Below are 113,010 nucleotides of genomic sequence, written 5' to 3'. Positions count from 1 at the left end.
AGAGCTTCGCCTTGGTAGGTGAAAGCAAGCTCTGCACCCTGCGCCGCCAACGCCTTGGAGATGCCCCAGGCGATGGAGTGATTGTTGGCGACACCCATGATGAGGCCGCGTTTTCCCTGCATGATGCCATTCATGGGCAATTATCCGTTATAACGCTGGAAGACGAGCGTGGCATTGGTGCCACCGAACCCGAATGAATTGGAAAGAACCGTGTCGATCTTCGCATCGTCGATACGCTTGCGAACGATGTTCACGCCTTCGAATTCGGGATCGAGGGTTTCAATATGCGCGCTCTCGCCGATGAAACGTTCCTGCATCATCAACAGGCCGTAGATCGATTCCTGAACGCCTGCGGCACCCAGAGAGTGACCGGTCAGCGACTTGGTGGACTGGATATGAGGAATCTTCGAGCCGAACACTTCGCGGATCGCGCCGATTTCCTTGCTGTCGCCAACGGGTGTCGATGTACCGTGGGTGTTGACGTAATCAACCTCACCTTTCACCGTTGCCAGCGCCTGACGCATGCAGCGGATAGCGCCTTCGCCGGATGGTGCGACCATGTCGTAACCATCGGATGTTGCGCCGTAACCGACAATTTCCGCGTAGATTTTGGCACCGCGTGCCTTGGCATGTTCCAGCTCTTCCAGAACCAGGACGCCAGCACCGCCCGCTATGACGAAACCATCCCGGTTGACGTCATAGGCGCGAGACGCAACGGTTGGCGTCTCGTTATATTTGGATGACATCGCTCCCATGGCGTCGAACAGGTTCGACATCGACCAGTCGAGGTCTTCATGGCCGCCGGCAAACATCACGTCCTGCTTGCCCCACTGAATCATTTCAGCAGCATTGCCGATGCAGTGCGCAGATGTGGAGCAAGCCGATGAAATCGAGTAGTTCACACCGTGAATCTTGAACCAGGTCGCAAGCGTCGCGGATGCCGTAGACGACATAGCCTTCGGCACGGCAAATGGGCCGATGCGCTTGGGGCTATTGTTCTTCAGCGTAATGTCAGACGCCTCAACGATGGTGCGGGTGGAAGGACCGCCCGAACCCATGATGATACCGGTGCGCTCATTGCCGCCGATGTCGCTATCTTCCAGGCCGGAATCGGCAATCGCCTGCTTCATCGCGACGTGATTCCACGCGCCACCCTGGCTGAGGAAGCGCATGGCGCGACGGTCTACCAGATCAGTCGGGTCGAGCGAAGGTTTGCCCCACACCTGGCATTTGAAGCCGTGCTCCGCAAAATCCGGAGAGAACGAAATCCCTGACTTCGCATCTTTCAAGGACGCCGTAACCTCTGCAGCGTCGTTGCCGATCGAAGAAACAATACCGAGGCCGGTGACTACAACTCTTCTCATAAAGTTGACCTTTTCTGTGTTTGCCGCATGACGCATCTACCCTGTGGCGGAAAAACCGCCGCACGGCAAACGTCGAATATCAGGCGGTCTTTTCTTTAGACAGGCCGACACGCAGGTCAGACGCTTGATAAATGGTTTCGCCATCCGCTTTCAGCCAGCCATCGGCAGTGCCAAGAACGAGGCGACCGCGCATGACGCGCTTGAAATCGATGCCGTATTGCAGAAGCTTCGTCTCAGGGCGAACCATGCCCTTGAACTTCACTTCGCCGGTGGACAACGCCATGCCTCGCCCTGGCTCGCCCAGCCAGCCGAGGAAAAAGCCTGTCAGTTGCCACATGCCGTCAAGGCCGAGGCAACCCGGCATAATGGGGTTACCCTGAAAATGGCAAGGGAAATACCAGTCATCCGGCGACACGTCATACTCCGCGCGGATGAAGCCCTTGTCGTGGGCACCGCCGGTTTCCGAAATTTCGGTGATGCGGTGAACCATGAGCATAGGAGGCAGAGGAAGCTGCGCATTGCCGGGGCCAAACAGTTCGCCACGTCCGCAAGACAGAATTTCCTCGTAATTGTAGCTCGATTGCCTCGTTGACATGTTGTTTCCGCTTCCCCGTTCACTGGTGTTTAAAGGACTTCTGTAGAGCAAGTTAGGTTCAAAATGAAGCGCCACAAGGGCAGCTTGCATCTTCAACTACTTAAGCTCTTGGCAAAAGTCCTATCGTAACATGGCGCCCGCATACAGGAAGCGTAAGTCCTGAACCAGAGGAAAATTGCAAAAGCGCCCGGTTTACGGCCAATTGCCACCGCTGCCACACTGGAAACTATTGAATGCATTGCCCGTAAAAGTTATATGCTTTCTAAATTGAGTTTATTTGACCGCTTTTGGGGCCGCATCTTATGGCATTTGACGCCACACTGGATATTGGAACACGGTTACGCCGCTTCGGCTTGCGCCCCACGCGCCAGCGCGTGGCGCTTGGCGATCTTCTGTTTGCCAAGGGCGACCGACATCTGACAGTGGAAGAGCTGCACGACGAAGCCGTGAGCGCAAATGTGCCGGTATCTCTGGCGACAGTATATAACACGCTGCATCAGTTTACCGAGGCAGGCCTGATCCGCGTTTTAGCCGTCGAGGGTGCAAAGACCTATTTCGATACCAACGTTTCCGATCATCACCACTTCTTTGTTGAAGGTGAAAACGAGGTCTTGGATATACCCGTCAACAACCTGCAGATCGGCAATCTGCCGGAGCCACCAGAAGGCATGGAAATCGCCCATGTCGACGTGGTCATCCGCCTGCGGCGCAAACGTCGCTGATCACTTAAATCGTGCCACCTTGACGACGGCACTTACACAGGCAGTTCAAGCGACTAATTTGACGGACCGTCGTTGAAGCCGACTTCATCAACCAGTTCTGACGCCTGCTTGCGGTGAGCCGCGATTTCCGTAAGCGACAGGGTGTCCGGCTTGATCGGCCCGAAGTTCTTCACCACATCCGAAGGCTGACCGCCTGGAATCACCGGATATTCGAAAACCTGCTTGGCGTAGATTTCCTGCGCTTCGCCTGACGCCAGGAATTCCATCAACTTCAAGGCATTTTCCTTGTTCGGCGCGTATTTCGTCATTGCTACACCAGAGATATTCACGTGCGTTCCCCGGTCGTTTGCATTGGGGAAGATCACACGAACTGCGTTGCCCCAGACCTTTTCCTCTGGCTCCTGTTCGTTGGTCAGCATCAGGCCAACATAATAGGTGTTGCCGAGCGCGATATCACACTCACCGGAATAGATTGATTTCGCCTGGGTGCGGTCCGTGCCATCAGGCTTGCGGGCAAGATTGTTCTTGAGCGCCGTCATCCAAGTTCGGGTGTAATCCACACCGTGATGGGCTATCATCGATGCAAAGAGCGCGATATTGTAGGAATGCTGGCCGTCGCGGATGCAGATCTTGCCCTTCCATTTCGGATCGGCAAGCTCTTCATAGGTAATATCCTTCTGGCTCACGCGGTCTTTGGACGCATAGACAACGCGCCCGCGCGTCGTCAGGCCGAACCACTTGCCTTCAGGATCACGAAGGTTGGCCGGGATGTCCTTTTCGATGACGGGATCGTTGAGGACAGGCTGCGTGACCTTGCCTTCCTTGGCTTCAACAAGGCGGGCAATGTCCACGGTCAGCAGAATGTCTGCCGGAGAATTGACGCCTTCCGCCTGAATACGCTCCACCAGCCCCTTGTCCAAAAACAGCACATTGGTTTCGATGCCGGTTTCCTTGGTGAAGGCATCCAGCAACGGCTGGATCAATTCGGGCTGACGATAGGAGTAGACATTAACCTCGCCACCCGCAAAAGCTGTGGACATTCCGCCACTGGCAACCAACGATGTCGCCGCAATCGCATAAATCACGGATTTCATGCTTGCCATGGAAAACGCCTCCGATAAGTTCGATTCTTGAGTTGTTTGTTCATGAATCGAATGGACGGTCAACGGGGCAATTTTACGAACGACAAATCTTGTCAGATTTTTTATTTCTGGAATTGTTCTAAACTGAAAAAGCGACTATATGACTCCACATTAGTGGATTAGGAGATCAGCATGCGTTTGACCAAACAGACCAATTATGCCGTTCGCATGTTGATGTATTGCGCTGCCAACGACGGCAACCTCAGCCGTATTCCAGAAATCGCCAAGGCTTACGGCGTTTCCGAGTTGTTCCTGTTTAAAATCCTTCAGCCTCTCAACAAGGCTGGCCTCGTGGAAACCGTGCGTGGCCGTAATGGCGGTGTCAAGCTTGGTAAGCCAGCCGACAAGATCAGCCTGTTCGATGTCGTCAAAGTCACCGAAGACAGCTTTGCAATGGCGGAATGTTTCGAAGATGGTGCAGTCGAGTGCCCGCTTGTGGATAGCTGCGGATTGAACTCCGCGCTTCGCAAGGCACTCAACGCCTTCTTCGAAGTTTTGACACAGTATTCGATCGACGATCTGGTCAAGGCACGCCCACAGATCAGCTTCTTACTTGGCCTTGAAGAAACCATGGCGAAGCGCCGACCTGTCGCGGTTGCTGCAACAGCGCCCGCAGCCTGAGTTTGACGAACTGAAGATGTCATACCCGCAAACCTCGTTTGCGGGTTTTTCTTTTTGCTCTCACGTTGACCGCGGCTGATTAAAGGGCGCACAAACCGATATTCCGCCTGTTCCGATTCCCTTCGTATTCGCAATGATCATCAAGCCAGACCTCTATAGCTTTATCCTGACCCTCATCATTGGCAGCATTGGCGCGCTCATCGCCTTCGTCATTGGTCTTCCCGCTCCTTTTCTGTGCGGTCCGGCACTTGCCGTCACCCTTGCCGGGCTGGCAGGTTTGAAGCTGTCGATCCCTTCCCTATTGCGAAACGCCACATTCGTCGTGGTCGGCATTTCCATGGGAACGAGCGTGACACCGGAGGTTATCGGCGCTGCGAGAACATGGCCGCTGAGCTTCGCGGCGGTTCTCATTACGGTCGTCTTGCTGCTCTACATTGCCTTCTGGATTCTGCGCTATGGTTTTGGCTATGATCGCACGACAGCGATGCTGGGCGCTTCACCCGGCCATCTCAGCTACATCATCAGCCTCACTGCCGAGACAAAAAGCGATCTGGCAACCGTCAGCGTCATTCAGAGTGTTCGGGTGTTGGCCTTAACGCTCGCCGTACCGCTGCTCGTTGAGTATTTCGACCTCATCAGCATAGAACCGATTATCCTGTCACCACCGATGAGCCCTGTCGTTTTAGGCATGACCATTCTTGCGTCGCTTGCAGTCGGCTGGATTTTCATGCGCTGGCGCTTTCCGGCAGCACTGCTCCTAGGCGGCGTTGCGGTGTCGATCGGCATCCACATAACCGGTTTGACCAATGGTGGCGTGCCAAGCTGGCTGAGCCAACCGACTTACATTATTCTCGGCAGCTTGATCGGCACCCGTTTTTCCCGCGCATCTGTGCGTGACATGCGAAAGGCGTTCCTCGCGGGCGGCGTTGTGACCATAGCCGTCATGCTGCTTTCCTCGGTTATCGCCATACTCGTTTCGAAGCTGACCGGTGTGCCTCTCAATGCCGTTATGATCGCCTTTGCACCCGGAGGACTGGAAACCATGGCAGCTATGGCCGTCATGATGCATGCCGACACCGCTTATGTCGGTTCCCACCATGTCTTGCGCCTGCTGTTTCTTTCCGTGCTGATGCCATTGGTGATGGGCAAGGACGCCCGCAGGAAACCAGATTAAGCCAGAGCTGCTCCGTTAGAATCTGCGCATAAATTGAGGTTCGAATGCAACTCTTTCGGCCTGCTTCTCGTTAGGACCACCGGACCGGGGAAACAATCGCTGACATCGACATGAGGACGACTTTCCCTCCACCCTTTCGCTGAATGGAGATCGTTGATGAAGCGTTTTATCAAATTGGCCGGCGCTGGACTGGCTCTCGCCCTTTATGCCTCAATCGCGCAGGCGCAGGTCGTCGTTTCGTCCAAGATCGACACAGAAGGCAGTGTGCTCGGCAACATCATCCTTGTTGTCTTGAACAAGAACAATATCGAGACGACTGACCGCATTCAGCTTGGCGCAACACCTGTGGTGCGTAAGGCTATCACAGCCGGCGAAATCGACATCTACCCGGAATATACCGGCAATGCGGCTTACTTCTTCGAGAAAGCCAACGATCCTTTGTGGAAAGACGCGGCCAAAGCCTATGAAGAAGCCAAAACACTCGACTACGACGCCAACAAAATCATCTGGTTGACGCCTTCGCCCGCCAACAACACCTGGGGCATCGCGGTTCGCAAAGATGTGGCCGACAAGAATAATCTCAAGACACTCACCGAACTCGGCGCATACATTGCTGGTGGCGGACAGATCGTCCTTGCCGCATCATCGGAATTCGTGAACTCCGCGGCAGCCCTTCCAGCCTTTCAGAAGACCTATGGTTTTACGCTGAAGCCGGAGCAGTTGATTACGCTTTCTGGCGGTGATACGGCAGCAACCATCGCAGCCGCAGCCAACCAGACGAACAACGTCAACGCGGCCATGGTCTATGGTACGGATGGCGGTATTGCCCCTTCAGGCCTCGTCGTGCTGGAAGACGACAAGAACGTGCAGCCGGTTTACCAGCCTGCACCAATCATCCGTGAAGACGTATTGAAGCAGCACCCTGATATCGAGCAGATATTGAAGCCAGTCTTCGAGAAGCTCGATCTTGCGACGCTTCAGGAGCTGAACGCGCGGGTACAGGTTGGTGGCGAACAGGCAAAAACCGTCGCCACGGACTTTCTGACGAAAAGCGGCCTGTTGAAATAAGAGCGCCGACTTGCAGCGCGCACTCAACCAGCCGATGCGTTTGACCATCCTGCCTGATAAGGTCGGGGTGGTCATCGCCTGCATTCTGGCTTACGCGGTTTCCGCGCTGCCCTTCGTGACGTTCCGCGCAAACCGCATCGTGCAGGGCGACGCGCGTGGTCTGGTGGACGCGCTTCCGGCAAGCGCCTCTTACACACTCATCGCAATCGTCCTTATCGCAGCCATCGCCGCCTTTTTTCGTGTCGGCATAAAACTGAAGCTTGCCGCATCGCTGCTCGCGCTCTGTACGCTGATGATTCCGATCGGCCTCGCCGCATCTCACCTGACACCCGCAGACAACACATATGCGCGGGTTTCACCTGCAAGCGGCTTCTGGCTGATGTTTGCCGGCTTGGCTCTGATGGTGACGGACACAATCGCGAGGCTTGATCCCAAGCCCTACATGCGCGTTCTGCTTCTCCTCGCGGCCCTTGCAATATCGACAGGCATCATTCTGTCCGGTCAGTGGAATGGCCTTTCCGTCATGAAGGAATATGCTGCTCGCGCTGACATATTCTGGACGGAAGCGTGGCGGCACCTGCAGCTGGCGATCGGTTCGCTGATTGCCGCGTCTGCCATTGGAATTCCTCTGGGCGTTCTCTGCTACAAGGTCGAAAAACTGCGTGTAGGCTTACTGAACACACTCAACATCGTTCAGACCATTCCGTCCATTGCGCTTTTCGGATTGCTGATCGGGCCTTTGGGTTGGATCGCCGCCAATGTTCCCGGTGCGTCCGATATGGGCATCCGCGGCATCGGCATGGCACCGGCTTTTGTTGCGCTTTTTCTCTATTCGCTTCTGCCGGTTGTTTCCAACACCGTCGTGGGGCTGGAAGGTGTGCCGAATTCCGTGACAGATGCAGCTCGGGGGTTGGGCATGCAAAGCTGGCAACGCCTCCTCAAGATCGAGTTTCCATTGGCGCTACCGATCATCCTGACCGGCATTCGCATCGTGCTCGTGCAAAATATCGGACTTGCAACCATCGCCGCGCTGATCGGCGGAGGTGGTTTTGGGGTCTTTGTTTTTCAGGGTATTGGGCAAACGGCGATGGACCTCGTGCTGCTTGGCACCATCCCAACAGTCATTCTCGGCTTCACGGCAGCCATTCTACTCGATGCTCTTATCGAGAGCGATCTTTTCAAACGGGGACGACGCTCATGATCGAGGTGCAAAATCTTAGCAAAAACTATGATGGCGTTACCGTGGTGGATGATGTTTCGCTGACGATCGAGGCACGTAGCATCACCGTCATCGTGGGAACATCCGGTTCGGGCAAGACCACGCTGCTGCGCATGATCAACCGTCTGGTCGAGCCATCCTCCGGCGCTATCCTCATTGACGGACACAATATTCTGGACATGCCAGGCCACAAGCTTCGCCGTAGCATCGGTTACGCCATTCAGGGGCACGGTCTTTTTCCTCACCGCACTGTCGCGCAAAACATCGCCACAGTCCCGGAATTGCTGGGTTGGGAGCGGGCAAGGATAGACGCCAAAGTGTCGGAGCTCCTTCAACTCTTTCAGCTCGATCCTTCGCTTTATGGCAAGCGCTTTCCAAGTGAACTTTCGGGCGGGCAGCAACAGCGCGTGGGCGTTGCGCGGGCGCTGGCAGCAGAACCCAACATTCTTCTGATGGATGAACCCTTCGGGGCGCTCGATCCTATCATCCGTGCCAAGGCGCAGGATGATCTGCTCGCCATCCAGAAAAAGCTCGGCGTGACGATCGTTCTGGTCACCCACGATATGGACGAGGCGTTTCATCTGGCTGACAGAATTGCCGTCATGGACAGGGGCAAGATCGTTCAATACGGCCCGCCCGCAGATCTGGTGCTGAAGCCGACAACAGAGTTCGTCCGCACCATGATCGGTGAGCGTGAAAGGCCGCTTCGACTGCTGTCCGTTGCCACGGTTTGGGATATCACGGAGCCGGGTGAGGCGGACGGTGAACCCCTGGCCGCGACCACAAGCCAACGCGATGCACTGTCTGCCATGCTATGGGCAGGATGTGACGCTTTACCCGTGACGGGGCCCGACGGGCAGAAAGCGGGACGCATTCGCCGCGAAACCCTGCTGCAAAACGCCACAGGCCGGTTATGACCATCCGCTCCGGACCTTTTCTGCTGGCGGCGCTCAGCATCGTGCTCATCGTGTTTCTCATGAGGCCGGAGGTCTTTGAGCCGTTATTCAAGCCTCTCGTTCAGGCCGGTGCTCCCGCCATCTATATTCAGGCCAATCTTCTGTCTTTGACGCTGTCTCACATTGGAACGGTCACGATTGCAACCGGTGCCGCCATCGTCATCGCCGTAACGCTCGCCATTCTGGTTACCCGACCATTCGGCAAGGAATTCCTGCCGCTGTCGCGCAGTATCGTCAATATCGGTCAGACCTTTCCGCCGGTCGCGGTGCTGGCACTGGCCGTGCCGATCATGGGCTTTGGCCAAAAGCCGACGCTGATTGCACTTTTCCTCTATGCGCTGCTGCCCATCTTCGAAAACACACTGACGGGCCTGACCACATTACCCCAACCGGTGGTCGAAGCGGCACGTGGTGTGGGCATGACCGGATTTCAACGCTTGTGGCGGGTTGAATTGCCGCTGGCGCTTCCGGCTATTCTGGCTGGTATCAGGCTCTCTGCCGTGATTAGCCTGTCAACGGCCACCATCGGTTCAACCGTGGCGGCCCGAACACTGGGTGAGGTGATTATTGCCGGCCTGCAATCCAACAACCTCGCCTTCATTCTTCAGGGCGGCCTGATTGTGGGAGCACTTGCCGTGTTGATCCATAGCGGGCTATCGATACTGGAGTTGAAGGCGGCTCGGCGGGCGGGCTAATGACTTTTCATTCCTGCTGGTTCGGATATGTATAAAAAGTTTCCACCTCGCTTCGTAATACGATAGGCGGGTGGGATGGATTTGAAGATGCAGAGGTACTCGTGAAACAGGCAATCATCGTGATGGGCGTGAGCGGTTGCGGCAAGTCCACGGTCGGAGAAGAACTGGCCGAGCAATTGGGTGTGCCGTTCATGGAAGGCGACAAGCTTCATCCGCAGTCCAATGTCGACAAGATGGCCGCGGGGCAACCGCTTAACGATGACGACCGCTGGCCATGGCTCGATCTCGTGGGCGCGGAGTTGCACAAGGGCTATGAGGCGGCTGGCATCGTTGTATCCTGCTCTGCGCTCAAGAAGACCTATCGGGATCGCCTCCGAGACGCCTGCGGCGGGCCATTGGCCTTCGTCTATCTGGAAGGAAGCGAAGCGCTTTTGACCGAACGCATGGGCGCACGCACGGGCCATTTCATGCCGCTTTCGTTGCTTCAGACACAGCTGGCGACGCTGGAAGTTCCGACCGGTGAGCCAGGCGTCGTTACCGTCAGCATCGACGCCACGCCTGAAGAGATCACCGAGAATGCTCTAAAGGGACTGGCTGCCCTTTAGCCGCTAAACTCCAAGCTTGTCGCGAAGACCATACCACCAGGCACCGAGCATGGTTAGCGGAACACGGAACGTCTTTCCGCCCGGGAACGGGTAGTTCGGCAGCGAGGACCAGACATCGAAGCGTTCCGCATGGCCCGCAACCGCTTCGCCCAATATCTTGCCCAGCAGTTGCGTGGTCGTCACCCCATGGCCGCTATCGCCGTGCGAGAAATAGACGTTGGGTGACAGGCGTCCAATATGCGGAATGCGGGTCAGCGTCAGCGCGAAATTGCCGCTCCAGGCAAAATCGATCTTGGTGTTCTGCAATTGCGGGAAGGTTTTCAGCATATTGGGGCGGATGACGCTGGTGAGGTCAGCGGGATCACTGCCACCATAACCGATACCGCCACCATAGAGCAGGCGATTATCGGAGGTTCGGCGGTAATAATCGAGGATGTAATTGGCATCCTCGACGCAATAATTGGCAGGCAAGAGATCTTCGATCAGCGCCGCATCCAGCACCTCCGTCGCCATGACCTGGCTCGACACCGGCATCATCCGCTCACCGATTTCCGGCAGCAGTCCACCGAGATAGGCGTTGCCACAGACCAGAACATATTTGGCCGCGACCTTGCCCTGCGCGGTGCGGACCACTGGGTTTGCGCCCTGCTCGACCGCGATAACGCGCGAGTTTTCGAAGATGCGGCCGCCCAGCCGCTCAATGGCTTCAGCTTCGCCCAGAACGTAGTTCAGCGGATGAATATGCCCGCCGAAACGGTCGATCATGCCGCCGGCGTAGCGATCAGACTTCACGTATTTCCCAACCTCGGCCTTGGAGACCATCTCCAGTCCGGTATGGCCGTGCTTTTCCCAATTGGCCTTGTTGGCGGCCATTTCGGTGATCTGCTTGGGTGTGAACGCCGCAAAGAAGCCGCCATCGACCAGATCGCAATCGATCTCGTATTTCGCCACGCGTTCACGGATGATCTGCCCGCCCTCGAGCGACATTGCGCCTAGCTGTGCTGCTTTCTGCGCGCCGTAACGCCGGGCAATCGTATGAAGATCGCGGCTATAACCATTGACGATCTGGCCACCGTTGCGACCGGAAGCACCAAAGCCGACCCGCTCACCCTCGAGAACGATGACGGAAAAACCTTTTTGCGCCAGTTCCAGAGCAGCCGACAAGCCAGTGAAACCGGCCCCGATGATGCAGACATCCGCATCCTGATCGCCCTGAAGCGCTGTGCGGACGGTCTTAGTGTTGGCGGATGCCGCGTACCATGACGTGGTGTGGCCGGGATTTGTAGTGTCAGTCACTTTAGCCATGTCACACCGTCCTGATATATGCGTCGTATTCGACGTCTGTCACGCGTAGCGAAAATTCGGACAATTCCTGCTGTTTGCAGGCTGAGTATAGCGTACGATATTTCTGGCCGAAGGTCGCGTAGGCAAAGCTGGAGCGGGTGAAGCGCTGAAGCGCGTAATCCCAGTTCGTCGGCAGCGGCTCGTGGTTAACAGCGTGGCTGTCGCCGGAGATCGCTCCACCTGGTTGGCGCTTTTCCTTCATGCCGGCAAGGGCGGCACTCAGGATCATGGCCAGCACCAGATAAGGATTGGTGTCGGCACCAGCCACGCGATGTTCGATGCGGGTCGCAGGCTTGCTCGCCACGATGACGCGCACGGCAGCAGATCTGTTATCGATGCCCCAGGAGGCATAGGTCGGCGCGTGTTCGCTGGGGCGCAGGCGACGGTAGGAATTGGCGTGCGGCGCAAACACCGCCATGCTTTCCCCCATATTCTCCAAGAGGCCGCCGACGGAATGCATCAGCGCTTCGGACGGACCGTTTTCGCCCGCGTAGATATTGTTGCCATCCCTGTCCAGCATGGAAAAATGGACGTGCATGCCGTTGCCCGCCTGCATGCCGTAAGGCTTGGCCATGAAGGTGGCATCAAGCTCGTGCTTGCGCGCCACGCCCTTGACGATGCGCTTCAGGAACACGGCATCATCCGCCGCACGCAAGGCATCCGGCACATGGTTGAGGTTGATTTCATACTGGCCCGGACCGTTTTCACGCAGCGTCGTATCGGCCCCGACATTCTGCGCGCGACACGCGGTCGAGATATCGTGGAAGACGCCTTCGAAATCCTGCAATTCGGATATTGAGAGAACCTGCGTTTGCCCAGTGTGCCAGCGGCCCTCGCGGCTGCGCGGTGGGCGAACGGGGTCGAGCGCGGAGCGAACCGGGTCGATCAGATAAAATTCGAGCTCCGTGGCGACGACCGGCGTCAGCCCGCGTCGGGTAAACCCTGCTAGAACCTGCGCCAGCACATTGCGCGGATCGCCGTAAAAGCCATTGCCATCAGGGTCTTTCATGGCGAGCAAAACCTGTGCCGTGGGGCGCCCCAGCCACGTCACGCGTGACAGCGTTTCAGGCACGGCGAAGCACAGACCGTCCGGGTCGCCTGTGCCTTCTGCAAGGCCTGCGGCGTTGACGTCGCGGCCCCAGATATCCAGCGCGTAGACGGAACGCGGTACGGCCATGCCTTTTTCCAGCACATCGATAGCGCGTTCGCGCGGTATCCATTTGCCGCGCGGCACGCCGTTCACATCGATGACAAAGGCTTCAAGAATTTCAATATCGGGGTTTTCTTCGAAAAATCTTTTTGCGTAATCAATATCGACCATCATTCACCAGCAGGTTGTTTCATCTTCGGTTCGCGGCAGAGTCGCTAACGGAAAGCATCCACAAGCTGATAAAGTAGATATCGCGCCGTCATGATGACATCACGCCTCGTTGTTTTCCACGTTCTCGTTGCATCGTACGTGGGCTGGCCCAAGAAGGCCAGCGCGTTCTTGAAAACGCCTACTCGCTGATCGCTGCCGTCTTCACCGCCTCGATATTGAAAGCCGCCGCCATTAGCGCTCGCGTGTAGTCTTCTTTTGGCGCTTCGAAAATGGATTTCGCCGGGCCGCCTTCCACCACTCTGCCGTGGCGCATGACGATCATATCGTTGGCGAGCGCTTTGACGACCTTCAGATCGTGGCTGATGAACAGGTAAGCCAGATCGTGCTTGGCCTGCAAATCCCGCAACAGGTCCACGACCTGCGCCTGCACGCTCATATCCAGCGCCGAGGTCGGCTCGTCCAGCATCACGAAGCGGGGCTTGAGCACCATGGCACGAGCAATGGCGATGCGCTGCCGCTGGCCGCCAGAAAATTCGTGCGGGAAGCGCCAGCGGGTGGCGGTATCGAGGCCCACCTCATCCAGCGCCTGCGCCACACGCCGATCGCGCTCATCCGTAGACAACGATTTTTCATGAACCCTCAGCCCTTCGGCGATGATCTCACCCACCGACATGCGCGGGCTGAGCGACCCGTAGGGATCCTGAAACACCACCTGAAGCCGGTTTCTGAGTGGTTTCATCATTGCGTAGGAATAGCTATCGATGGACTGGCCGATGAAGCTGATCCGCCCCTTGGATGAAATCAGCCGAGACAGCGCCAGACCCAGCGTCGTCTTGCCGGAGCCAGATTCACCCACCACGCCCACCGTCTGACCAGCGCGCAGGGTGATATCAATGCCATCCACCGCCTTGACGTGATCAACGACCTTGCGCATCAGCCCCGCCTTGATCGGGAACCAGACCTTGATGTCATCTCCCTGCATGACGACGGGCTTGCTGCTATCGGACAGCGGCGGCTCGCCCTTGGGTTCGGCGGCCAGAAGGTGGCGGGTATAGGCATGCTGCGGATCGGTGAAGACCCGCTCGACCGTGCCGGTCTCCACGATCTTGCCCTTGGTCATCACGCACACACGGTCGGCAAATTTGCGGACGATGCCGAGATCATGGGTGATGAACAGCATGGACATATCGTGCTGGTTCTTCAAATCGCCCAGCAGTTCCAATATCTGCGCCTGTACCGTCACGTCCAGCGCCGTCGTCGGCTCGTCGGCGATCAGCAGTTTCGGACGGTTGGCGAGTGCCATGGCAATCATCACACGCTGGCGCTGGCCGCCCGAGAGTTCATGCGGATAGGCCTTCAGTCTCTTTTCGGGCTCGCGAATGCCGACCTGCAACAGCAGTTCCAGCGTCCTCTTTCGCGCCTCGATGCCGGTGATGGCCTGATGAAGCTCAAGAATTTCGCCAATCTGCCGCTCGATGCTGTGCAGCGGGTTGAGCGAGGTCATTGGCTCTTGAAAGATCATGGTGATATCGTTGCCACGAACCGCGCGAAGTTCGCGCATCGAGGCACTGAGCAAATCCTTGCCTTCGAACAGAATCTGGCCCGAGGGATGGCTTGCCGCTGGATAGGGCAAAAGCTTCAGGATGGAGTTCGCCGTCACCGATTTGCCGGAACCCGATTCGCCCACCAGCGCCACGATTTCACCAGGCATGATATCGAACGAGACACGATCGACAGCCACACTCTCCTTGCCGCCCTGATGGAAGGCAACGGAGAGGTCGCGGACGGATAGAAGCGGAGCGGTCATCGTATCCTTTACGGCACTCATCGGAATGTCTTTCTCGGATCGAAGGCATCGCGCACCGCTTCACCGACAAAGATCAGCAGCGACAGCATGATCGACATGGTGAAGAAGGCCGTCAGCCCCAGCCAAGGTGCCTGAAGATTGTTCTTGCCCTGCGCGATCAGTTCACCCAGCGATGGCGAGCCGGGCGGCATACCGAAGCCGAGGAAGTCGAGCGAGGTCAGTGTGGTAATCGAGCCTGAGAGGATAAAGGGCAGGAATGTCAGCGTCGCGACCATGGCATTGGGCAGCAGGTGACGGAACATGATGGTACCGTTGCCGACGCCAAGCGCGCGGGCGGCATTGACATATTCGAAGTTTCGGGCGCGCAGAAACTCAGCGCGCACAATGCCGACGAAGCCGACCCAGGAAAACAGCAGCATGATGCCCAGCAGCACGAAGAAGCCGGGCGGCAGGATGGCGGCGATGATCAGCAGGATATAGAGCACCGGCATGGACGACCAGATCTCGATGAAACGCTGCATCAAAAGGTCGGTCCAGCCACCGAAATAGCCCTGCACCGCACCGGCGCTGACACCGACGATGGCTGAAGCGATGGTGAGCGCAAGGCCGAACAGCACGGAAATGCGAAAGCCGTAGATGACGCGGGCCGCCACGTCTCGAGCCTGATTATCCGTGCCCAGCCAGTTGAGATTGCCGAGCGTACAGCCGGGATCATCCACTCCTTGCGGGTAACCAGAGCAGCGCTCCTGCGCATCCATCAGCCAGAAGGGTGCCGTGGGTGCCGAGTGCGGAATATTTGAGTTCACCGTCTGGTAGGAATAGCGGATCGGTGGCCAGATCATCCAGCCATTGGCGTTGATTTCATCCTGAATGAAGGAGGACTTGTAATCAGTCTGTGCCAGGAAGCCGCCGAATTTCTCCTCCGGGTAATCCACCATGACAGGCACCAGAATCTCGCCCTTGTAGGAAGCGATGATCGGTTTGTCATTGGCCAGAAACTCGGCAAACAGGCTGAGGCCGAAGATCACAAGGAACAGCCAGAAGGACCAGTAGCCGCGGCGATTCGCCTTGAAATTCTGCCAGCGCCGGACGCTTGTCGGCGAGAAGAACGGACGCTTTTGTGGGGGCGCTTCGGTAATTGCGGACGTTGTCACGGTCATCACACATCCCTCCGCTCGAAGTCGATGCGCGGATCGATCCAGGTATAGATCATGTCGGAGATGAGGCTGACGACGAGGCCCATCAACGAGAAGATAAACAGCGTTCCGAACACGATCGGATAATCGCGGTTGACGACCGAGAGGTAACCAAGCCGTCCAAGCCCATCCAGTGAGAAGATGTTTTCGATCAACAGCGAACCGGTGAAGAAGGCCGAGATGAAGGCACCCGGGAAACCGGCAATGACGATCAGCATCGCATTACGGAAGACGTGGCCGTAAAGCACCTTGCGTTCCGACAAGCCCTTGGCGCGGGCCGTCACCACATATTGCTTCTTAATTTCATCGATGAAGGAATTCTTGGTCAGCAGCGTTGTGGTGGCAAAGGCCGAGAGAACGAGCGCGGTCAGCGGCAGCGCCAGATGCCAGAAGTAGTCGATGATCTTCTGCCACCATGTCAGTTGCGCAAAATTATCCGACGTCAGCCCGCGCAACGGGAACCAGTCGAAGAACGAACCACCTGCAAACACCACGATCAACAGAATGCCGAACAGGAAGCTCGGCACCGCATAACCGACGATGACGATGCCGGATGTCCAGACATCGAATCTAGAACCATCCGAAACGGCCTTCTTGATGCCGAGCGGAATCGAGATGGCATAGGAGATGATCAATATCCAGAAGCCGAGCGAGATGGACACGGGCAACTTATCGATAATGAGATCGATGACGGAGGAATTGCGGAAGAAGCTGTCACCGAAATCGAAGCGGATGTAATTCCACATCATCTCCAGAAAGCGGGTGAGCGGCGGTTTGTCGAAACCGAACTGCTTTTCGAGTTTTGCGATCAGGTCCGGGTCGAGACCTTGCGCGCCGCGATATTTCGAGCCGCTTTCATCCACCCCGCCACCCATGAGGTCGCCACCACCAGACAGGCGGTCAGACGCACTGTCGCCGGAGCCGGAAAGCTGGGCGACGACCTGCTCGACCGGACCACCCGGTGCAAACTGAATGACGAGAAAGGAAATTCCCATGATGCCGATGATGGTCGGTATCATCAAGGCCAGACGCCGCAGGAGATAGGCTCCCATCAGGCGCGTCCCAGCATGGCAAGAGGCTCAGTTGTCATCGGCTTCGTCAAACCGTTTCCTTTCGGCCTGCGGAGAAGACCGCAGGCGGCGTGATTCGTAATCGCTCATGTGAATCAAGGCTTGCCTTATAAAGCAAGGCCCACGTTATTTTCCGGCGTTTACAGACCACCAGGCGGTCGGAAAACCTATGCCGTATTCCGGAAGCGTCTGTGGTCGAACGATTGTGTTCCAGTAAGCAATTGACGTTTCACCGCGATAAAATTGCGGGATAACGTAAGCATTTGCCAACAATACGCGATCCAGCGCGCGCGCGGCAGCGACCTGATCTTCACGATCTGATGCAAAAATGACCTTGCGAACAAGCGCGTCGACTGCTGGATTTTTGATGCCAGCGACATTGTTCGAGCCCTGCCTATCGGCTGCTGCTGATCCCCAAAAGTCGGCCTGCTCGTTTCCGGGGTTTGGTGCTGTCGCCCAAACCTTCATGATGACGTCAAAATCGAAGCTGCGGACACGATTGGTATATTGCGAGGCATCAACACTGCGAATTGTCGCATTGATACCGATTTTTTTGAGGTTCTGAATGTAGGGAAGAATCGTCCGCTCAAGACCAGGAGAATCGATCAGAAACTCGATATCCAGCTGTTTTCCGGTTTTGGCGTCCACCATTCGATTACCGCGAAGCTCGTACCCTGCTTCCCTCATAAGCTTGACCGCTTCACGAAGATTATCACGCTGCTTTGCAGGATCGCCGCCAACGGGATTGTGAAACTCTGTGGTGAAGACTTCAGCAGGTACTTTATCTTTCAGCTCATTCAGTATCTCCAGCTCTTTGCCCACTGGCAGGCCGGAGGATGCTAATTCGCTACCCCAAAAGAAGCTGTTGACGCGTTTGAGCTGGCCATAGGCCAGAGTTCTGTTCAGGTCTTCGAAGTCATAAGCATAGTTCAGCGCCTGACGCAGTTTCGGATTTTGGAATTTTTCACGCCGACCGTTTGGCACCAGGGCCTGCATGACGCCAACCGAGCGGAACGCATTCGGCAGCTGCTCGCGCTTGATCTGCCCATTTTTTACTGCAGGAATGTCGTAACCCGTCATCCAACGACTGGATGATTGCTCCTGACGGTAATCGACATTTGCAGACTTGAACGCCTGAAACTCCACGTCCTGATCTGCAAACACGGTATAGGCGATTGTCTTGAAATTATTCTGGCCGACATTGACGTTGAGGTCCTTGCCCCAATAATCGTCACGCAGTTCATATGTGATACTGGAGCCTGGCGCGATAGTCGCTATCTTATAGGGACCGGAACCCATGACGGGCTCCAGCGTGCCGCGGGATATATCGCGTGGCTTGCCGTCAGCCCCTATCGCCTCCCACCAATGCTTCGGCACGATCAGCAACTGTCCGACGATCTGTGGCAGTTCCTTGTTGTTCGTCTCATCGAAGGTGAATGTGATTTCGCGTTCACCCGTCACTTCGGCCTTGGTCACGTTGGTATAATAGGTAGCCAGTTGCGGGCTCAGCTCTTTCGACTTCTCAAAACTGAAAACAACATCTTCAGCAGTTACGGGTTGCCCATCGGCCCATTTTGGTTCTTTTCGAAGCCGGTACGTCACCTTCGATAGATCATCCGGGAAACTGACCGATTCGGCCAGCAGTCCGTAGGACGATGAAAGTTCCTCCTCGGATGATTTCATCAGCGTATCGAAGACGAGGCCAAGGCCTGTCGCGAGTTCACCCTTTGCCAGCAAGGGGTTGACCGTATCAAAGGTACCCGCCGTCGACAAACGCAGCGTCCCGCCCTTCGGTGCCTCCGGATTGACGTAGTCGAAACGTTCGAAACCGTTGGGATGCTTCAGCTCACCGACAGTTGAAATACCACTACGCCAATTGGTACCCTCCTGCGCACTTCCCGGCACAGGGACGCAAATTAAGGATACGGCAGCCAGAGCGAACAAACCGGATTTCAACGTTGCCAATGCCATTAAGCGACAGTCCTTTTCGTTTTCATTGCCGTGCACCATAAGACAAACATTGGCAAAATATAGGGGATTTGGCTCACAAGCAGTTTATGCCGTAGAAATCGGCAAACATGCTTTCACCAAATTCGCGTTCCAGCGTAATATTTCCAACAGAATCATTTCAAGCATCGCAGGCGGCGGACGACATGGAAAAACTGGCAAGCGGCGTGGGCAAGGCATCACTCCTGGCACTCTCGATGATGTCCCTGCTGGTCATGGATGGCGTTTCAGCCTTTGCGCAAGACGCGCCTGCCAAGCAGGTCTTTGGCAACATCTCCCTGCCATCTACGGGTCCTTCCGCATCTTATGGTTCCTATGCCAAGGGCTGCCAGTCTGGTGCCGTGGCACTTCCGACCGAAGGCCAGGGCTTCCAAGCCATGCGGCTTTCGCGTAACCGTCGCTGGGGCCAGCCGCAGATGATTTCCTTCATCGAGCGCTTTGCGCAAGACGCACAAAAGATCGGCTGGCCAGGCCTTTTGATCGGCGACATCTCGCAGCCGCGTGGCGGGCCGATGCTAACCGGCCATGCCTCACACCAGATAGGTCTCGACGCCGACATCTGGTGGCGACAAATGCCAAATCAAATCATGAGTGCCGAGCAACGCGAGAGCACGCCCTTCATTTCCATGCTCGACAAAAGCAAATTCTTGACCGTCGATGACCGCAAATGGTCTCCGCTCAATGCCAAGCTGGTCATGATGGCAGCAAGTTACCCGCAGGTGGAGCGCGTTTTCGTCAATCCTGCCATCAAGCAGAAGCTTTGCCAGACATGGACCGGTGACCGCACCTTCATGGGCAAGATCAGGCCCATCTACGGGCATGACGAGCATTTCCATGTGCGTCTGGAATGCCCGCCCGGTGCACCTAACTGCAAGCCGCAGGCCCCTGTCGGCGCAGGCGATGGCTGCGACAAGTCGCTGGCATGGTGGTTCACCAAAGAACCTTGGGCCACGCCGAAAAAAGACCCCAATGCCAAGCCGCCAAAGCCACCGCGTCCGATGATGGTGTCCGATCTGCCGAAAGCCTGCGCTGCAATCGCTGCAGCGCCTGCGGCTGGCAGGGCAAGCAATGCAGCTCAAAATTCATACGCCCCGTCTCAGGCCGAACAGATTGTCCCGCAGGCTTCCGGTTCGGGTGGACCTATGCCGCCTGCGGATGTGCCGCGGCCATCCTCGCGCCCGTCATCGAATTGAAGGGTCCCCGCTTTCCAAATGGTGCAAAGTTGCGCTAGAAGGCTTCAAATCGATTTAGACAATGCGATCTGAACAAGGCTGGGGCGCAGAGACCATATGACCGGGCAACGCTGTATCGCTTTGATCGCGCATGACCAGAAAAAAGACGATATGGCGGATTTCGCCCGTCGGCATCAAGTTGCACTGTCTCAGTTCAGGATCGTTGCCACCGGCACCACGGGTGGCCGCGTGCAGGATGCCTGTCCGGGATTGAATGTCGTGCGTTTGAAAAGTGGGCCACTTGGTGGCGATCAGCAGATCGGCGCGATGATTGCGACGGGCGACGTGGATATGCTGATCTTTTTCATCGACCCACTCTCCTCCCTACCCCACGACGTTGATGTCAAGGCACTGACGCGCCTTGCGACCGTCTACGACATTCCGATGGCCTTGAACCGCGCCACGGCCGAACAGCTTACCGATTTTCAGTCAACACGTTGATATATCCCGGCGATCCAGGAGCAGCGATGCAGAACGACACACTTTCCTTTCCGATTCTCATCGGAGACATCGGCGGCACCAATGCGCGCTTCTGCATTTTGCCGGATGCGAACGCCGAGCCCACCCAACTGACGAGCGTCAAGACCGCCGACTACACGTCTATTGATGACGCGATTCAAACTGCGGTGCTGAAGCATACCGCGTTGCTGCCCGTATCCGCGATCCTTGCCGTCGCCGGTCCGATCGAAACCGATGAGATACCGCTGACCAATTGCCATTGGGTTGTCAAACCCAAGGAGATGCTCGCCAACCTTGGTCTTAAAGACGTTATCGTTATCAATGATTTCGAAGCGCAGGCTCTCGCCATAGCGTCTCTCGGTGGCGACAGCAGAGAAACCATCGGCCCTGCCCATCCTGATATGACGGCGTCACGCGTCGTGCTTGGACCTGGCACCGGGCTCGGTGTCGCGGGCCTCGTTTACGCCCGCAATATGTGGTTTCCGGTACCCGGCGAGGGTGGTCATATCGATATCGGTCCGCGCAGCGCACGCGACTATCAGGTATTTCCACATCTCGACACCATTGAAGGCCGTATCGCAGGCGAGCAGATATTGTGCGGACGCGGGCTGGTCAATCTTTACCGCGCCATTTGTGCAGCCGATGGCATAACGCCTGTCTTTTCTGATCCTGCAGACGTCACGGCCACGGGTTTGAGCGGAGAAAATCCGCAGGCAAAAGAGACGCTTTCGTTGTTCAGCACTTATCTTGGTCGGCTCGCGGGCGATCTGGCGTTGATTTTCATGGCGCGTGGCGGGGTTTATCTTGCTGGCGGCATCTCACAGAAAATCATCCCGGCACTCAAATTGCCGGAATTTCGCGCGGCCTTCGAAGACAAGGCACCACACAGCGCGCTGATGCGCAGCATTCCAACCCATGTCGTGACCCATCCACAGGCCGCACTTGCTGGCCTTTCCACCTATGCCCGAACACCCGGCGACTTCGGCCTGACACTGGATGGCAGGCGCTGGCAGGGGTAGGCACCAAGTCGGGACTGGCCAAAACCGGACCAAGTGGATATAGACGCCGGTTGAATGGGCAGCGTGCCTGCTCCAAACCGCACAAGGTGGATGAAACGTGAAGACCGCCAAAAAACGGCATCCTGTGGATACCGATACAATTACGTCAGTCCTGAAGCGCATTTTTGCAGAAAACGCCCGCGATCATATTTCGGGCTATGCTTTCGCAATTTTCTGCCTGCTGACCGTTGCCGGTACAACGGCCTTTACGGCCTGGATCATGGACTCCATCATCAACGAGGCCTTCGTCAACAGGCGGGCAGATCTCGTCTGGATCATTTGCGCGTCTATCTTCGCAGCATTTTTTATCCGTGGTCTGGCAACTTACGGCCAGTCGGTGGCGCTGTCGAAAATCGGCAATAACATTGTCGCGCGATATCAGAAGCGATTGTTCTCCCACCTCATGACGTTGTCGGTGGGATATCTCAGTGAGTCCCGTTCCGCTCACCTTGCTGCACAGGTCAGCCAGAATATTGGCGGTATCCGTGATGTCATGAACCTGACGGTCACAACGGTTGCCCGCGATCTCCTGACATTCATCGCGCTGGTTGCCGTGATGATTATAAAAGATCCCGTTCTTTCGATCGTCATCGTCTTTATCGTGCCGCCTTTGGTCTTGGGTCTGCGCTATATCTCCAAGCGTCTGCGTACTGCCACGCGCGACGCTGTCATCCTCAACAGTCGCGTGCTCGGCGCAATGCAGGAGACACTGCAAGGTATCGCCATCGTCAAAGCCTTCACCATGGAAAGGCAGCTGGAAAACCGCGTCGACAGGGTCATCGATTCTGCCGAGTGGCGTGCAAATCGTATCGCCCGGCTGACCGAAAAAAGTGCGCCATTGACTGAAACCATCGCCGGTCTCGCCGTATCTGGCGTTCTTGCCTATGCTGCCTACCGGGCCATCTATAACAACGTGCCGCCGGGCGCATTCTTTGCTTTCGTCACGGCTCTCCTCCTAGCCTATGACCCGGCACGCCGGCTTGCGCGCGTGCAGATTTCGCTGGAGCGCGCAGTCGTCAACGCCCAGATGATCTACGACATCCTCGACATGGAACCGGTACAGCGCCAGAAACCAGACGCGCAGCCGCTGACGATAGCGAACGCGACCGTCGAGTTGCGTGACGTCGTGTTTTCTTACAAGGACGGCGGTCAAATTCTAAAGGGTGTCAGCTTTATCGCAGAAGGCGGAAAAACCACCGCGCTTGTTGGTCCGTCTGGTGCCGGCAAGTCGACGATCATCAATCTTATTCCGCGCTTTTATGATCCAAATGGCGGCGCAATATTGATAGATGGTCAAAACATCGCTGATGTGACGACGATGTCTGTGCGCCAGAACCTCGCTTATGTCTCGCAGCAGCCTTACCTTTTTGAAGGCACGATCCGCGACAATATTCGCTACGGTCGTCCTGAAGCGACCGATGAGGAAATTGAAGAGGCCGCAAGACTGGCTTTCGCGCATGACTTCATTATCGCGCAGCCGCAGGGGTACGAGACACCGGTTGGTGAAAACGGCATGACGCTCTCCGGCGGTCAGCGTCAGCGCCTGTCGATTGCGCGCGCACTGGTTCGCAATGCACCCATTTTGCTGCTTGACGAAGCCACCTCCGCGCTCGACACGGAATCGGAAGCCGTTGTTCAGAAGGCCCTTGATACGGCCATGAACGGGCGCACGGTTATTGTCATTGCGCACCGCCTGTCGACCGTGGTCAAGGCGGACAAAATCATTGTCATGAATGACGGTCTGGTTGTGGAAGAGGGTGTACACGACACGCTTGCGCGTCAGGAAGATGGTCTTTACGCTCGTCTCAACAATCTTCAGGCGACTGGTGTTCGCGGTCTTTAATCCACAAAGGATAGGTAGGGTGGCATGAGCGTTGATGGTATGAAGCTGGTGGTGGTGGGTGCTGCCGGGCGTATGGGGCAGACATTGATTCGCCTTATCCATCAAACGCCAGGCGTACAGCTTCATGCTGCGGTGGAACGTGAAGGCTCGCCGTTTATCGGCCGTGACGCTGGCGAAATTTCTGGCCTTGGACCTCTCGGCATTGCGGTAACCGGCGATGCGATGGATGCCTTCGTTCATGCTGAGGGTGTCATCGATTTCACATCCCCCGCAGGAAGCGTTGTTTTCGCGGGTCTTGCCGCACAGGCACGGATCGTTCATGTCATTGGCACCACAGGCTGCACGGTTGACGATGAGACAAAATTCGAGGCTGCCGCCCGCCACGCCCGTATCGTCAGATCAGGCAATATGAGCCTCGGTGTCAATCTTCTCAGTGTTTTGACACGGCAGGCTGCAAAGGCGCTGGATGCGAATGACTGGGATATCGAAATTCTCGAGATGCATCACAAGCACAAGGTCGATGCGCCCTCCGGAACGGCCCTTCTTCTCGGCGAAGCGGTGGCACAGGGTCGTGGCATCGACCTGACTGAAAAATCCGTGCGCGTTCGCGATGGTCACACCGGCCCTCGCGAGGCCGGCACCATCGGCTTTGCCACATTGCGTGGCGGATCCGTGGTCGGTGATCATTCCGTGATTTTTGCGGCGGAAGGTGAGCAGGTTACATTATCCCACCATGCTGGCGACCGCACGATTTTCGGGCGCGGCGCGATTGCTGCCGCTGTCTGGGCACATGCTCAAAAGCCTGGCCTTTATTCCATGCTGGACGTTCTGGGTCTGGCGAAAGACCAATAACCAACTCTGGAGAGCTATCGAAATGAGCGGAACCCTCGTCCTCGTTCGTCACGGCCAAAGTGACTGGAACCTCAAGAACCTCTTCACGGGCTGGCGTGACCCTGACCTGACAGACCTTGGTGTTGAAGAGGCCAATGCCGGTGGCAAGGCGCTTGCGGATTACGGTATCAAGTTCGACGTCGCCTACACATCATCTTTGATTCGCGCGCAGCGAACCTGCCAGATGGTTTTGGACAATGTCGGCCAGTCAGACCTGGAAACCATTCGAAATGAAGCCCTGAACGAGCGTGATTACGGCGAACTATCCGGCCTCAATAAGGACGATGCCCGCGTAAAGTGGGGCGAAGAACAGGTGCATATCTGGCGTCGTTCCTATGACATCCCACCGCCAGGTGGCGAGAGCCTGCGCGATACCGGTGCGCGCGTTTGGCCCTACTATCTAACGGAAATTCTGCCGCGTGTGCTGCGGGGCGAAAAGGTGCTTGTCGCGGCCCACGGCAACTCGCTGCGTTCGCTGGTAATGGTTCTGGACAAGCTCAGCAAGGAAGAGATTCTCAAATTGAACCTCGCGACTGGCGTGCCGATGGTCTACAAACTGAACGCGGACTCGACCGTCATTTCCAAAGAAGTTCTGGGCGACATGTCCGCTGCGCACTGATACGCGGACACATAATAAAAAAGCGTCGCAGTGTTTTGCGACGCTTTTTTACTTGAGGATTAGTGGCTGAGACATAATCGATATTAACCTCAGAAGTTCTGTTTCTCACCAAACCAGTAGGCGCAAAATACGCTCGACGCTGCAAAAACAGTGAAGAATAGCGTGATCAAAATGCCGATTTCCATTAGCGTGTACTCCTTGCATCTTTTGAAACTCGTGAAGACAACGCACAATGCTTGAGGAAGTTTCATCGGCGTTTGAAGCGTCGCGCCATCACTGACCGTCCGTGTCTTAAAAATCGACATCGTTAGACTGCTTTTCCGCGACATATCATCATTCCGTCATCGGAAGGGCATAAGTCGCAGTTGCGGCTTGAAGGCCAAGAGCGATTCAGCTCAAATACCCCTGCGGTCTCTTTGATTTTCGAAAGTACGACGACGTGCGCTACGCCATCTATTTCACCCCATCCGAAAATGATGCTCTTACAGAAAAGGCATCTCAATGGTTGGGCCGCAACGCATTTTCCGATACTCACTATGATGCCTATCGAACCTACGCAGAGATAACAGCGGAGCCGCGTCGTTACGGGTTTCATGCAACGCTGAAAGCGCCGTTCGAGCTTTCCCCAAATCAAAGCGAAGCTGGCCTTCTCGCAGCATTTCATGCCTTTGCAGAGAGCCGCCATGCCTTTGATATTCCTGAGATCGTCATTGGTTCGCTCGGCCCATTCTTCGCGCTGGTGCCAAACGCGGTGCACCAGCCGCTTCAGGATTTCGCGGCAGATGTTGTCGATCACTTCGAGCCATTTCGAGCTCCCTTGTCGGACAGCGATATCGCCCGGCGAAGGCCGCAGAACCTGACGGAAAGCCAAAGGCGGAACCTGTCCAGGTGGGGTTACCCGCACGTGATGGAGGATTTTCGTTTTCACATGACGCTGACGGGGCCGGTGGCTGAAGATGAGAGAGCGGAGATGAGCGCCATCCTCACTCGTGAGTTTTCTGAGTTCACACAAAAACCTATGGCCGTCTCCGGTCTTGGCCTGTTTATTGAAAAAAACCGTGGCGAAGACTTCACCGTCCACACATGGTTGCCGCTGACGGCCACCGCTCCCGCCACGGGCAGAGACACGATATGAAAGCAGTACACGCATGACCGAACATGTTTTTTCCAACGCCCGTATCGTTCTTGAAAACGATATCCTTGAAGGCTCCGTTCTTGTTCGAGACGGCCTGATCGCAGATATCAGCGAAGGCGCATCTCGCACAGGTGAGAATTGTGAGGGAGATTATCTGATCCCCGGCCTCGTGGAACTCCACACTGATCATTTGGAACAGCATTACTCACCGCGCCCCGGTGTAACCTGGGACAAGGTTGCTGCCATTCAGGCTCATGATGCGCAGATCGCATCATCAGGCATCACCACGGTGTTTGATTGCCTCCGCCTCGGCTCAGACGAGGATGGCGGCTTCGCCAAAGGCGAAATGCGTGGCATGGCGGATGCCATAGAGCAGGCGCAGAACGAAAACCGCTTGCGCGCCGATCACCTTCTGCACCTGCGGTGCGAGGTTGCTGCTTCGGATGTGCTGGAGCATTTCGAGGGTTTCGAAAATGATCCGAATGTCAGGCTGATCTCGCTGATGGATCATTCTCCGGGCCAGCGACAGTTTCAGACGATGGATCAATATATCGTTTTTTACCAGAAGAAGCGTGGCTTGAGCGATGAGGCCTTCAAAGCTTTTGTTGATCGGCGTGTTGCGGCGTCTTCCCAATATTCTGCCAAGCATCGCGATTTTCTGTCTGCCCGGTGCGCGGAACGCGGTATCACGGTTGCAAGCCATGATGATGCGACGCTCGCGCATGTCGAAGAGGCTATCGGACATGGTGTAACCTTGGCGGAATTTCCCACCAGCGTTGAGGCGGCCCAGGCATCTCACAATGCAGGCATGAGCGTTCTGATGGGCGCACCCAACATCGTTCGCGGCAAATCCCACTCCGGCAATATCGCTGCACGTGACCTTGCTCAACTGGGTGTTCTGGACGTTCTATCGTCGGACTATGTTCCGTTCAGCCTGCTTCACGCGCCATTCCTGCTGGCCGACCAAGTGGACGGAATAACCTTGCCCAAGGCGCTTGCCATGGTGACGGCCACACCAGCGCGCACTGTCGGTCTTGATGATCGCGGTCGCATCGCTGTAGGCCTGAGAGCAGATCTCGTGCGCGTCCGTCGAGAAAACGGCGTTCCGATCGTACGCTCCGTCTGGCGTCAAGGCAGGCGTGTTGCATGAGTGACGCTGAGCTATCCACCTCGGGTCTACCGAAACACCCCGGCGTGATGATCGTCGTCGTCGGGCCAAGTGGTGCGGGTAAAGACACCCTCATGGCGTTTGCCGCAGCAAAACTGGGCCAGCGGCATAATATTCATTTCGCACGTCGGGTCATTACCAGAAGTCGTGATGCGGGTGGTGAAGACCACGAAGCCGTGACGCGGGAAGAGTTCGCCCGCCGTCTCGACCAGGGAAAATTTTGCGTATCGTGGGATGCGCATGGTCTGAGTTACGGCATTCCAGCTTCGGTTCAGGACAAGTTAAAGCTGGGCGACATTGTCATCGCCAATGGCTCGCGCTCGGCTCTTTCCCATTTCAACGCAGCGTTTCCGGCGCTAAAGGTCATCAACGTCATCGCCACACCAGATGTTCTGGCGGCAAGATTGGAGAGCCGTGGACGTGAAAGCCGGGAGGATATTCTGCGCCGACTTCAACGCAGTTCTTTGGATGTTTGCGGCGATTTCGATGTGACGACAATCGACAATAGCGGCCCGCTCGACATAGCCGGGGCAGCCTTTGCCAAGCTGCTGGAAGAGCAGCTCGGCCGTTGTAGCTGATTACAGGGCTTCGATCTGCGCCAATATATCGGCATCGATTGTGATACCATTTTCCAGTGACTGCTTGCGAATGCCTTGACTCCGACGTCCAGGGAGGCGCGCGTGCTCTTGCCCCTCGATTTCGCCCGCCATCAAGGCAAGACGCTTGGCAAGAACCTGATCTCCGGCAATCGCTGGATCGATGACGATGAGTGTATGGCCGAGAGATGGGGCCGTGCCCGTATCATCCAGCAGGGACGATGCCTGAAAACCGAAATTACCACCGGTCAGGCCCGCCGCCATGACTTCCACCATCAGGGCAAGGGCTGCACCCTTGGCATCACCAGCCGGCAGCATTGTGCCGTTGATTGCTTCGTTCGGGTTCGTCGTCGGTTGGCCACTGGCATCCAGCGCCCAGCCATCGGGAATAGCTTCACCTTTCTGGCGAGCTGCCATGATCTTTCCGCGCGCGACCTTGGAGAGCGCGAGATCGATGACCAGCGGATCTGCCCCATCCACTGGCGCGGCGAAAGCAATGGGGTTCGTTCCATAAAGCGGCTTGATGCCACCCCACGGAGCCATCGATGCGGGCGCGTTGGCAACCATGAAAGCGACAAGCCCCTGTTCAGCAAAGCGCTCCACCGTCAGCGCCATGACACCCGCATGGTGCGATCGGCCGATCACACCCAAGGCAATGCCCTGCTCACGCGCAATGGCGGGAAGCCGCTCCACCGCAACATCAATAGCCGGGTAAGCATACCCATGCCCCGCATCCACAGACAGAACAGATGGCCGTATCAGTGTCGTAACGGGAAGCGCTTTTCCATCGATTTTACCGACGCGCAACTGGCTGATGTAAGAAGGAACACGCCGAACGCCATGACCGCCCTGCCCTGCCGCTTCTGCCGCAACGATCGCTCGCGCCACGGAGCGAGCACTCTCCTGCACGACACCATTTTTCTCGAATATGGAAGAGATTAAATCTTCCGCCTGCTCAATGCTGAATTTCATGATCTTGAATGCTTTCCCAGTGAGAAAACAGGCCTATCGCATTTCTGCGAAAGCGAAAAGTCCGATGACCCTCCACAGGGCACGAGGACAACAAATCAGATCATCGTCACTGAATGTCTATTTTCACCTGGAAGGCTGTTTGGGCGCCCGGCGGTGGCTCCGCAATAGAGGCTTTTTCAATGGAATTCACCACTTTTCCATCAATAGAGGCGTCACCCGTTGAGCTGATAACCCGCACTCTGCCGATAGAGCCGCCATCATCCACGTTAAAAGCGACCGTGACCGACATACCCTTGGAGCCTGCACGCGAGACGCGACGCGACACCGCAGAGCGAACCCGGGCATTCCACTTGGCAGGCGATACCGAGGATGAAAACAAACCGGAGCTATTTTTCAAAGCCGCTGTGCGATCCGACTGCGTTGTTTCGACCTTGGCCGTATCCTTTGCTGCTGATGCGGCAGGCGCGACGGTCTTTTTGCGTTCAACCTTCTTCTTTTCGGGTTCGTCTTTCTTTTCCACCTTTTTTTCGACCGGAGGCAAAGGTGGGCGGAAGGACGGCAGTGGCACCTCGACATTTTCAAGCGCAGCCATCTGCTGCTCTTGAACCGGGTCGATCTCCTCTACAGGTTCAGGCAATGGTTCCGGAAGCGGCTCGGTAATTTCCTGCGGCGGCTCCGGTGTGGGTTCGGGCTCCGGCGGAGTTTCCTCGACGACGGGTTCTGGCTGTGGCTGCGGTGGCTCTACCGGTGGCGGCACGTCCTCCACCTTATCAGGCACGACGCTCTTTACTTCCTGCACATCCTCGACATCATTGACCTCAACTGTTTCCTCGGTGTTGACGGCCTCAGGAAGAGCCGCAAGCTCGATCATGATTGCTGCCGGCGGTCCGGCATCAGCAACGGGCTCGGGCTGTTCCTGCATGAGGTAGTAAGCAGCACCGGCGTGAACACCAACGGTCAGCACCGCGGCTGTCGTCCACAGCGCCAATTCTCCCAGCCGGGAGCGTCCGGTGCGGGGAAAAGAGGGGTCGCTCATGGGGTCGCTCCGGTGGGTGCGGCCGCGGGCGTGGTCGCGCCTGCGGGCTGACCCGTTCCGACCTGGCTTGCTGCGGCAGCGCCCTCAAGACCAACAAGCGCGATCTTGAGATAACCACTATCGCGCAGCATGTTCATGATTTCCATGAAGTGTCCGTAATCGACGGCTTTGTCGGCGCGCAGGAAAATACGCGTATCCTTTTTGCCGCCGGTTCGTGCATCCAGCCGCGCCGTCAGCGCTTCGCGCGCTACTGCGTCGTTGCCCAGATTGAGTGAAAGATCGTCCTTCACGGTGAGGTAAAGTGGCTCTTCCGGGCGTTCCGCGGGCTTTGCCGAAGATGCGGGCAGGTCAACGTTCACATCCACCGTCGCCAAGGGTGCAGCAACCATGAAAATGATGAGCAGTACCAGCATCACGTCGATGAACGGCGTTACGTTGATCTCATGGTTTTCGGAGAGTTCATCTCCACTGCTTTCGCGAATACCACCAGCCATTGATCAACGCCCCACGAGTGAGACCGCAGGCTTTGCAGCGCTGCCCGGCGGAATGCGGCGAAAATCGAGATCACGGCTGACGAGACGTTCGACACCAGCGGCGACATCCGCCAGCAAATGACGGTAACCGGTAATGGAACGGGCAAAGACGTTATAGATCACCACTGCTGGAATGGCCGCAACCAGACCGATAGCGGTTGCTAGCAGGGCTTCGGCAATGCCGGGTGCGACAACGGCAAGGTTGGTCGTCTGCGATTCCGAAATGCTGATGAAGGAGTTCATGATACCCCAGACCGTTCCGAACAGGCCGACGAAAGGCGACGTCGAGCCGATCGTGGCCAGAACACCGGTTCCGCGAGACATGCGACGGCCCGCATGGGTTTCGATGCGACCCAAAACGGAAGAGACACGTTCCTTGATGCCGCCGCCATCGGTGTGCTCCACCACCGCGTCCGAGAGTTGCATCTCATGGGTTGCCATCCGCAGCATAAGAGCGGCGGGGCCACCTTTTTTGTCTGCAGCCTGGGTGGCTTCTGACAGCGTCTTTGCCTTGTGAATGATCTTGAGTGTGGAACCGGCACGAATGCGCGCGCCTGCCAGCTCGATGGATTTTGCGACCCAAACGGTCCACGTGACCAGAGATGCGAAGGCAAGCCCGATCATGACACCCTTCACGACCCAATCGGCCGCCATGAACATGCCCCAAGGGGACAGGTTGTGCGGAATATCGCTCCGTTGCTCAGCGCTAGCGGCTGGCACGACAGGCGGCTCTGCCAAAGTGGGCTGGATCGGAGGCTGGGGCGCTGCATCAGGCGTGGGCTGCTGAACCGTGGGCGCTGCCGGTGCAGGTGCAGGCGCTGTCGGTGCGGGAGCTGGCTCTGGCGATTGCTGTTGGACCTCGGTCGGGGTTGTCGTCTGCGTTGTCGGGGCGGGCTCTGTCGCAGGAGATGGCGTCTGCGCAATACCCGCACCAGCATAAAGGCAGGCGACAAGCGACAAAATAGCAGCCGTAGATCGGTGCCGTTTGCGCGGTAAAGCGTTCAGGTTCGAAGAGGTCAATTTTTCAGGTGCCATCTTGATATTCCCGGAGTTCCGTAACTATGCGCCTATCTTTTGCAGCTGGTGCCTGCACGCCCACACTTTGCCGCCGCAGCTCTACGCGCAGTCCGCTAACAAAGTTGACTAGGATTGACAACTAATACATTGCCGAAACATGCCCTGTAAACTCTTCTTTTACGAAAAAGCGGAACGGCGTGACCAACACTCGTTATGAGGGTAAAAGATGCACCACCAATTCCGTGATGGTCCCTGCGTCCTATTGCATCTTAAGCGTCATTCCTGCCCTGTGGTTATGATGCCTTAAAACCCGTATGGCGGAACATCCATGACCAGACAAAGACGCCGAAAGATCATTCGCACAAGACGCATGGCCACAGGTCTTGCGCTTGTTGCTGCTCTTTCTTTCGTTGCCGGAATGACCGATGCCATCGGCCTGACGATGTCGGGAGATTTCGTGTCCTTCATGACGGGCAATACCACGCGCGCAGCATTGTCACTGCAATCGGGTGACTACGCCCATGCCGCAACGCTCTTTCTGGCTATCGTCATCTTCGTGGCTGGCAATGCGATTGGCATTATCATTGCCAACAGGTCCAACAGACGGGTCTTTACCGTTCTTTGCGCGGTTGGCGTCGCACTATTTCTCGCCGCGATTTTACAGATTCAAGGCGGGAAACTCAGCTCATTCTATCTCGTGGTCTTTGCCATGGGCATGATCAACGCCGCCGTGGAACACGTGGAAGGACTGCCGATAGGCCTGACCTATGTCACCGGCGCTCTGTCCCGCTTCGGGCGTGGCGTCGGACGCTTCATATTGGGTGAACGCAAATTGGATTGGACAATCCAACTGGTGCCATGGCTTGGCATGATTGCGGGTGCTATTTCCGGCGCAGTGCTTGGTAGCAGCTATTCGACGATAGCCCTTCTCAGCGTCAGCCTGATTGTGTTCGTCATTGCTCTCGCCAGCATTTTCATGCCGCGTTCACTCAGAAGCCGTTACAATCAGGGTATGGCCGTCAACAGGTCTCGTTGACGCTATTTGCTCGAAATCGTTACGAATTTCGTACCCCGTACCCGCACTGTCATTACGCATGGTTCGCTATCGGTGCGCTCGCAAAAGCGCGGATGCATCTTGAATTCGAAAACCATGTTGCCGAAACGCTGAACGAAATCGTAGCTGTAGATCGTCGCGGTGGCGATCATCAGATAGCCGCCTTCCTTGACCTGAACATAGAAATTATAAGGGCAGCCGTCGTCACCGCAGCTACGTGCCTTTTCACCGTCACAAGTCAACTCGCCGCGGTTTGTGATAGCGTCCATAATCCCGTCATTGTTGATATCCAGCCGCGTGATGAAGCCCTCACCGAATTCGGCAACTTTGCATTCGGTGCGAAAATGGTCCTTCTCGTAAATCTCCGGGTCGCTCACGAGCTCCTGCTGGGCAAGTGCCAGCACCGGCATAAACAAAAGCACCAAAGCTTGAAGCGTTACGACGAGAAGACGTTTCACGGCATTTTCCTTTATGTCTGTTTCCGCTAAAGAAGCAAAAGCATAGAGCATGTCATCTTGGTTCGGCGGTGGACCATAGGGTCTGGCCCTTGCGTGACACTGACCCTTGCGCAACATTTGAGGAGAGCGCCTGCCCATGACCCTTTTGGCTTTTCTCGATTATGCGGGCGTTGCCGTTTTTGCGGCCACCGGTGCCCTCGCTGCTTCACGCAAACAGCTCGATTTGATCGGTTTTCTGTTTTTCGCCGCCGTGACAGGTATCGGCGGCGGTACGCTGCGAGATCTCGTGCTCGGGCGCTCACCCGTCTTCTGGGTCGTCAACCCGACCTATATTCTGGTCTGCGTGGTTGTCGCCGCACTCGTCTATCTCACGGCACACCTGCTGGAATCCCGATACAGGCTCTTGATCTGGCTGGATGCCATCGGCCTATCGGCCTATTGCGTCATGGGTGCAGCAAAAGGCCTTGCCGTCAGCGGCTCGCCTACGGTCGCCATCGTTACCGGCACCATGACGGCGACTTTCGGCGGCGTTCTTCGTGATATTCTGGCTGGCGAACCGTCTGTGTTGTTAAGACCGGAAGTCTATATCAGCTGCGCTTTGGCAGGCGCTTGCGTGTTTACGGCCGTCCATGCGCTGGGTATGCCCCTCCTTGTCGCATCGGCTGCCGGTGTTCTCACCGCTTTTGCAATCCGAAGCGGAGCACTGATCTTCGGCTGGACCTTTCCGCGCTACCATCCCCGTCCCGGCAGACCGCCTGACGATGTGATGTAGACATGCAAAAGGCACCCTGGGGTGCCTTGAGATGACGTAATGGCAGACGCTCTAATGGCGTTCAATGAACGCTTATCGTGCGTAGTTCGTCTTCGGCAGCTTTGAAGAAGGTGCTGGAACGGTTGTCGGTCAAAAGGATCGGTGTACCATCCGCACCGAACAAAGCCCAAAGATCAAGGGTCGGATCGATATTTGGCGCTTCCGGGAAGCAACGGTTCACTTCTTCGGCGCGCATCTTTCTGATGTATCCGACTTCGCCTGCCCCGATATGGGCCAGTTGCGACTTTGTCAAACTCGCATGCGCTTCTTTCAAGAGCATATGTCAGCCTCCATTCATGAGACGCCATGCCGCTTATGAGTCGCTTGGCGTACAGAATCCTACTGTGAGACGGAAATGTTAATTTTCTTCACCACGTTAGAGATTTCCGGGCGGGTGAGATCAATGGACAGCAGACCGTTTCGCAGGCGCGCATCATTGACCTGCATGCCCTCCGCCAGCACGAAAACCCGCTGGAATTGCCGTGCAGCGATGCCGCGATACAGATAGTCTTTCGCGTCCTGTTCCTGCTGGCGTCCGCGAATAATGAGCTGATTGTCAGCTGTCGTCACTTCAAGATCGTCTTCGGAAAATCCCGCAACCGCTATGGTGATGCGCAGCCGCTCCGGACTACCGCCTTCGGCTGCCAGTCGCTCGATGTTGTAAGGCGGATAGCCGTCATTCGCTTTCGTCATCCGTTCGAGCGTTTTTTCCATAGCATCGAAACCCAGCATAAGCGGATGGGTGAAAGGTGTCATACGGCTCATATCTTTCGGTCCTTGTAACCAAGCGACGTGGTTTGCCCCGTTTGCGGCGGCATGGTTTCATATGGGAATATGCGGGTTGCAAAGCAAGAACGGTATGTTGGGAAAAAGTCTCAACTGCCACCTGCTTGACAAGCTTTGGAAACAGGCCTGAAAAGACATCTCTTATCAAAAGCAGGAAGACCATGGCCGAGCGCAGAAAAATCATTATCGACACCGACCCCGGACAGGACGACGCCGCCGCCATCATGCTGGCGCTGGCGAGCCCGGAGGAAATCGAAGTTCTCGGGCTGTGTGCCGTTGCGGGCAACGTGCCGCTGAAGTTGACCAGCCGCAACATCCGCATCATGCTGGAACTGTGCAACCGCACGGAAATTCCGGTCTACGAAGGCTGCGAGCGCCCGCTGGTCCGTGCGCCGATCACCGCCGAGCATGTTCATGGCAGCACGGGTCTCGACGGCCCGACCTTGCCGGAGCCGGTTCTCGAAGCGCAATCGCAAAACGCCATCGACTTCATCATCGAGACGCTACGCCGCGAGCCGGAAGGCACCATCACGCTCTGCACGCTGGGTGCGCTGACAAACATCGCCACGGCCCTGCAAAAGGCTCCCGATGTTGCGCCGCGCGTGAAAGAACTGGTGCTGATGGGTGGCGGTTTCTTCGAGGGTGGTAACATCACGCCTGCTGCCGAATTCAACATCTATGTCGATCCGCAGGCAGCCGACATCGTCTTCCGCTCCGGCATTCCACTGGTGATGATGCCGCTCGATGTGACGCATAAGCTGCTCACCACCAAGGCCCGCGTGGCCGCCATCCGCGATATCGGCACGCGCCCGGCGATTGCCATGGCGGAGATGCTGGAGTTTTTCGAACGCTTCGACGTGGAGAAGTACGGTTCAGACGGCGGCCCGCTGCATGACCCGACCGTGATCGCCTATCTCATCAAACCGGACCTGTTCGACGGTCGCGATTGCAATGTCGAGATCGAGGTGAATTCCGAACTGACCATCGGCATGACGGTTGTCGACTGGTGGAAGGTCACAGGCCGCGCGCCCAATGCGCGCGTGATGCGCGATGTGGATGCGGATGGGTTCTTCGCGCTGCTGACGGAGCGATTTGCACGGATTTGATACGACAGAGAGACGCATCCACTCTCTCCAGCCATCATGCTCGGGCTTGTCCCGAGCATCTAACCACGTTTGATCTTGTGGTTCGTTAGATCCTCGGGTCAAGCCCACTGCTGTCCGGTTTAAATTCACGTCCATTTTAGCACCATCTGGTCGTGATGTTTCAGGGGTGATGTGGGTGGTTTAAGGAGGCGGTCTGTTCTGCGTCTGTGCATGAGGTTGACACGCACAAGGCGCGCGAAGGCTAGCGGGCTTTGGATCGTCTTCTGGTCTGCCTGCGCCATACGCAGAATGATGAACGCAATAAGGGCCACAGTGATCTGGATGCGGACGGCATTTTCCGATTTCCCCAGCAGATGCTTGATTTTCAGCGTTTGCTTGACCCATTTGAAGAACAGCTCGATTGCCCAGCGGCGCTTGTAGAGATCGGCGATCTCGTGCGCTGTGGCGTTCAGATCGTTCGACAGGATACGCAGGACCTTGCCCGTTTCGGTGCGAACCGTGATCTCGCGCACGGATTTGCCGAGCGGGTCTTGCGGTTTCTGGCCTGTCGTGCCGGAAGAAGACCGATGCGATCCGACAGGATGCGGCTGTCGTGTCCAGTGTCGCCCCCAAGCGATCGCTCATGCGTTACGGTCAGTGGCGTGTGAGATTTGAAGCGGGTGACGATACGGCATCCGGCCTCGTCCATCTTCGCCCACCAGCCGAAATCATAATATCCCAGATCGAAGACATAGGTCGCGCCGGGTTGGATCGGCATGGACTTGGCGGCGGTGATATCATTGACATTGGCGGCTGTGACGGCGGCATAGATCGGCCGCTGTGCATCCGCATCATAGATGATGTGGACCTTGGCACCGCAGGCCTGATGGGAAAACTGCGCCCATTGTGATCCGGCACCGGAGAGGCGCAAGCTGGTGGCATCGATGAGATAGGCCGCCTCGCGGACAGCTCGGCGCAGGCCACGCTCGGCCCTTGCGACCAGTTCGGCAAAAATCCCGGCAAACACCGCACTGGAGCGTTTGGCATTGGCATCCGCAAGCGTGGAGCGAGAGGCTGGTTTTGCACCTAAGTGATAAAGGCGGGCGCAATGGCTTTCCAGCCCACTTTCGATCTCGCGCAAGCTGACCGCCCCGGCCAGTTGCCCGTACAGCAAGGCCACCAACTGGCTCTTGGTTGATAATTGCCTGGTGTGCTTGTCGGTGCCGTGCTCATCCACAAGGCGTTCAAAGACGGCCCATGGAATACGCTTCAAAAGATCATGAAAGACGCTATTGTTATGACGCACGGTGTTGCCCCCTCTTTCGTGTCCAAGATCGTCGCCAAACGCTTGAATACGAATAGAATCAACACCGTGCGCCGTGTCTACAAATTTAAACCGGACAGCAGTGGGACAAGCCCGAGGATGACGAATCTGGGCCTATTCGGCAGCCTTACTCAAAGCTCATAAAAATCCGCGACCACCTTCCACGCATCCTCAGCCGTTTCGCAGAAATGCAGCAGCTCCATATCATCTGGCGCAATCGTGCCAAAATCGGCCAGCCCTTCGAAATTGATGATGGAGCGCCAGAAGGCTTCCCCGAACAGAATGAGTGGGATGGGTGCCATGCGTTTGGTCTGGATGAGGGTGAGCGTTTCAAACAGCTCATCCATGGTGCCGAAGCCGCCGGGGAACACCACGACCGCCTTGGCACGCATCAGGAAATGCATCTTGCGGATGGCGAAATAGTGGAAGTTGAAGCTGAGTTCTGGCGTCACATGCGGGTTGGGTGCCTGCTCGTGCGGCAGCAGAATGTTGAGACCGATTGACGGCGCTCCGGCTTCCGATGCACCGCGATTGCCCGCCTCCATCACGCCCGGCCCGCCACCCGTCATCACGACATATTCGCGGTGGTCATGCTTTTCGGATTCGCCCGCGCATAGCTTCGCGAATTTGCGGGCTTCGTCGTAATAGACCGAGGCGGCCTCCAGATTCTTTCTCTGCGTTTCGTTGCGCGCCGCCCAGGCTTCGCCGCCCGGTTCGGGAATGCGCGCGCCGCCAAACAGCACCACGGTGGATTTGATACCGCGCTCGGTCAGGATCATTTCCGGCTTCATCAGTTCCAGCTGCAGCCGAATGGGGCGCAACTCTTCCCGGCACAGAAAATCGGTATCGGCATAGGCCAGACGATAGGATGGCGAGGCCGATTGCGGGGTTTTGGGCAAGCCTTCTGCCTGCTGCTTGTCATCGGAGCTGGATTTCAAAGGGTCCCAGACGCCGTCCTTGCGCCGCAACTTGCCATTTTTCAGTTTTGCCATGTCCATGCCTTTCGTCAGCCTGCGCCAAATCACATTGACGCCCTTGAAACACTCGCTTAGAGCAATTGACCATGTCCGGCCAGCGGTGCGGATATTTCCCTTTATGTGACGATAGTCAGCGAAGTTTAAGGAATTCTCATGAGCATCTCGGATCTTGGCTCCCTTGAAACAATCATCGAAACCGCATTCGATAATCGCGATGGCGTCAACATATCGACCACGGGCGAAGTTCGCGATGCGGTCGAAACTGCGCTGAACCTGCTTGATGGCGGCCAAGTTCGCGTTGCTGAAAAGCAGGCCGATGGCAACTGGACCGTAAACCAGTGGCTGAAAAAGGCCGTGCTGCTTTCCTTCCGTCTCAACGATATGGAGATCGTCACCGGCGGCCCGGGCGAATCCACCTGGTGGGACAAAGTGCCTTCCAAGTTCGAGAACTGGGGTGAAAACCAGTTCCGCGCCGCAGGTTTTCGCGCGGTACCGAATGCGGTCGTGCGCCGCTCTGCTTATGTGGCCAAGAACGTCGTTCTGATGCCGTCCTTCGTCAATCTCGGCGCTTACGTCGATGAAGGCACCATGGTCGATACATGGGCGACCGTTGGTTCCTGCGCGCAGATCGGCAAGAATGTCCACCTGTCCGGCGGCGTCGGCATCGGTGGCGTGCTTGAGCCGCTTCAGGCCGGCCCGACCATCATCGAAGACAATTGCTTCATCGGAGCGCGTTCGGAAGTCGTTGAGGGCTGCATCATCCGGGAAGGTGCCGTTCTCGGCATGGGCGTCTTCATCGGCAAATCCACCAAGATCGTGGATCGCGCCACAGGCTCGATCACCTATGGCGAAGTGCCGCCTTACTCCGTGGTCGTTGCTGGCACCATGCCGGGCAAGCCTTTCCCGAATGGCGATATGGGTCCGAGCCTCTATTGCGCGGTCATCGTCAAGACCGTCGATGAGAAGACCCGCTCCAAGACCGGCATCAACGAGTTGCTGCGCGATTGATAGAAGTAGACTGACCCATGCACGCCACCGATCCCGTCGCCAATCTTGCCGCCCTCATCCGTTGCCCGTCGGTGACGCCAGCAGAAGGTGGAGCGCTGACGCTGCTCGATACGCTGCTGACCCCGATCGGCTTTGCGGTGGACCGTGTCATGGCGACGGAAGAGGGAACCCCTGACGTCGAAAACCTCTATGCCCGCCTCGGCGACCACGGCCCGCATCTGATGTTTGCGGGCCATACGGATGTCGTGCCTGTGGGTGACGAGGCAGCATGGAGCCATCCACCGTTTGCGGCTGAAATCGCAGGCGGTGAGATGTTCGGGCGCGGTGCCGTCGATATGAAGGGCGGCATTGCCTGTTTTGTTGCGGCCATCGCCCGCCATATCGAAAAACATGGAAAGCCCGAGGGCTCAGTATCCTTTCTCATCACGGGCGATGAAGAGGGCCCGTCCATCAACGGCACCTCCAAGCTTCTGGAATGGGCCGCCGCCAAGGGCGAGACATGGGATGCCTGCGTGGTGGGCGAACCCACCAACCCGGATCAGTTGGGCGACATGATCAAGATCGGTCGTCGCGGCTCGCTGTCGGGCCGCATCGTGGTTCATGGCGTGCAAGGCCACGCCGCCTATCCGCATCTGGCCGACAATCCCCTTCGTGGCATGTTGCAACTGACCCAGGCGCTGATGGACCCGCCCTTCGACAACGGCACGGATAATTTCCAGCCATCCAACCTCGAAATCACGACCATCGACACAGGCAACGCGGCCACCAACGTCATCCCGTCCAAGGCGACTGCCAGCTTCAACATCCGTTTCAACGACACGTGGACGGCAGAGACGCTGCGCGCCGAAATCATCCGCCGTCTGGATGAGGCCGCCGCCGACGGCGCGCTGCGCCCTGATCGCTCGCCGGTCACATACGACATCATCTGGGCCGACCGCCCCGCCCATGTTTTCCTGACACGCAACAATGCGCTGATTTCATCGCTGTCGGGTGCGGTGGCAGAGGTCACAGGCAACGAGCCAAAGCTATCGACCACCGGCGGCACGTCGGATGCCCGTTTCATCAAGGATTATTGCCCGGTGGTAGAATTCGGCCTCGTCGGCCAGACCATGCACATGGTGGATGAGCGTGTGGCCGTCGCGGATCTCGAAACATTGACCCGCATCTACGAAGTTTTCATCGAACGCTGGTTTGACCATGCCGTCGCGTAGAGAACTCGCCCTTTACATGCGTGGCCTGTGGCTACTGTTTCTGGGTGATCCTGCCGGGGGGCGTTTGCTGGATTTGACGGATCGCGGCATGACGCGCTCGTTTTATGCGGCTCTGTGGTGCCTGCCCTCCATGGCTTTGTCCTGGTACTGGTGGCATGAGGCCTATCTGTCCGTTTTGCCGAAGGGAGTCGGCACCGGTGGCATCTTCTTTTTCCGGCTCGCTATGGTCGAGGCCATTTGCTGGATGGTACCGTTGGTCCTCATCGGCATTTTACTGGTGGCCTTGGGCTCCAAAGGAAAATTTCCAGCCATTGTAGTCGTGGCAAACTGGCTCTCCGTGCCGTTTTCCTATGGCTACGCCACACTCATCCTGATTGCGCTGCTGTTTCCGGCCTTGCAGGGGCTGGTCGCAATTCTGTGGTTTGCGCTGTTGCTGACGCTGGTGTTCACTTTCGCCCGTATCCTGAAGTTCTTTATCCGCGAACAGCCGTTGCTCGTCACGGCACTCGTCATGACGCTCCTGGTTCCCGGTATGATCTTGTCAGAAATTCTGCAACGCTTCTTAGGCGTTTATCCGAGCTGAAGACTGGGGCGTGAATCTTTTCATTATAGGCGGTGGCGGGTTTGGCTTACCCCCCTCTGTCTGCCGGACATCTCCCCCACAAGGAGGGAGATCGGCAAGCGGCACTCAAATCCCCCATCCGCAACGCTTGAGATAGTCGAGCGGGAGCCACGAGTCGATCTCCCCACCTGAGGGGGAGATGTCCGGCAGTACAGAGGGGGGTAAGCCAAACCCGCCACCGCCTGTTTTCGCCTAGCTTTTGCAAAAATCAGCGTTCAGGCACAACCTTGCGGATCATGGCCAGCGTGTTGCGCGAGGTGCCGCAGGCGGGGTTATGATAGATCGTCACCGTCATTGGTCATCTCCGGTCTTGGTTGCCGTGGCGGTATCACATCGGGATAATCGACCTGCATGAAATAGAGCCCGTCAGGCGGGGCCACAGGGCCGCAGGCCTTGCGGTCACGCGCCTCCAGCGCCGCCTTCACGTCTTCAACCGTGAGGCCGCCATCACCGGCCAGTTTCAGCGTGCCGGCAAAGGAGCGTATCTGATTGTGCAGAAAGCTCTGCGCCGTCGCGCGGATCTCGATTAGATCGCCCTCGCGCGTCACATCCAGCCGGTCGAGCGTTCTGACCGGGCTGTTGGCTTGGCAATGAACGGAGCGGAAGGTGGTGAAATCATGCCGGCCAACAAGCGTTTGGGCCGCGGCATGCATCGCTTCATGATCAAGGTCTTTCGATACCCACCACGCCCGCTTATGCTCCAGTGCCAGCCGCGATTTGCGGCAGATGATGCGGTAGAGGTAATGGCGGCGCAGTGCCGAGAAGCGCGCGTCGAAATCCTCGGTCACGGCTTCCACGTCCAGAACCGAGACAGTCTCTCCAGCCATGGCCAGATGCGCATTCAGCGCGTTGCGCAGCTTGTAAGGCTCCCAGGCACGGGTGAGATCGACATGCACGACCTGACCCTTGGCGTGTACGCCGGAATCGGTGCGGCCTGCGCCACGAAAGCTGACGACTTCCTTGGTCAGCGACAGCACGGCTGCTTCGAGCGCGCCTTGAACGGATGGACAATTGGTCTGCCGCTGCCAGCCAAAATAGGGGGAACCGTCATATTCGACGGTCATGCGGAAGCGTGGCATCAGCCGAGCCTCGTTCCAACAGCGACGGGAGTACCGCGCAGAAAATCCTGAGCCGACATCGGCTTGCCGCCCGCCTTTTGCAGACGCACCAGTCGCACCGCGCCACTGCCACAGGCGATGGTCAAGTCACCGTCCAGAACGGAGCCCGCTTCGCCCATGCCGCTCGCCAGTTCGGTTTCCAGGACCTTCACGCGCTCGGCCTTGCCGCCGATCTGCATTTCGAACCATGCGCCGGGAAAGGGCGAGAGGCCGCGAATGTGATTATGTACATCCTGGCTGGACCAAGAAAAATTGATGCGCGTCTCGGCCTTGTCGATCTTGGCGGCATAGAGAACGCACTCGTCCGACTGCGGTGTCAGCGGCAGATCGCCGTCTTCCAGCTTCAGCATCGCCTCGCGCATCAATCGCGCGCCCGCCAGCATCAGGCTGTCATGCAATTCGCCAGCGGTCATGTTCGGACCGATGGCAACCTTTGCCGTCAGTGCAACTGGACCGGTGTCCAGCCCCTTTTCCATCTGCATCACCATCATGCCGGTCTCAGTATCGCCCGCCATGATGGCACGCTGAATGGGGGCCGCGCCGCGCCAGCGTGGCAAGAGCGAGGCATGGCCGTTGTAGCAGCCAAGGCGGGTGCCGTTCAAAATGGTTTCGGGCAGCAGCAGACCATAGGCAACGACGACGGCGACGTCTGCGTTGAAGGCCTTGAATTCCGCCCTGTCTTGTTCCGCCTTGAAATTCACAGGCGTCAGAATCGGAATGCCGAGCAGTTCGGCGGCCTGGTGCACGGGCGATTTCTGGAGATCGAGCCCGCGGCGGCCACCGGGTCGGGGCGGCTGCGTGTAGACAGCGGCGATCTTATGGCCCGCATCGACCAGCGCGCGCAGGGTGGGAACGGAAAAATCCGGCGTTCCCATAAAAATGATGCGCAGTGCCATGCTCGCCCCCTGCCCTCAAAGACCTGATATGCCGACCGTAAAGTCAGGCACATCAGACTTTTGCGCGGGCCGCCTTGGTGAATTTCTTGATGACCATATCCCGTTTCAGGCGGGAAATGTGGTCGATGAACAGAACACCGTTCAGATGGTCCATTTCATGTTGCAGGCAGGTGGCCAAAAGGCCATCGGCTTCAACCGTCTGCTGTTTGCCGTCGCGGTCGATATAGGCCACCGTCAGCGAAGCCGGACGCTCTACTTCAGCGTAGTAGTCGGGAATGGACAGACAGCCCTCCTCATACGCCGACACATCGTCCGACACGTTGAGGATTTCCGGGTTGATGAAAACGACCGGCTTGCGGTCTTCATCTTCGCGCGAGATATCGATGACCAGCATGCGGCGCGGCACGCCGATCTGGATGGCGGCAAGGCCAATGCCCGGCGCATCATACATCGTGTCCAGCATATCATCGGCCAGACGCGTAATCTCGGCATCCACCTGTTCGATGGGCTTGGATTGCTGGCGCAGCAAGGGATCAGGCAAAATAATAAGAGGTTTGATCGTCATGGCTTCCCCATAACGCATCTCATCTTTGGAGGAAACAAAAAATAAAGGCCAATATTAGCGACCGCATCCGCAACAAACGCGACTCATTTACGCCCAAGAAATGTTCTTGGTTTGATCTGACGAATCACACGAAATCTGTTAGATTTGGCTATGAACATCGATCTCAATGCGCTTGGTACGACAGCTTTCAGTCTCGGCAGCCTCCAGATATCGGTTGGCGCTCTCTTGGGCATTCTCATAGCGGGCTGTCTGATCGCTGCGGCGTTCATGTGGCGCAGACCGACGGTTCCCGATCAATCCCGCGATGAAATCACCGAACTTCTGAGAACACAATCGGAACTGCATGGTCGCATCGCTGCGATGACGGAAAGCCTCAGCGCCCGCCAGAACGAGATGAGCCAGACGCTGAACGACCGGCTGGACGGCATGTCGCAGCGCATCGGCACCACCTTGACCGAGCAGACCCGCTCGACACACGAAAATCTCAGCAAGTTGCAAGAGCGCTTGGCCGTCATCGATGCGGCGCAGGGCAATATTCAGGATCTGGCCAAGGACGTCATCGGCCTTCAGGCCATCCTCAACAACAAGCAGACGCGTGGTGCCTTTGGACAGGCGCGGATGGAAGCGCTGATTGCAGACGCCCTGCCCTCCGGTGCCTACAATTTGCAGCCTACGCTTTCCAACGGTTTCCGGCCCGATTGCACCATCAGAATGCCGAACAACGCGCCGCCCCTGGTCATCGACGCAAAGTTTCCACTCGAAGCCTGGAATGCCCTGAAGGCGGATGATGCGCCGGAGGCAAAACGCGCCGCCACCCAGCAGTTTCGTCGCGACATGGAAGTGCATATTCGCGATGTCGCGGACAAATATCTGATCTCCGGTGAAACGCAGGATACCGCCTTCATCTTCGTGCCCTCTGAATCCATCTTTGCCGATATCCACCAGCATTTCGAAAATCTGGTGCAGCGCGCGCATCGCTCGCGCGTCGTCATCGTCTCGCCATCGCTGTTGATGCTCTCGGTGCAGGTCATCCAGTCGGTGCTGAAAGACCAGCGCATGCGCGAACAGGCGCACCTCATTCAAGGCGAAGTCGCGATGCTGATGGACGATGTGCGGCGTCTGGATGAGCGGACGCGCAAATTGCAGGCGCATTTCGGGCTGGTGCAGAAAGATGTGGACATGATGTTGACCTCGTCCGACAAGGTGCTGGCGCGCGGCATCAAAATAGAAAGCCTCGATTTCGCGCCCTCGCAAAAGGAAATCGCCCATCTGGAGGCCGAACAATTGCGTCGGGTCGCGGAGGTGCGCGCCGGTCCCGCCAAGTTGAGGGTGGTTGACGACGAGTGATCCACTCGGCAAAGTCGCCGCCTGTTTCGCTTTCGTTTTCGCCCTTTATGGAATGACCCGCATGATCACAGTTTTCGGCTCCATCAACATGGACCTCGTTGCCATTTCAGACCGCCTGCCAAAGCCCGGTGAAACCGTCACCGGCAAGTCGTTTTCCACGGCGGCGGGTGGCAAGGGTGCCAACCAGGCCTTGGCTGCACGACGCGCAGGGGCTACGGTGAAGATGGCGGGTGCAATCGGCGACGATGCCTTTGCGGCACCTGCTCTTACGCTGCTTCGTGATGCGCGTGCCGATCTGTCGCTGGTCAAAACCGTCGCCGTACCGACAGGTACTGCTGTGATCCTGATTGGCGAGGGCGGTGAGAACATGATCTCGGTCATTCCCGCCGCCAATGGCGAGGTATCAGAAACCGATGCTGAGCGCGCAGTGTCCGAGATGGCTGCTGGCGATATTTTGATGTTGCAGTTCGAGGTGCCAGCCGAAGCAATCGAGGCGGCGCTGAAGGCCGCCAAGGCAAAGCGGGTGACGACCATTATCAACACAGCACCGCTGACGCCGGACGCAGCACGCCTCTCGCGGCTGGCGGATATGGTCATTGCCAATGAGACCGAATTTGAATTGCTGATCGGTAAAAACAGCCTCTCCGCTGACCAGCGGGAGAAGGAGCTCGCCGCACTGCATGACGAGACCGGCCAGACCCTCATCGTCACACTCGGGGCGGAAGGCGTGATCGCCATTCGCAATGGCAAGCTCGTCAAGGCCAAGGGCCTGAAGATCGAGCCGGTTGATACGGTCGGTGCGGGTGATACGTTCTGCGGTTATCTGGCCGCAAGCCTGGATGCGGGTCTTGATTTCGAAGCAGCCCTTCGCCGCGCCGCTGTTGCAGGTTCGCTGGCGTGCACGCGTCCGGGCGCGCAGCCATCCATTCCCGTCGCATCCGAGGTGGATGCGAAAATCTGAAAATCAGGTGCGGATGAATGTGAGATAGGCGGAGCTGCGGCCCTCGCGCTTCGCCTTGTTCTCGTAACGCGTGCCCGGCCAATTATCGAATGGCGTGTTCCAATCGGCGGCTGTCTGCGCGGTCCATTCGAAACCTCCATGCCTGGCGCAATGCTGAAGCGTCCAGTTGATGTAGGTGTCGATATCGGATGCGAAGCAGAATTTGGCTCCGGGCTTCAGCACCCGGTGGAACCGCGCCAGATTGACATCGGACACAAAGCGACGCTTCCAGTGCTTCTTTTTCGGCCATGGGTCGGGATAGAGCAGATCAATATGGTCGATGCAGGCATCCGGCAGCCAATCCAGCAATTGCGTCGCATCGTCGTCATAGAGACGGATGTTCATCAACTCGCGCTCACGCACGCTGCCCAGCAGCTTTGCCATGGAGTTGACGAAAGGCTCGACGCCGATGAAGCCGGTGGCTGGATTTTCGGAGGCGCGGTGGATGAGATGTTCGCCACCGCCAAAGCCGATTTCGAGGCGGATGGTTTTCACATCAGCAGGAAACAGCGCCGCAAGATTTTTCGGTGGCCGCGTCTCAAGATCGACCTTCAGCAAAGGCAGAAGGTTTTCGATCGTATCGACCTGCTGGTTGCGCAGCGGCTTGCCTTTGCGCCGACCAAAAAACGCTTCCGTTGCGCGTGAGCGCCGCTCTTCCGTCATTTCAACACTCTCAGACAAAATGGATAACCCGCACCGCGCCTGTTCAACTGCGCTGTGCGGGTTTCAAACTTTTCAGACCGTATCTCTCAATCGGTAACGATTGACAAGCCTTATGCGGCTTTCAATGCATCCTTGAGCGGCTTGACCAGATCCAGCTTCTCCCAGGAGAAGGAGCCGTCACGGCCAGCCTTGCGACCGAAATGGCCGTAGGACGACGTCTTGGCATAGATCGGCTTGTTGAGGTCCAGATGACGACGAATGCCCGATGGCGAGAGGTCGATGACCTTGCGGATCGCGGCTTCGACTTCATCTTCGCTCAACGTACCGGTCTGGTGGAAATCGACATAAACAGACAATGGCTGCGCAACGCCGATGGCGTAGGACAGCTGGATCGTGCAGCGTTCTGCCAGTCCTGCGGCCACCACGTTCTTGGCGATGTAGCGGGCAGCATATGCTGCGGAACGGTCGACTTTCGTCGTGTCCTTGCCGGAGAATGCGCCGCCGCCGTGCGGAGCTGCACCGCCGTAAGTGTCTACGATGATCTTGCGGCCGGTCAGGCCAGCGTCACCATCAGGACCACCGATCACGAACTTGCCGGTCGGGTTGATGTACCACTGGCAATCGTCAGCGATCTTCAATTCGCCAAGCGCTTCGCGGATGTAGGGCTCCACAACGGAGCGAACCTTCTTGGAGTCCCAGCTGGCATCGAGATGCTGCGTGGAAAGCACGATGGAGACGGCTTCGGATGCCTTGCCATCGACGTAACGCACGGTCACCTGGCTCTTGGCGTCGGGGCCGAGCTTGGCTGCTTCGCCTTCGCCGCTTTTGCGGGCGGTGGCCAGAAGCTGGAGAATGCGGTGCGAATAATAGATCGGTGCCGGCATCAGGTCCGGCGTTTCCTTGCAAGCGTAACCGAACATGATGCCCTGATCGCCAGCGCCTTCGTCGCCCTGCTTGTCGGAAGCGTTATCCACGCCCTGCGCAATGTCGGCAGACTGCGGGTGCAGCAGCACGTCGATCTTGGCCGTCTTCCAGTGGAAACCGTCCTGCTCGTAGCCGATATCACGTATGGCCTTGCGGGCAGCAGCCTTGAACTTGGCGGGGTTGATGACGGGATGGCCGCTTGCGTCCTTGAACACGGAGCCGTCCTTGTCCTTTTTCAGCAGCGTATCGGGAACACGCACTTCACCGGCGATGATCACGCGGTTTGTCGTGGCAAGCGTCTCGCAAGCGATGCGCACCGTCCAGGGATCAACCCCGGTTTTAGCGGCTTCGCGGTAGATCAAATCCACGATTTCATCGGAAATGCGGTCACAAACCTTGTCAGGGTGACCTTCAGCAACGGACTCGCTGGTGAATAGGTAATTGGCACGCATGCGGGATTCCCCTCAAAGAAACGGTCATCGTTGTTAGTCACATTGCTCGAAAAAAACAAGGACACAACGACATAAATATATCTTTATATCGGAATTCCTAAATCATCCTTACGCAATAAAAAACGGCCCCGAAGGACCGTTTCAAGTTCACCGAAACTGTTTGGCGGTTTATTCCGCATCGCCTTCGGCTGCCAGCGCCTTGACGAGATCCACGATACGACGGCGAACCTTTGGATCGTTGATCTTTACAAAAGCGCGGTTCAATTGCAGGCCTTCCGATGAGGACAGAAAGTCTACCACGTAGTTGGAGCTTGAGGCTTCAGCCATGCCGGTGGCGCTAACCGTATGGTCACCCGGAGCGTCTTCAAAGAAGAAGGATACGGGAACGTTCAGAATGCCGGAGATGTTCTGCAGGCGGCTGGCGCCAACGCGGTTCGTCCCTTTTTCGTACTTCTGAATCTGCTGGAATGTAATACCCAGGCTCTCGCCCAGCTTTTCCTGGCTCATGCCAAGCATGGTGCGGCGTAGGCGGATGCGGCTCCCGACGTGAATGTCGATCGGGTTTGGCTTCTTCTTATTCTCTGTCATTGTTGTGGTCCTGACATTCGCTCTATTCGGGGTTATCGACTACACGCCTGTACCAATCCGGAACTGTAAGATTGTCGCAGCTCGGAATATATCATGTTCGTTGTGCAACCTAACAAGTTCACTATGCAATTTTAGGGGTTTTTGGTCAATTCTTCCGATTCATCAAACCCATCCGTGAGATTACCGAACACACGAGCAATAATCCAAAGAACAACCAAAAGTGTATCTGTCGCATATCTGCGGTGACCACGCCAGAGGATGAACCACTTAAAGTAGAATCGATTATTCCTTTTTGCCCGTAGTCAAGCCCTGCGACAATTTGCCCCAGAGGGTCGATTATCGCCGAAATTCCCGTATTGGCCGCGCGAATCACTGGAGCACCAGTTTCCACGGCACGGATTCTTGCCTGTTGTAGATGTTGATAAGGGCCGGGCGTGTTGCCGAACCAACCATCGTTGGTCACATTGATAATGGCTGTCGAGGTGGCGATGTCAGCCGGAACTTCACCTGGGAAAATGATTTCGTAGCAGATGAAAGAATAGAGCTTTTTGCTCGACGGCAGAGTAATCGCATTTCGCGTTGCGGCAGGTGAAAAACCGCCCGGCAAGCTAATCAGATTGTCGATACCGAAATGCCGCAGCACATTTTCAAAGGGAACATATTCGCCGAACGGAACGAGGTGGACCTTGTCTGTCGCACCAATGATCTGCCCCTCACTGTCAACAGCATAGACCGAATTATAATAGCGTGGCGCGTTGCCGGCACCTGCATCCTCCATCCGCACAGCGCCTGTCAGCAGGATTTGTCCGTCTTCCAGCGTCTTTGCGATATCTTCGAGAGCATCGGGATTTTGCGTCAGAATGAACGGCACGGATGTTTCCGGCCAGATGATGATATCGGGCCGTTTTTGGCCGGCTGAGATCGGCAGGGCTGAGAGGCGCAAATGCTCCTTGAAGATTTCCGCTCGGTCGGAATTCAGCATCTTGCGGGATTGGTCGATGCCCGGCTGAACGATTCTCACTGTGAGAGCGTCATCGGCTGGCAGCAACGGCTGGTGCATACGATAAGCGCCGTAACCAATGTGAAATGCCATCATCAGAGCTGCAATCGACAGTCCGGGCAGTAATCCCTTCCTGGTGCCCAGCAGAGCCGGACTAGAAAAGATGAACACGGCCATCATCGACATTCCAAAAATGCCGATAAGATTGGACGTCTGCATCATCAAGGGAATGGGCATCAACCCATAGCCGACGGTATTCCAGGGAAACCCCGTTAGAACGAAACTGCGCAGCCATTCGATCAGACCGAAGGAGGCCGCAAGAGCCGCGATCCGTCCCCAACCATCAGACCATAGAAGGTTTGCCAGCATGACGGCCAAGCCATAAAAAATGGCAAGACAGGCAGGCAGGCCAAGAATTGCAAGCGGTAAGGCCCAGGCGAATTCATCCGCCTCGAGAAGCAGTGCGTTGCCAAGCCACCATAGCCCCGCCACGAAATAACCGAAACCGAAAAGCCAACCAATGACGAAGGTTTTCCAGCCGCGCGACCAGGCACCACCTTCAGGGCTTCCGGTCGTACCGTCGATCAACCAGACCAGCAACGTAAAAGAGATGAAAAGTGCCGCAAAAAAGCCAACGGGCGGGAAGGCAAGTGCACCGATAGCACCTGCAAGAACAGCGGTACATACTCTCCCAAAACCACTGCTCAACATGATTTTGCCCGCCAGCCGCTCCATGCAGTATCCACCTTTTCAAGGCACCGTCCGACACGAGATACACGGGAGGCGACACCGTCTGTTTAACCGGACTTACTGTAAAAAAAAGAGCGCGTCCACAGCGTCTCGTCTGCACTTCCCTTAGCATTGGCCTGTGCTTGAAATACAAAGACCGCAGAACGAATATCCTGCGGTCTCCAAACGATAAAACACAGTCGCCTTGATCAGGCCGACGCATTATCCGCATGGCTTGACGGCGGCGGCAGAGAAAGAACCACATCGCTTGCAGCCTGAGCCGGTGCCTGATCATCCTCTCCCTCAGAGGACTGGTTTCGCACGATACGCACGCCCTTGATGCGACGGGAATCGGCATCGAGGATGTGGAACTCGAAACCGGACACCGCCCGAACGACTTCACCCTTTACCGGAATGCGGCCAAGGGCGAAGAAAATCAGACCGCCCAAGGTGTCTATTTCTTCGATATGCTCACGGACATCGAAATCGGGGCCAATGGCTTCTGCCAGTTCTGTCAGTTCGGCACGCGCATCGGCAATCAGAACACCAGGAGAAAGGCGTGAGAACATCGTCTCATCCTTGTCATGCTCGTCATCAATATCACCGATGACCATCTCCACAATGTCTTCGTGGCTTACGAGACCATCGGTTCCGCCATACTCGTCGATGACAAGTGCGAGCTGCGTGCGCTGGGCCTGCATGGTTTTCAACAGAGCCGAAGCCAGCATGGATGATGGAACGAACAAAATTTTCCGAACTAGGCCAGCTTCAGCGAGCGTTTTTTCCAGATCAACGCGGGCGAGATCAAAATTGGCACGGGGTGATTTTGCAGCTTTGGCGTCGGCGGCAGCTGTCGCACGCGAGCCTACGCGGCGTTTGTTTCGTGCCTGCTTGCCGATAAAGGACAGGAGATCGCGAATATGGATCATGCCCTTGGGGTTATCCAGCGTCTCATCGTAGACAGGCATGCGTGAGCGACCGGTTTCTTCAAACAGGATCATCGCTTCACCGACGGTCATATCCTGATCGAGCCCATCGATATCCACACGCGGGATCATGATGTCTTCGACACGGACTTCCCTGAAACGCAGGATATTGTTGAGCATCGCCCGCTCTTCGGGCGTAAACGCGGCACCGATTTCAGTGTCGGTCATCAACGCGTCGGTGATGTCTTCGCGAAGACGCTCACCATGTGAGGGCTTCAACAGCCGCGAGATGCGAGACCAGAGGGATGCTCTGGGTTTGAAGTGATATTCGGATCGTAAGGGACTACTGCCCTCCTCCGATGAGGATTGCTCCCCGGTTTCTTTGGCCTCATGTGCCGGTCGTGCAGAATTTTCGTTCATGGTCCCAAACTGTTCATCAAAGCGGCTCCTGACCCGCGTAGGGATCAGATAGACCAAGCTTCGCCAAAATGCGAGTCTCAAGCCCTTCCATTTCTTCTGCCTCTTCGGCGTCCATATGATCGTAACCGAAAAGGTGCAGAAAGCCATGCACCAGAAGATGCGTTAGATGATCCTCGAAACTCTTGTCCAGATCAAGGGCTTCTCGCTCCACTGTTTCACGTGCGATGACGATATCGCCCAACATCGGTCCCGGCATGCTGCCCGGTTCCAGCGGATAGGCCGGAAAAGATAGCACGTTTGTCGGCTTGTCCTTCTCACGCCACTCGGCGTTAATCTCCCGGATTGAGGCGTCGTCGGTAAAGACAAGGGACAGTTCCGTAGGCGTTCTTGGAAAAGGCTGTTTTTCTTCTGATTTCAAAAAATCGACGGCCGGGTCCAGGACCCGGCTCGTCAACTTGAAAAGTTCATCTTCCGATGGCCAGTTGTCGGCCTCGACGCTGATCTGAATATCGAGTGACGTCATGTCCTGCTTCAATTGCCTCTCGGAAGGCTTTCATCCGGCACAGCGGTCTGCGCTTCGTAGGCGCGGACGATACGTGCGACCATGGGGTGACGAACGACATCCACGTCCTTGAAGCGAACGACGGAGACGCCCTCGACATCCGTGAGGATTTGCAAAGCGTCTACAAGGCCTGACTTCATACCACGCGGCAAGTCGACCTGACTGGGGTCACCGGTCACGATCATGCGGCCTTTTTCGCCAAGACGCGTCAGAAACATCTTCATCTGCATCGTGGTTGTGTTCTGAGCCTCGTCAAGGATGACAACCGCGTTAGCAAGTGTGCGTCCACGCATGAAGGCCAGTGGCGCAATTTCGATCACGCCCGCCTGGATGGCACGCTCCACCTTATCGCCCGGCATCATGTCGTACAGTGCGTCGTAAAGTGGACGCAGGTAAGGATCGACTTTTTCCTTCATGTCGCCGGGAAGAAAACCCAGACGCTCACCGGCTTCGACGGCGGGGCGTGACAGGATAATGCGATCCACCGCTCCACGTTCCAGCAGTTGAGCGGCGTGTGCGACGGCGAGATAGGTTTTACCAGTGCCGGCAGGCCCTACGCCGAAGACCAGTTCTGACTGTTCCAGCGCGCGCATATAGACATCCTGCGTCGGCGTGCGGGCAGCGATTGTTTTCTTGCGGGTGGAAATCTGCGCCATGGAGATTTTGGCTTTGCGCTCCATGGTGGGAAGGATCAGCTGATCGTCCGCCGCCATGGCCATGCGAATGGCACCTTCGACGTCGGACACCTCGACTGTTCCGCCCTTCAAAAGACGTTCGTAAAGCATGTCCAGAGCGCGGCGGGCCTGATTGGTGGCAACGAGATCACCGGTTATGGCGACAGAATTGCCGCGTGGGCGCGCGTCGATATTGAGCCGCTGTTCCAGCAATTTGAGGTTTTGATCGAACTGACCGAATAGCTCTCCCGCTATCCTGTTATTCTCGAACGTGAGGACGAAGTGATTGGCGTCGGTCGCGGCTGGGCGTGGCTGGCGCGATGGGGGTGATACCAATTCGTGTGCGTTCAAGCGGTCAGGCTCCCGTCCAAGTCAGTGTCGGTCCCCACTCTCACTGTCTGCCACCTCGGCAAACAAGCTGTTTGGACCCGTTGCGGTGATTCGTACATGAACAATGTCGCCGATTTTCATGTCGTTTGCATCAAGATTCACAGATTGCAGCCAAGGAGATCGTCCTATCAACTGCCCCGGCATGCGGCCGGGCTTTTCCAGCAGCACATCCATCGTCTTTCCAACCAGAGAACCGGCAAATTCCTGCTGTTGTTTCAACAACAAAGCCTGTAGTCGCTCCAGCCGCTCGCTCTTTATCTCTTCCGGCACCTGATCGACCAAATCCGCACCGGGCGTGCCGGGACGTGTGGAATATTTGAACGAAAAGGCCTGCGCGTATTTCACCTGTTCCACGATAGCGAGCGTATCTTCGAAATCCTGATCCGTCTCGCCAGGGAAACCGACAATAAAGTCTCCAGACATGGCAATATCAGGGCGGGCTCCGCGAATCTTTTCGACAAGCCTAATATACTCTTCCGAAGTATGGCGACGGTTCATGGCTTTGAGGATTTGGTCCGAGCCGGACTGCACGGGAAGGTGAAGATAGGGCATCAAAATGCGCAGATCGCGATGTGCCCCGATCAGTTGGTCATCCATATCGCGCGGATGGCTGGTGGTGTATCTCAAACGGGCGATACCGGGAATTTCAGCCAGCCGGTACAACAACTCGGCCAGACCCCATTGTTCGCCCTTCGGCCCGGATGACCGCCATGCATTGACGTTCTGGCCCAGCAGCGTGATTTCCCGCACACCTGACTCGGCCAGTCTCGATGCTTCATCAACGATTTGCTGCACAGGCCGCGAGACTTCGGACCCACGCGTATAGGGCACCACGCAGAAGGTGCAGAACTTGTCGCACCCTTCCTGCACCGTCAAAAATGCCGTGACGCCACGCGAGCGGATTTTTGCCTTTTCCGCAACGGGCAAGTGCTCGAATTTGTCTTCGACAGCATATTCCGTTTCGATGACACGCTCTCCACCGCGCACGCGCCGCAGAGCTTCGGGTAAACGATGATAGGTCTGAGGTCCAATAACGACGTCTACGGCGGGAGCGCGACGCAAAATCTCCTCGCCTTCAGCCTGTGCAACACAACCGGCAACACCGATCACGAATTCGCGGCCCTGCTCTTCTCGGGATTTCTTCATATCCCGCAAGCGGCCAAGCGCGGAGTACACTTTTTCCGCAGCTCTTTCCCGGATGTGACAGGTGTTGAGAAGAACGAGATCTGCCTGGTCTATATCCTCGGTCGGCTCGTAACCGTCCTTCGCCAGAGCATCACCCATGCGCACGGAATCATAGACATTCATCTGACAGCCATAGGTCTTGATAAAGACCTTGCGGCTGTTTGCTCCCTCGCGAAGGGCGGATGGTGTGGCTTCTAGGCCGATCAGTTCCTGGGTCATGGCCGCTATCTAATGTTTTAAAGCGCCATATTAAACAGAAAAATGCGCAATCAGCGAGACTTTCGCCATCCGCCACGCAAACTGAAATTCAGCATGCTGCGAATAGCGGCCGTCGCGCTCGCACTCAATGTCTTGCGATTGTCGCCACGGTGGAAGGGAATCGCCACCCCGAAGGACACATCGACATCTATCGCACCGGCTTTCAGCAGACCCAAAAGCGACGGGACCAATTCCATACTTCCTGGCCATGCCGCGACGCTGCGGTGGTATCGACCCATCGCCATGCCCTGTATGCCGGTATAGGCCACCGTGACCGGTTGCACGTGGACCATCTGCCCCGGCACCTGTTCGGCTGCACTGGATGCCGCGCCGAAAAGAGATGATTTGATGGGAAGGAGCCGATTGCCGTCCGACGTCGTTCCCTCGGGAAACAGAAGAACGATTTCGCCGTCCGCAAGGCGTTGAGCGATCTCGTTGACCTGCTCACCCGCACTGCGCTTTTGATCGCGTGTGACGAAAATCGTTCTTTGCAGACGCGCCAAGACACCGAAGATCGGCCAGTCGCGCACCTCCGTTTTGGCAATGAAGACCACATCGGCTACGCTGCCTAACACCATAATATCGGTCCACGATACATGGTTGACGGCCAGAAGCAGCGGCTTGGCGCGCTCCACGGTGCCATGCACGTGGACCTTGATGCCGAGCGCATGGCAAATGATCCTGTGCCAAAGGCGTGGCAGGGAACGGCGGAGCGGCCAGTCGAAATAAAGGCTGACGAGTTGCACTGGCAACAGCACCAGCGTTACAAGCGTCAAAACGACGATGAGATAACTCATCCGCAACCACATCATCGCTTCATCTGCTCCGTGGCCCCATGTCCGGTTTAGCCATCTTCAGGCTTTAGCGGGACACCGTAGAGTTCGAGCCTGTGATCAACCAGCTTGAAGCCGTGTTCACGGGCAATCTTTTCCTGAAGCGCTTCGATTTCAGCGGAGCGAAACTCGATCACCACACTGTTTTTCAGATCGATCAGATGGTCGTGGTGCTCTTCCGGCATGGTTTCATAACGCGAGCGACCATCGCGGAAATCATGACGTTCGATGATGCCGGCATCCTCGAAAAGCTTGACCGTGCGATAGACCGTGGAAATCGAAATACGCGGATCGACAGCTGACGAGCGACGGTAAAGCTCTTCCACATCCGGATGGTCTTCGGATTGCTGCAAAACGCGGGCAATCACACGACGCTGATCGGTCATACGCATACCGCGCTCGGCACATAATTCTTCCAGCGTTTTCGAAAGGTCTATCACGTCTTCTAACTCTCAGATGCTTCCGTTGGAATGGCGCTCAAGCGCAGTGTAAATCGTTACCACGAACTAGCGAAGATCACGACGCATGACAAGCGCCGTCGATTTGGTACCATCCTTAGACGTGTAATAAGCCTTCCGTTCGGCAACCGTCTTGAAACCGAGTTTTTTGTAAAGACCGACCGCCGACACATTGCCGCCGTCTACTTCCAGAAACATGGTTTCGGCACCCCTCATGCCTGCTTCACGCATAGCCGCCTGCATCAGCCGCCAACCAAGCCCGCAACGCTCGAATTTATCACCGACGGCAACGGTGAGAATTTCGGCTTCACCGCCGGCTTCGCGCGACAGAACGAAGCCGCCCATAGGCTTGCTGAAAAACGCGTTGGTCTGGCGTGCGACGGCCCCGAAAACACTGCTTTGGCTGAGAAGGCTCGAAAACTCGCCATCATTCCAGGGGCGTGGAAACCGCGACGCGTGAAGCTGGGCAACCTCAACACAATCCCCGTAGCCCATGGTCACGATCTCGAAATAGGGTTTCCAGCTGAGGTAATCGTCAAACATCGAAAGGAATCATCCGCATCCAAACTCTGAATGGCCCTATCAGGCAACCGGACGGCGTTCCAGTGCAAATCCCGACTGAGGTTTGGCATCCGGCCCACGCAGATAGAGCGGTGCAGGTTTGGGCATGCCCTGCGGCTTTTGCGCACCCAGACGTGCAACGGTTGCAATCGCAAACCGGTCCGGCCCGGAGCCTGTTTCGCCGCCTACGAAAAGCGGTGAGGCAGAACCGATGATGGTGCCAGCAAAGCCCGCAAGTACCGCTTTCGTTTCATCCAGCGACAGGAGCGCCGCCTCGCTTAATGTCGATCCATCGGCCGCAAAGGTCTGAAGATAGGCCTCGTCACGCTTGGCATCCAGCCCGACAGCCACTGGTAGACCAGGGTTTTGCATGTGGTAATGCGCCGCGAGTGTTTCCAAAGTCGTGATGCCCACGGCCTCAATACCCAGCGAAAGCGCAAACCCACGAGCGGCGGCCACTCCCACACGAATACCGGTGAAAGACCCTGGACCGATAGTAACAGCAATCCGCTCGACATCTTTCAGCGCCAAGGAAGCCTGCTGCAAAGCACCGTCGATGATACCCATCAGCAGTTCCGCATGGCCCTTGCCGATATTTTCGGTGACTTCGCCCAGCACGACATCAGCAGCGCTGTCATAAAGGCAGGCAGAACAGTCTACACCTGACGTGTCGATAGAAAGTACGATCATGGGATAAGCCGCCTTTTATCAGACGGCCTCGACCTCTTGCACTTCAGGCACGAAGTGGCGCAGCAGGTTCTGAACACCATGCTTCAACGTTGCCGTGGATGATGGGCAACCGGAGCAGGCACCCTTCATGTTGAGAAACACGGTGCCATCACGGAAACCGCGGAAGGTGATATCGCCACCATCCTGCGCAACGGCAGGACGAACGCGGGTTTCGAGAAGTTCCTTAATGGTGGCAACGATGGTTTCATCGCCAGCTTCGAAGAACTCTTCTTCCTCGTCGGAGATTTCAGCGGCAACAGCCGTCCCCATCAGTGGGCGACCGGACATGAAATGTTCCATGATCGAGCCGAGGATGGCTGGCTTAAGGTGCTGCCATTCCGCGCCGTCCTTGCTGACGGTGATGAAATCGAAGCCGTAATAGACGCCTGTTACACCGGGAATTTCGAACAGGACTGCGGCCAGCGGCGAGGCTTGCGCCTGAGCGGCATTCAGGAATTCAGCCGTGCCACTTTCCAGAACGACTTTGCCTGGAAGAAACTTCAGCGTTGCCGGGTTCGGCGTGGATTCCGTCTGAATGAACATTGCAATCTCCTTCGGGATACGCGATCGACATCCCGCAATTTAGAATACTTCCAAAATACGCCGGACGAAGGTCAACTTCAAGTCCTGACATGATAAACACATTCAAGAAATCAGCTTTTCAGCAGAGCGCGTCGATTTCCTCGTCGCTGAGCGTATCCGGCAGCACCGTGACCGGAATCGGAAACGCAGCACCACGTCCGGCAATGGAGGATACCAGCGGGCCCGGACCTTCTTTGGTCGATCCAGCAGCAAGCACGAGAATAGCGATATCTCGATCCTCGTCGATCAAGCCGTGAATCTGTTCGGCGGCATTGCCTTCGCGAATGACAGCTTCCGGCTCCATTCCCACGCTCTCACGCACCTTTTGCGCCACCTTGGCTAGTGACGCCTCAGCCTCTTCGCGGGCTTCGGCGCGCATGATCTGCTCAACGCCGAGCCACTGCTGGAAATCGCCTTCGGGAATCACATAAAGAAGCACGAGCGCGCCATTGGAGTTCTTGGCGCGACGACCGGCATAATGAACGGCCCTTTCGCATTCGGGCGTCCCATCGATGACCGCGAGAAATTTGCGGCGGTGTCCTTCGAGACGCGAAAGCCGTTTCGATACCATTGCGTACTCCTCTGTTCGTCGCGGCAGGACAAAACCGCCCGATAGCTCGGGCGACATTATATCAAATCCCCGGATTAAAAAACGTTCTTTACCTGGGTTAGTGCCCTGAGGTCAGCGCAGGAAACCGATGATATCGCGCACTTCGTTCATCGTCTTTTCTGCGATCACCCCTGCCCGTTCGCCGCCCTGCTTGAGGATGGCGTCGATATGGCTGACATCATCCAGCAGGCGGCGCATTTCGCTGTTGATCGGTGCAAGGACGTTGACCGCCAGATCGACAAGTGCTGGCTTGAAGGCCGAAAACTGCTGCCCACCGAATTCCGAGAGAACGTCCGCCTTGGTCTTGTCCGACAGCGCTGCATAGATGCCGACGAGATTTTCAGCTTCCGCACGGCCCTTCAGGCCTTCGACTTCGCTTGGTAGCGCATCCGGGTCGGTCTTTGCCTTCTTGATCTTGCGCGACAGCGTATCAACATCGTCCATCAGGTTGATGCGCGACAGATCCGATGGGTCCGACTTCGACATTTTCTTCGTGCCGTCTTTCAACGACATGACGCGCGGCGCAGGACCACCAATCAGCGGCTCCACCATCGGGAAATAGGCATGCACCGGCTCGTTGCCGACGGTAATGTCGATGCCGAGGCCAGCACTTTGAATATTGGCGCTGAAATCCATATTGAATTTCTGCGCGATGTCGCGGGCCAGTTCCAGATGCTGTTTCTGGTCGTCACCGACCGGCACATGCGTTGCGCGGTAGACCAGAATGTCAGCGGCCATCAGGCTTGGATAGGCCAGCAGACCAAGCGACACCTGTTCGGCGTTCTTGCCGGACTTGTCCTTGAACTGCGTCATACGCTCCATCCAGCCGATGCGCGCCACGCAATTGAACACCCATGCGAGTTCCGCATGCTGCGGCACGGCGGACTGGTTGAAGACGATATGCTTGACTGGATCAATGCCTGCAGCAATGAAAGCCGCCGCGATCGATCGCGTCTGCGCCTTCAGGTCGCTATGAACCAGTTGCGCTGTCAGCGCATGCATATCCACCACGCAGTAGATGCAGTCATTGTCTTCCTGCAAGGCAACGAATTTGCGGATGGCACCGAGATAATTGCCGAGATGGAGGTTTCCGGTGGGCTGGACGCCAGAGAAAACCAGCGGCTTAAATGCGTTCATGATCGTCCTCGAAAAGGCTTGTGGAGGGCCTTGCCCCGTGTTTCAAATTGGTCGCGCTTATGCACCCGCAACAGCCTGCAATCAAGGGGTTTAGACGAATTCAGGGCTGCAATAGATCCCACTTGTTACCATAGGGGTCTTCGAAAACCGCGACAGAACCATAGGCCTCGTGGCGCGGCTGTTCCAGAAAACGCACACCCCTTGTCGTCATCAGGGTAAAATCAGTGGCAAAATCCTGAGTGTGGAGGAAAAATCCGACGCGGCCGCCAGTCTGGTTGCCGATAGCTTGGTGCTGTTGTGCGCCATCGGCCTGCGCCAGCAGCAGGCCCATGCCACCGCTGCCCTTTGGTGTCACCACCACCCAACGTTTTCCATCCGGCAGCGGCTGGTCCGAAACACAATCGAAACCAAGAATATCGCAATAAAAGGCTTTCGCCTTATCGTAGTCATCGACGACCAATGTGGCCAGCGCGATATGTCGAGACGCAGAAAAGTCGGCCATCACACGCCCTCGTCTTCAGACACCGCAGTGACCTTGGATTTACGCTTCAATCCACGCTTGACCATGCCGAGGCTTGCGCCACCCGAGGCGAATGCAAGCCCGAAATAAACAAACATCGATGCAAAAACGAGGCCGATGATCGTTCCGGCACGCACCGCGATGGACGATGCCGACGAAAGTTCGAATGCCAGATAGGCAAGCGCATAATGAATGGCCACCGCCATCATAGCAGCTGCAAACATCAGACGAGGAATGCGGGTTAGCAACGGCACGTCGATTTTCCAGTGCCCACGCCATAGGAGCATACCGAACAGCAAGGCCGCATTGACCCATCCAGCCGTGATTTCCGCCGTTGCAATGCCCGGGCCGCCATAGGTCGGAAACAGCGTCAGCGCCAAAGACACGTTCACGACCACTGAGATGGCTGCAAAGATCATTGGCGTGCGGGTGTCTTCACGGGCAAAGAAGCCGGGAATGAAAGCCTTGATCAGCACGAAGGCTGGAAGCCCTAGCCCGTATATGCCCAATATCTGCGCGACCGTGATCGTGGCAGAGGACGAGAAATTGCCGCGCTCATAGAGAAAGCGCACAATCGGTTCTGCCATGACCAGGAGCGCGGCGGCCGCAGGCAAGGTCAGAAACAGAACAAATTCCACGGAGCGGTTTTGCAGATTGGCGGCCTCCACCTGATGCCCACCGCGCAATGCGCGGGCAAGTTCAGGCAACAGAACCGTCGCCACGGCGATGCCAACCACGCCCAGCGGAAGCTGATAAATGCGGTCTGCATAAGCCAGCGACGAAATCACGCCTTCTCCGCCCGACGCGATGTTCGTGTTGATCAACAGATTTATCTGGGTGATGCCACCGGTAATCGCAGCCGGCAGAGCCAGCACCAGCAGGCGTTTGACGTTGCCGGTCATGCTCGGACGGCGAAAGCCGATCTTGATGCCAGCATGGCGCACGGCAATCCAGACGATGGCGAGCTGTACAAACCCTGCAGCCATCACACCCCAGGATAGGGCATAACCAACCTGCAGTGGATCGTAGCTCTGCCACCAGGCAAAACCGAGAACACCGATGAGGATTATGTTGAGAAAGACCGGGGCGATGGCAGCGGCGAAATACCGATGCAGGGAGTTCAGCATGCCACCCATCATCGCCGCCAGCGACATGCAGGCGAGATAGGGAAACATAATGGTTGCCAGCCGCACGGTGTTATCGAACTTGACGGGGTCATCGACAAAACCGGGCGCGATGATCGTTCGTACGATGAACGGCATCGACAATTCCATGAGGATCGTCAGCGCCATCAGGACCGTGAAGAGTACGCCAAACACCTCTTCGGAGAACCGCTTCGCACCCTCCATGCCATTCGCTTCAATCTCCTTGGCAAAGAGCGGAACGAAGGCGGAGTTGAATGCACCTTCGGCAAACAGCCGGCGAAACGTGTTCGGAAACCGAAACGCCGCATTGAAGGCGTCGGCCACCGGGCCTGTGCCGACAGCCGCGGCCATCAGCATTTCCCGAACAAAGCCGAAAAGCCGGCTGCCGAGGGTCGCGGTGCCGACGGTTGCGAATTTTCCAATCAGGCTCATGGAGATTTACGCCTTTGCCGTTCGTGCAGGGGCGAGAGCCGCAACATCAGGATGAGCGATGATGCCGGACGGCATGCGATCTCGCAATTCATCCTCCTGCTCGGCCATGACTGCTTTGAGGCGCGAGGCGATGCTCGCCTGCCGGTTTTCGGTCATAACCTTCTGGCCGAAAAGGTCGGTGACATAGAAGGTATCGATGACTTTTTCGCCGAAGGTGGTGATGCGAGCGGAGGTGATGTCCAGCGAAAGATCGGCCAGCACCGCCGTCATATCCGCCAGCAGGCCGGTGCGGTCGAGGCATTCGACCTCGATGACCGTGAACTTGTTGGAAAGCCCGTTCGAAATGGTGACGGATGGCGGAATGTTGAAAGTCTTGCTCTTCTTGCGACCCTTGGTGCGCGTGGCGATGATTTCGGGAATGCGCTTTTTGCCCGCCAAGACCTCTTCGATCATCTTGCCGATGGTGTTGGCACGCCGCGTCTCGTCTTCATCGATTGGAAACTCCCGATTGATGAGAATCGTATCAAGCGCCCGACCGTCCGAGGTGGTAAAAATCTGCGCATCGGCGATGTTGGCACCAGCTGCCGCGCAGGCGCCCGTGATGATGGACAGGAGGCGGGGATGGTCAGGTGCCAGAACGGTGATTTCCGTTATGGCGTGGAAGGAATGCGTGCGCACCATGGTGGACATCGCCTGTTCCTGCTTGTCCGTTTCGCGCAGGAACCGTGTGTGGCGGATCTGATCCTGAAGATCGACAGACAACAGGTAAGGCTCGTAGTGCAGACCAGAATATTTGCGCCGTGCCTTCTGGCCCCAGTCCGTCAACGCATCATAAAGCGCCTGGCGGGCAATCTTGGCGCGCTCCTTGCGCGACGTTTCCGAGAACCCGCCCGAAAGAAGCAGCTCGGTTTCGTAATAAAGCGTGCGCAAAAGCTGGCCCTTCCAGCCGTTCCACACATCCGGCCCCACGGCCCTGATGTCGCAAACGGTGAGGATGAGCAGCATTTTCAGCCGCTCCATGGATTGCACCTTGTCGGCAAAATCCGTGATCGTCTTTCGGTCATGCAGGTCACGGGTCTGTGCCACCATGGACATCAGCAGATGCTGCTCGATCAACCAGAACACCGTTTCGGTCTGTTTGCTGCTGAGCCTGAACCGTTGGCAAAGCTTGCGCGCCACGCGCGCACCGGCGATGGAATGATCTTCCTGGCGGCCCTTGGCCACATCGTGCAACAGCACCGCCACGTAAAGAACGTCGCGGTCCTCGATAGCAGGCATCAACCGGTTGACCAGCGGATGGGTATCGACGGCCTGTCCTTTGTCGATCTCAGCCAGTACCGCAACGGAGCGAATGAGATGCTCGTCGACGGTATAGTGGTGATACATATTGAATTGCATCATCGCGACGATCTTGCCGAATTCCGGGATGAACTTGCCCAGAACGCCCGCTTCATTCATGCGCCGTAACGTCAACGCCGGATCGCGCCGCGAGGTCAGGATCGCCAGGAAAAGCCGGTTCGCCTCTTCGTTGTCGCGAAGTTCATGGTTGATCAAAGCCAGCGAACGGCTGACAACGCGCAGCGCATCGGGGTGCAGTTCCAGATTGTTGATATCGGCCACATGAAACAGCCTGATGATGCTGACCGGATCCGTGCGAAACACATCGGCATTGGCCAATGCAATGCGACCGCGATCTTCCACAAACTCGTCGGAGCCCGGAATTTTGCGAAGCCGATGGGCAAAACGACTGAACACACCTGACAGTCCTGGCACATCTTTCGCCTGCTTGTCTTCCAATGCGGCACATAAGATCCGCGTGAGATCGCCGACATCCTTCGCCACGAGGAAGTAGTGCTTCATGAAGCGCTCGACGGCTGAAAGGCCGGGGCGCGGCTGGTAATTGAGCGAGGCGGCGATTTCGCGCTGAATGTCGAAGGATAGCCGCTCCTCAGCCTTACCGGTGATGAAGTGCATCTGGCACCGCACCGTCCAGAGAAAATCGTCAGCCTTTTCACACAGCTTGAGCTCTCGCTTGGACAGCACACCAAGCTTCACCAGTTCCGCCGTGTCACGCACGTGATAATAATATTTGGCAATCCAAAACAGCGTGTGCAGATCGCGTAGGCCACCCTTGCCTTCCTTGACATTCGGCTCGACCAGATAGCGCGTATCACCGGCCTTGCGATGGCGCTGATCGCGCTCGGCAAGCTTGGCTGCAATGAATTCCGGGCCGCTATTGGTGACGACCTCCGTCTCGAAACGACGCTCCAGCTCATCGGCAAGCGCCTGCGTACCACAGATGGCGCGCATTTCCAGAATGGAGGTGCGGATGGTCATATCGGCCTTGGAAAGACGAATGCATTCATCCACCGTGCGGGTGGCGTGACCAACCTTGAAACCGATATCCCACAAAATATAGAGCACGAACTCGATAGCCTTGGTCATGTCAGGCGTGCTCTTGGCAGGAAGCAGAAAGAGCAGGTCAATATCCGATCCCGGTGCCAATGTGCCACGGCCATAACCGCCAACCGCCGTAATCGCAATTTTCGGGGCGTCGTTCGGGTAGACATATTGGCAGGCCAGATCAAAAAGCACTTCGATCAAACGGTCCTGAAGCCAGGAAATGCGACGGGCGCAGTCGATGCCGCCGCCTTCCGTGTCCAAAAGCTCACGGGCTCTTTCACGGCCCTGAGCGCTGGCCTTCTTGAAAATCGGCAACAGGTCTGAGCGTACATCGGCGACACGCTGCCCATCGCCCTGAAAGACGAGTTCGCACTCATGTTTCAGTGCAGCAACATCCAGTATTGCGGAAAAATCCAGGTCTTTCGTGGCCATTGATGCCGATATCCATTTCATATGGGCTATGCTTTCGGCATAGCCCTATAGCGATTTTTAATCGTGATGGACAGGCACTGTAAGTCTTAAGCCTTGCCAAGTTGTTTCTTGAGCGCGTAAAGCGCGTCCAACGCCTCACGGGGTGTCATTTCATCCGGGTTGAGCGCTTTCAACACCTCGTCCACCTTGGAATTACCCTGTGGTCTGCTTTCCTCACGCCGCACCGCAACCTGAAACAGCGGTAGATCATCGATCAGCTGGCTTGCCGGATTTTTTCGGTCGGCGTCTTCAAGCTGGGTCAACACGGCGCGCGCACGTTCAACGACAGAGGCCGGAAGGCCCGCAAGCTTTGCCACCTGAATGCCGTAGGAACGATCTGCCGCACCCGGCCCTACCTCGTGCAGGAAAATCACGTCGCCTTCCCATTCACGCACCTTCATGGTGGCGTTGGACAGGCGACCCAGCTTTTCGGACAGGACTGTCAATTCGTGGAAGTGGGTGGCAAACAAACCACGGCAGCGGTTAACCTCATGCAGGTGTTCCACCGCTGCCCAGGCGATGGAAAGACCGTCGAATGTCGCCGTACCGCGCCCGATCTCGTCCAGAATAACCAGCGAGCGATCGGTCGCTTGATTGAGGATTGCTGCCGTCTCCACCATTTCCACCATGAAGGTGGATCGGCCACGCGCCAGATCGTCCGACGCACCGACGCGTGAAAATAGACGATCGACAATGCCGATATGCGCGGCTTCAGCAGGAACGAAGGAGCCGATCTGGCCGAGAATGGCAATCAGCGCATTCTGGCGCAGGAAGGTTGATTTACCGCCCATATTCGGGCCGGTCAGCAGCCAGATAGCGCCGTTGCGGTTGCCATTCACCGCCGAAAGATCGCAGTGATTGGCGATGAAGGGGCCGGTGGACTGTCGGCGTAGCGCCTGCTCCACCACCGGGTGCCGTCCACCCTTGATGTCGAACATCATCGAACCATCGACGACCGGTCGGCAATAGGCCTGTTCTGCTGCTAGGTAAGACAAGCTTGTGGCGACATCGATAGCGGCAAGTGCGAATGCTCCTGCCTTGATGGCTTCGGCATGCGAAACGACGGCCTCGACCATTTGCGCAAAGGCCTGCAATTCTATCGTCAGCGCTTGCGAGGCGGCATTGGCGATACGGCTTTCCAGATCGGCCAGTTCAGTGGTGGTAAAACGCATTGCGCCTGCCATCGTCTGACGATGGATGAAGCGGGCTTTGGCCTCGGCATCCGCCATCATCACATCAGCATTGCCCGCCGTAACCTCGATGAAATATCCCAGCACATTGTTGTGCTTGATCTTCAGCGACTTGATACCCGTTTCTTCGGAATATTGCAGCTGCAGACCGGCAATCACCCGGCGGGACTGGTCGCGCAACGCCCATATTTCGTCCAGTTCCGGGTTGGAACCCTCGCGCACGAAGCCACCATCGCGTTTCAGCAACGGCAATTCATCAGCCAGCGTTGCGCCCAACATCGCTTCAAGTTCGATCGGCAGCGCTTTCAGGGCGGCAAGTGCTTGTGCCAACTCATCCGGCAACAATCCCTGATCCAGCAATTCTGCGACCTTGGCGGCGGCATATAATCCGAGTCTGATAGCACCGAGATCGCGCGGCCCACCACGATCCAGTGCCAGGCGCGACAGGGCGCGCGGCATATCCGCCACCTGTTTCAGCGCGTCTCGCAGGCCATCGGACAGGGAGACGTCATCCAGCAGGTAAGCGACTGCATCCAGCCGCGCATTGATCTTGTCCGCGTCGGTCAGCGGAGACATCAGCCGTTCCGCGAGCAGCCGCGCACCACCGCCGGTGACCGTGCGGTTGATGGAATGCAACAGCGATCCATCCCGTTCACCCGACAATGTCTTGGTCAGTTCTAGATTGGCTCTCGTGGCCGGATCAATAAACAAGGTGGATGCCGCACTCTCCCGCTCCGGTGCAGCGAGTGGCGGGCGTTCGGCAATCTGTGTTTTTTCGACGTAGGCCACCGCGGCAGCGGCAGCAGCCAGTTCGACGCGGGAGAACGAACCGAAACCATCCAGCGTCGAAACGCCGAAATAACGGGCAATGCGCCCCTCTGACGTAGCGCTGTCGAACAATACGGCGGGCTGCGGAACGGCCACCCGACCCAGCATATCGAAAACCGGCCTCAGTTCCTCATCATGAAACAGGCTGTCAGCGACGATCAACTCACGGGGATCTATGCGCCATATATCGGCCAGAAGCCGCGTCAGCGTCGTCTCGGCCAGGCGAAAAACGCCGGTGGAAATATCGATCCAGGCCAGCGCAAATTGCGCTTCCGCACTGCCACGAATACGGGCAAGTGCCATCAGGTAATTGGATTCCGTCGGCGACAGGAGTTTTTCTTCCGTCAGCGTACCGGGCGTAACAAGGCGCACCACATCTCGACGCACGACAGATTTAGAGCCGCGTTTTTTTGCCTCTGCCGGGTCTTCGGTCTGCTCGCAGACCGCAACGCGATATCCACGCAGGATCAGCTTTTGCAGATAATCGTCAGCCGCGTGCACGGGTACGCCACACATTGGGATGTCCTGCCCCAGATGCTGGCCGCGTTTCGTCAGCGTGATACCAAGCGCGCGGGAAGCCTCCGCCGCGTCATCGAAGAACAGCTCGTAGAAATCGCCCATGCGATAGAAGAGCAGCGAGCCGGGGTTGTTCGCCTTGATCTCGATATATTGCTCCATCATCGGCGTAGCCGACGCGCGGCTCTCCTCCGAAATGAGCGAGGCAGTGGAATGAACGTCCGTCAATGGCTTTTCAATATCCGGCTTGTGTTGCGGGAAACGAGCGCCAGACTAACGGTCCCGCCCCGACAGGACAACACATCAAGCCCTCCTGCCCACAGGAAGCTTTGATTTAAGAGGCCTCAGCCGTTAAAGCGTTCAGCCTCACCGCCGTAATAATTGATGTAGCGATCCGCAATCGACGACACCGGAAGGATGACAAGCACATCCGTGGTGTTGAAGGCGTGATCGATCACCGCACCGGAGCCGAACATGGCACCGAGACGCATATAGCCCTTGATGAGCGGTGGCATGGCAAACAGTGCGCGGCGTGGATTGATCGCTTCCAATGGCATCATATCCATTTCGCAGTAGAGTTCCGGTAGCGCAGACGCGGCCCAGTCACCCTTTGCGCCGCAGGTATGATGCAGGAAGGAAAGCGCTAGTGCGTGCGCTTCCGGCTGAACACTAGGAAAGGATGCACAGCCGATCATCGCGTCCATGCGGTGCCTGACGGCATAGGCCCAATTGCCCTGCCAGAGGAGTTCTACCGTTCTTTTCGTACGATATTCCGGTAGAACGCACGACCGCCCCAATTCCATGAAGCGCTTCGTTGGATGGCGCCTAATCAGCTCTTCGATATTGAACTCGCTGGCCGAATAAAAACCGTTATTGGCAAAGGCTGTTTCCTGCCGCAACAAACGGTATGTGCCGACGATCTGATCTTCCGGGTCGCCCTCGATGGAATTGTCCAGCACCAGAAGGTGGTCGCACACCGCATCGAACACATCGATATCGCGGTTGCGGCGCATGGCTTCTGCCGGAAGGCGTGCACCCATCTCTTCAACAAAAACACGGAAGCGGACGTTCTGCGCGGCGTCGATTTCGCGCTCGTTTCGGGCAAGCCGGGTTTCCAGCGGGCCGATGCGACCGAAGACGTCATCGTTGCGCTTTTGGGGAACGGGAAGCACATTGCAGGCGACATTTCGCTCGCGAATATCGTATTCGAGAATTTCCGTGACCATGGAGAATCGCCCCACCACCGTTGGTTTCTGGCTGTCATAAATCACTTATTGACGACAGAACAGTGACAGCAGGCAACGTAACGAACCGCAGATCAAATCTAAAGTCTGCCGATGCGTTTTTGGGGAAACAGTCGAAGAACCTCCTCGATCAATCGCTTGGGTTCGGCAGGCTTTTCCAGCACCGTGGCAATACCCACATTCAGCAAAATCGACCGCGTTTCTTGCGTCGTATCGCCACTCAACACAATCAGCGGTATTTTGCTGGTCGAAAGCTGTAAGCAAAGTTGGGTTAGGATATCGAGGCCGTTGCCACCGGGCATATGAAGATCGGAAATGACGAGGTCCGGCGACCGCGCTTTGTCCGAAAGGGCGTCTCGAAGCGCCTTGAAATCGCCGACCACACGCACCGCGCATCCGGATTTTTCCATGACGGCACGTAAAATCCGTGCGTTGACGGGATCGTCCTCGGCGACAAGCACATCGAGTTCCCGTGAGGTTTCATCCAGCAAGGACGAGAAACCAAACCCAGGGTGATGATTGTCGTTGATGGCATTGCGCGGTTCCATCCCGCGCAGGCGACCGCACAGAACATCCGTCAGCGACTTTTCCCGCAATGGCCGGATAAGCCAGGCGTCGAACCCGTCGCTTGGCTGAGATGCGCGCTCCTCCGGACTGACGAGCAGAATGTGCCGGATGCTGCGACCCGGTATCTCCAACCAGTTCTGAAGCATGTCACGAAATGCCACGGCTACACGGTGATCAACGATGACGTCAGTCACAGGGTCCAGTCCATTGGAGGCCTGATGTTGCAGGTCTTCGAGTTGCCGTGGTGTTGAAATATGGGTGCACGTGCCGCCCAGACGACGTATCAAATCCGATGTTGCCGTCGCGGCAATTCCCTGTGGCGCAAGCAGCAACACATTTGATTGATTGAGCGCGCCGATACGGCTGGATGGCAAGACTGGTGCCAAAGAAGACGTCGGTTCGAACGTCAACGTGAAGGTGCTGCCCACACCCTTCTTACCAGCGACGGACAAAGTACCGCCGAATTCTCTGATAATGCGGGCGGATATAGCAAGACCAAGCCCGGTGCCCGAGCTGCGTTGCGAGGAGGAACCGGCCTGCTCGAACTCACCAAAGATGCGGGCCTGTTCAGACTTGCTGATACCGGGACCGGTATCCTCAACGTCAATTGAAAGAGCACCGCCCGCCATGGATGCCCGCACAAGAACGCCGCCCTTGGCTGTAAATTTCACTGCATTGCCGATGAGATTGAACAGCACCTGGCGCAGACGAGCAGGATCGAAATCGAGATAGTCAGGTACGTCAGGCGCGACGATAGAGGCGATCTCGATCCCTTTTTCATGGGCGCGGTGGGACAGCATCTCCACTACGCTTTCGATCAACTGCCGCAGGTTCTCCGCCCGTGGATTGAGCCTGAATCGCCCTGCTTCCATGGTGGAAAAGTCCAATAGATCTTCGACCAGTTGCACCAGCGCCTGGCCGGATTGGCGCATGCCATCCAGATAATTGCGCTGTTCCTGAGTGAGACGGGTCTGTGACAGCAGGTGGTTCATGCCCAGGATGCCTGACAACGGCAGGCGAATTTCGTGGCTGACGGTTGCCAGCAACCTGCCTTTGGCGGCGTTGGCGTTCTCCGCACGCAACCGCGCATCTTCGCGGGTGACGATGGCGGCACGTTCGTCCGTCACGTCACGGGCGATGGTGCTGATCACCAGACGGCTGCTCGTTCCGTCATGGGCGATCGCATCGTGCCATGTGAAAATCCGCTGGCCATAGGGTGTGGCGATCTCGACATCATAGCTATGCACTTGGTCGCCGGGACGAAACGCAATGCCGATTTCCTCGCATGTTTTTCCATACGGGTCACCGCAGCCCGTCATTTCGCGAAACGTGCTGTTGGCATGAAGAATGCGCCGGTTCATATCGCGGGTCACAACGATATCGCCCATGGCCTCGTGCATCTCCGCCACGAGCGCCGCATTCTGCATTTGCCTTGCCTCGACAACCTCCGCATCGCGCAGAGATGCCTGACGCAAAGCCGAGGCCCTAAACATCATGTAGAACGCGCAGGATAGGCAAATCGATACGGATAAGGCCGCCATGTAAAGAGCGACGTTTCCGCCCAGATACACAGCGCTTGCGAAAGCAAAACCGCAACCTGCCGTAAACAGTGTGACGGTGCGAAGAAGGCTGTTGTAAAACGGCAGGGCTGACGGCTCATCCCGGCTTTTCCCACCACGAGCATCGTCGGTGACACCAGCCGTATCGGTCGGGTCGAACGCGTCAGAAAGCCGGTTATTCAGTTTCGCCAGTTCGCTCATATACGATTGCTAACACGGCAGCCGTTTTGATTGACTTGGTCTGAATGTTAAATTTTTAGCGTTTCTTCGTTCTTGCGTGCAGTATTTCGTCCAAAATGACGCAACCAGCACCAATGGTGATGAACGAGTCAGCCAAGTTGAAGACGGCAAACGACCAGGTGTCCGTGTGAAACAGGATGTAATCGATCACATGACCGTAGAGAAACCGGTCGAATATATTGCCGGCAGCACCGGCGATGATCAGGGCGAAGCCGAGATGTGCGAAGGTGCGGTCGGCATCCGTCTTGCGCCACAGCCAGATGACGAACCCGACGATCACCAGACGCATCGTGACGATGAACCAGCCTTCCATGCCTGACAGCATGGAGAAGGCGACGCCCAGATTATAGGTGCGGTAAAGCGCCCAGAAGGGTATGACCGGCACCATCTCCTGCAAGGGCAGATAGGCTTCCACCAGAAGCTTGACGATCTGGTCGATGATCAGCGCGATGACGATGAGAGCAACGGCCGGTATGGGTCTCGAGAACAATGCGGGTTTCGTCATTATTTTACCGGTGCAAGTTCGAGAAGGTGACGGCGGGCTTCAAACAATATCACGGCTGTCGCAATCGCCAGATTGAGAGAGTCTGCGCGCCCCTGTTGCGGAATACGGGCCAGTTGATCGGCCTTTCCAGCAAGCTCAGGCGGAAGACCACCTTGCTCGTTGCCCATCAAAAGCACGGTCGGCTTCTTTTTGTAATCGATCGTTCTGTAGTCCACAGAGCCTGCAAGGTGGGTGGCAACAACGCTCACACCGGCTGTTTTCTTCCAGCTCAGAAACTCATCCACGGTCGCATGTGCCACAGGTATGGCAAAAACCGAACCCATGGTGGCCCGCACTGTTTCCAGCGAAAACGGGTCAGTGCAATCACCGACAAGGATCACGCCGGATGCTCCTGCGGCATCAGCAGTTCGGATGATGGTGCCGAGATTGCCGGGATCACGCACCCTGTCGAGTGCAATGTAGGTTTGCCCGTTTTCAGGCTGGATGTCCTTCAGCTGTGTCCATTTTTGGTCGAATATGCCGACCACCATCTGCGGATTATCGCGGCGGGTGATGGAGGACAGTATCTTCTCTGTAACCTCCAGAACAAGTCCGCCCGAAGCAACGGTCTTCGTCGCGACCTGCTCCACCAGGGATTTGCCCTTGGCATTTTTGGCATAAACCAGCGTACGGATCGTCCAGCCCAATTCCAGCGCATCGATGACCAGCTTCAGACCCTCGGCCATGAAGGTACCGGTTTCTTCCCGGCCCTTTTTCTGGGTCAGGTTCTTGATGTCCTTGATGATGGGGTTGGCAAGGCTGGTGACCTCTTTGACCTGCCCTACCCGGCCTGGTCGGTTTTCACGTCGGTCATCGATCATTTCGGCACCCAGCGGCTGAAGAGAGAGGTGGAGAGCACGCGGCCCGGCGTTTTGCCATCAAGGCCTGCTTCGCGGATGACAAGCTCGCCGGATGCGACCTCGCCACCTGCGCCGCGCATGGTTTCGCGCATCAATTCATGCATGGAATAAAAGCTGGCGCGGATGGAATAGGCCGTCAGAACGAGGCCGAGCGCCTTGGGCGACAGAATATCACGGCAGACGTCCAGCATCAGCGGTAGATGATCGAACAACTCCCACACTTCGCCGTGTGTGCCGCGTCCAAATTTCGGCGGATCGGTGAGGATGATGTCGTAGCTATTGCCGCGCCGTTCTTCACGCAGGATGAACTTCATCGCATCTTCGCAAATCCAGCGGATCGGCGCATTTTCGAGGCCCGCCAGCGCCTGATTTTCCCGCGCCCAGCCGATCGCCTTCTTGGAAGCATCCACATGGGTCACCTCAGCGCCAGCGGCAGCGGCCACTAAAGAGGCTACGCCAGTGTAACCGAACAGGTTGAGGACTTTCAGCGGCCGATCAGACGTTTCAATCGTGTGCTTCAGCCATTCCCAATGCACGATCTGTTCCGGGAACACGCCGACATGGCGAAAAGCGGTGAAACGACCCAGAAAATTAACGCCCAGAAGAGAGAGCGGCCATGTTTCTTCCAGCGGTTCCTTCGGAAAGCGCCAGCGGCCCATACCATCTTCATCGGTATCGCCGCTGAAAATGGAGTCCGCGTTTTCCCACACACGATCCGGCAGGCTTGGACGCCAAAGCGCCTGCGCTTCGGGACGCACGATGCGGTATTGGCCATATTGCTCGAGTTTCAGCCCGTTACCGGTGTCGATCAGGTGGAAATCACCTGCGCCCAGAGATTCCAGAATGACGGGAACCTGCTCGGCCGGCATGGCACCTGTGCGTTGCTTCAGCGGACGAGGAGGAACCTGCTCCGTCTCCTGTGGAGCGATCTTCACCTTGGCAGTGGCGACGTCCTTCACATTTGACTTGATGGGAGCCTTTGAGGTGGCACTTGTAGCCGGGCGTACATGATCCGCATTGCGGTTGCGAGGAGCGCCGTCTTTTTGCTTTGCCGGTTTTGCGGCATTTCTTTGCCGGGGCTCCTGCCCCGCGCGCGGCTTGGCACCCGGGCGATTGTCTTTTTTCTTCAACGGGGCTCTTTCCAAGTCTAACCGCATCTCTTGCGACAGCGAATAACATCACGGCGCGTTATTATCAAAGGGCTGCGCTGTCAAAACCTATCACGTTGCGAGCAATTTTACTTGGAGGCGATACGGGCATCGACCGGCGCGCTGATTGCAACAGTGTTGGCGGCAGCCTTGTGCTTGTTGGCTTCGTCATGCCAGCGTATGGCTTCCTTGGCTTCGGTGCGGGCGCGCTTGCGATATTTACCCTGCGAAAACCAGGTGACCAGCGAACCCAGAAACACACCGAAAATGACGGCAAGAAAAATAAATACGAAAAAGGGTGCCGAAAACGACAGCAAACTATCGTCTGGCCTGAAAGGGTTGAGCGCCAGCGTCACCGCCTGTCGGTTGGCAACGCACAATATCACCAGAATAATGGCCAAAGGGACCAGAACCAAAAGGTTGACGATCTTTTTTGACATCCACGATACTCCGTCTTAGGGGCCTTCAGACAACCTGCATCGACGTCAGATAGGAGCTGGAGGGCTCCGCCTCAACCACTATGCTCAGTCTTCGTCTTCGACGTCGCTCATGCCTGGGTTCAGCCGCTCACGCAATTCCTTCCCCGTCTTGAAGAAGGGAACCCATTTTTCTTCAACGAAAACGGATTCACCGGTGCGCGGGTTGCGTCCAGACCGCGACGGGCGGTTCTTTACCGAGAAAGCACCAAAGCCGCGCAGCTCGACACGGTTGCCCGCTGCCAGTGCATCCGTAATCTCGTCCAGCACAGCGTTGACGATATTTTCGACATCGCGGTGGTAGAGGTGCGGGTTGTGCGCAGCAACGATCTGCACCAGTTCAGACTTAATCAAAGTTGCCCCCTGAAAGAATTGGCTTTTTATCGGTCTCTAACCTGCCAAACCGAAACAAGACCGTCAAGAAACAACTTGTCGGCTCCCAGCTGGCGCGGTGCATCGAATGGCAGAAATTCATCATAGCCGAGCAGTTTGACGATCCCGGCAAGACTGAAAAGGCCGAACGGCGAACGCTTGGAAGGCGCGGTCCATTCCACGATTGGCAAATCCTTGGCCACGTTGCGGGTCTCGAAATAGCCGCGGATTTCTTTTTCGCCACCCAGCGTGTCGATGAGTTTGGCAGCGACGGCCTGACGACCGGTGAAAATGGAACCGTCCGCAAGTTTGAGAACGTCTTCCCGCGGCAGCTTGCGGCGATCTGCCACAAGGTCGACAAACCATCCGTAGCTATCCATGACCATGTTGCGGATCATGGTCTTCGCTTCTTCCGGCGGTTCGTGGAAAGGCGAAGGCTCTGCCTTCATCGGTGAAGATTTGATTTCCTGCAGGGACACGCCAAGCTTGTCGAGAAGAGGACCGACCTGCGGATACTGGAAAATCACACCTATCGATCCGGTAATGGATGTATCGCCCGCAATGATCGTGTCGCCTGCGGTCGCTATCATGTAACCCGCCGAAGCTGCCAATGTGCGCACATCGGAGACGACCGGCTTCTTTTCAGCGACAGCGCGAATGGCTTTGAAAATCCGCTCGCCGCCGTAGGTCGTGCCACCTGGCGAAGAAATGGAAACGATCAGGCCCTTGGCACTATCGCTATCGGCAATTTTTTGCAGCCGCTCCAACAGTTCGGTGTCATCTTGAATGATGCCGCTGATTTCGACACGTGCAATATGCGGCCGCATGCTTTGCGTCGGCGCTGAGAAAGCAAACCGATAAATCGCGACACAACCTGCGACCAGAAGCAGCACGACCGCAACGCGCCAGAATGTCAGCTTGCGCCGCAACTGCCTGCGATCTGCGATTGCCATCTGATCCATGTGTTCACCTTCGATAAAACCAGTAACGGCTGTTAAAGCCGACCATATGAGCCTTGTACTCACCTCTTCGCAGGAAACAAACGGGAAAGCACCGTTTTGATAAAAATATCGTAGCCCTTGCGCTATTTCAGAGAAAAACCATATTGGCAGAGCATGGCCCTCGTGCCAAAGACAACCAGAACTCATGATGGCGTCGCTTTGTACCTTTGTCTGCGACGACCTGCTCCGGACACTTTGAAGAGATGCTTGAACGAATAAGCCAGCCAGCGCCTGTTTTTCCTTTGTCCAGCGGACATGAGAGCGCGTATCGTCTTGCGCTGCGCCATTCCGCGCGAGTGAGGAAACTGAAGATCGTTCTTCCGCTCGGAGCCGCCATCATCTCGCTGGCTTTCATTGCCGTATCACTGGCACGCACATGGATGCCGGACGAGGTTTCACTTCAAAGCGCCACCGTGGAAAATGGCAAGATCGTCATGGAAAAGCCGGCGCTGGCCGGGCGCAACAACAAGGGCTTCGATTATTCCATGAACGCCGAGCGCGCGTTACAGGATATTGCAAGCCCCAACCTCATGACGCTTGAAAAAGTGCTGGCGGCTGTGCCCATGAATGATACTATCGCACAGGTTATCGCGCAGGAGGGTATTTTCGACCGCGCGACAAACCGGTTGCAAATGACCGCGCCCTTTGACATCAATCTCAGCAATGGCATACAAGCTAAGTTCCAAACTGCGAATGTCGACCTGAAAGCCGGAACGATGGACAGCAAAACGCCTGTTGCCATCAAGACCCAAGAAGGTTCCATTAACGCGGATAGTTTATATATAGCAGATAATGGCAAGACGATTACATTTTCGGGGCAGGTACGAGCTCGTATAGCTGCATCGACCATTCAGAACGCAGGCAAGTGAGAGCCCGACCCAGATGATGCAGATTTCGCGCACAGCCCGTTATACCAACGCAGCCTGCTTTGCAGCCGTTGCTCTGGCATGTCTTGCAGGCCCTGTGGCCGCGCAGAATGCAACCAGCAATATGGAAGGCCTGAAGCTTTCCAATGACCAGCCGATTGCCATCGAAAGCGATCAGCTGGAAGTGCGGGATCAGGAGCACAAAGCCTATTTTACAGGTAATGTGAAGGTTGTGCAGGGCACGACCACCTTGCAGGCTGGCAAGATGACCGTACTCTACAAGAGCAAGGGTGACGGCGCAGCTGCCAACTCATCGATCACCAGTGGCGGCGCCGACATCGATAAGATTTTCGTAGACAACTCTGTCTACCTCACCTCCGGCACGCAAAAAGCGACCGCCGACAAGGGTGAGTTCGACATGGCGGCGCAGACATTCATTCTTTCGGGAAAACAGGTTGTCCTGTCTCAGGACACGAATGTTTTCACCGGTTGCAAGTTGACGGTTTTCATGACGACTGGTCAGGCAAAGCTGGAAAGCTGTGGTGGGCCAGTACGCATCATGCTCGACCCGAAATCGCAGAAAAAGCAGTAGTTCGTACCCCGTGAAGATACAATCTATCTCAAAGCTGTTTGGCGCTGGTTCCGCGCGCGCACCCGAAACGGATGGCGTTGCCGGTGACAAGTCGCGTTATGACGGCACCTTGATCGCTCAAGGCCTGACAAAAACCTACAACACCCGCCGCGTCGTCAATGGCGTATCGCTCGTGGTTCGACGTGGTGAGGCCGTGGGCCTGCTCGGGCCGAACGGAGCCGGCAAGACGACGTGTTTTTACATGATCACCGGCTTGGTTCCGGTCGATTCCGGCAAGATTGCCATTAATGGCAACGATGTCACCAACATGCCTATGTATCGCCGTGCGCGGTTGGGCGTCGGGTATCTTCCGCAGGAAGCATCCATTTTTCGCGGATTGACCGTCGAAGACAATATTCGCGCCGTTCTGGAAGTGCACGAGCGCGACGAAAAGAAGCGCAATCGCAAGCTCGATGAGCTCTTGGAAGAGTTTCATATTTCACAGCTACGCAAATCTCCTGCCGTCGCCCTTTCGGGTGGCGAGCGGAGACGTCTGGAAATCGCCCGCGCTCTGGCAACTGATCCGACATTCATGCTGCTGGATGAGCCGTTTGCAGGCGTCGATCCGATCTCCGTCAGCGATATTCAAAACCTGGTGCGCCACCTTACAGCGCGCGGGATCGGTGTTTTGATTACCGACCATAATGTGCGTGAAACATTGGGGCTCATAGACCGGGCGTATATTATTCATGCTGGCGAGGTGTTGACCCACGGTCGAGCATCAGAGATCGTCAACAACGCTGATGTTCGTCGCCTTTATCTGGGCAATAATTTCAGCCTTTGAGCCGTGACTTAGAAAAAGTGCTGCCTGCGATGCGTTCGCAGCAAAGATTCTTTCTCCTCACCCCGAGTTGAGCTTGACCAAACAAAAATAAAAAGCAATTTTTGGGCCAAGTTAGACTTTGTCGCCGATCTTTTTTCAAAAAATAGGGCGAAAAGTGGGTTTATGGGAGTTTAGCGTCCGCCATGGCCTTGTCCGCCAGTCTTCTGCTGCGTCAGAGTCAGTCTCTGGTCATGACCCCGCAACTGATGCAGTCCATACAACTGCTTCAGATGACGCATATCGAGCTGACGCAATTCATCGCGCAAGAGGTCGAGAAGAACCCGCTGCTGGAAATTGTAGCAAATGATAGCGATTTAAGCGGCTCTTCTACCGCCAATTCGGACAGCGTAGATGAATCTGGCCCAGCCCCTGAACAGTTTGCCGAGAGCCCTCCCGATCCTGAAGAATGGTATGGTGACCGTGCGAGCAGCCTGAATGAACAGCTCGACACGAGTTTCGAAAATGTTTTTCAGGACGATGGAGCGCCGTCGAAGGCGGATGCGCCCGAACTCATCGGGCAATGGAAATCCATGCCTGGTGCGGACTCCGCTGAGGCTTACGATCTCGACGATTTCGTCGCCAGTAAGCAGACCCTTCGCGACCATATTGGCCAGCAACTCCCCTTCACCATCTCTGTGCCCACGGACCGTTTGATTGCGGACGCGCTGCTCGATCACTTGGAAGAGACCGGCTATATCCCCGCAGAGGCCCTGCATGATGTTTCAGGTCGGCTTGGTAAATCCATAGCCGAGGTCGAAACTATTCTTACCGCTCTCCAGACACTCGATCCGCCAGGTATTTTTTCAAGGACGCTTTGTGAATGCCTTTCCATTCAACTTGCGCAGAAAGACCGTCTTGACCCCGCAATGCGCGCATTTGTCGGAAATCTCGAGCTTCTGGCCAAACGTGATTTTGTCTCGCTCAAACGCCTGTGTGGCGTTGGAGAAGAAGACCTTCTGGACATGCTGGCTGAAATCCGCTCGCTGAATCCTCGGCCAGGTGCGGGTTTTGAAACCGGGATTTCGGAAATCATCGTGCCTGACATCATTGTCAGGCCAGCAAGTGATGGCAGCTGGCTTATCGAGTTGAACCCGGAAACGCTGCCGCGCGTACTGGTCAACCAAACCTATTTCGCCCAGGTTTCGAAAATCAAGGCACGCAACGGCGAGGATGGTGAGTTTCTGTCGGAATGCATGCAGACAGCCAGCTGGCTGACCCGTAGCCTCGACCAGCGCGCTAAAACAATCATGAAGGTTGCCAGCGAAATCGTGCGCCAGCAGGATGCCTTTCTTATCCATGGCGTCGACCATTTGCGTCCTCTCAATCTCAAGCAAGTGGCTGATGCCATCAAGATGCATGAGTCCACCGTTAGTCGCGTCACCTCACGCAAATACATGCTGACGCCGCGCGGACTGTTCGAGCTCAAATACTTCTTCAGTGTTTCCATAGGATCGGTGGAGGGCGGCGACAGCCACTCGGCAGAGGCGGTGCGCCATCGCATCAAGTTGATGATTGCGCAGGAAGCACCCGATGGGGTTCTGTCGGATGACGAAATTGTTGAAAATCTGAAAAAAAATGGCGTTGAGCTGGCGCGGCGAACGGTCGCAAAATATCGTGAAGCCATGAATATTCCCTCGTCCGTACAAAGGCGGCGAGAGAAAAAAGCGATGGCGAAAATCGCGATCGCATAACGAAAAATTAATATATTTCAAACTGTTAATAATCTTAATTGACTCTTCATGCCGCCAAGGCTAGAAGCTCGCCGCACGGGTGGCAGGGGCTCACCAACGTTAAAGTGCTCGTTGTGTTGAGGTGCCAAGCCGGAATGAGACCGAAACGGACTCGAAACGCTTGGATGAGCGCTTGGCTTGACGTAAGCTGGTATACGCAAATCACTGAAGAAGGAAAAATTCCATGAGTGTGCGTGTATCTGGTAAACATATGGATATCGGCGAATCGTTCCGTCAGAGGATCGAGGACAACATTAGCCTGGCGATTACCAAATACTTTGACGGGGGGTATTCTGGCCAAGTAACCGTGGAGAAATCCGGGCCACGCTTTTCAAGCGACTGCAAAATCCATCTCGATACCGGGGTTGTTTTGCATGCTGCAGGCGAGGCCAATGATCCACAGGCAAGTTTCGATGCGGCAGCTGCACGAATTGAGAAGCGGCTTCGCAGATATAAGAGAAAGCTAAAGGATCACCACAACGGTGCGTCCGCCAACAGCATCCTCGAAGAGTTTCCTTACACGGTCATGGATGCCGTGCCTGATGAAGACGAGGAAGTGCCTGAAGATTTCGCGCCGACTATCGTTGCTGAAACCTCAAAGCAGGTCAAAACGATGACGGTCGCAAGTGCGGTCATGGCGCTTGATATGACAGATGAGCCGGTGCTGCTGTTCCGCAGCCCTGCCAAGGAACTGAATATTGTTTACCGCCGCAACGATGGAAACATCGGCTGGATTGATGCGGCAACGATAAAAAGCTGAATAGTCTGACAGAACGAAAGGGAGTGCGGCCCTCATCGGCGGCACTCCCGGTTCGTTTCGATGGCATGAAGGATAAAAAGAATGGCGTTGGCAGATTTGCTGCAACAAGATGCAATTATTCCCGCCCTCAAGGTCAATTCCAAAAAGCAACTCCTTCAGGAACTGGCGGCGAAAGCCGCGCGGATCACCGGAGTGCCGGAACGGGAAGTTTTCGACGTCATATTGCAGCGTGAGCGGCTTGGCTCGACAGGTGTCGGTCATGGCATTGCTATTCCGCACGGAAAACTGGCCAGCATCAATTCCATCGTCGGTGTCTTTGCCCGCCTCGATAATCCGGTCGATTTCGAAGCGCTGGACGACCAGCCCGTCGACCTCGTCTTTCTTCTGCTAGCACCCGAAGGTGCCGGCGCTGATCACTTGAAGGCACTGTCGCGCATTGCTCGTGTGCTGCGCGACCCTGAACTGGTGGCCAAGCTACGTGCGACAGATTCGGATACCGCCATCTACACCTTCCTCAATCAGGAACAGGCAACCGCCGCCTGATATGGGTGGCGACGACCCAACCAGATCTCCAGACGTGGCCAATAACCAGACGCGCGGCGTGAGCGAAGACAACCTTCCTGTTTTCGCGCCCGCGCTGAAACAGCGGATGGCCTTCTCATTAGGCTGGTCTGAGCGGACAAAAAATCTTCCTCGCTGGAAGGAAATTGCTCGCGCCAAGCTATGGGAACTTACCCTCCAAAATCCGGTACAGACGGATTTCGCCTCTGAAATTATGGATGAGGTGGATCGCGGAGTTTATTTCGCTCGCAAGTTGGCATTTAATCTTACGAACGACAGTCGCGTCGTTTCATTGTTGCTGATGCCGAAAGGCACAGGCCCGTTCCCTGCTGCCGTGATGTACCATGACCATGGGTCGATGTTCGACATCGGCAAGGAAAAGCTGATCGAAAGCTGGGATGACAAGGCGAGGCTGAAAACGTCCAAGACATGGGCGGAGAGATTTTTCTCTGGGCGATATCCGGGTGACGAGCTCGCCCGCCGAGGTTACGCCGTGCTGGCAACAGATGCATTGGGCTGGGCCGATCGTGGGCCACTGGCCTATGATGCGCAACAGGCGCTTGCGGCAAATTTCTTCAATATGGGAAGCTCTCTGGCTGGTCTCATGGCGTTCGAGGACACGCGGGCAGCAGATTTTCTGGCAAGCCTGCCGCAGGTCGATCAGCAGCGGCTTGCCGCGGTCGGCTTTTCCATGGGCGCATTCCGGGCATGGCAGGCGGCGGCACTGAGCGACAGGATCAAAGCGACGGTAGCCGTCAACTGGATGGCGACGGCAAAAGGGTTGATGGTGCCGGGAAACAACCAGCTGCGGGGCGGGTCAGCGTGGCACATGACCCATCCGGGCCTGCTGCAATATCTTGACCACCCCGATGTTGCGAGCCTTGCCGCACCAAACCCAATGCTGATCTTCGCCGGAGCGGCGGATACACTCTTTCCTCCTGCATTGGTAAAAGATGCGTTCGAAAAAATGCGGTCGGTTTGGGAAGCATGGAACGCGCTGGATCGCCTCGAAACCAAACTATGGCCAGGCGGTCATGTCTTTACGGCTGATCAACAGGATTATGCCTATGACTGGCTGGATCGCCAATTTGGCAGGTAACGTGTCCATCATTCCAGCGAACAGTTGGAATGATGGACACTGTTTCGTTAGGCGTCTGTTTCGTTGACACTGCTGGTGCCTGGTTCTGCCGTCGTCGGCGTTTCACCCTTTGGGCCACCCTTGGCAACGCCCACCATCGCAGGACGCAGAACGCGATCGCCAATGGTAAAGCCAGCCTGCACCACCTGCACGACCGTATTGTTCGGCACCGCGGTATTTGGAATCTCGAACATGGCCTGATGGAAATTAGGGTCGAATTTTTCGCCTTCGACATTCATTTTGCGAACGCCGTGACGCTCGAGTGCCGACAGCATCGACCGCTCGGTCATATCAACGCCTTCGATCACACCGGCAATGGCGGCATCAGCATTTTCTTTGAGCTCGGGTGGAATGGTTTCCAGCGCCCTGCGCAGATTGTCGGAAACCGCCAGCATGTCGCGGGCAAAACCCGAAACGGAATAGGCCTTCGCGTCCTTTACCTCACGCTCTGTGCGGCGACGCAGATTGTCCATTTCCGCAGCAAGGCGCAGAAATTTGTCGCGCAGATCTGCATTTTCCGCCTTCAGCACCTCAACAGGATCGGGCTCGGCCTGCTCAGGCGCCGCGTTCTCAACTGTTGCACCTTCGGCTCCCTCGTCAACGAGGTCCGCGTCAGGTCCGGCTTTGTTGGTCTTATCGGTCATGACGTTACTCCAGCTTTGCATATGTTCATGGCTTGCGCCCGATATCGAACTTTGCCATGCGAAAATCAAGGCTTGCGGGAAAAAGCGCCGCCTTTTTGACCAGTGTTTTTAGAATCAGCGTCGTTTGCTCGAAAGCCGCGCCATGATTTGCGCGGTATAATCCACCATCGGGACAATGCGAGAGTAATTCAACCGCGTCGGCCCAATGACGCCGACGGCACCAACCACACGATTATCGTCGTCCCTATAGGGTGCCACGATCAACGACGAGCCCGAAAGGGAGAAGAGCTTGTTTTCAGAGCCTATGAAAATCCGGACCCCGGAACCGGTTTCGGCCAGATTGAGGACTTCGATCAGGTTGTCCTTGCGCTCGAGATCATCGAAAAGCAGGCGAACACGGTCTATGTCTTCCTCACCGGCCAGACCTTCCAGCAGATTGGAGCGGCCGCGCACGATCAACCGGCCGAGCTTGTCCTCATTATCGCCGGACCAGACGGCAAGCCCGCGCTCGACCAGATCCTGCGCCAATGTGCTGAGCGCGGTCTGAAGCTCAGTCTTCTGCTGCAACAGCTGCGTGCGCAGCTCCGGCAATGTCTGGCCGGACAGGTGCGCATTGATGAAGTTGGCCGCTTCCGTCAGTTGCGAAGGTGTGATGCCGGCAGGCAGGTCGATGATGCGATTTTCAACCTGATTGTGGTCACCCACTAGAATGGCGAGGCCTTTTGTCGGCTCCAGCCGAATGAATTCCACATGCTTCAGCACCGCATCGCTTTTGGTGGTCAGAACGAGCCCCGCACCGCGTGACATGCCCGACAGCATGCGGCTGGCTTCCGTCAGTAACCCCTCGATGGGCTGCTCACGGCCAGAGACGGGGCCAATTTGACGATCGATGCTGGCGCGCTGCTCTTCCGGCAGGTCACCTACCTGCATGAAGGCATCCACGAAGAAGCGCAGCCCCGTCTGCGTCGGCAGGCGGCCCGCGCTGATATGCGGCGAATAGATAAGCCCCAGTTCCTCGAGATCGCTCATCACGTTGCGCACGGATGCGGGAGACAGCGACATCGGCAACACGCGTGACAGACTACGGGATCCCAACGGTTCCCCGTTTTCAAGGTAGCCTTCGACAATGCGACGGAATATCTCGCGTGAACGATCATCCAGAAGCGCACCCGGTTCTTTTCCGATTGGAGGAGAGATGCTCATTGCGTCCGTTCTTCGTCCCGTCAGTTCATCAATGGAATATAGTCGCTCGCGCGCTTAAGTAAAAACGGAAATTCCGCATCTACCGTACCCTTGCCCGCTTTTCCTTTGCAAATCGGTCTGTGCAGCCTTAGAAGGCGGAGATCAAAACGGAGACGAACCATATGCGGCCTTCAGGCAGAAAAATCGATCAGATGCGCAAAGTTTCTTTCGAGCGCAACTTCTCCAAGCATGCCGAGGGTTCCTGTCTCGTAAAATTCGGTGATACGCATGTTCTCGTCACCGCCAGCCTTGAAGAAAAGACGCCACCATGGCTGCGCAACAGCGGCAAAGGTTGGGTGACAGCCGAATACGGCATGCTGCCGCGCTCCACGCATGAGCGCATGCGTCGCGAAGCTTCATCCGGCAAACAGGGTGGCAGAACACAGGAAATTCAGCGCCTCATCGGCCGCTCCCTGCGTGCCGTGGTTGATCTTCAGGCGCTGGGCGAGCGCCAGATCAGCATTGACTGCGATGTCATTCAGGCAGATGGCGGCACGCGCACCGCTTCCATCACTGGCGCATGGATTGCCCTTCACGACTGCCTAAAGTGGATGGAAACCCGCAACATGATCAAGGTCGAGAAGGTCCTGAAAGACCATATTGCTGCCATCTCCTGCGGTATTTTTGCCAGCCAGCCGGTGATCGATCTGGATTATCTGGAAGATTCCTCTGCCGAAACCGACGCAAACTTCGTCATAACAGGCTCCGGTGGCATCGTTGAAATTCAGGGCACAGCTGAGGGCGCGCCTTTCAGCGAGGAAGAATTCCTAACGCTGCTGGGCCTTGCCAAAACCGGCTGTGCGGAACTCGTTGAGCTGCAAAAGCAGGCAATTGGCTGAACCGGGACAGACAGACCATGCGCAAGCTTGAAACCAGAACCATTGTCGTTGCCAGCCACAACAAGGGCAAGATTGCCGAAATCGCTGATCTCATCGGTCCTCTCGGCTTTTCCGCCAAATCGGCTGCCGAGCTGAATTTCGCAGAACCCGACGAAACAGGCACGACGTTTGAGGAAAACGCAGCGATCAAGGCATTGGCGTCCGCCAAGGCATCCGGTCTGCCTGCCCTTTCCGACGACAGCGGTCTGGTAATCGACGCGCTCGACGGCGATCCCGGCGTCTACACTGCCAATTGGGCGGAAACGGCTGACGGTACACGCGATTTTGCGATGGCGATGCAGAAAGTGGAAGATGCGCTTCAAGCACGCGGCGCGACCGATCCTTCTGCCCGCACCTGCCGCTTCGTCAGCGTTTTGTGCCTTGCATGGCCGGATGGTCATACCGAATTCTTCCGTGGCGAAATCGAAGGCACTGTTGCCTGGCCACCCCGTGGTGTCAGCGGCTTCGGTTATGATCCGATTTTCCAGCCGGAAGGACACGAGACGACATTTGGCGAAATGAGTGCTGAAGAAAAGCATGGCTGGAAGCCTGGCGATGAGCAGGCGCTTTCGCACCGTGCACGTGCGTTCAAGACATTCGTCGAAACCTGTCTCGACGCATGATGACCGATCTTGGGAGCAGGCTCTCCCCTGCCCCTAGCACCTTCATGTTGCCGGACACGGGTGAACCGGGTTTCGGCCTTTATGTGCATTGGCCATTTTGCGCCGCCAAATGCCCCTATTGCGATTTCAATAGCCATGTCCGTCACCAGCCGGTGGATCAGGATCGTTTCGTCGCTGCTTTTCTGCGGGAAATGGAAACGATGCGCCAATTGAGCGGCGCAAAGATCGTCACCAGCATTTTCCTGGGCGGTGGCACGCCATCGCTGATGGACCCGCAGACAGTGGGTGCAATTCTGGATGGCATAGCCCGTTTCTGGCATGTGCCAGATGGAATCGAGATTACGATGGAAGCCAACCCATCCAGCGTGGAGGCAGAGCGCTTTCGCGGCTACCGCGCCGCTGGCGTCAACCGCGTATCCATGGGTGTGCAGGCACTCAACGACCGTGACCTGAAATTTCTGGGCCGCCTGCACGATGTGGCCGATGCGCTGAAAGCCATCCGGCTAGCCCGCGAGATTTTTCCACGCATGTCGTTTGACCTCATCTATGCCCGCCCGAAACAGACGGTCGAAGAATGGGAAAAAGAGCTTGTCGAAGCCATTTCCTACGCGGTCGATCACCTCTCGCTCTACCAGTTGACCATCGAGGAAGGTACGGCGTTTTACGGCCTGCACAAGGCCGGCAAGCTGATCGTGCCGGATGGAGACCAGTCCGCGCTTCTTTACGAAGCAACACAGGATATTACCGCGCAACACGGAATGCCAGCCTATGAGGTTTCCAACCATGCTCGACCCGGCGCTGAGAGCCGTCACAACCTGACATACTGGCGTTATGGCGATTATGCCGGAATTGGCCCAGGCGCGCATGGACGACTGACCAAAGGCGGCGCAAAACTTGCGACCGCCACCGAACGCCACCCCGAAACATGGCTGCAAGCCGTCGAGCGCGATGGCCATGGGATGGTGGATCAGGACATGCTGGATGTCGAGGAGCAGTCAGACGAATTGTTGCTGATGGGCCTGCGCCTGCGCGAAGGCGTGGATCTCGCCCGCTGGAGCGACCTTTCCGGGCGCGATCTGGACCCTGATAAGGAAGATTTTCTACTGAAACACGGCTTCATCGAACGCCTCGGCAACTCCCGCTTACGCTGCACGCCATCCGGCATGCTCATTCTGGATTCAGTGGTGGCTGATCTGGCGTGTTAACGCTTGCCTCAAAATCATCCTTTTTCAATAAGATGTGATGTGCACAGTATTGGGGAGGTGACTTTGTTCAAAACAACAACTCTTATTTTTACAGCGTTTCTGTCCACGGCGGCTTTGGCCGAAGAACAGAATTTTACAATTTCAGGCGGTCAAGTAAGCGTTCCCGTGGGTTTGACCGTGCAGGTTAAATCCGTTGTTGTTGGCGACGACGCGACAAAAGTGCGCCTGCGAGCGAGCTTCGACAGCCATAAGACGAACTTCATCAACATGAACGACAGGGAAAATGCCTATCTGTCTTGGGCCGACGGCGATCAAGGCCGTCTTCATATGCGCCAGATCAGCAGCAATAAATGGATGCGGGTTTCCAACGCCAAGACGATGGAGGGCGACCTCGTCTTTCCCGGCACCATTCCAGCCGAAGTCACAAATGTCGTCCTGTTTTTCAATCCCGGCAATTCCGGTGATGATACCAATGCGCCGGGCGTGACCATTCCTCTGGAATTGAAAAAATGAGGGTCGCGTTGTGCTCAGCGCTTCTTCTTGCAACACCAGCCGCTGCATCCGTCTACACCGTGACGACGGGCATCGATTCGGTCAGCGATCAGCAGTCCACTTTCGAAGAGATGACGTTTCCGGCTTCGTCTTTTGCTGAGCAGGAAGAGCCAAGCACCGGCGACTTCTCTTCGCAGACCTCCACCTTCGAATTGCAGGATATGGACGAAGATATGCGGGTGAAGACGCAGAGTCGTTTAACAGAGCTGGGTGCGCGTCAGGAGGATGGCCGCATCATCGTCAATCTGCCAAGCGACGTTCTTTTCGATTTTGATAAGTCTGAAATCCGCGCGGATGCCCGCTCCGCTCTTACCAAACTGGCGCAAGTCCTGGGTGCGATGGACAAAAGCGACGTCCAGATCATCGGCCACACCGATGCCAAGGGCAGCGATGTCTATAATGATCGCCTGTCCGAGCGTCGTGCCGCATCGGTCAAAGACTGGCTTTCGGAATACGGCGTCATGTCAAAAATGACGACGGAGGGCAAAGGCGAACGCTTTCCCGTCGCGCCGAACCAGACTATGAGTGGCGGGGATGACCCGCAGGGACGCCAGAAAAACCGGCGCGTCGAATTCATCATCGGAGAACGCTGACATGGCCCTGATCACCTGCCCGGAATGTGAGGCAAAGATTTCCGACAAGGCCTATGCCTGCCCCTCTTGCGGATATCCGATGGCAACGCCACCAAAGGGTCAAAGCGCCTGGCCCTCCGTTGTTGGTGGCGTAGCGGGCAGCTATATTTCGGCGCAAATGCTCGCATCGATTATCGTCGGCAGCGTCGCGATGATTAGCTTTGCGGCCATTATGATTACGCTGGCCGTGCAATAGGCCTTCACTCCACCGGGTCGACCGCATCCCCCGACTTTGCCTTGCGGGCAATCTCAGCGCTTTCACGTCGCAGCGGAGCGCCAATCGGGCAGATATCCTGCACGAACCCGGTCAGGCTATTGGCAAGCGTGTCCGATATCTGCCTGTAATAGACGTACTTCCCCCGCTTTTCCGAAGACACCAGTCCTGCATGCTCAAGCAACTGTAAATGCTGCGAAATCGATGGTTTCGACATCTCGAAACGAGCGGCGATATCGCCTGCATTCATCTCGTGATGCGCCACATAGGCCAAGATTTTGCGTCTGACGGGAGAGGCAAGCGCCTCGAAAATCAACTGAATAGACATGCGTCTTTCTATCATTAATCAATTAGACAATCAACTAACTGTTGACAGGATTATAATTAGTTGATTACCTAATTGTAGAAATGAAGGAGATCAGATCATGCATATTCATTCCCAATGGGTTTTCAATTGCGCTCCCCACCACATCTGGCCGCATTTTCTGCACGCCAAAATGGACAACTCCAACCCGTTCCTGTTTCGCTTCGGCATTCCCAAGCCCGTCAGTTGCAAGGTTCTGGAAGGATACGGCGCGCTGGGCAACACCCGCCAGTGCACGACGGATCGCGGCACCATCGACCAGCGCATTCTTGATTATGTACCTAACCAAAAGCTTCGTTACCGCATGATCGGCAGCACCGTCTGGTGCAAGAACTGGATCGGCAATCTGGAGGATGAATTCACCTTGGTTCCGATGGGTCCGAACCTCACCCGCGTCGAGCGCCGCAGCGAATTTGTCGCGCACGGATTGTTGGCACCGGTCAAGCAACTGGCACTGTGGATCGCCTTGAAACAGGCCCACCGCTACGCTTCCAAGAACTGGCGCAGATTGAGCAGCGAGGCGTAAGACGCAGAGCAGCAGCGGGAGGTCGTGCCATGAGGGATCCGAACGTCCTGGCTCGCGTCATATATTGTCTGGAAATTCTGTTCTTCGCAGCGCCGTTCTACCTGACCTATGGTCTTTTGGCCGTTATTAGCGCTCCCTTTGCAGGCTTGCTGATCCTGTTCAGTCCGGTTTGGTTTACTTCGTATCTGGTCGATGCAAATGGCGAGGTAAGGCAGGGTGTTTTCGCAAGTGTCGTCATCATCGCAATCGCAACTCTGTCCTGGACCGGTGCGATCGCCCTATGGAAATTGGCGAAGCTCTCGTACATTTATGTGTTCAAGGGCGCGCAGGAACTCTTGAACCACCGGCGTGACTTCCGCATCGGCCTTTATTGCGGCCTTGCGCCGCTCCTTTTCACCACGCTGGTCATGGCGTCCATTGTTGTCATTGACGGTTGCTGGACAAGTTTACCCTATGCCATCATTGGCGGCAGCATGTTGCTGTTCCCCGTCACCCATCTTTGGATCGCGATGCGCGGTCCAAAATGACAAGCCAAAAAGTGTCATAAAAGCAGAAACGGCCAAGTTTCCTTGGCCGTTTTGTCGTCAGGCATTATTTTCGTTGATTAACCGCTTCAACAACTCGACCTCGTGGCCGAGTTTCGTATCGCCACCAATCAATTCTTCGATCTTGCGCACGGCATGCAGAACCGTTGTGTGATCGCGTCCGCCAAAACGGCGACCGATTTCCGGAAAGGAGCGCGGCGTCAGCATCTTGGCAAGATACATGGCGATCTGGCGCGGCTTGACGATGACGCGGGTGCGGCGGTTGGAGACCAGTTCCTGGCGGGACACATTGTAGTGTCTAGCGACGATGCGCTGGATATCTTCGATGCGCACGCGTTTTGGCTCACCCGTGCCCACGAGGTGCGCCAGAAGCTCGTCCACGCGCTCCACCGAAAGATTCGGCTCGAAAGAGCGGCGGAAGATCAGCTGGTTGAAAGCGCCTTCCAGTTCACGACCACTGGCCGTTACGCTGCGGGCAACGTGAGACACGATCTCTTCGGGAATGTCGAAAGCGGGATCTTCCTGACGGGCGGTCGCGATACGCTGGGTGAGCATTTCGTGACGCATATCATAGTCTGGACCTTCAACTTCGATGGCCATGCCGCCCTGAAGACGCGAACGGACGCGTGGATCGAGCGATTCCAGTTCCCATGGCGCGCGGTCTGCAGCCACGACCACCTGCTTGGCGCTGTCCAGGAGCATGTTCAACAAATGGCAGAACTCGTGCTGGATCATCTTGCCTTGCAGGAACTGCATGTCATCGATCACGAGAAGATCGATGTTGCGCAGCGTGTCTTTCAGCGTCAACGCATCGTTGTCGCGGATCGCGGTTGCGAAACGCCACATGAAATATTCCGCTGTCAGATAGACCACGCGTGGATTGCGCGGGCTGTCGATGGCAGCGTTGGCGATGGCCTGCAAAAGATGCGTCTTTCCGAGACCAACACCTGCATGGATAAAAAGCGGATTGAAGCGCACCGCACCGGCACCGGCTTCAGCAATCGTCTTGGCAGCGGCAAGAGCCACACGGTTGGACGAGCCTTCAACGAAGGTATCGAAGGTGAAGCGGCTATCCAGTGGCGATCCGAACAGTGGACCGGAGCCCGAATGGCGCATCGAAGATGACGACGTGCTGGGCAGCTGTGCGTTTGCAGAGGGCTGCGGCGGAATGAAAGGCTTTGCTCTTTGTGCCGTTGTGCTGACATCCGATGCGGAAGGAGCACGCTCATCGACCTGAACGGGCCGCGCTGGACGGCTTGCCGAGCGCACCAGAATTTCCACCTTCAACACATCGGCATCCTCGCTCTGAACCAGCGTGGTGATGAGATCGATGTAACGGTTATTGATCCAGGACTTCAAAAATGTCGTCGGAACGGTAAAACGCACGACGCTCTTGGAAACGGAATGAATTTTCAGCCGTGCAAACCAGCTTGCGTAAACTTCGGGACCAACCTGCGCCTTTAGCCGCGCGCTAAAACGTTCAAACAGCGCGTCATGCTTCATATCTTGCTTGTCCCCTGCCGCATCAGTGCCAGCCGCATCACATGCCTTTGGTGTGCGGTCCCCATTTGCCACCGCACCCATCACCAAATTCAATTGCATATTGCCGCCTTTCAAATTGCCAATCATAGCCCGACGAACCAAAGTCCGTCTGGGATACCCCTCGTCTATTATTCCCTCTCGGACATTCCCCTCGAAAGATATGTCCTCAAGTCATTTGTATCACCGCGAGCCGGTTATCCCACTTCTTCATCATCATGGAGAGGCCTGCGATTACTCAACAAAAACTCCACAACACAACTTTAACATACATCAACCAGACACAGGTTCGCTTTCCCGCAACCCGTTGGATTGCGGCCAAACCGGCCTTGATACCTGAAAAAACGAACTCAAACAGAACTCGTCCGAAAGGAGCATATGCCTTCGATACTCAAGGATCGAGATAGCTTGTGGATAGAAATCCTTGCCCCTTGTCGAGATGCATTTAGGCAGGATCGGGGGTGGAGATCAATGGCGATTTTTCTGCGAAACGGAAGATCGACCATTGACTCACACAGGCCATTTTGCATCGTTTGGACGGCTGTCTGGAGAATCTCTTATGAATCAATGAGATTCAATTTTCTGGTTTTTCCATAGCCTGATTTGATGGAAAAATAAAAAATCTCTTGACTCACCCTTTCAGCAACCTCTCGTAAGGTAAGGGTGGAAGCTTTTGAGAGACCTTTTGTAAGTCATTGTTTTTACAATCATTTCTCCGTCATCGCTGTGACGCAGAAGTGTCATGTCAAAAGTCGAAACATTAACAAGTCGTTAGAAACAAAAAAAGCCCGGTCAAACGACCGGGCTTTTTGTAGTAAATTTGTATTAGCCGGATTAGGCAGAAAGTGCCTTAACACGCTGTGCCAAACGAGACACTTTGCGGTCTGCCGTGTTGCCTGGCATCACACCGCGAGTAGCGGCGCGCTGGATCTCAGGCTGTGCTACCTTCAGGGCTTCAGCCGCGACTGCGAGATCACCGGATGCGATGGCTTCTTCGACCTTGCGAATGAAACCACGAACGCGCGAACGGCGAGCCTTGTTGACTTCAGTACGGCGAGCGATCTTGCGAGTCGCCTTTTTCGCCGAAGTTGTATTGGCCATGTATGCCTCTCTTCGAATTCAAACCAAAATCCGCAACCACAGGATCAGGTCTGTCGAAGACCTCGCGTTCCAAAGAGTGCGGGAGTAATTGGAACAAGCCGGATGGCTATTCCTAACCGTGGGCGGGCATATAACCCTAAAGCCGCTGCCCGTCAACGCGCATTTTCAGCAAAAACGCTGATATTGCGAATCCTCGCGTCGATCTAGCCGAAAAATGCAGAGTGATTTTCTGCCATATCCATAGACGGAGACTAGCGATTTTGAAAGGCAGGTTTCCTCTTTTCCACAAAGGCCGCCATACCCTCTTTCTGGTCCTGCGTCGCAAAAAGGGACTGGAACAGACGGCGCTCGAAACGCAGGCCTTCACTCAAGGAGACCTCGAAGGAGCGATTGACGCTCTCTTTGGCCATCATCACCGAAGCGCGAGACAGTTTTGCGATCACGCTTGCTGCTTCCAGCGCCTCGTCCAGCAACCGTTCCTGTGGCACGATGCGGGAAACGAGCCCTGCCCGCTCTGCTTCGGCAGCGTCCATCATTCGGCCCGTCAGGACGAGGTCCATGGCTTTGGCCTTGCCAACCGCCCGTGTCAGTCGCTGCGAGCCGCCCATACCGGGAATAATGCCCAGCGTGATTTCCGGTTGGCCAAACTTGGCGGTGTCTGAAGCGATGATGAAATCGCACATCATGGCGAGCTCACACCCGCCCCCCAATGCAAAACCCGACACGGCTGCAATAACCGGCTTGCGGCTGGCCGCCACCTCGTCCCAACCACCCAGGAAGTCGCCGAGATAGGCATCGACAAAATGCAGTGACTGCATCTCCTTTATATCGGCACCTGCGGCAAACGCTTTCGGGGAACCGGTGATGACGACGGCACCGATGGAATCATCGGCAGAAAACGACGATAATATGTGACGCAACTCCTTGAGCAGGGTCGAGTTCAACGCGTTCAATGCCTGTGGCCGGTTGAGAGTGACGACGCCTACCGCATCGCGCTTTTCGACAATCAGCGTCTCATAATCCATGGTGAAGTCCTCTCCCGTTATTTTTGGCAGGCGGCGCAATAGAATGTGGAGCGCCCCGCCTGCACGATCCGCTCGATAGTACCCTTGCAATCCGGGGTGCGGCAAGCATGACCCTGCCTGTCATAGGCCGAAAAGGAATGCTGGAAATAGCCCAGCGTGCCGTCCGTTTGTATGTGGTCACGCAAAGATGAGCCTCCGGCTGCAATGGCATGGGCGATCACGTCGCGGATTTTCTGTGTGAGCTCGATGAGTTGCGCCTTCGGCTTGCCCGTTTTCGTCACCAGTGTACCGGCGGCGCGCAGCGGTGAAAGATGCGAACGCCATAACGCCTCACACACATAGATATTGCCCAGCCCGGCAATCACCTTCTGATCCAGCAAGGTGCTTTTCAACGGTTGGCTTTTGCCATCAAAGCGGCTGGCCAGATAATCAGCGCTCAGCGCATTGCCGGTCGGCTCCGGTCCCAGTTCAGCAAATGCAGGGTAGAGATCGATATTGGCTCGATCCACGAGATGCATGAAACCAAACCGGCGTGGGTCGTTATAGATGACGCGCACAGCCCCTTGCGCACCTCTCAAATGGAAGATCACATGGTCATGCTTTCCGTCCTTGGAGCGTGGATGATGAAACTCTCCGGGCGTTTCTATCTCTAGCGGGCTCTCGATACGAAAGGAACCTGACATGCCCAGATGAGACACGATGGTCAGTCCGTCCTCCAGCTCAATCAGTAGATATTTTGCCCTTCGCCCGAGAGAGATGATGCGCTTTCCCTCAACCAACTCCGAGAAGCCCTGCGGAAAAGGAAAGCGAAGATCGGGCCGCCCGAGCTCCATCTTCTCGACCACGGCACCCTCCATAGTCGGCGCAAGGCCACGTCTGACGGTTTCGACTTCGGGCAATTCTGGCACTGGAGTTTATCCCACATGTTTATCGCGACGGTCTTGTGATCGAAAGCCTGCGGGCATACATGTCGCAGGCACTTTGCACCGCAAAAGATAGCGTTGCATCCACCTTTCCGCTATGGTCCGCAACGCAATTAATGATGGAGACCGCTCATGACCGAAGCCCGCACGACTGCCGATGGCGGCATGGAAACCTCTTACGGCTTCCACAAGGTCGATGAAGGCCAGAAGCAGGGCATGGTCAACGAGGTCTTCCATAAGGTCGCCAAACGCTACGATATCATGAACGACGTCATGTCGGCGGGCATGCACCGGGTCTGGAAAGACGCGATGATTTCCGCGCTGAACCCGCGCAAAGACGCTTCCTATAAGACGCTGGATGTCGCAGGCGGCACCGGCGATATCGCCTTTCGCATCATCGAAGCCTCCAATCGGCTGGCGCATTCCACCGTTCTCGATATCAATGGCTCGATGCTAGCCGTGGGCGAGGAACGGGCCGCCAAGAAAAAACTATCCGAAAATCTGACATTCGTCGAAGCCAACGCCGAAGAGTTGCCGTTCGAGGCCAACAGTTTCGACGCTTACACAGTCGCGTTCGGGATACGCAACGTGCCGCGCATCGATGTGGCCTTGAGCGAAGCGCACCGCGTGCTCAAGCGGGGCGGACGTCTGCTGGTGCTGGAGTTTTCCGAAGTGGACATGCCGCTTCTGGACAAGGTCTATGATGCCTGGTCGTTCAATGCGATTCCGCAATTCGGCAAGATGATTACCGGCGACGCGGAGCCCTATCAGTATCTGGTGGAATCGATCCGCAAGTTCCCCAATCAGGAAGACTTTGCCGCCATGATCCGCACGGCTGGTTTTTCACGCGTCACATACACCAATTATACCGGTGGCATCGCCGCCCTTCATTCCGGTTGGAAGCTCTGATCGACATGGCGTTTAAGAGCAGGAAGAAGACATCCGCATGAGCACTCTTGGCGCTTATTTCCGGCTTGCAAAGGTCGGCTGGGTTCTCGTGCGTGAAGGCGTTGTGCTTGCTCTGCCATCTGAAGACCTGCCTCCCTCAGCCAGATTAGCAAAGGCGATTCTCAAACCTTTCGCCCGCAACAGAGCAAAGCAGGTCGATCGTCGTGACCGGCTGGCAACTGCTGTGGAAAGACTGGGGCCTTCCTATGTGAAAATGGGCCAGTTTCTGGCCACTCGTCCTGACGTGGTGGGCAACGAATTTGCCGACGATCTTTCCCGCTTGCAGGACCGTATGGCCTTCTTTCCTAACGCGTCGGCGAAGGCAAATATCGAGGGATCGCTGGGACGTCCGGTTTCCGAGCTTTTCCTCGAATTCAAAGACCCGATCGCAGCAGCTTCCATTGCACAGGTTCATCCTGCAATGGTGCGCACCGCATCGGGCCAGAAGAAAGTGGCCGTCAAGGTCATTCGCCCGGGTGTGCGCCAGCGGTTTCAGAACGACCTGGAGGCCATGTATCTCATTGCCGACCTCCAGCAGCGGTTTATACGCTCGGCACGCCGTTTGCGCCCCGTCGAAGTCACGCGCGCATTGGAGCAGACCACCAAGATCGAAATGGATCTTCGGTTGGAAGCTGCGGCCTTATCCGAGATTGCCGAAAACACGCGTGATGATCCCGGCTTTCGTGTGCCTGAGGTGGATTGGGAACGCACGGGCCGCGATGTCGTCACCATGGAATGGATCGACGGCATCAAGATGTCGGATGTTGCCGCTCTAAAAGCTGCCGGTCACGACCTCAATGCACTCGCTGATACGCTCATTCAGTCTTTCCTGCGCCACACGCTGCGTGACGGCTTCTTCCATGCCGATATGCACCCCGGTAATCTGTTCGTCGATCCGCAGGGCATGATCGTTGCCGTGGACATGGGCATTGCCGGGCGGCTGGGCAAAAAGGAACGCCGGTTTCTTGCTGAAATCCTCTACGGCTTCATCACACGGGATTATATGCGTGTCGCTGAAGTGCATTTCGAAGCGGGCTATGTTCCCGGGCACCATGACATCGCGAGTTTCGCCCAGGCCATCCGCGCCATCGGCGAACCGATCCACGGTCAGCCGGCTGAAACCATTTCCATGGGCAAATTGCTGACACTTCTGTTCGAAGTGACCGAGCTGTTCGACATGGAAACGCGCCCGGAACTGGTGATGCTGCAAAAGACGATGGTGGTGGTGGAAGGCGTATCACGCATTCTCAATCCACGCTTCAACATGTGGAAGGCGGCAGACCCTGTCGTCAGCAGCTGGATCCGTGACAATCTCGGCCCCAAGCGCATTGTCACCGACCTGAAGGATGGACTGAAAGCCGCCGTCAAGCTTGCAGAAGCCGCACCTGAGATCGCTGCTAAAACGGAGAAGCTGCATGCCGATCTCGTTTATATGAGCGAACACGGCCTGCGCTTTGATGAGCGGACCGCCCAGGCGATTGGCAAGGCGGAAGCCCGTCATACCCGCGGGGGACGGATGGCGCTGTGGGTGATCGCGCTCGTCCTGCTCTATATCGCCATCAGGATCAGTTGATACGGAAGCGGCTTACCGGAGCTTCGTCTTCAAGGACGCATCTGGAAAGCATGTAGGCCGCATTCCGTTCTTTGCCTGCCAGTCACCCAGCGAACGACGCGTCTTGAAACCTGCCAGGCCGTCCGCCTTACCGACATCATAGCCTTTGGCGACGAGTGCCTTTTGCATGGAGAGCACGTCGGATCGCAGCATGGAGCCGACATCGCCCCATTTTCCCTGAAATGGTCCGGCACCATAAGCGATGCGATCTGCCAGATTGCCGATGAAAAGGGCATATAGGTCGGAGTTGTTGTATTCCTTGATGACGTAGAAATTTGGCGTAACAACGAACTCGGGTCCATTGCGCCCCGCAGGCACCAGCATCATGCCATCTGCACTCAAGTCATTGGCAGGAAACCCTTTTCCCGAAATTCGCGTGATACCCAGCTTGGCCCAATCGGCGACGGGGCGGGCGAGATCAGGCCCTTCCTGTGCACACGATACATCGCCTGGTATGGAAACCTCAAAACCCCAATCGCGATTGCGTTGCCAGCCGCGCTTGGAAAGATAGTTGGCTATGGATGCCAAGGCGTCCGGCACGGAATTCCAGATATCACGATGGCCATCACCATCAAAATCCACTGCATATTTCAGATAGCTGGACGGCATGAATTGCGGCTGGCCGAGCGCGCCTGCCCATGAACCCATCATTTTGGAAGCAGGAATATCGCCACTTTCGACGATCTTCAATGCATCGATCAGCTCCGTGTGGAACATCTCCTTTCGGGTCGACGTGTAGGCTTTCGTGGCTAGAACGTCGATGACGACATTCGGCAGCTTGGCGCGCCCGAAGCCGGATTCTCGGCCCCAGACGGCGATCAGAATATTGCCGGGAACGCCATAGGTCGCTTCTATGCGTTTGAGCGTTGCTGCATGGGTGGCGGCCAGTGAGCGGCCTGTTGCGGCCAGTCCCTGCAAACGTTGTTCGGAAAAATAGGCACCGGGTGAGGAAAACTCGGCCTGGCTTTGCGCCTGATCCTTTGGTGGCTTTTGGCCGGGGATGATGAGGTCGGGTAATTTCCAGTTGATGGAAAGACCCGTCAGCGTTGCCTCAAGTGTTTTCTGTGAAATGCCAGCTTTGCGCGCTTCCGGCCAGATTTCCTTTTTCAGCCAGGCATTGAACTCGGCATCGTATTTTTCAGCGGCGGCACCTGTCGGGATCGTTTGAGAAAACGATGGTCCTGCGGAAAACGCGCAGATGACAGCGGCGAGGACCGGGCCGATAAATCGTAAGCGCATGAGTCTTCCTCTTCTCAAATTACCGTGCGAGCACGCAAGGCCGCCGTTAGCGTACCTTCGTCCAGATAGTCGAGCTCGCCTCCGACTGGAACGCCATGCGCCAGACGGGTGATCTTGACCCCGAGCCCCTGCAGGCGGTCTGTTATATAGTGTGCCGTTGCTTGTCCCTCGACCGTGGCGTTCACTGCGATGATGAGCTCTTTGATGCCGCCTGCGCTGACGCGCTCTATCAAACCCTTGATATTCAGGTCTTCCGGCCCTACCCCATCAAGCGGCGAGAGCGTGCCGCCCAGCACATGATAGGCGGTGTTCATCGCACCAGAACGTTCAAGGGCCCAGAGATCGGACACATCTTCAACAACGATGATGACCGTCTGGTCACGTCGATCATCGGTACAAACCGTGCACGGATCCATCGTATCAACATTGCCGCAGCGGGAGCAGACCTTGACCTTGTCATAGGCCTCGCCCATGGCATGACCGAGCGGTCCAAGCAGTTGCTCTTTCTTTTTAATGAGGTGCAGCGCTGCACGCCGCGCGGAACGCGGACCCAGTCCCGGCACTTTCGCCAAGAGCTGAATGAGTTTTTCGATTTCGGGGCCGGTGACTCGTTTTGCCATTCGCTGCTTTTAGCCCATATGAAGAGAAAACGGAATCGTTTGAGGGAGTTGCGTGCCATGAAACTTCATGCCGTCTGTATCGGGCAAGCCGAAAAATTACCGGGCAAAAGCTACAAAACCGGGATTTTCAAAATCCCTGTCACGGGGTCAGTCCTGATCGATGCAGAGGGCATCGTCGGCGATGCAATCTGCAATCGCAAACACCATGGCGGTGTCGATCAGGCTATCTACATCGAGGGGCTAGAAACACTCGCTTGGTGGGGTGAGACGCTTGAGAAACCCGTTGATCCCGGCACATTTGGTGAGAATTTGGTCATAGCTGGTCTCGACAACAGAGGCGTCAATATAGGCGACCGTTTCACCATCGGCGAGGTTGTTCTAGAGGCCACATCCGCCCGCATTCCCTGCGCAACCTTCACAGCGCGCATGCAAGACCCGACTTTTGCGAGACGCTACACAAAGGCAGCGCGCCCGGGAATTTATTGTCGGGTCATTTCGGGAGGTGCCGTGACCGCCAGCGACACCGTATCTTACGATCCATTCGAAGGCAGCAAGGTCTCAGTTCCTGAAACGATGGCGACATTCGGAAAACGGCTGAGCGAAGAAACGAGGCAGCGATTCCTCGCCGCCCCGATCCATTACAAGTTAAGACGCGAGCTTGAATCCTACTAGAAAGGCAGCTTCATGCCGGGCGGAATTGGCAAACCAGCTGTCAGGTCACGCGTCTTTTCAGCGGTTATGGCTTCCGCACGCTGCTTGGCATCATTGTGAGCCGCGACCAGCAGGTCTTCGAGGATTTCGATCTCGTCTTCCTTGAGAAGCGACGGATCGATTTTCACGCCAAGCAACGAACCCTTGCCGCTCATCTTTACCGTGACAAGACCGCCACCGGAGGTGCCTTCAACTTCAAGTGCAGAAATTTCTTCCTGCATCTTCTCCATCTTGGCCTGCATTTCCTTGACTTTGCCCATCATGCCCATGATGTCACGCATGTCGAAACTCCTGTATTTTTTAAAACTCTATGTCGTCGCCGGGAAGGATGTCGCCTTCGCTGGATTCCGCGACGGATGGTGGCGCTATGTCTTCGATGTCATCAGGCACGGGTGTGCGAATGCGGACGTCGGTGATCTTTGCGCCTGGAAACTGCGCCAGAATGGCGGCAACATCGGGGTCCTGCCGGGCGTCGACAAGGCGCGCGTCGCGGGCATTGACTTCGGCCTCCACAAGTGTCGCCTGGCCTTGCTCTTTGCTCAGACTGACCAGCCAGTGAATGCCTGTCCATTCCTTCAGCTTGACGCCAATCTCACCGGGAAGTGAGCCGGGCGCGCCCTCGCCGAGTCGCAGGTCGAGCCGCCCCGGCTCAAGCCGGACGACATGGACGAAATTACGCAGCTTCGCTTTGAGAATTGGATCGCGATATTGAGTGCAGAGATCAACGATGTCGCTCAGGGAATTGACCGGAACTTTCGGCTCCGGTCGCTCTTCCTGCTTGGGTGCTGCAACCTGCATCTCTTGCGGTCTGCTATCAGGCACGGCGCGCAGCATCGCAGTTGGCTGTGGTGCGGACTGGCGTTGTGGGGAGGATTGAGCCGTCGCCACGGCTTGCGTCGATGAATAGGCGCGCGCACCGCCGCCATTGCCGCCGCCACCTGATGGCGCACCGTTCGAAGCACCGCCGTCACCATTGGAAAGCTCCAGCAGGCGACGGGCCGCATCTTCCGGCGCGGGCAGATTGGCGGCGTGCGACAGGCGGATCAGCACCATTTCAGCAGCACCAGCGGGCCGCGAGGCGTTTTCTGTTTCCGGGATGCCCTTCAAAAGCATCTGCCAAATGCGGGACAGGGTGGAAACCGCAATGGTGTCGGCAAAGTCTGCGCCCCGGACGCGTTCCACCTCGGAAAGCGACGGATCTTCCGCAGCATCGGGCACATATTTCATGCGCGTCACGAGATGGGTAAAATCGGCAAGGTCATTCAAGACCACGACCGGATTGGCCCCGGCCTCATACTGTGCAGTAAACTCCTCCAGGGCAGATGCGACATCGCCCTTCACCACATGCTGGAAGAGGTCAACGATGCGCGCACGGTCGGCAAGACCCAACATGCCGCGCACGGCGTCGGCCTCCACACGTCCGCCGCCATGGGCAATCGCCTGATCCATCAACGACAAGCCATCGCGGGCAGAGCCTTCGGCGGCGCGGGCGATCATCGCAAGCGCTTGGGCCTCGGCCTCGATGCCTTCCTTGGCAGCAATGGCAGTAAAAAGGCCGACAAGATCGGCCGCACTGATGCGGCGCAGATCGAAACGCTGGCAACGTGACAGGACAGTGATCGGAACTTTGCGAATTTCAGTCGTCGCGAAGATGAATTTTACATGCTCCGGCGGCTCTTCCAACGTCTTCAAAAGACCGTTGAAAGCCTGCGTCGAAAGCATGTGCACTTCGTCGATGATATAGACTTTGTAGCGCGCCGAAACCGGGCGGTAACGGACCTGCTCGATGATCTCTCTGATGTCATCGATACCGGTGTGGGAGGCCGCGTCCATCTCGATCACGTCAACATGGCGGCCTTCCATGATGGCCTGGCAATGTTCGCCGGGAATACGCAGATCGATCGTCGGCTTGTCGATTTCGTCCGTTTTGTAGTTCAGCGCACGTGCCAGAATACGGGCTGTCGTCGTCTTGCCCACGCCGCGAACGCCGGTCAGCATATAGGCTTGCGCGATACGGCCGCTTTCGAACGCATTGGTCAGCGTGCGAACCATCGGCTCCTGGCCAACCATCAGATCTGAAAAGTCTTTCGGGCGGTATTTGCGCGCCAGAACCCGGTAACCTGTACCCTGCTCTTTGGTCTGGGGCATATTGGTTCCGGTTTCGCTCATCGCCTCGCCAGTGATTGGGTGCTGCCCGCTATGTGGCCGAACTGGCCCGGCGAAACCTGAGCACGTCTTCAAAAAGAAAAGGTGGGAGGCTGGCACGGCGACCCGTGCCTGGCTCGTTAGGGCTGCTTCCTTCCGGACCTGACCCGGTTGGCGAGTGGCTCGTCCACCACCAACCTCCCGAGGCACATATCGGCAATAATAAAACCAAATGCAAGCCAAGCCGTCAAAAAACTGCTATCACAGCGAAAACAATTTGGGAGGATGCCTTGGACACATTCCGGCTTGACGACAGACTGGCCCGCGACAGCGTGCTGATTACCAAGCTGGGCCTGTGCCAATTGCGCCTTCAAAACGATAAACGCTGGCCATGGCTGGTGCTCGTTCCCCAGCGAAACGACATGAGCGAGCTGTTCAATCTGACGCCGCTCGATCAGGCCATGCTGACCTTTGAGACCAATCAAGTGGCATCGACGCTGAAAGACTTGACCGGAGCCACGAAAATAAATGTCGGTGCTCTTGGGAATATCGTTCGCCAGCTCCATATCCACATTATCGCCCGCAATGAAGGGGACGAGTGCTGGCCCGGGCCGATCTGGGGACAAGGCACACCGGTCCCTTATGCGGATGATGACAGACACGATTTCATGAAAAAGCTGGGCGGCGCGCTCTAATGAACTCACAAAGCATTTTTGATACCAATTCCCCTCATCCAGAACCCAGCAACCTGACTGCATTTGCGCAAAACGCGATCGACCGGATGGCCGAAAAGCGCACCGAAGATTGCGTAGTCAATGCCTTGAAGATCGAGGGAACACATTTGCTGGCCTTTGCTGGCAACAAACTCGTTCTCAAACATGATGATCAGGTTCTCGACCCGCTGTTTGCGGCCTACGAATTGGCCGAACTCAGCCCCGATTTCGAAAATGCCATCCTGCTGGGTTACAAGGAGACTGGTGAACCGCGCGTTGCCGTGCCCGTGGGGATTGCCGCGGATGCACTGGCCAGTCATTACAAGCCGGTCGATGCGCGGACACTGTACCGAGATCAGCTGATTGGCGAAGAGCTGTTGGGAGAGGTTGCACAGGCCGTCAGCCTGCTCAATTGGAATGCTGACAACCGATTCTGTGGCCGTTGCGGCGGCACTATGGAACTGCGCATCGGCGGATACAAACGCATCTGCGCTGCCTGCGGCCATACGATTTTTCCGCGTACCGATCCTGTCGTCATCATGCTGACCATCGATATCGAACGCGATCTATGTCTGCTGGGCCGCGGAGCCCATTTTGCGCCGGGCATGTATTCCTGCCTTGCCGGTTTCGTCGAACCGGGTGAGACGATCGAGAATGCCGTGCGGCGCGAGACGCACGAGGAGGCCAATATCGATGTGGGCCGCGTGCGTTATCACGCCTCACAGCCGTGGCCCATGCCGCATACACTGATGATCGGCTGCTTTTCGGAAGCCCTGTCTTTCGACATCACGCGCGATGAGGCTGAGCTTGAAGATTGTCGCTGGTTTACCCGCGACGAAGTACGGGGTCTTCTGGAAATGAGCGCACCAGACGGCCGCACTCCGCCACCGCGCGGTGCCATCGCGCACCGGCTGATGCGCGACTGGATCGAATGGGACAAAACGGCAGAGTGAGATTAGATCGCAAGCTCAGAGATTGTTGAGCTTGCGGCGCATCTCATGGCCTTGATAGACGCCGAAGATGCGAACCTTTTCCGAGAAGAAGCGCAACTCTTCCAGCGCATGACGCACCGATTCGTCGTCTGGATGGCCCTCGATGTCGGCATAAAACTGCGTGGCCACGAACTTGCCGCCCAGTTGGTAGCTTTCCAGCTTCGTCATGTTGATACCATTCGTGGCAAAACCACCCATGGCCTTATAGAGGGCTGCTGGAATGTTGCGGACGTTGAAGACGAATGTGGTGACGATCACCTCATCCGGCGTTGTCCTCTTCGCCCAGTTTTCATCGCGCGAAAGAACGACGAACCGCGTCACGTTGTTTTCGGAATCCTCCACATTCTCGGCAAGAATATCGAGGCCGTACAATTCTGAAGCAAGCCGAGGCGCAAGAGCCGCCATGCTGCGGTCACCCAACTCTGAAACCTGCTTTGCAGCGCCAGCGGTATCGCCAGCGACAATCGGCTTCCAGCCATTGGAGCGGATGATCTTGCGGCATTGGCCCAGCGCATGGATGTGGCTGTGCACGGTCTTGATTTCATCTTTGCCGACACCCGGCAGCACCATCAGCTGAAAGCGGATCGGCATGAAATATTCGCCGATGATGTGCAGACGCGATTCGGGCAGAAGGTGATGGATATCGGCAACGCGGCCCGCCAGCGTGTTCTCGATCGGGATCATCGCGAGATCGGCATCACCGTTCTCAAGCGCGTTGAAAGCATCTTCGAATGTCGGGCATGGCAGCGGGTCCATGTCGGGAAAGACGTCGCGGCAGGCCATGTCGGAATTGGCACCATAGTCGCCCTGAAACGCAATGCGGTTGCTGCTCATGTGGATCGCCATCAATTCTGTTTGTCTGCGAGGATTTCACGCGCCCTGTCAAGCTGCGCCTGTGTGTCGACACCGAGCGGAACCGACTGAACGATTTCCGCATCGATGCGCATACCCGCTTCCAGCGCGCGCAATTGCTCGAGGCTTTCGCGCAGTTCCAGCGGTGAAGGTTTCAGCGTCACGAATTTTTCAAGCGCTGCGCGACGATAGGTATAAAGCCCGATGTGGTGGTAGAGCGGGCCTTGACCATAGGGCGCGGTGGCGCGGGTAAAATACAGCGTCCGTAGCCGCGTCTCCGAGATAGGGCTGCCGACGATCTTCACCACGCTGGGGTTTGTCTTTTCTTCCTCATCGGTGATCTCCACCGTGAGGGTCGCGATATCGACGGTAGTGTTTTCCATAGGACGGAGCGACGCGCGAATCGTTTCCGGCTCGATGGTCGGCAAGTCACCTTGAACGTTGATGACGAATTCGGCATTGCCGTAAGGGTCAGCTTTTTGAAGCGCTTCATAGATACGGTCAGAACCGGACTGATGGTCCTGCCGGGTCATGGTCACGTCAAAACCGGCATTTTTGACGGCTTCGAATACGCGTTCATCATCGACAGCGACGACGATGCGCTCTGCACCTGCTTCGCGTGCCCGCATTGCAACTTGAACGACCATGGGGTGGCCCGCAATATCCGCCAAAGGCTTGCCCGGGAGACGGGTAGAAGCCATTCGTGCCGGAATTAGCACGACGGCTTTTTCGAAATATCGATTATTCATCCAACACCCTTCAAATCCCGCAATAAAAGTGGCAATACGTCACGGTGCGGGGAACATATTCAAGTTGCGCAGGCTGTGCAAAAGCCATAGCTTTTGAGCAATTTCAAGATGTCCGTTTGATGCGAACGGTTGTGAGGGAGCGCAAATCAATGAATTCATATGTAAACATGGCGGTCGGAGCCCTTCTGGGCACGATATTCGTCCTTATGTCGGTATCGATAGCGTCGGAAGGTATTTTCCACGCACCGACACCCGAAAAGGAAGGTTTCGCCATTGTTGCAGAGACAAGCGGTGCCGATAGCGGAAGCGGAGAGGCCGCCGCCGTGGCAACGCCGATTGCGACGCTTCTGGCCAGTGCCGATGCTGCGAAGGGCGAGACCGTTTTCAAGAAGTGTATGAGCTGTCACACCGGGGAGAGCGGCGGCCCCAATAAAGTCGGCCCTAACCTCTATGATGTCGTCGACCGCCCCATCGCCAGCCATGCAGGTTTCAGCTATTCCGCTGGCATGAAGGACTTCTCGAAGGGCAGCACCGAGAAGTGGGATTACGATCACCTGAGCTACTTCATCGAAGCACCGAAGAAGCACGTTCCAGGCACAGCCATGGGCTTTGCGGGTATCAAGAAAGAGACAGAGCGCGCCGATTTGATCGCCTATCTTCGCACATTGTCGGCCAATCCCGCACCACTGCCTGACCCTGCGGCGGCGGCACCTGCCCCCGCACCGGCGGCAACAAATTGACATGATTTGGAAAAGCCCGGTTCGCCGGGCTTTTTGCTGACTGCGTCTTCTCCGTTCAGTTGCCCATCAACACGTCGAACAATGTCGTCTGCTTCGGCGCACCGTGGCGTTGCGGTGCACCACCGCCGACATCAGCAGGGGGAACCGGGCCGCCATTCTGCTGCGGAAATTGCTGAGCCGGAATATCGGCTGGCGGATAGGGAGATGTCGAAGCGGTCTGATCAGGGCCAACGGGTGCTGCTGGATAATCTTGCGGTGTCGGTGCAGGCGCGCCACCCAGAGCATTCGAAATGATATCGCCAATCGACTTCGGTGACGCTTCCGCCATCGGCTGGCCGATCTCAGGAGCACCGTAAGCGCCGAGCCCGAACAATGGAGATGGCGTGAGCCCGGCATGTGCCGCCGTCATGAATTCTTTCCACGCCTTGGCAGGCAGACCGCCACCCGTGACCTTCTTCATCGACGTACCATCGTCATTACCGAACCAGACACCGGTGGTCAGCGTGCTGGTGTAGCCGACGAACAGTGCGTCACGGAAGGATTGCGTGGTACCGGACTTGCCAGCGGCCTGCCAACCTTTTAGTCGTGCCGCCTTACCCGTGCCTTCATTGATGACACCGACCAGCATGCTGTTCATGGTCGCAGCGATGGCTTCGCTCAACACGCGTGGTGGATTGTCGTATTTGTTCTCGTAAAGCACCTTGCCGTCAGGATCGGTAATGCGTTTGACGATATGCGGCGTGGCTTTGAAGCCGCCATTCATCATCGGGGCATAAGCGGCAGTCAATTCCAGCAGCGAAACTTCTGAGGTACCGAGTGCAATCGAAGCATTGGCCTGCAGGTCTGATTCGATCCCCATACGGTGTGCGACCTGCGTCACCCGCTCAGGGCCAACTTCCATCACCAGCTGCGCTGCGATGGTGTTCAACGAATTGGCGATAGCCGTCGCGAGTGTAACTTCGCCACGATATTTCTGATCGTAATTTTCCGGTGTCCATTTGCCGATTTTGACTGGCGCATCATTGCGCACCGAATTCGGCGTCAAACCATTTTCCAGTGCGGCTATATAGACGAAAGGTTTGAAGGCAGAGCCGGGCTGGCGTTTTGCCTTTGAGGCACGGTTGAACTGGCTTTCCGTATAATCCGCCCCGCCGACGATAGCTCTGATAGCGCCGGTGCCATCAATGGAGGCAAGTGCTGCCTGTGATGCACCGAGCTTTTTGCCCTCGCTTTTCAAAACATCGGAGAGAGATTTTTCGGCCTCTTTTTCCAGATCGAGATCGATCGTCGTATCGACAACCAGATCCTGCTTTACGTCACCCACCAGCATGCGGACTTCTTCAAGCACCATGTCTGCGGCATAGTGCTCGGCACCAGACCAGAAGCGTTTCGCCTTTGTTGGCGGCTGCGACATGGCCGTCTTGATTTCGTCTTCGCTGATAAAGCCGACATCGCGCATGGATTGAAGAACGACCTGCGCGCGCTCCTCCGCTGCCTGCGGATCACGCGCAGGCGACAGGCGGGACGGCGCTTTCAGCAAGCCGGCGAGAAGAGCAGCTTCGCCAAGATTGACGTCGCGGGCGGACTTGTTGAAGTACCGGCGCGATGCCGCCTCAACCCCGTAAGCATTCGAGCCGAAATAGACGCGATTCAGATACATCGCAAGGATCTGGTCCTTGGTGTATTTCTGCTCCAGCCAGAAGGCGAGCAGCACCTCCTGAATTTTCCGCTCTAACGTTCTGTCGGGAGACAGGAAAAGGTTCTTTGCAAGCTGCTGCGTTAGTGTTGAGCCACCCTGAACCGTTCGGCCGCTGGTTATATTGGTGAAGATGGCGCGGGCCAGACCCAACGGATCGATGCCGAAATGCGAATAAAAACGCCGGTCTTCGATGGCAACGACAGCCTGTGGGAGGTAGGGCGACATGTCTTCCAGTGCCAGCGCCTCACCACCTGTCGTGCCGCGATTGGCAAGCACGGTGCCGTCAACAGCAACGATCTTCAGATTGGGTGGGCGCTCCGGTATGGTCCATGTGCTGGCACTTGGCATACGCGCACCGTAATACAGCACAAGACCTGCAACACCGATACCGCCCCAGATACCGAGCACGATGCACCAATAGAAACAGGAGCGGATAAAGCCTGTGATGCCGCCACTGGACCGTTTCGCGCTCGTCGGCGACGCTTTTCTGGAGCGTTCGCGCTTCTGCGGCTCGAAAGGATCGGAAGGTCTGGATTTTTTAGTGCCGCCTCTGGTCCCGTTGATCCGGTCGCTTGCATCAAGACGCAGGTCGTCGCCGGATTCGTGAAAATCCCCGAAAGAAGGTTCTACGCGCTGGCCTGACTTGCCATTACCTGCCATCTGCGGGACATCGCTCCATGATTTTGCGGTTCTGCACCCTGCCATGTGATCGTCGTTTCATCCCGATGAAGCTTAAATGCGGCGATTTAAGGTGGGGTTAAGGGACACGAGATGTCACGTTGCCGTCACTGGCAGACATCAACCCACTCGGCAACCGTCAGCGCGACCATGCGGTGAGGGCTGATACGGACCGCCGCATTGGTGGCACCGGCAGCGGGCACGACCTCGACATAATTCTTCAGCGACACATCGCAGTAAATCGGCAACGACGAAGGAAGCCCGAAAGGACAAACACCGCCGATGGGGTGGCTCGTAAATTCAACGACCTCTTCCGCACCCAGCATGCGCGGTTTGGCACCGAAGCGATCTCGAAATTTGCGATTGTCCAGTCGCTTTGTGCCAGCAGTGACGACCAGAAGAACAGTATCACCGGCTTTCAGACAGATCGTCTTAGCGATCTGGTCCGGATCCACAGCGTGCGCTTCCGCCGCTTGGGTAACGGTGGCTGAGCTTGCTTCCGTCACCAGCACTGTGACGTCGGGCGCAAGGGAAGCGAAGTATTCTCTGACTGATTCAAGGCTCATGCGCAATGTTTAGGCGCTAACGCGGCAAAGGGCAAGGTATCACCCATTAGCTATGCATTTGGCGCAATGCTGCGCTGCAATGTTTTGACTGTTTCGAAAGCAAAATTGTTGTATCTTCAAATCATCGAAGCGACGCACTCCTCCTCCCAGCGTCGCCCGATTGGACTGACAACACTCCTCCTCCCAGTTGTCGGTCAGTATCAAGAGCCCGGCGCACCTCCTCCCGCGCCGGGCTTTTGCTTTTCTACTTCTAATCATCGACCAGCCAGACGTTAGTAATCGCTGCGAAATTCGACACGCGCGGATGGAAAAAAGCTTGGTTTCGGCACGCCGAACCTCATCAAAGAAACTTGACATATCCGATGTGCGACATTAATTCTGCGCCATCGATATTTGTTTGACGACCAGAGCTTCGACGTCTTTTTGAGACGCATACGACGATCTTTCCTTCAAATTCGAGAACACCGCGCTGATTTTCAGTGCAAACGTAATTTGCCAACGGAAGGAACATCGTTATGGCGACTGGTACAGTAAAGTGGTTTAACGCAACTAAGGGCTACGGCTTCATTCAGCCTGACGATGGCGCACAGGACGTATTCGTGCACATTTCCGCTGTTGAGCGCGCTGGCTTGAACGGCCTCAAGGATGGTCAGAAGATCACCTATGAACTCGTTCAGGACCGTCGCTCGGGCAAGATGTCTGCAGACAGCATCGTTGCTGCCTAATTTGGCGTTATCGGCTGGCAATTGGCTGGCTTGAATAAGATTTTGAAAGGCCGGATTTTTCCGGCCTTTTTTATTTGCCTGCTCGGCAAAGCCAGTCTCTCTCGACGCAATCCATTCGATTTTTCTAAGAAACAAGATTTGCGGACTTGTAAACAGTCCACACCATACCAACATTGGGTTCATGAGTGTTTCGGGCAATCGTCCGAAGAGCAGATAGATTGCTTTTTGTGCGTTAACCAAAGATTAACCAAAGCAAGGCATTCTGTTTTCTGAAGACGCGAGCGACAGCAAATTTAGTTGGCGCCGTGCTGAGACACCAAACCGTTTTATGCACTTTGACCACGGATGTACTGGCACTGAAGCAAAAACGGTAGGAAAGGTCGGGCTTGCCCGGCCTTTTTGCTTTTTAGGGCAACGAGCCTGTTATAAAAGCGCCGCCGGGACAAACCGGCGGCGCTTTTATGTTATTTGCCGCCCAGTGCTGCCAAAATTCTTACCCAGGAGCGAATGCCCTTGTGGAAGGATTGCAGGTCGTACTTCTCATTCGGTGAATGAATGCGATCATCGGTCAGCCCAAAGCCGATCATCAATGAATCCATGCCGAGCATCTTTTGAAAGTCACCGACGATCGGGATAGATCCGCCCATGCCAATGACCACGGCAGGTTTTGCCCATTCATCCGACAGCGCGTTCTTTGCTTTCGTGAGAGCCGGAGAATCATAGGAGAGCTGAATGGCAGGCGAGCCGCCATGCTCATGAAAGTCCACCGAGCAATCGGCCGGGATTTTCGAGCGGACATAGGCACGGAAGCTCTCGCGGATTGCGGCCGGGTCCTGCGCGCCGACAAGGCGGAATGAAATCTTGGCGGACGCTTTGGCCGCAATCACGGTCTTGAAGCCCTCGCCGGTGTAGCCACCAATGATGCCGTTGACTTCCGCCGTCGGGCGCGCCCAGGTCAACTCGAGAACAGACCGCCCCTTTTCCCCCGCCGGAATGGACAAGCCGACTTCACCCAGAAATGACTCCGCCGTGCGACCAAGAGTGTCCCACGATGCTTTGATGTTGGCAGGCGTTTCCTCGACGCCATAATAAAAACCGGGAAGCGTCACGCGGCCCGTCTCGTCATGGAGACCGGCAAGAATATGTGTGAGGAGATGGATTGGGTTGGCGGCGGCACCGCCGAAGAGGCCGGAATGAAGATCACGGTCTGCGGCGGTTATGACGATCTCTTCGCCTACAAGACCGCGCAAGGCAGCCGCGATGGCGGGTGTCTCACGATCCCACATGCTGGTATCGCAGACCAGCGCGTAATCTGCCTTCAACTCCTCGGCATTGGCGTCCAGGAACGGCTTCAGAGATGGCGAGCCGGATTCTTCTTCACCTTCAAACAGAATAGTGATGCGTAGCGGCAGCGAGCCATGGACCTGCTTATAGGCTCGGCACGCTTCAACGAAGGTCATCAGCTGACCCTTGTCATCGGAGGTGCCACGACCGGTCAGCACCTGCCGACCCGCGCCGATGTCCTTGATCGCTGGATCGAACGGATCGTTTTCCCAAAGGTCAATGGGATCAACCGGCTGCACATCATAGTGACCGTAAAACAGCACATGGGGTGCATCGGGTGTTGCGCCATCATGGTGGGCAACGACCATCGGGTGACCGGGGGTATCACGAATCGAGGCGTTGAAACCGAGGCTCGTCAAATCGCGGACCAACCAGTCGGCAGCCTTGCGGCATTCTGCCTTGTAGGCCGGGTCGGTGGAAATCGATTTGACGCGGACGAGTTCGAAAAGCCGCTCGAGGCTGGAATTGATGTTATCGTCAACCGCCGAAAGTACGGGAGATATGTCTGTCATTACGCGATCCTGTCATGCAAAGATCAAAACAGGATAGAGCAAAGGCCGCGCAGTTTCGAGCCGGAAATTCAGGTTTCGGTTCTGGACGCCTCAATCGTGCGGTTCATATATTCGAGCAGCAATTGCCGTTCGAACTTCAAGAGCGTTCCCAGTATGGCATCGTCCGTTTCCTGGGATGCAGAAATGGCCTGCATTTCAAGTTCACGTCCTCTTTCCGTCAACTCGATGATCTGCGCGCGACGGTCTTTGGGGTGGGGCTTGCGCTGAATGAGGCCGTCGCGTTCCATTCGCGCCAGAGTGTTGGCCAGCGTCGCCTGCTCGACGTCGACGCGGTCCAGTAACTGGCGCTGCGTCAATGCATCTTCATGCCAAAGTTCGAGCAATATCGGAAACTGGCCGGGAGAGAATCCAAGCGTAGCTGCACGCTTGCTCAGCGCCTTCGAAAACGTCTTTGCAAGCTGGGCCGCAAGATAAGTTGCCGAATCGTTTCTCGAAAAACGCATCTAACCCCTGTGCGCGTGATGCGGCGATCCTATCTCCGCAATTACATATCAGGCTATGTACAGTGACAGGCTTTCGCGAGGCATGTCGTCACTGCGCATAAAAAACCGCCATGGCCGGGAGGGGACAGCCATGGCGGTTATATTGAAGGACAAAGGCCCGGAGAGGGGGATAGGCCTTTGTCCGGTCTGATGCGGCGGGGGACGAGCCTGCAATCAGACACGGCGTGATCAGTCGCCGTCCTCCAAGAAATGAGGCTGCAAATGCGGCTTTTCAAGGGAAGCCCGGATTACAAATTAGTAACGTTCTGGTGAAGGTCGCACGGTCTTTCAATCTGTCTGCAAACGGTGGGTTTCCGGCTTGACGCAGAACTTTATCTGGACGCCAACCATGGCCCGCGCTATCCATGCTTCCCATGAAAAAAGGCGATCATCTCTTCCTCGTAGACGGCTCCGGGTTCATCTTCCGGGCGTTCCATGCCATTCCCGCACTCAACCGCAAATCGGATGGATTGCCGGTCAATGCCGTCTCTGGTTTCTGCAACATGTTGTGGAAGCTGCTGAAGGATGCACGCAACACCGATGTCGGTGTGACGCCTACGCATTTCGCCGTCATTTTCGACTATTCCTCGAAAACGTTCCGCAACGAGCTTTACGATCTCTATAAGGCCAACCGCTCCGCGCCGCCGGAAGATCTGGTGCCGCAGTTCGGCCTGATCCGCCACGCCACCCGCGCCTTCAATCTGCCTTGCATCGAGACCGAAGGTTTCGAAGCCGACGATATCATCGCCACCTATGCCCGCCAGGCAGAGGCAATCGGCGCGGATGTCACGATCATTTCGTCCGACAAGGACCTGATGCAACTCGTCAGTGCCAATGTGCATATGTATGACGCGATGAAGGACAAGCAGATCGGCGTTCCCGATGTCATCGAGAAATGGGGTGTTGCACCCGAAAAGATGATCGACCTGCAAGCCATGACAGGCGATTCGACCGATAACATTCCCGGCATTCCCGGCATTGGCCCTAAAACGGCTGCCCAGTTGCTGGGAGAGTATGGCGACCTCGATACGCTGCTAGAACGCGCTGGCGAAATCAAGCAGCAGAAGCGCCGCGAAAACATAATAGCCAATGCCGAACTGGCGCGTCTTTCACGGCAACTCGTGGCGCTCAGAACCGATGTGCCGCTGGAACTGCCGCTGGATGCGCTGACGCTGGAGCCGCAGGACGGGCCGAAACTGATCGCCTTCCTAAAGGCCATGGAATTCACCACGCTTACGCGCCGCGTGGCCGAAACCACGGGTGCTGATGCCGCAGCCATCGACGCCGCCCATGTTCAGGTGGAGCGTGGCCCGCAGGCTCACGGCCCCGATCTGGATGCGGCAACGGAGGCCGCAGGCGACAAGCCCATATCGCTCGATGAAAGCGCGGTCGAAAACGCGTCCGCCATCGTGTCGAAACTGGAAGGAAGCACGCCCGCAGCGCTTGCCTCTAGCCGAGAAGCAATGTTCTCCGCTGCCCAAATCGACACCACCACCTATCAGACCATCCGCACGATTGAAGAGCTTGATCGCTGGATTGCCATGGCCCGGGAAACAGGTGTCGTTGCTTTCGACACCGAAACGACCTCGCTCGATCCAATGCAAGCGGAGCTGGTTGGCTTTTCTCTGGCGATTGCCAATAACCGAAAGGATGCGACAGGCGCGGATATCATTGCCGCCTACGTGCCGATTGCACACAAGACCGGTTCGGGCGGCGATCTGTTCAGCGATGGCATCAAGCTCGCCCCTGATCAGATCCCGGCACGCGACGCGCTTGATCGGCTAAAAGCTCTGCTGGAAGACCCATCCATTCTCAAAATCGCGCAGAACCTGAAATATGACTACCTGCTGGTCAAGCGCCTCGGCATCGTCATGCAGAGTTTCGATGATACGATGCTGATGTCCTATGTGCTGGAAGCGGGCAAGGGGCTGCACGGCATGGACGCCCTGTCCGAACGCTGGCTCGGTCACAAGCCGATTGCCTATAAGGATGTCGCGGGCTCGGGCAAATCAGGCGTTACCTTCGATTTCGTCGATATCGACAAGGCAACGGCCTACGCCGCAGAAGATGCCGATGTAACGCTGCGACTGTGGATGGTGTTGAAGCCACGCCTCGTGGCAGACCGCTTGACCGCCGTCTATGAGCGGCTGGAGCGCCCGCTGCTGCCGGTTCTTGCT

Annotated in this window: 114 protein-coding genes, 1 other RNA gene and 2 pseudogenes (2 of these 117 running past the window's edge); 48 read left to right on the top strand and 69 right to left on the bottom strand. The window is 56.5% G+C overall.

The annotated features are described in order from the left end of the window. The 3 genes from fabI to fabA form a co-directional block, all read right to left on the bottom strand. Positions 1-134: the beginning of an enoyl-ACP reductase FabI gene (gene fabI / locus DSM25558_RS04515; protein WP_077102184.1), read on the bottom strand. It extends 673 nt beyond the left edge of the window; only the first 134 of its 807 coding nucleotides appear in the window; it begins with the start codon at positions 132-134; its stop codon lies off the left edge, out of view. 6 nt (positions 135-140) lie between these two features. Then, on the bottom strand, positions 141-1,364 hold the full coding sequence (fabB, locus tag DSM25558_RS04510) for a beta-ketoacyl-ACP synthase I (RefSeq protein WP_077102352.1): 1,224 nt from the start codon (positions 1,362-1,364) through the stop codon (positions 141-143). 79 nt (positions 1,365-1,443) lie between these two features. Further along, positions 1,444-1,959 carry a 3-hydroxyacyl-[acyl-carrier-protein] dehydratase FabA gene (gene fabA, locus DSM25558_RS04505; protein WP_067649430.1) on the bottom strand — a complete coding sequence of 172 codons (516 nt, stop codon included), beginning with the start codon at positions 1,957-1,959 and terminating at the stop codon, positions 1,444-1,446. Between the two features lie 302 nt (positions 1,960-2,261). Here fabA and irrA point away from each other — a divergent pair, with 302 nt between their 5' ends. After that, positions 2,262-2,681, top strand: coding sequence for an iron response transcriptional regulator IrrA (gene irrA, locus DSM25558_RS04500; protein ID WP_077102181.1), 420 nt, complete (start codon positions 2,262-2,264; stop codon positions 2,679-2,681). Positions 2,682-2,734: 53 nt separating this feature from the next. Here irrA and DSM25558_RS04495 read toward each other — a convergent pair whose 3' ends face one another. Next, positions 2,735-3,784 carry a Fe(3+) ABC transporter substrate-binding protein gene (locus tag DSM25558_RS04495; protein WP_077102179.1) on the bottom strand — a complete coding sequence of 350 codons (1,050 nt, stop codon included), beginning with the start codon at positions 3,782-3,784 and terminating at the stop codon, positions 2,735-2,737. A 171-nt stretch (positions 3,785-3,955) separates the two neighbouring features. On the opposite strand from DSM25558_RS04495, the gene rirA reads away from it, so the two are divergent. The 7 genes from rirA (at position 3,956) to DSM25558_RS04460 (ending at position 10,161) form a co-directional block, all read left to right on the top strand. Then, a complete protein-coding gene (gene rirA / locus DSM25558_RS04490; RefSeq protein WP_077102177.1) occupies positions 3,956-4,444 on the top strand; it encodes an iron-responsive transcriptional regulator RirA in 489 nt (162 codons plus the stop codon). A 133-nt stretch (positions 4,445-4,577) separates the two neighbouring features. Continuing rightward, positions 4,578-5,618: an AbrB family transcriptional regulator gene (locus DSM25558_RS04485; protein WP_077102175.1), complete on the top strand. Its 1,041-nt coding sequence runs from the start codon at positions 4,578-4,580 to the stop codon at positions 5,616-5,618. Positions 5,619-5,774: 156 nt separating this feature from the next. After that, positions 5,775-6,686 (top strand): glycine betaine ABC transporter substrate-binding protein OsmF, encoded by a 912-nt coding sequence (locus DSM25558_RS04480; protein ID WP_077102173.1) that lies wholly within the window; start codon positions 5,775-5,777, stop codon positions 6,684-6,686. Positions 6,687-6,726: 40 nt separating this feature from the next. Continuing rightward, positions 6,727-7,887 carry an ABC transporter permease gene (locus DSM25558_RS04475; protein ID WP_077102350.1) on the top strand — a complete coding sequence of 387 codons (1,161 nt, stop codon included), beginning with the start codon at positions 6,727-6,729 and terminating at the stop codon, positions 7,885-7,887. After that, positions 7,884-8,822, top strand: coding sequence for an ABC transporter ATP-binding protein (locus DSM25558_RS04470; RefSeq protein WP_077102171.1), 939 nt, complete (start codon positions 7,884-7,886; stop codon positions 8,820-8,822). The genes DSM25558_RS04475 and DSM25558_RS04470 overlap by 4 nt, the downstream gene beginning before the upstream one ends. Next, the gene (locus DSM25558_RS04465) at positions 8,819-9,556 is read left to right on the top strand and encodes an ABC transporter permease (protein WP_077102169.1); all 738 of its coding nucleotides are present in this window, start codon (positions 8,819-8,821) and stop codon (positions 9,554-9,556) included. Before DSM25558_RS04470 ends, DSM25558_RS04465 begins: the two co-directional genes overlap by 4 nt. A gap of 122 nt (positions 9,557-9,678) precedes the next feature. Next, a complete protein-coding gene (locus DSM25558_RS04460; protein WP_077102348.1) occupies positions 9,679-10,161 on the top strand; it encodes a gluconokinase in 483 nt (160 codons plus the stop codon). 3 nt (positions 10,162-10,164) lie between these two features. On the opposite strand, the gene DSM25558_RS04455 is transcribed toward DSM25558_RS04460, so the two are convergent. From DSM25558_RS04455 to DSM25558_RS04430, 6 genes are all read right to left on the bottom strand, one after another. Further along, positions 10,165-11,466: an NAD(P)/FAD-dependent oxidoreductase gene (locus tag DSM25558_RS04455; RefSeq protein WP_077102167.1), complete on the bottom strand. Its 1,302-nt coding sequence runs from the start codon at positions 11,464-11,466 to the stop codon at positions 10,165-10,167. Between the two features lies 1 nt (position 11,467). Beyond that, entirely contained in the window at positions 11,468-12,829 is a 1,362-nt protein-coding gene (locus DSM25558_RS04450) for a glutamine synthetase family protein (RefSeq protein WP_077102165.1), read from the bottom strand. A 175-nt stretch (positions 12,830-13,004) separates the two neighbouring features. Then, positions 13,005-14,654: an ABC transporter ATP-binding protein gene (locus tag DSM25558_RS04445; protein WP_077102163.1), complete on the bottom strand. Its 1,650-nt coding sequence runs from the start codon at positions 14,652-14,654 to the stop codon at positions 13,005-13,007. After that, the gene (locus DSM25558_RS04440) at positions 14,651-15,793 is read right to left on the bottom strand and encodes an ABC transporter permease (RefSeq protein WP_077102161.1); all 1,143 of its coding nucleotides are present in this window, start codon (positions 15,791-15,793) and stop codon (positions 14,651-14,653) included. Before DSM25558_RS04440 ends, DSM25558_RS04445 begins: the two co-directional genes overlap by 4 nt. After that, a complete protein-coding gene (locus tag DSM25558_RS04435; RefSeq protein ID WP_077102159.1) occupies positions 15,793-16,881 on the bottom strand; it encodes a microcin C ABC transporter permease YejB in 1,089 nt (362 codons plus the stop codon). The genes DSM25558_RS04440 and DSM25558_RS04435 overlap by 1 nt, the downstream gene beginning before the upstream one ends. A 144-nt stretch (positions 16,882-17,025) precedes the next feature. Next, positions 17,026-18,870 (bottom strand): extracellular solute-binding protein, encoded by a 1,845-nt coding sequence (locus DSM25558_RS04430; RefSeq protein WP_077102157.1) that lies wholly within the window; start codon positions 18,868-18,870, stop codon positions 17,026-17,028. A 182-nt stretch (positions 18,871-19,052) separates the two neighbouring features. On the opposite strand from DSM25558_RS04430, the gene mepA reads away from it, so the two are divergent. The 6 genes from mepA to DSM25558_RS04400 all read left to right on the top strand — a co-directional run bounded on the left by mepA (position 19,053) and on the right by DSM25558_RS04400 (position 25,008). Then, complete coding sequence (gene mepA / locus DSM25558_RS04425; RefSeq protein WP_077102346.1) at positions 19,053-20,099, top strand: penicillin-insensitive murein endopeptidase; 1,047 nt, start codon at positions 19,053-19,055, stop codon at positions 20,097-20,099. 96 nt (positions 20,100-20,195) lie between these two features. Next, the gene (locus tag DSM25558_RS04420; protein WP_077102155.1) at positions 20,196-20,579 is read left to right on the top strand and encodes a methylglyoxal synthase; all 384 of its coding nucleotides are present in this window, start codon (positions 20,196-20,198) and stop codon (positions 20,577-20,579) included. Between the two features lie 26 nt (positions 20,580-20,605). Then, positions 20,606-21,616, top strand: coding sequence for a glucokinase (locus DSM25558_RS04415; RefSeq protein ID WP_077102153.1), 1,011 nt, complete (start codon positions 20,606-20,608; stop codon positions 21,614-21,616). A 97-nt stretch (positions 21,617-21,713) separates the two neighbouring features. After that, a complete protein-coding gene (locus DSM25558_RS04410; protein WP_077102151.1) occupies positions 21,714-23,498 on the top strand; it encodes an ABC transporter ATP-binding protein in 1,785 nt (594 codons plus the stop codon). Positions 23,499-23,522: 24 nt separating this feature from the next. After that, the gene (gene dapB, locus DSM25558_RS04405; protein ID WP_077102149.1) at positions 23,523-24,350 is read left to right on the top strand and encodes a 4-hydroxy-tetrahydrodipicolinate reductase; all 828 of its coding nucleotides are present in this window, start codon (positions 23,523-23,525) and stop codon (positions 24,348-24,350) included. Positions 24,351-24,372: 22 nt separating this feature from the next. Next, positions 24,373-25,008 (top strand): 2,3-bisphosphoglycerate-dependent phosphoglycerate mutase, encoded by a 636-nt coding sequence (locus DSM25558_RS04400; protein ID WP_077102147.1) that lies wholly within the window; start codon positions 24,373-24,375, stop codon positions 25,006-25,008. 89 nt (positions 25,009-25,097) lie between these two features. On the opposite strand, the gene DSM25558_RS04395 is transcribed toward DSM25558_RS04400, so the two are convergent. Next, entirely contained in the window at positions 25,098-25,313 is a 216-nt protein-coding gene (locus DSM25558_RS04395) for a hypothetical protein (protein WP_077102145.1), read from the bottom strand. A 134-nt stretch (positions 25,314-25,447) separates the two neighbouring features. Between DSM25558_RS04395 and DSM25558_RS04390 the strand changes: the two genes are divergently transcribed. The 3 genes from DSM25558_RS04390 to phnN are packed head-to-tail and all read left to right on the top strand — an operon-like array spanning position 25,448 to position 27,889. Beyond that, entirely contained in the window at positions 25,448-26,143 is a 696-nt protein-coding gene (locus DSM25558_RS04390; protein ID WP_077102143.1) for a DUF1045 domain-containing protein, read from the top strand. 13 nt (positions 26,144-26,156) lie between these two features. Beyond that, positions 26,157-27,293: an alpha-D-ribose 1-methylphosphonate 5-triphosphate diphosphatase gene (locus DSM25558_RS04385; protein ID WP_077102141.1), complete on the top strand. Its 1,137-nt coding sequence runs from the start codon at positions 26,157-26,159 to the stop codon at positions 27,291-27,293. Beyond that, positions 27,290-27,889, top strand: coding sequence for a phosphonate metabolism protein/1,5-bisphosphokinase (PRPP-forming) PhnN (gene phnN / locus DSM25558_RS04380; RefSeq protein WP_077102139.1), 600 nt, complete (start codon positions 27,290-27,292; stop codon positions 27,887-27,889). Before DSM25558_RS04385 ends, phnN begins: the two co-directional genes overlap by 4 nt. On the opposite strand, the gene DSM25558_RS04375 is transcribed toward phnN, so the two are convergent. The 4 genes from DSM25558_RS04375 to exbB form a co-directional block, all read right to left on the bottom strand. Further along, complete coding sequence (locus DSM25558_RS04375) at positions 27,890-28,879, bottom strand: Ldh family oxidoreductase (RefSeq protein ID WP_077102137.1); 990 nt, start codon at positions 28,877-28,879, stop codon at positions 27,890-27,892. A 106-nt stretch (positions 28,880-28,985) separates the two neighbouring features. Continuing rightward, positions 28,986-29,915 (bottom strand): energy transducer TonB family protein, encoded by a 930-nt coding sequence (locus tag DSM25558_RS04370; protein WP_077102135.1) that lies wholly within the window; start codon positions 29,913-29,915, stop codon positions 28,986-28,988. Then, positions 29,912-30,409 (bottom strand): TonB system transport protein ExbD, encoded by a 498-nt coding sequence (exbD, locus tag DSM25558_RS04365; protein WP_077102133.1) that lies wholly within the window; start codon positions 30,407-30,409, stop codon positions 29,912-29,914. The genes DSM25558_RS04370 and exbD overlap by 4 nt, the downstream gene beginning before the upstream one ends. Positions 30,410-30,412: 3 nt before the next feature. Next, the gene (gene exbB / locus DSM25558_RS04360) at positions 30,413-31,483 is read right to left on the bottom strand and encodes a tonB-system energizer ExbB (protein WP_077102131.1); all 1,071 of its coding nucleotides are present in this window, start codon (positions 31,481-31,483) and stop codon (positions 30,413-30,415) included. A 310-nt stretch (positions 31,484-31,793) separates the two neighbouring features. On the opposite strand from exbB, the gene DSM25558_RS04355 reads away from it, so the two are divergent. Continuing rightward, complete coding sequence (locus DSM25558_RS04355; RefSeq protein WP_077102129.1) at positions 31,794-32,501, top strand: YoaK family protein; 708 nt, start codon at positions 31,794-31,796, stop codon at positions 32,499-32,501. 2 nt (positions 32,502-32,503) lie between these two features. Here DSM25558_RS04355 and DSM25558_RS04350 read toward each other — a convergent pair whose 3' ends face one another. Beyond that, positions 32,504-32,929, bottom strand: coding sequence for a hypothetical protein (locus tag DSM25558_RS04350; protein WP_371479472.1), 426 nt, complete (start codon positions 32,927-32,929; stop codon positions 32,504-32,506). A 184-nt stretch (positions 32,930-33,113) separates the two neighbouring features. Between DSM25558_RS04350 and DSM25558_RS04345 the strand changes: the two genes are divergently transcribed. After that, positions 33,114-33,749 (top strand): trimeric intracellular cation channel family protein, encoded by a 636-nt coding sequence (locus tag DSM25558_RS04345; protein ID WP_077102125.1) that lies wholly within the window; start codon positions 33,114-33,116, stop codon positions 33,747-33,749. A 61-nt stretch (positions 33,750-33,810) separates the two neighbouring features. On the opposite strand, the gene DSM25558_RS04340 is transcribed toward DSM25558_RS04345, so the two are convergent. Together DSM25558_RS04340 and DSM25558_RS04335 are read right to left on the bottom strand one after the other, a co-directional pair. Then, positions 33,811-34,068, bottom strand: coding sequence for a BQ00720 family protein (locus DSM25558_RS04340; RefSeq protein ID WP_067649505.1), 258 nt, complete (start codon positions 34,066-34,068; stop codon positions 33,811-33,813). Positions 34,069-34,127: 59 nt separating this feature from the next. Beyond that, positions 34,128-34,553: an Hsp20 family protein gene (locus DSM25558_RS04335; RefSeq protein ID WP_077102123.1), complete on the bottom strand. Its 426-nt coding sequence runs from the start codon at positions 34,551-34,553 to the stop codon at positions 34,128-34,130. A gap of 182 nt (positions 34,554-34,735) precedes the next feature. On the opposite strand from DSM25558_RS04335, the gene DSM25558_RS04330 reads away from it, so the two are divergent. Continuing rightward, positions 34,736-35,680, top strand: a complete 945-nt coding sequence (locus DSM25558_RS04330) for a nucleoside hydrolase (RefSeq protein ID WP_077102121.1) — start codon at positions 34,736-34,738, stop codon at positions 35,678-35,680. Positions 35,681-35,805: 125 nt separating this feature from the next. Here DSM25558_RS04330 and DSM25558_RS04325 read toward each other — a convergent pair. Then, a pseudogene (locus tag DSM25558_RS04325) lies at positions 35,806-36,965 on the bottom strand (IS4 family transposase). Positions 36,966-37,114: 149 nt separating this feature from the next. Further along, positions 37,115-37,975: an LOG family protein gene (locus DSM25558_RS04320; protein ID WP_077102344.1), complete on the bottom strand. Its 861-nt coding sequence runs from the start codon at positions 37,973-37,975 to the stop codon at positions 37,115-37,117. Positions 37,976-38,113: 138 nt separating this feature from the next. Here DSM25558_RS04320 and dapD point away from each other — a divergent pair, with 138 nt between their 5' ends. Genes dapD through DSM25558_RS04305 form a run of 3 tightly spaced genes read left to right on the top strand, consistent with a single transcriptional unit; the run spans position 38,114 to position 40,762 of the window. Further along, the gene (gene dapD / locus DSM25558_RS04315; RefSeq protein ID WP_077102119.1) at positions 38,114-38,968 is read left to right on the top strand and encodes a 2,3,4,5-tetrahydropyridine-2,6-dicarboxylate N-succinyltransferase; all 855 of its coding nucleotides are present in this window, start codon (positions 38,114-38,116) and stop codon (positions 38,966-38,968) included. A gap of 17 nt (positions 38,969-38,985) precedes the next feature. Then, positions 38,986-40,179 (top strand): succinyl-diaminopimelate desuccinylase, encoded by a 1,194-nt coding sequence (gene dapE / locus DSM25558_RS04310; RefSeq protein WP_077102117.1) that lies wholly within the window; start codon positions 38,986-38,988, stop codon positions 40,177-40,179. Next, positions 40,166-40,762: a hypothetical protein gene (locus DSM25558_RS04305; RefSeq protein ID WP_077102115.1), complete on the top strand. Its 597-nt coding sequence runs from the start codon at positions 40,166-40,168 to the stop codon at positions 40,760-40,762. The genes dapE and DSM25558_RS04305 overlap by 14 nt, the downstream gene beginning before the upstream one ends. A gap of 268 nt (positions 40,763-41,030) precedes the next feature. Here the strand turns inward: DSM25558_RS04305 and DSM25558_RS04300 are convergent. The 4 genes and pseudogenes from DSM25558_RS04300 to def form a co-directional block, all read right to left on the bottom strand. Beyond that, positions 41,031-41,096, bottom strand: a pseudogene (locus DSM25558_RS04300) (arsenate reductase (glutaredoxin)); the annotation flags it as partial. Next, the gene (gene truA / locus DSM25558_RS04295; RefSeq protein ID WP_077102113.1) at positions 41,074-41,880 is read right to left on the bottom strand and encodes a tRNA pseudouridine(38-40) synthase TruA; all 807 of its coding nucleotides are present in this window, start codon (positions 41,878-41,880) and stop codon (positions 41,074-41,076) included. The pseudogene DSM25558_RS04300 and the gene truA, both read right to left, overlap by 23 nt. Beyond that, on the bottom strand, positions 41,880-42,815 hold the full coding sequence (fmt, locus tag DSM25558_RS04290) for a methionyl-tRNA formyltransferase (RefSeq protein ID WP_077102111.1): 936 nt from the start codon (positions 42,813-42,815) through the stop codon (positions 41,880-41,882). The genes truA and fmt overlap by 1 nt, the downstream gene beginning before the upstream one ends. A 52-nt stretch (positions 42,816-42,867) precedes the next feature. Further along, positions 42,868-43,380, bottom strand: a complete 513-nt coding sequence (gene def / locus DSM25558_RS04285; RefSeq protein WP_077102342.1) for a peptide deformylase — start codon at positions 43,378-43,380, stop codon at positions 42,868-42,870. 144 nt (positions 43,381-43,524) lie between these two features. Between def and DSM25558_RS04280 the strand changes: the two genes are divergently transcribed. Together DSM25558_RS04280 and DSM25558_RS04275 are read left to right on the top strand one after the other, a co-directional pair. Next, positions 43,525-44,727 carry a DNA recombination protein RmuC gene (locus DSM25558_RS04280; protein WP_371479437.1) on the top strand — a complete coding sequence of 401 codons (1,203 nt, stop codon included), beginning with the start codon at positions 43,525-43,527 and terminating at the stop codon, positions 44,725-44,727. Positions 44,728-44,788: 61 nt separating this feature from the next. Next, entirely contained in the window at positions 44,789-45,688 is a 900-nt protein-coding gene (locus DSM25558_RS04275; protein WP_077102340.1) for a ribokinase, read from the top strand. A 3-nt stretch (positions 45,689-45,691) separates the two neighbouring features. Here the strand turns inward: DSM25558_RS04275 and DSM25558_RS04270 are convergent, their stop codons facing one another. From DSM25558_RS04270 to sppA, 27 genes are all read right to left on the bottom strand, one after another. Beyond that, complete coding sequence (locus DSM25558_RS04270; RefSeq protein WP_077102107.1) at positions 45,692-46,390, bottom strand: tRNA (guanine(46)-N(7))-methyltransferase TrmB; 699 nt, start codon at positions 46,388-46,390, stop codon at positions 45,692-45,694. 110 nt (positions 46,391-46,500) lie between these two features. Continuing rightward, positions 46,501-47,766 (bottom strand): methionine adenosyltransferase, encoded by a 1,266-nt coding sequence (metK, locus tag DSM25558_RS04265; protein ID WP_077102105.1) that lies wholly within the window; start codon positions 47,764-47,766, stop codon positions 46,501-46,503. Between the two features lie 168 nt (positions 47,767-47,934). Further along, a complete protein-coding gene (locus tag DSM25558_RS04260; RefSeq protein ID WP_077102103.1) occupies positions 47,935-48,354 on the bottom strand; it encodes a helix-turn-helix domain-containing protein in 420 nt (139 codons plus the stop codon). 145 nt (positions 48,355-48,499) lie between these two features. Further along, positions 48,500-50,089, bottom strand: a complete 1,590-nt coding sequence (gene lnt, locus DSM25558_RS04255) for an apolipoprotein N-acyltransferase (protein ID WP_077102101.1) — start codon at positions 50,087-50,089, stop codon at positions 48,500-48,502. Between the two features lie 203 nt (positions 50,090-50,292). Continuing rightward, complete coding sequence (locus DSM25558_RS04250) at positions 50,293-51,429, bottom strand: hemolysin family protein (protein WP_077102099.1); 1,137 nt, start codon at positions 51,427-51,429, stop codon at positions 50,293-50,295. A 16-nt stretch (positions 51,430-51,445) separates the two neighbouring features. After that, complete coding sequence (ybeY, locus tag DSM25558_RS04245; protein ID WP_077102338.1) at positions 51,446-51,952, bottom strand: rRNA maturation RNase YbeY; 507 nt, start codon at positions 51,950-51,952, stop codon at positions 51,446-51,448. 8 nt (positions 51,953-51,960) lie between these two features. Beyond that, entirely contained in the window at positions 51,961-53,016 is a 1,056-nt protein-coding gene (locus DSM25558_RS04240; protein ID WP_077102097.1) for a PhoH family protein, read from the bottom strand. A gap of 21 nt (positions 53,017-53,037) precedes the next feature. Next, positions 53,038-54,459: a tRNA (N6-isopentenyl adenosine(37)-C2)-methylthiotransferase MiaB gene (miaB, locus tag DSM25558_RS04235; RefSeq protein WP_077102095.1), complete on the bottom strand. Its 1,422-nt coding sequence runs from the start codon at positions 54,457-54,459 to the stop codon at positions 53,038-53,040. A 50-nt stretch (positions 54,460-54,509) separates the two neighbouring features. Then, positions 54,510-55,310 (bottom strand): lyso-ornithine lipid O-acyltransferase, encoded by an 801-nt coding sequence (locus DSM25558_RS04230; RefSeq protein WP_077102093.1) that lies wholly within the window; start codon positions 55,308-55,310, stop codon positions 54,510-54,512. A gap of 32 nt (positions 55,311-55,342) precedes the next feature. After that, complete coding sequence (locus DSM25558_RS04225) at positions 55,343-55,723, bottom strand: Fur family transcriptional regulator (RefSeq protein ID WP_153366875.1); 381 nt, start codon at positions 55,721-55,723, stop codon at positions 55,343-55,345. A 114-nt stretch (positions 55,724-55,837) separates the two neighbouring features. Beyond that, positions 55,838-56,332 (bottom strand): GNAT family N-acetyltransferase, encoded by a 495-nt coding sequence (locus tag DSM25558_RS04220; protein ID WP_077102089.1) that lies wholly within the window; start codon positions 56,330-56,332, stop codon positions 55,838-55,840. Positions 56,333-56,371: 39 nt separating this feature from the next. Further along, positions 56,372-57,040 (bottom strand): tRNA (adenosine(37)-N6)-threonylcarbamoyltransferase complex dimerization subunit type 1 TsaB, encoded by a 669-nt coding sequence (gene tsaB / locus DSM25558_RS04215; protein WP_077102087.1) that lies wholly within the window; start codon positions 57,038-57,040, stop codon positions 56,372-56,374. Positions 57,041-57,058: 18 nt separating this feature from the next. Next, positions 57,059-57,622, bottom strand: a complete 564-nt coding sequence (locus DSM25558_RS04210; protein ID WP_062451583.1) for a NifU family protein — start codon at positions 57,620-57,622, stop codon at positions 57,059-57,061. Positions 57,623-57,740: 118 nt separating this feature from the next. Beyond that, complete coding sequence (locus DSM25558_RS04205) at positions 57,741-58,232, bottom strand: universal stress protein (RefSeq protein ID WP_077102085.1); 492 nt, start codon at positions 58,230-58,232, stop codon at positions 57,741-57,743. 111 nt (positions 58,233-58,343) lie between these two features. Next, complete coding sequence (gene trpS / locus DSM25558_RS04200) at positions 58,344-59,408, bottom strand: tryptophan--tRNA ligase (protein ID WP_077102083.1); 1,065 nt, start codon at positions 59,406-59,408, stop codon at positions 58,344-58,346. A gap of 100 nt (positions 59,409-59,508) precedes the next feature. After that, the gene (locus DSM25558_RS04195; protein WP_077102081.1) at positions 59,509-59,910 is read right to left on the bottom strand and encodes a VOC family protein; all 402 of its coding nucleotides are present in this window, start codon (positions 59,908-59,910) and stop codon (positions 59,509-59,511) included. Further along, positions 59,910-61,505 carry a murein biosynthesis integral membrane protein MurJ gene (murJ, locus tag DSM25558_RS04190; RefSeq protein WP_077102079.1) on the bottom strand — a complete coding sequence of 532 codons (1,596 nt, stop codon included), beginning with the start codon at positions 61,503-61,505 and terminating at the stop codon, positions 59,910-59,912. The genes DSM25558_RS04195 and murJ overlap by 1 nt, the downstream gene beginning before the upstream one ends. Positions 61,506-61,511: 6 nt before the next feature. Then, positions 61,512-64,340, bottom strand: a complete 2,829-nt coding sequence (locus DSM25558_RS04185) for a [protein-PII] uridylyltransferase (protein ID WP_083716307.1) — start codon at positions 64,338-64,340, stop codon at positions 61,512-61,514. An 86-nt stretch (positions 64,341-64,426) separates the two neighbouring features. After that, positions 64,427-67,141 (bottom strand): DNA mismatch repair protein MutS, encoded by a 2,715-nt coding sequence (gene mutS / locus DSM25558_RS04180; protein WP_077102075.1) that lies wholly within the window; start codon positions 67,139-67,141, stop codon positions 64,427-64,429. A gap of 116 nt (positions 67,142-67,257) precedes the next feature. Continuing rightward, complete coding sequence (locus tag DSM25558_RS04175; RefSeq protein ID WP_083716306.1) at positions 67,258-68,139, bottom strand: l-ornithine N(alpha)-acyltransferase; 882 nt, start codon at positions 68,137-68,139, stop codon at positions 67,258-67,260. Positions 68,140-68,237: 98 nt separating this feature from the next. Beyond that, the gene (locus DSM25558_RS04170; protein WP_077102073.1) at positions 68,238-70,484 is read right to left on the bottom strand and encodes a hybrid sensor histidine kinase/response regulator; all 2,247 of its coding nucleotides are present in this window, start codon (positions 70,482-70,484) and stop codon (positions 68,238-68,240) included. A 55-nt stretch (positions 70,485-70,539) separates the two neighbouring features. After that, positions 70,540-71,028: a signal peptidase II gene (gene lspA / locus DSM25558_RS04165; protein ID WP_077102071.1), complete on the bottom strand. Its 489-nt coding sequence runs from the start codon at positions 71,026-71,028 to the stop codon at positions 70,540-70,542. Further along, positions 71,028-71,888: a TrmH family RNA methyltransferase gene (locus tag DSM25558_RS04160; RefSeq protein ID WP_077102069.1), complete on the bottom strand. Its 861-nt coding sequence runs from the start codon at positions 71,886-71,888 to the stop codon at positions 71,028-71,030. The genes lspA and DSM25558_RS04160 overlap by 1 nt, the downstream gene beginning before the upstream one ends. Next, positions 71,885-73,057, bottom strand: coding sequence for a class I SAM-dependent methyltransferase (locus DSM25558_RS04155; protein WP_077102067.1), 1,173 nt, complete (start codon positions 73,055-73,057; stop codon positions 71,885-71,887). The genes DSM25558_RS04160 and DSM25558_RS04155 overlap by 4 nt, the downstream gene beginning before the upstream one ends. A 107-nt stretch (positions 73,058-73,164) precedes the next feature. Beyond that, a complete protein-coding gene (locus DSM25558_RS04150) occupies positions 73,165-73,515 on the bottom strand; it encodes a lipopolysaccharide assembly protein LapA domain-containing protein (protein WP_077102065.1) in 351 nt (116 codons plus the stop codon). 84 nt (positions 73,516-73,599) lie between these two features. Beyond that, on the bottom strand, positions 73,600-73,905 hold the full coding sequence (locus tag DSM25558_RS04145; RefSeq protein WP_042616207.1) for an integration host factor subunit beta: 306 nt from the start codon (positions 73,903-73,905) through the stop codon (positions 73,600-73,602). A 26-nt stretch (positions 73,906-73,931) separates the two neighbouring features. Further along, positions 73,932-74,885, bottom strand: a complete 954-nt coding sequence (gene sppA, locus DSM25558_RS04140; RefSeq protein ID WP_077102063.1) for a signal peptide peptidase SppA — start codon at positions 74,883-74,885, stop codon at positions 73,932-73,934. Positions 74,886-75,127: 242 nt separating this feature from the next. On the opposite strand from sppA, the gene lptC reads away from it, so the two are divergent. The 7 genes from lptC to DSM25558_RS04105 all read left to right on the top strand — a co-directional run bounded on the left by lptC (position 75,128) and on the right by DSM25558_RS04105 (position 81,394). Further along, entirely contained in the window at positions 75,128-75,793 is a 666-nt protein-coding gene (gene lptC, locus DSM25558_RS04135) for an LPS export ABC transporter periplasmic protein LptC (RefSeq protein WP_077102061.1), read from the top strand. Between the two features lie 13 nt (positions 75,794-75,806). Beyond that, positions 75,807-76,382 carry an LptA/OstA family protein gene (locus tag DSM25558_RS04130; protein WP_077102059.1) on the top strand — a complete coding sequence of 192 codons (576 nt, stop codon included), beginning with the start codon at positions 75,807-75,809 and terminating at the stop codon, positions 76,380-76,382. A 34-nt stretch (positions 76,383-76,416) separates the two neighbouring features. Then, a complete protein-coding gene (gene lptB, locus DSM25558_RS04125) occupies positions 76,417-77,205 on the top strand; it encodes an LPS export ABC transporter ATP-binding protein (protein ID WP_077102334.1) in 789 nt (262 codons plus the stop codon). A gap of 182 nt (positions 77,206-77,387) precedes the next feature. Further along, positions 77,388-78,935, top strand: a complete 1,548-nt coding sequence (gene rpoN, locus DSM25558_RS04120; RefSeq protein WP_077102057.1) for an RNA polymerase factor sigma-54 — start codon at positions 77,388-77,390, stop codon at positions 78,933-78,935. A gap of 223 nt (positions 78,936-79,158) precedes the next feature. Beyond that, positions 79,159-79,734, top strand: coding sequence for a ribosome hibernation-promoting factor, HPF/YfiA family (hpf, locus tag DSM25558_RS04115; protein WP_077102055.1), 576 nt, complete (start codon positions 79,159-79,161; stop codon positions 79,732-79,734). A gap of 81 nt (positions 79,735-79,815) precedes the next feature. Beyond that, positions 79,816-80,277, top strand: coding sequence for a PTS IIA-like nitrogen regulatory protein PtsN (ptsN, locus tag DSM25558_RS04110; protein ID WP_067649605.1), 462 nt, complete (start codon positions 79,816-79,818; stop codon positions 80,275-80,277). Positions 80,278-80,311: 34 nt separating this feature from the next. Next, positions 80,312-81,394: a dienelactone hydrolase family protein gene (locus tag DSM25558_RS04105; RefSeq protein WP_200800721.1), complete on the top strand. Its 1,083-nt coding sequence runs from the start codon at positions 80,312-80,314 to the stop codon at positions 81,392-81,394. Between the two features lie 47 nt (positions 81,395-81,441). Here the strand turns inward: DSM25558_RS04105 and grpE are convergent, their stop codons facing one another. Together grpE and hrcA are read right to left on the bottom strand one after the other, a co-directional pair. Beyond that, positions 81,442-82,077, bottom strand: coding sequence for a nucleotide exchange factor GrpE (gene grpE, locus DSM25558_RS04100; protein ID WP_077102053.1), 636 nt, complete (start codon positions 82,075-82,077; stop codon positions 81,442-81,444). 114 nt (positions 82,078-82,191) lie between these two features. Continuing rightward, positions 82,192-83,280 carry a heat-inducible transcriptional repressor HrcA gene (gene hrcA / locus DSM25558_RS04095; RefSeq protein WP_077102051.1) on the bottom strand — a complete coding sequence of 363 codons (1,089 nt, stop codon included), beginning with the start codon at positions 83,278-83,280 and terminating at the stop codon, positions 82,192-82,194. 161 nt (positions 83,281-83,441) lie between these two features. Between hrcA and rph the strand changes: the two genes are divergently transcribed. Genes rph through DSM25558_RS04065 form a run of 6 tightly spaced genes read left to right on the top strand, consistent with a single transcriptional unit; the run spans position 83,442 to position 87,405 of the window. Next, positions 83,442-84,158, top strand: coding sequence for a ribonuclease PH (gene rph / locus DSM25558_RS04090; RefSeq protein WP_077102049.1), 717 nt, complete (start codon positions 83,442-83,444; stop codon positions 84,156-84,158). A gap of 17 nt (positions 84,159-84,175) precedes the next feature. Next, a complete protein-coding gene (rdgB, locus tag DSM25558_RS04085) occupies positions 84,176-84,820 on the top strand; it encodes an RdgB/HAM1 family non-canonical purine NTP pyrophosphatase (RefSeq protein ID WP_077102047.1) in 645 nt (214 codons plus the stop codon). After that, entirely contained in the window at positions 84,820-86,025 is a 1,206-nt protein-coding gene (gene hemW, locus DSM25558_RS04080) for a radical SAM family heme chaperone HemW (RefSeq protein WP_077102330.1), read from the top strand. The genes rdgB and hemW overlap by 1 nt, the downstream gene beginning before the upstream one ends. Before the next feature lie 3 nt (positions 86,026-86,028). Continuing rightward, a complete protein-coding gene (locus DSM25558_RS04075) occupies positions 86,029-86,538 on the top strand; it encodes a hypothetical protein (RefSeq protein ID WP_143240013.1) in 510 nt (169 codons plus the stop codon). Next, entirely contained in the window at positions 86,535-87,170 is a 636-nt protein-coding gene (locus tag DSM25558_RS04070) for an OmpA family protein (protein ID WP_077102043.1), read from the top strand. Before DSM25558_RS04075 ends, DSM25558_RS04070 begins: the two co-directional genes overlap by 4 nt. A 1-nt stretch (position 87,171) precedes the next feature. Next, positions 87,172-87,405 (top strand): zinc ribbon domain-containing protein, encoded by a 234-nt coding sequence (locus DSM25558_RS04065; protein WP_077102041.1) that lies wholly within the window; start codon positions 87,172-87,174, stop codon positions 87,403-87,405. Between the two features lie 4 nt (positions 87,406-87,409). Here DSM25558_RS04065 and DSM25558_RS04060 read toward each other — a convergent pair whose 3' ends face one another. Then, positions 87,410-87,751 (bottom strand): metalloregulator ArsR/SmtB family transcription factor, encoded by a 342-nt coding sequence (locus DSM25558_RS04060; RefSeq protein WP_244554111.1) that lies wholly within the window; start codon positions 87,749-87,751, stop codon positions 87,410-87,412. Between the two features lie 97 nt (positions 87,752-87,848). On the opposite strand from DSM25558_RS04060, the gene DSM25558_RS27685 reads away from it, so the two are divergent. Further along, a complete protein-coding gene (locus DSM25558_RS27685) occupies positions 87,849-88,313 on the top strand; it encodes an SRPBCC family protein (RefSeq protein WP_200800719.1) in 465 nt (154 codons plus the stop codon). A gap of 29 nt (positions 88,314-88,342) precedes the next feature. Beyond that, entirely contained in the window at positions 88,343-88,840 is a 498-nt protein-coding gene (locus DSM25558_RS04045) for a hypothetical protein (RefSeq protein WP_077102037.1), read from the top strand. A 57-nt stretch (positions 88,841-88,897) separates the two neighbouring features. On the opposite strand, the gene dnaA is transcribed toward DSM25558_RS04045, so the two are convergent. The 4 genes from dnaA to mutM form a co-directional block, all read right to left on the bottom strand. Next, entirely contained in the window at positions 88,898-90,361 is a 1,464-nt protein-coding gene (gene dnaA / locus DSM25558_RS04040; RefSeq protein WP_244554112.1) for a chromosomal replication initiator protein DnaA, read from the bottom strand. Between the two features lie 870 nt (positions 90,362-91,231). Beyond that, positions 91,232-91,498: a 30S ribosomal protein S20 gene (rpsT, locus tag DSM25558_RS04035; RefSeq protein ID WP_077102035.1), complete on the bottom strand. Its 267-nt coding sequence runs from the start codon at positions 91,496-91,498 to the stop codon at positions 91,232-91,234. A gap of 251 nt (positions 91,499-91,749) precedes the next feature. Beyond that, entirely contained in the window at positions 91,750-92,523 is a 774-nt protein-coding gene (locus tag DSM25558_RS04030; RefSeq protein ID WP_077102033.1) for an enoyl-CoA hydratase, read from the bottom strand. Positions 92,524-92,540: 17 nt separating this feature from the next. Continuing rightward, the gene (mutM, locus tag DSM25558_RS04025) at positions 92,541-93,431 is read right to left on the bottom strand and encodes a bifunctional DNA-formamidopyrimidine glycosylase/DNA-(apurinic or apyrimidinic site) lyase (protein WP_077102031.1); all 891 of its coding nucleotides are present in this window, start codon (positions 93,429-93,431) and stop codon (positions 92,541-92,543) included. Between the two features lie 147 nt (positions 93,432-93,578). On the opposite strand from mutM, the gene ubiE reads away from it, so the two are divergent. Together ubiE and ubiB are read left to right on the top strand one after the other, a co-directional pair. Beyond that, positions 93,579-94,355 carry a bifunctional demethylmenaquinone methyltransferase/2-methoxy-6-polyprenyl-1,4-benzoquinol methylase UbiE gene (gene ubiE, locus DSM25558_RS04020; protein ID WP_077102029.1) on the top strand — a complete coding sequence of 259 codons (777 nt, stop codon included), beginning with the start codon at positions 93,579-93,581 and terminating at the stop codon, positions 94,353-94,355. Between the two features lie 37 nt (positions 94,356-94,392). After that, positions 94,393-95,967 (top strand): 2-polyprenylphenol 6-hydroxylase, encoded by a 1,575-nt coding sequence (gene ubiB, locus DSM25558_RS04015; protein ID WP_077102027.1) that lies wholly within the window; start codon positions 94,393-94,395, stop codon positions 95,965-95,967. Positions 95,968-95,979: 12 nt separating this feature from the next. Here ubiB and DSM25558_RS04010 read toward each other — a convergent pair whose 3' ends face one another. Next, entirely contained in the window at positions 95,980-97,245 is a 1,266-nt protein-coding gene (locus DSM25558_RS04010; RefSeq protein ID WP_077102025.1) for a lytic murein transglycosylase, read from the bottom strand. Positions 97,246-97,259: 14 nt separating this feature from the next. Beyond that, a complete protein-coding gene (gene recR / locus DSM25558_RS04005) occupies positions 97,260-97,865 on the bottom strand; it encodes a recombination mediator RecR (protein ID WP_077102023.1) in 606 nt (201 codons plus the stop codon). A 57-nt stretch (positions 97,866-97,922) separates the two neighbouring features. Between recR and DSM25558_RS04000 the strand changes: the two genes are divergently transcribed. Beyond that, a complete protein-coding gene (locus DSM25558_RS04000) occupies positions 97,923-98,537 on the top strand; it encodes an MOSC domain-containing protein (RefSeq protein ID WP_244554110.1) in 615 nt (204 codons plus the stop codon). Here DSM25558_RS04000 and DSM25558_RS03995 read toward each other — a convergent pair. From DSM25558_RS03995 to ffs, 3 genes are all read right to left on the bottom strand, one after another. Beyond that, on the bottom strand, positions 98,534-98,857 hold the full coding sequence (locus tag DSM25558_RS03995) for a YbaB/EbfC family nucleoid-associated protein (protein WP_067649648.1): 324 nt from the start codon (positions 98,855-98,857) through the stop codon (positions 98,534-98,536). The genes DSM25558_RS04000 and DSM25558_RS03995 overlap by 4 nt on opposite strands. Positions 98,858-98,876: 19 nt before the next feature. Then, positions 98,877-100,745: a DNA polymerase III subunit gamma/tau gene (locus DSM25558_RS03990; RefSeq protein ID WP_077102019.1), complete on the bottom strand. Its 1,869-nt coding sequence runs from the start codon at positions 100,743-100,745 to the stop codon at positions 98,877-98,879. A gap of 81 nt (positions 100,746-100,826) precedes the next feature. Beyond that, positions 100,827-100,923, bottom strand: an RNA gene (gene ffs, locus DSM25558_RS03985) — signal recognition particle sRNA small type. Between the two features lie 88 nt (positions 100,924-101,011). Between ffs and DSM25558_RS03980 the strand changes: the two genes are divergently transcribed. Together DSM25558_RS03980 and nudC are read left to right on the top strand one after the other, a co-directional pair. After that, entirely contained in the window at positions 101,012-101,416 is a 405-nt protein-coding gene (locus tag DSM25558_RS03980; RefSeq protein ID WP_077102017.1) for an HIT domain-containing protein, read from the top strand. Continuing rightward, complete coding sequence (nudC, locus tag DSM25558_RS03975; protein WP_077102015.1) at positions 101,416-102,387, top strand: NAD(+) diphosphatase; 972 nt, start codon at positions 101,416-101,418, stop codon at positions 102,385-102,387. The genes DSM25558_RS03980 and nudC overlap by 1 nt, the downstream gene beginning before the upstream one ends. 15 nt (positions 102,388-102,402) lie before the next feature. On the opposite strand, the gene DSM25558_RS03970 is transcribed toward nudC, so the two are convergent. Together DSM25558_RS03970 and DSM25558_RS03965 are read right to left on the bottom strand one after the other, a co-directional pair. After that, complete coding sequence (locus tag DSM25558_RS03970; protein ID WP_371479420.1) at positions 102,403-103,260, bottom strand: prephenate dehydratase; 858 nt, start codon at positions 103,258-103,260, stop codon at positions 102,403-102,405. Positions 103,261-103,271: 11 nt separating this feature from the next. Further along, positions 103,272-104,027, bottom strand: coding sequence for a 3-deoxy-manno-octulosonate cytidylyltransferase (locus DSM25558_RS03965; RefSeq protein ID WP_077102013.1), 756 nt, complete (start codon positions 104,025-104,027; stop codon positions 103,272-103,274). A gap of 149 nt (positions 104,028-104,176) precedes the next feature. Here DSM25558_RS03965 and DSM25558_RS03960 point away from each other — a divergent pair, with 149 nt between their 5' ends. Next, the gene (locus DSM25558_RS03960) at positions 104,177-104,767 is read left to right on the top strand and encodes a c-type cytochrome (protein WP_077102011.1); all 591 of its coding nucleotides are present in this window, start codon (positions 104,177-104,179) and stop codon (positions 104,765-104,767) included. Between the two features lie 55 nt (positions 104,768-104,822). Here DSM25558_RS03960 and DSM25558_RS03955 read toward each other — a convergent pair whose 3' ends face one another. Further along, positions 104,823-107,126, bottom strand: coding sequence for a transglycosylase domain-containing protein (locus DSM25558_RS03955; RefSeq protein ID WP_077102009.1), 2,304 nt, complete (start codon positions 107,124-107,126; stop codon positions 104,823-104,825). A 125-nt stretch (positions 107,127-107,251) separates the two neighbouring features. Next, positions 107,252-107,710, bottom strand: coding sequence for a YbaK/EbsC family protein (locus tag DSM25558_RS03950; protein WP_077102007.1), 459 nt, complete (start codon positions 107,708-107,710; stop codon positions 107,252-107,254). 515 nt (positions 107,711-108,225) lie between these two features. Here DSM25558_RS03950 and DSM25558_RS03940 point away from each other — a divergent pair. Further along, complete coding sequence (locus tag DSM25558_RS03940; RefSeq protein WP_045230211.1) at positions 108,226-108,435, top strand: cold-shock protein; 210 nt, start codon at positions 108,226-108,228, stop codon at positions 108,433-108,435. Positions 108,436-108,899: 464 nt separating this feature from the next. On the opposite strand, the gene DSM25558_RS03935 is transcribed toward DSM25558_RS03940, so the two are convergent. Together DSM25558_RS03935 and DSM25558_RS03930 are read right to left on the bottom strand one after the other, a co-directional pair. Continuing rightward, on the bottom strand, positions 108,900-110,291 hold the full coding sequence (locus DSM25558_RS03935; protein ID WP_077102003.1) for a M20/M25/M40 family metallo-hydrolase: 1,392 nt from the start codon (positions 110,289-110,291) through the stop codon (positions 108,900-108,902). 68 nt (positions 110,292-110,359) lie between these two features. Continuing rightward, positions 110,360-110,794, bottom strand: a complete 435-nt coding sequence (locus tag DSM25558_RS03930) for a MarR family winged helix-turn-helix transcriptional regulator (protein ID WP_077102001.1) — start codon at positions 110,792-110,794, stop codon at positions 110,360-110,362. Between the two features lie 413 nt (positions 110,795-111,207). On the opposite strand from DSM25558_RS03930, the gene polA reads away from it, so the two are divergent. After that, on the top strand, positions 111,208-113,010 hold the 5' portion of the coding sequence (gene polA, locus DSM25558_RS03925) for a DNA polymerase I (protein WP_077102322.1). It continues 1,188 nt past the right edge of the window; only the first 1,803 of its 2,991 coding nucleotides appear in the window; it begins with the start codon at positions 111,208-111,210; the stop codon falls past the right edge of the window.

This window comes from Agrobacterium sp. DSM 25558 (genome assembly GCF_900100825.1).
Taxonomy (GTDB): domain Bacteria; phylum Pseudomonadota; class Alphaproteobacteria; order Rhizobiales; family Rhizobiaceae; genus Agrobacterium.
Note: the sequence above shows the minus strand (reverse complement) of the source record. Positions and strands in the feature narration are given on the sequence as shown.

What these genes read in the sequence shown, in the direction of transcription:
- fabB (WP_077102352.1), bottom strand. Translation starts at nt 1,364, where the DNA reads ATGAGAAGAGTTGTAGTCACCGGCCTCGGTATTGTTTCTTCGATCGGC.
- fabA (WP_067649430.1), bottom strand. Translation starts at nt 1,959, where the DNA reads ATGTCAACGAGGCAATCGAGCTACAATTACGAGGAAATTCTGTCTTGC.
- irrA (WP_077102181.1), top strand. Translation starts at nt 2,262, where the DNA reads ATGGCATTTGACGCCACACTGGATATTGGAACACGGTTACGCCGCTTC.
- DSM25558_RS04495 (WP_077102179.1), bottom strand. Translation starts at nt 3,784, where the DNA reads ATGGCAAGCATGAAATCCGTGATTTATGCGATTGCGGCGACATCGTTG.
- rirA (WP_077102177.1), top strand. Translation starts at nt 3,956, where the DNA reads ATGCGTTTGACCAAACAGACCAATTATGCCGTTCGCATGTTGATGTAT.
- DSM25558_RS04485 (WP_077102175.1), top strand. Translation starts at nt 4,578, where the DNA reads ATGATCATCAAGCCAGACCTCTATAGCTTTATCCTGACCCTCATCATT.
- DSM25558_RS04480 (WP_077102173.1), top strand. Translation starts at nt 5,775, where the DNA reads ATGAAGCGTTTTATCAAATTGGCCGGCGCTGGACTGGCTCTCGCCCTT.
- DSM25558_RS04470 (WP_077102171.1), top strand. Translation starts at nt 7,884, where the DNA reads ATGATCGAGGTGCAAAATCTTAGCAAAAACTATGATGGCGTTACCGTG.
- DSM25558_RS04465 (WP_077102169.1), top strand. Translation starts at nt 8,819, where the DNA reads ATGACCATCCGCTCCGGACCTTTTCTGCTGGCGGCGCTCAGCATCGTG.
- DSM25558_RS04460 (WP_077102348.1), top strand. Translation starts at nt 9,679, where the DNA reads ATGGGCGTGAGCGGTTGCGGCAAGTCCACGGTCGGAGAAGAACTGGCC.
- DSM25558_RS04455 (WP_077102167.1), bottom strand. Translation starts at nt 11,466, where the DNA reads ATGGCTAAAGTGACTGACACTACAAATCCCGGCCACACCACGTCATGG.
- DSM25558_RS04450 (WP_077102165.1), bottom strand. Translation starts at nt 12,829, where the DNA reads ATGATGGTCGATATTGATTACGCAAAAAGATTTTTCGAAGAAAACCCC.
- DSM25558_RS04445 (WP_077102163.1), bottom strand. Translation starts at nt 14,654, where the DNA reads ATGAGTGCCGTAAAGGATACGATGACCGCTCCGCTTCTATCCGTCCGC.
- DSM25558_RS04440 (WP_077102161.1), bottom strand. Translation starts at nt 15,793, where the DNA reads ATGACCGTGACAACGTCCGCAATTACCGAAGCGCCCCCACAAAAGCGT.
- DSM25558_RS04435 (WP_077102159.1), bottom strand. Translation starts at nt 16,881, where the DNA reads ATGGGAGCCTATCTCCTGCGGCGTCTGGCCTTGATGATACCGACCATC.
- DSM25558_RS04430 (WP_077102157.1), bottom strand. Translation starts at nt 18,870, where the DNA reads ATGGCATTGGCAACGTTGAAATCCGGTTTGTTCGCTCTGGCTGCCGTA.
- mepA (WP_077102346.1), top strand. Translation starts at nt 19,053, where the DNA reads ATGGAAAAACTGGCAAGCGGCGTGGGCAAGGCATCACTCCTGGCACTC.
- DSM25558_RS04420 (WP_077102155.1), top strand. Translation starts at nt 20,196, where the DNA reads ATGACCGGGCAACGCTGTATCGCTTTGATCGCGCATGACCAGAAAAAA.
- DSM25558_RS04415 (WP_077102153.1), top strand. Translation starts at nt 20,606, where the DNA reads ATGCAGAACGACACACTTTCCTTTCCGATTCTCATCGGAGACATCGGC.
- dapB (WP_077102149.1), top strand. Translation starts at nt 23,523, where the DNA reads ATGAGCGTTGATGGTATGAAGCTGGTGGTGGTGGGTGCTGCCGGGCGT.
- DSM25558_RS04400 (WP_077102147.1), top strand. Translation starts at nt 24,373, where the DNA reads ATGAGCGGAACCCTCGTCCTCGTTCGTCACGGCCAAAGTGACTGGAAC.
- DSM25558_RS04395 (WP_077102145.1), bottom strand. Translation starts at nt 25,313, where the DNA reads ATGTCGATTTTTAAGACACGGACGGTCAGTGATGGCGCGACGCTTCAA.
- DSM25558_RS04385 (WP_077102141.1), top strand. Translation starts at nt 26,157, where the DNA reads ATGACCGAACATGTTTTTTCCAACGCCCGTATCGTTCTTGAAAACGAT.
- phnN (WP_077102139.1), top strand. Translation starts at nt 27,290, where the DNA reads ATGAGTGACGCTGAGCTATCCACCTCGGGTCTACCGAAACACCCCGGC.
- DSM25558_RS04375 (WP_077102137.1), bottom strand. Translation starts at nt 28,879, where the DNA reads ATGAAATTCAGCATTGAGCAGGCGGAAGATTTAATCTCTTCCATATTC.
- DSM25558_RS04370 (WP_077102135.1), bottom strand. Translation starts at nt 29,915, where the DNA reads ATGAGCGACCCCTCTTTTCCCCGCACCGGACGCTCCCGGCTGGGAGAA.
- exbD (WP_077102133.1), bottom strand. Translation starts at nt 30,409, where the DNA reads ATGGCTGGTGGTATTCGCGAAAGCAGTGGAGATGAACTCTCCGAAAAC.
- exbB (WP_077102131.1), bottom strand. Translation starts at nt 31,483, where the DNA reads ATGGCACCTGAAAAATTGACCTCTTCGAACCTGAACGCTTTACCGCGC.
- DSM25558_RS04355 (WP_077102129.1), top strand. Translation starts at nt 31,794, where the DNA reads ATGACCAGACAAAGACGCCGAAAGATCATTCGCACAAGACGCATGGCC.
- DSM25558_RS04350 (WP_371479472.1), bottom strand. Translation starts at nt 32,929, where the DNA reads ATGCCGGTGCTGGCACTTGCCCAGCAGGAGCTCGTGAGCGACCCGGAG.
- DSM25558_RS04345 (WP_077102125.1), top strand. Translation starts at nt 33,114, where the DNA reads ATGACCCTTTTGGCTTTTCTCGATTATGCGGGCGTTGCCGTTTTTGCG.
- DSM25558_RS04340 (WP_067649505.1), bottom strand. Translation starts at nt 34,068, where the DNA reads ATGCTCTTGAAAGAAGCGCATGCGAGTTTGACAAAGTCGCAACTGGCC.
- DSM25558_RS04335 (WP_077102123.1), bottom strand. Translation starts at nt 34,553, where the DNA reads ATGAGCCGTATGACACCTTTCACCCATCCGCTTATGCTGGGTTTCGAT.
- DSM25558_RS04330 (WP_077102121.1), top strand. Translation starts at nt 34,736, where the DNA reads ATGGCCGAGCGCAGAAAAATCATTATCGACACCGACCCCGGACAGGAC.
- DSM25558_RS04320 (WP_077102344.1), bottom strand. Translation starts at nt 37,975, where the DNA reads ATGGCAAAACTGAAAAATGGCAAGTTGCGGCGCAAGGACGGCGTCTGG.
- dapD (WP_077102119.1), top strand. Translation starts at nt 38,114, where the DNA reads ATGAGCATCTCGGATCTTGGCTCCCTTGAAACAATCATCGAAACCGCA.
- dapE (WP_077102117.1), top strand. Translation starts at nt 38,986, where the DNA reads ATGCACGCCACCGATCCCGTCGCCAATCTTGCCGCCCTCATCCGTTGC.
- DSM25558_RS04305 (WP_077102115.1), top strand. Translation starts at nt 40,166, where the DNA reads ATGCCGTCGCGTAGAGAACTCGCCCTTTACATGCGTGGCCTGTGGCTA.
- truA (WP_077102113.1), bottom strand. Translation starts at nt 41,880, where the DNA reads ATGCCACGCTTCCGCATGACCGTCGAATATGACGGTTCCCCCTATTTT.
- fmt (WP_077102111.1), bottom strand. Translation starts at nt 42,815, where the DNA reads ATGGCACTGCGCATCATTTTTATGGGAACGCCGGATTTTTCCGTTCCC.
- def (WP_077102342.1), bottom strand. Translation starts at nt 43,380, where the DNA reads ATGACGATCAAACCTCTTATTATTTTGCCTGATCCCTTGCTGCGCCAG.
- DSM25558_RS04275 (WP_077102340.1), top strand. Translation starts at nt 44,789, where the DNA reads ATGATCACAGTTTTCGGCTCCATCAACATGGACCTCGTTGCCATTTCA.
- DSM25558_RS04270 (WP_077102107.1), bottom strand. Translation starts at nt 46,390, where the DNA reads ATGACGGAAGAGCGGCGCTCACGCGCAACGGAAGCGTTTTTTGGTCGG.
- metK (WP_077102105.1), bottom strand. Translation starts at nt 47,766, where the DNA reads ATGCGTGCCAATTACCTATTCACCAGCGAGTCCGTTGCTGAAGGTCAC.
- DSM25558_RS04260 (WP_077102103.1), bottom strand. Translation starts at nt 48,354, where the DNA reads ATGACAGAGAATAAGAAGAAGCCAAACCCGATCGACATTCACGTCGGG.
- lnt (WP_077102101.1), bottom strand. Translation starts at nt 50,089, where the DNA reads ATGGAGCGGCTGGCGGGCAAAATCATGTTGAGCAGTGGTTTTGGGAGA.
- DSM25558_RS04250 (WP_077102099.1), bottom strand. Translation starts at nt 51,429, where the DNA reads ATGAACGAAAATTCTGCACGACCGGCACATGAGGCCAAAGAAACCGGG.
- ybeY (WP_077102338.1), bottom strand. Translation starts at nt 51,952, where the DNA reads ATGACGTCACTCGATATTCAGATCAGCGTCGAGGCCGACAACTGGCCA.
- miaB (WP_077102095.1), bottom strand. Translation starts at nt 54,459, where the DNA reads ATGACCCAGGAACTGATCGGCCTAGAAGCCACACCATCCGCCCTTCGC.
- DSM25558_RS04230 (WP_077102093.1), bottom strand. Translation starts at nt 55,310, where the DNA reads ATGATGTGGTTGCGGATGAGTTATCTCATCGTCGTTTTGACGCTTGTA.
- DSM25558_RS04225 (WP_153366875.1), bottom strand. Translation starts at nt 55,723, where the DNA reads ATGCGTATGACCGATCAGCGTCGTGTGATTGCCCGCGTTTTGCAGCAA.
- DSM25558_RS04220 (WP_077102089.1), bottom strand. Translation starts at nt 56,332, where the DNA reads ATGTTTGACGATTACCTCAGCTGGAAACCCTATTTCGAGATCGTGACC.
- tsaB (WP_077102087.1), bottom strand. Translation starts at nt 57,040, where the DNA reads ATGATCGTACTTTCTATCGACACGTCAGGTGTAGACTGTTCTGCCTGC.
- DSM25558_RS04210 (WP_062451583.1), bottom strand. Translation starts at nt 57,622, where the DNA reads ATGTTCATTCAGACGGAATCCACGCCGAACCCGGCAACGCTGAAGTTT.
- DSM25558_RS04205 (WP_077102085.1), bottom strand. Translation starts at nt 58,232, where the DNA reads ATGGTATCGAAACGGCTTTCGCGTCTCGAAGGACACCGCCGCAAATTT.
- trpS (WP_077102083.1), bottom strand. Translation starts at nt 59,408, where the DNA reads ATGAACGCATTTAAGCCGCTGGTTTTCTCTGGCGTCCAGCCCACCGGA.
- DSM25558_RS04195 (WP_077102081.1), bottom strand. Translation starts at nt 59,910, where the DNA reads ATGGCCGACTTTTCTGCGTCTCGACATATCGCGCTGGCCACATTGGTC.
- murJ (WP_077102079.1), bottom strand. Translation starts at nt 61,505, where the DNA reads ATGAGCCTGATTGGAAAATTCGCAACCGTCGGCACCGCGACCCTCGGC.
- DSM25558_RS04185 (WP_083716307.1), bottom strand. Translation starts at nt 64,340, where the DNA reads ATGGCCACGAAAGACCTGGATTTTTCCGCAATACTGGATGTTGCTGCA.
- DSM25558_RS04175 (WP_083716306.1), bottom strand. Translation starts at nt 68,139, where the DNA reads ATGGTCACGGAAATTCTCGAATACGATATTCGCGAGCGAAATGTCGCC.
- DSM25558_RS04170 (WP_077102073.1), bottom strand. Translation starts at nt 70,484, where the DNA reads ATGAGCGAACTGGCGAAACTGAATAACCGGCTTTCTGACGCGTTCGAC.
- lspA (WP_077102071.1), bottom strand. Translation starts at nt 71,028, where the DNA reads ATGACGAAACCCGCATTGTTCTCGAGACCCATACCGGCCGTTGCTCTC.
- DSM25558_RS04160 (WP_077102069.1), bottom strand. Translation starts at nt 71,888, where the DNA reads ATGATCGATGACCGACGTGAAAACCGACCAGGCCGGGTAGGGCAGGTC.
- DSM25558_RS04150 (WP_077102065.1), bottom strand. Translation starts at nt 73,515, where the DNA reads ATGTCAAAAAAGATCGTCAACCTTTTGGTTCTGGTCCCTTTGGCCATT.
- sppA (WP_077102063.1), bottom strand. Translation starts at nt 74,885, where the DNA reads ATGGATCAGATGGCAATCGCAGATCGCAGGCAGTTGCGGCGCAAGCTG.
- lptC (WP_077102061.1), top strand. Translation starts at nt 75,128, where the DNA reads ATGCTTGAACGAATAAGCCAGCCAGCGCCTGTTTTTCCTTTGTCCAGC.
- DSM25558_RS04130 (WP_077102059.1), top strand. Translation starts at nt 75,807, where the DNA reads ATGATGCAGATTTCGCGCACAGCCCGTTATACCAACGCAGCCTGCTTT.
- rpoN (WP_077102057.1), top strand. Translation starts at nt 77,388, where the DNA reads ATGGCCTTGTCCGCCAGTCTTCTGCTGCGTCAGAGTCAGTCTCTGGTC.
- hpf (WP_077102055.1), top strand. Translation starts at nt 79,159, where the DNA reads ATGAGTGTGCGTGTATCTGGTAAACATATGGATATCGGCGAATCGTTC.
- ptsN (WP_067649605.1), top strand. Translation starts at nt 79,816, where the DNA reads ATGGCGTTGGCAGATTTGCTGCAACAAGATGCAATTATTCCCGCCCTC.
- grpE (WP_077102053.1), bottom strand. Translation starts at nt 82,077, where the DNA reads ATGACCGATAAGACCAACAAAGCCGGACCTGACGCGGACCTCGTTGAC.
- hrcA (WP_077102051.1), bottom strand. Translation starts at nt 83,280, where the DNA reads ATGAGCATCTCTCCTCCAATCGGAAAAGAACCGGGTGCGCTTCTGGAT.
- rph (WP_077102049.1), top strand. Translation starts at nt 83,442, where the DNA reads ATGCGGCCTTCAGGCAGAAAAATCGATCAGATGCGCAAAGTTTCTTTC.
- rdgB (WP_077102047.1), top strand. Translation starts at nt 84,176, where the DNA reads ATGCGCAAGCTTGAAACCAGAACCATTGTCGTTGCCAGCCACAACAAG.
- hemW (WP_077102330.1), top strand. Translation starts at nt 84,820, where the DNA reads ATGACCGATCTTGGGAGCAGGCTCTCCCCTGCCCCTAGCACCTTCATG.
- DSM25558_RS04070 (WP_077102043.1), top strand. Translation starts at nt 86,535, where the DNA reads ATGAGGGTCGCGTTGTGCTCAGCGCTTCTTCTTGCAACACCAGCCGCT.
- DSM25558_RS04065 (WP_077102041.1), top strand. Translation starts at nt 87,172, where the DNA reads ATGGCCCTGATCACCTGCCCGGAATGTGAGGCAAAGATTTCCGACAAG.
- DSM25558_RS04060 (WP_244554111.1), bottom strand. Translation starts at nt 87,751, where the DNA reads ATGTCTATTCAGTTGATTTTCGAGGCGCTTGCCTCTCCCGTCAGACGC.
- DSM25558_RS27685 (WP_200800719.1), top strand. Translation starts at nt 87,849, where the DNA reads ATGCATATTCATTCCCAATGGGTTTTCAATTGCGCTCCCCACCACATC.
- DSM25558_RS04045 (WP_077102037.1), top strand. Translation starts at nt 88,343, where the DNA reads ATGAGGGATCCGAACGTCCTGGCTCGCGTCATATATTGTCTGGAAATT.
- dnaA (WP_244554112.1), bottom strand. Translation starts at nt 90,361, where the DNA reads ATGAAGCATGACGCGCTGTTTGAACGTTTTAGCGCGCGGCTAAAGGCG.
- rpsT (WP_077102035.1), bottom strand. Translation starts at nt 91,498, where the DNA reads ATGGCCAATACAACTTCGGCGAAAAAGGCGACTCGCAAGATCGCTCGC.
- DSM25558_RS04030 (WP_077102033.1), bottom strand. Translation starts at nt 92,523, where the DNA reads ATGGATTATGAGACGCTGATTGTCGAAAAGCGCGATGCGGTAGGCGTC.
- ubiE (WP_077102029.1), top strand. Translation starts at nt 93,579, where the DNA reads ATGACCGAAGCCCGCACGACTGCCGATGGCGGCATGGAAACCTCTTAC.
- ubiB (WP_077102027.1), top strand. Translation starts at nt 94,393, where the DNA reads ATGAGCACTCTTGGCGCTTATTTCCGGCTTGCAAAGGTCGGCTGGGTT.
- DSM25558_RS04010 (WP_077102025.1), bottom strand. Translation starts at nt 97,245, where the DNA reads ATGCGCTTACGATTTATCGGCCCGGTCCTCGCCGCTGTCATCTGCGCG.
- recR (WP_077102023.1), bottom strand. Translation starts at nt 97,865, where the DNA reads ATGGCAAAACGAGTCACCGGCCCCGAAATCGAAAAACTCATTCAGCTC.
- DSM25558_RS04000 (WP_244554110.1), top strand. Translation starts at nt 97,923, where the DNA reads ATGAAACTTCATGCCGTCTGTATCGGGCAAGCCGAAAAATTACCGGGC.
- DSM25558_RS03995 (WP_067649648.1), bottom strand. Translation starts at nt 98,857, where the DNA reads ATGCGTGACATCATGGGCATGATGGGCAAAGTCAAGGAAATGCAGGCC.
- DSM25558_RS03990 (WP_077102019.1), bottom strand. Translation starts at nt 100,745, where the DNA reads ATGAGCGAAACCGGAACCAATATGCCCCAGACCAAAGAGCAGGGTACA.
- nudC (WP_077102015.1), top strand. Translation starts at nt 101,416, where the DNA reads ATGAACTCACAAAGCATTTTTGATACCAATTCCCCTCATCCAGAACCC.
- DSM25558_RS03970 (WP_371479420.1), bottom strand. Translation starts at nt 103,260, where the DNA reads ATGAGCAGCAACCGCATTGCGTTTCAGGGCGACTATGGTGCCAATTCC.
- DSM25558_RS03965 (WP_077102013.1), bottom strand. Translation starts at nt 104,027, where the DNA reads ATGAATAATCGATATTTCGAAAAAGCCGTCGTGCTAATTCCGGCACGA.
- DSM25558_RS03960 (WP_077102011.1), top strand. Translation starts at nt 104,177, where the DNA reads ATGAATTCATATGTAAACATGGCGGTCGGAGCCCTTCTGGGCACGATA.
- DSM25558_RS03955 (WP_077102009.1), bottom strand. Translation starts at nt 107,126, where the DNA reads ATGGCAGGTAATGGCAAGTCAGGCCAGCGCGTAGAACCTTCTTTCGGG.
- DSM25558_RS03950 (WP_077102007.1), bottom strand. Translation starts at nt 107,710, where the DNA reads ATGAGCCTTGAATCAGTCAGAGAATACTTCGCTTCCCTTGCGCCCGAC.
- DSM25558_RS03940 (WP_045230211.1), top strand. Translation starts at nt 108,226, where the DNA reads ATGGCGACTGGTACAGTAAAGTGGTTTAACGCAACTAAGGGCTACGGC.
- DSM25558_RS03935 (WP_077102003.1), bottom strand. Translation starts at nt 110,291, where the DNA reads ATGACAGACATATCTCCCGTACTTTCGGCGGTTGACGATAACATCAAT.
- DSM25558_RS03930 (WP_077102001.1), bottom strand. Translation starts at nt 110,794, where the DNA reads ATGCGTTTTTCGAGAAACGATTCGGCAACTTATCTTGCGGCCCAGCTT.